The 86,854-nt window shown below is 34.5% G+C and carries 80 protein-coding genes, 10 pseudogenes and 1 riboswitch; of the genes and pseudogenes, 72 read left to right on the top strand and 18 right to left on the bottom strand.

The window, feature by feature from the left end; genetic code table 11:
- The 9 genes from AZF08_RS10870 to AZF08_RS10830 all read left to right on the top strand — a co-directional run.
- The coding region (locus AZF08_RS10870) for an RNA-guided endonuclease TnpB family protein (RefSeq protein ID WP_153019515.1) at window positions 1-674 on the top strand (674 nt) is incomplete at its 5' end.
- 307 nt (window positions 675-981) lie between these two features.
- Window positions 982-1,842, top strand: a complete 861-nt coding sequence (locus AZF08_RS10865) for a DegV family protein (RefSeq protein WP_033676094.1) — start codon at window positions 982-984, stop codon at window positions 1,840-1,842.
- 342 nt (window positions 1,843-2,184) lie between these two features.
- The gene (locus AZF08_RS10860; RefSeq protein ID WP_033676096.1) at window positions 2,185-4,221 is read left to right on the top strand and encodes a DUF11 domain-containing protein; all 2,037 of its coding nucleotides are present in this window, start codon (window positions 2,185-2,187) and stop codon (window positions 4,219-4,221) included.
- Between the two features lie 72 nt (window positions 4,222-4,293).
- The gene (locus AZF08_RS10855; RefSeq protein ID WP_033676097.1) at window positions 4,294-5,958 is read left to right on the top strand and encodes a DUF7507 domain-containing protein; all 1,665 of its coding nucleotides are present in this window, start codon (window positions 4,294-4,296) and stop codon (window positions 5,956-5,958) included.
- A gap of 44 nt (window positions 5,959-6,002) precedes the next feature.
- The gene (locus AZF08_RS10850) at window positions 6,003-6,728 is read left to right on the top strand and encodes a DUF11 domain-containing protein (RefSeq protein WP_033676099.1); all 726 of its coding nucleotides are present in this window, start codon (window positions 6,003-6,005) and stop codon (window positions 6,726-6,728) included.
- A 110-nt stretch (window positions 6,729-6,838) separates the two neighbouring features.
- Window positions 6,839-7,492, top strand: coding sequence for a DUF11 domain-containing protein (locus tag AZF08_RS10845; RefSeq protein ID WP_033676101.1), 654 nt, complete (start codon window positions 6,839-6,841; stop codon window positions 7,490-7,492).
- 36 nt (window positions 7,493-7,528) lie between these two features.
- Complete coding sequence (locus tag AZF08_RS10840; RefSeq protein WP_033676103.1) at window positions 7,529-10,006, top strand: RICIN domain-containing protein; 2,478 nt, start codon at window positions 7,529-7,531, stop codon at window positions 10,004-10,006.
- 411 nt (window positions 10,007-10,417) lie between these two features.
- Window positions 10,418-10,563: riboswitch (cyclic di-AMP (ydaO/yuaA leader) on the top strand.
- An 87-nt stretch (window positions 10,564-10,650) separates the two neighbouring features.
- Window positions 10,651-12,168, top strand: a complete 1,518-nt coding sequence (locus AZF08_RS10835) for an amino acid permease (protein WP_033676105.1) — start codon at window positions 10,651-10,653, stop codon at window positions 12,166-12,168.
- A gap of 4 nt (window positions 12,169-12,172) precedes the next feature.
- Complete coding sequence (locus AZF08_RS10830; protein WP_033676107.1) at window positions 12,173-12,664, top strand: MgtC/SapB family protein; 492 nt, start codon at window positions 12,173-12,175, stop codon at window positions 12,662-12,664.
- 182 nt (window positions 12,665-12,846) lie between these two features.
- On the opposite strand, the gene AZF08_RS31760 is transcribed toward AZF08_RS10830, so the two are convergent.
- The 3 genes and pseudogenes from AZF08_RS31760 to AZF08_RS31225 form a co-directional block, all read right to left on the bottom strand.
- Window positions 12,847-12,981 (bottom strand): hypothetical protein, encoded by a 135-nt coding sequence (locus tag AZF08_RS31760; RefSeq protein ID WP_265182918.1) that lies wholly within the window; start codon window positions 12,979-12,981, stop codon window positions 12,847-12,849.
- A pseudogene (locus AZF08_RS31230) lies at window positions 12,978-13,100 on the bottom strand (tetratricopeptide repeat protein); the annotation flags it as partial. The pseudogene AZF08_RS31230 and the gene AZF08_RS31760, both read right to left, overlap by 4 nt.
- Window positions 13,101-13,158: 58 nt before the next feature.
- The gene (locus tag AZF08_RS31225) at window positions 13,159-13,455 is read right to left on the bottom strand and encodes a hypothetical protein (RefSeq protein ID WP_033676108.1); all 297 of its coding nucleotides are present in this window, start codon (window positions 13,453-13,455) and stop codon (window positions 13,159-13,161) included.
- 692 nt (window positions 13,456-14,147) lie between these two features.
- Here AZF08_RS31225 and AZF08_RS10820 point away from each other — a divergent pair.
- Window positions 14,148-15,569, top strand: coding sequence for a zinc dependent phospholipase C family protein (locus tag AZF08_RS10820; RefSeq protein WP_033676217.1), 1,422 nt, complete (start codon window positions 14,148-14,150; stop codon window positions 15,567-15,569).
- A 125-nt stretch (window positions 15,570-15,694) separates the two neighbouring features.
- Window positions 15,695-16,543, top strand: coding sequence for an endonuclease I family protein (locus AZF08_RS10815; protein WP_033676110.1), 849 nt, complete (start codon window positions 15,695-15,697; stop codon window positions 16,541-16,543).
- Window positions 16,544-16,616: 73 nt separating this feature from the next.
- Here AZF08_RS10815 and AZF08_RS10810 read toward each other — a convergent pair whose 3' ends face one another.
- Window positions 16,617-17,051 carry an Lrp/AsnC family transcriptional regulator gene (locus tag AZF08_RS10810; protein ID WP_033676111.1) on the bottom strand — a complete coding sequence of 145 codons (435 nt, stop codon included), beginning with the start codon at window positions 17,049-17,051 and terminating at the stop codon, window positions 16,617-16,619.
- 142 nt (window positions 17,052-17,193) lie between these two features.
- Here AZF08_RS10810 and AZF08_RS10805 point away from each other — a divergent pair.
- From AZF08_RS10805 to AZF08_RS10790, 4 genes and pseudogenes are all read left to right on the top strand, one after another.
- A pseudogene (locus tag AZF08_RS10805) lies at window positions 17,194-18,468 on the top strand (APC family permease).
- A 147-nt stretch (window positions 18,469-18,615) separates the two neighbouring features.
- The gene (locus tag AZF08_RS10800) at window positions 18,616-20,256 is read left to right on the top strand and encodes a M3 family metallopeptidase (protein WP_033676113.1); all 1,641 of its coding nucleotides are present in this window, start codon (window positions 18,616-18,618) and stop codon (window positions 20,254-20,256) included.
- A gap of 44 nt (window positions 20,257-20,300) precedes the next feature.
- The gene (locus AZF08_RS10795; RefSeq protein ID WP_033676115.1) at window positions 20,301-21,053 is read left to right on the top strand and encodes a WecB/TagA/CpsF family glycosyltransferase; all 753 of its coding nucleotides are present in this window, start codon (window positions 20,301-20,303) and stop codon (window positions 21,051-21,053) included.
- Window positions 21,054-21,097: 44 nt separating this feature from the next.
- Window positions 21,098-21,799, top strand: a complete 702-nt coding sequence (locus AZF08_RS10790) for a 5'-methylthioadenosine/adenosylhomocysteine nucleosidase (protein ID WP_033676116.1) — start codon at window positions 21,098-21,100, stop codon at window positions 21,797-21,799.
- A 170-nt stretch (window positions 21,800-21,969) separates the two neighbouring features.
- Here the strand turns inward: AZF08_RS10790 and AZF08_RS10785 are convergent, their stop codons facing one another.
- Window positions 21,970-22,386 carry a hypothetical protein gene (locus AZF08_RS10785; protein ID WP_033676118.1) on the bottom strand — a complete coding sequence of 139 codons (417 nt, stop codon included), beginning with the start codon at window positions 22,384-22,386 and terminating at the stop codon, window positions 21,970-21,972.
- 170 nt (window positions 22,387-22,556) lie between these two features.
- Here AZF08_RS10785 and AZF08_RS10780 point away from each other — a divergent pair, with 170 nt between their 5' ends.
- The 7 genes and pseudogenes from AZF08_RS10780 to AZF08_RS10755 all read left to right on the top strand — a co-directional run bounded on the left by AZF08_RS10780 (window position 22,557) and on the right by AZF08_RS10755 (window position 29,214).
- Entirely contained in the window at window positions 22,557-23,204 is a 648-nt protein-coding gene (locus tag AZF08_RS10780; protein WP_033676119.1) for a response regulator transcription factor, read from the top strand.
- Window positions 23,197-24,573 carry a sensor histidine kinase gene (locus AZF08_RS10775; RefSeq protein ID WP_033676121.1) on the top strand — a complete coding sequence of 459 codons (1,377 nt, stop codon included), beginning with the start codon at window positions 23,197-23,199 and terminating at the stop codon, window positions 24,571-24,573. Before AZF08_RS10780 ends, AZF08_RS10775 begins: the two co-directional genes overlap by 8 nt.
- A 2-nt stretch (window positions 24,574-24,575) precedes the next feature.
- Window positions 24,576-24,782, top strand: a pseudogene (locus AZF08_RS29820) (sensor histidine kinase); the annotation flags it as partial.
- Between the two features lie 533 nt (window positions 24,783-25,315).
- Window positions 25,316-25,810 (top strand): transglycosylase SLT domain-containing protein, encoded by a 495-nt coding sequence (locus tag AZF08_RS10770; protein WP_033676123.1) that lies wholly within the window; start codon window positions 25,316-25,318, stop codon window positions 25,808-25,810.
- A 100-nt stretch (window positions 25,811-25,910) separates the two neighbouring features.
- A complete protein-coding gene (locus AZF08_RS10765; protein WP_033676124.1) occupies window positions 25,911-27,713 on the top strand; it encodes a Xaa-Pro dipeptidyl-peptidase in 1,803 nt (600 codons plus the stop codon).
- Between the two features lie 187 nt (window positions 27,714-27,900).
- Window positions 27,901-28,131 carry a hypothetical protein gene (locus AZF08_RS10760; protein ID WP_033676126.1) on the top strand — a complete coding sequence of 77 codons (231 nt, stop codon included), beginning with the start codon at window positions 27,901-27,903 and terminating at the stop codon, window positions 28,129-28,131.
- Between the two features lie 486 nt (window positions 28,132-28,617).
- Window positions 28,618-29,214 (top strand): DJ-1/PfpI family protein, encoded by a 597-nt coding sequence (locus AZF08_RS10755; RefSeq protein ID WP_033676129.1) that lies wholly within the window; start codon window positions 28,618-28,620, stop codon window positions 29,212-29,214.
- Window positions 29,215-29,283: 69 nt separating this feature from the next.
- On the opposite strand, the gene AZF08_RS10750 is transcribed toward AZF08_RS10755, so the two are convergent.
- Window positions 29,284-30,210 carry an aldo/keto reductase gene (locus AZF08_RS10750; RefSeq protein ID WP_033676131.1) on the bottom strand — a complete coding sequence of 309 codons (927 nt, stop codon included), beginning with the start codon at window positions 30,208-30,210 and terminating at the stop codon, window positions 29,284-29,286.
- A gap of 329 nt (window positions 30,211-30,539) precedes the next feature.
- Here AZF08_RS10750 and AZF08_RS10745 point away from each other — a divergent pair, with 329 nt between their 5' ends.
- The 9 genes from AZF08_RS10745 (at window position 30,540) to AZF08_RS10705 (ending at window position 39,061) form a co-directional block, all read left to right on the top strand.
- Window positions 30,540-30,896: an FtsB family cell division protein gene (locus tag AZF08_RS10745; RefSeq protein WP_033676133.1), complete on the top strand. Its 357-nt coding sequence runs from the start codon at window positions 30,540-30,542 to the stop codon at window positions 30,894-30,896.
- Window positions 30,897-31,024: 128 nt separating this feature from the next.
- Window positions 31,025-31,768 carry a serine hydrolase gene (locus AZF08_RS10740; RefSeq protein WP_033676136.1) on the top strand — a complete coding sequence of 248 codons (744 nt, stop codon included), beginning with the start codon at window positions 31,025-31,027 and terminating at the stop codon, window positions 31,766-31,768.
- A 129-nt stretch (window positions 31,769-31,897) separates the two neighbouring features.
- Entirely contained in the window at window positions 31,898-32,224 is a 327-nt protein-coding gene (locus AZF08_RS10735; protein WP_033676138.1) for a DUF3870 domain-containing protein, read from the top strand.
- Window positions 32,225-32,291: 67 nt separating this feature from the next.
- A complete protein-coding gene (locus tag AZF08_RS10730; protein ID WP_033676140.1) occupies window positions 32,292-33,344 on the top strand; it encodes a dipeptide epimerase in 1,053 nt (350 codons plus the stop codon).
- Window positions 33,345-33,405: 61 nt separating this feature from the next.
- Window positions 33,406-34,407, top strand: a complete 1,002-nt coding sequence (locus AZF08_RS10725; RefSeq protein WP_033676141.1) for a C40 family peptidase — start codon at window positions 33,406-33,408, stop codon at window positions 34,405-34,407.
- A gap of 24 nt (window positions 34,408-34,431) precedes the next feature.
- On the top strand, window positions 34,432-36,054 hold the full coding sequence (locus tag AZF08_RS10720) for a peptide ABC transporter substrate-binding protein (RefSeq protein WP_033676143.1): 1,623 nt from the start codon (window positions 34,432-34,434) through the stop codon (window positions 36,052-36,054).
- A 127-nt stretch (window positions 36,055-36,181) separates the two neighbouring features.
- Window positions 36,182-36,712, top strand: coding sequence for a GNAT family N-acetyltransferase (locus AZF08_RS10715; RefSeq protein ID WP_033676145.1), 531 nt, complete (start codon window positions 36,182-36,184; stop codon window positions 36,710-36,712).
- A gap of 396 nt (window positions 36,713-37,108) precedes the next feature.
- A complete protein-coding gene (gene dltD, locus AZF08_RS10710; protein WP_033676147.1) occupies window positions 37,109-38,290 on the top strand; it encodes a D-alanyl-lipoteichoic acid biosynthesis protein DltD in 1,182 nt (393 codons plus the stop codon).
- Between the two features lie 30 nt (window positions 38,291-38,320).
- Window positions 38,321-39,061 carry a hypothetical protein gene (locus AZF08_RS10705; RefSeq protein ID WP_153019514.1) on the top strand — a complete coding sequence of 247 codons (741 nt, stop codon included), beginning with the start codon at window positions 38,321-38,323 and terminating at the stop codon, window positions 39,059-39,061.
- 168 nt (window positions 39,062-39,229) lie between these two features.
- Here AZF08_RS10705 and AZF08_RS30750 read toward each other — a convergent pair whose 3' ends face one another.
- Together AZF08_RS30750 and AZF08_RS10700 are read right to left on the bottom strand one after the other, a co-directional pair.
- On the bottom strand, window positions 39,230-39,406 hold the full coding sequence (locus AZF08_RS30750) for a hypothetical protein (protein WP_167332924.1): 177 nt from the start codon (window positions 39,404-39,406) through the stop codon (window positions 39,230-39,232).
- Window positions 39,407-39,719: 313 nt separating this feature from the next.
- Window positions 39,720-40,481 carry a DUF1836 domain-containing protein gene (locus AZF08_RS10700; protein WP_033676150.1) on the bottom strand — a complete coding sequence of 254 codons (762 nt, stop codon included), beginning with the start codon at window positions 40,479-40,481 and terminating at the stop codon, window positions 39,720-39,722.
- A gap of 263 nt (window positions 40,482-40,744) precedes the next feature.
- Between AZF08_RS10700 and AZF08_RS10695 the strand changes: the two genes are divergently transcribed.
- The 7 genes from AZF08_RS10695 (at window position 40,745) to AZF08_RS10665 (ending at window position 46,668) form a co-directional block, all read left to right on the top strand.
- Window positions 40,745-41,194 (top strand): hypothetical protein, encoded by a 450-nt coding sequence (locus tag AZF08_RS10695; RefSeq protein WP_033676152.1) that lies wholly within the window; start codon window positions 40,745-40,747, stop codon window positions 41,192-41,194.
- On the top strand, window positions 41,182-41,490 hold the full coding sequence (locus AZF08_RS10690) for a YxcD family protein (RefSeq protein WP_033676153.1): 309 nt from the start codon (window positions 41,182-41,184) through the stop codon (window positions 41,488-41,490). Before AZF08_RS10695 ends, AZF08_RS10690 begins: the two co-directional genes overlap by 13 nt.
- 267 nt (window positions 41,491-41,757) lie before the next feature.
- A complete protein-coding gene (locus tag AZF08_RS10685) occupies window positions 41,758-43,248 on the top strand; it encodes an alanine/glycine:cation symporter family protein (protein WP_033676155.1) in 1,491 nt (496 codons plus the stop codon).
- Window positions 43,249-43,682: 434 nt separating this feature from the next.
- Window positions 43,683-44,297: a lytic polysaccharide monooxygenase gene (locus AZF08_RS10680; protein ID WP_235190080.1), complete on the top strand. Its 615-nt coding sequence runs from the start codon at window positions 43,683-43,685 to the stop codon at window positions 44,295-44,297.
- Between the two features lie 183 nt (window positions 44,298-44,480).
- Complete coding sequence (gene ppaC, locus AZF08_RS10675) at window positions 44,481-45,413, top strand: manganese-dependent inorganic pyrophosphatase (protein WP_033676159.1); 933 nt, start codon at window positions 44,481-44,483, stop codon at window positions 45,411-45,413.
- Between the two features lie 302 nt (window positions 45,414-45,715).
- Entirely contained in the window at window positions 45,716-46,168 is a 453-nt protein-coding gene (locus AZF08_RS10670; RefSeq protein WP_033676160.1) for a DUF6884 domain-containing protein, read from the top strand.
- A 119-nt stretch (window positions 46,169-46,287) separates the two neighbouring features.
- Complete coding sequence (locus tag AZF08_RS10665; RefSeq protein ID WP_033676162.1) at window positions 46,288-46,668, top strand: hypothetical protein; 381 nt, start codon at window positions 46,288-46,290, stop codon at window positions 46,666-46,668.
- A gap of 80 nt (window positions 46,669-46,748) precedes the next feature.
- Here the strand turns inward: AZF08_RS10665 and AZF08_RS10660 are convergent, their stop codons facing one another.
- Window positions 46,749-47,108 carry a hypothetical protein gene (locus tag AZF08_RS10660; RefSeq protein ID WP_033676164.1) on the bottom strand — a complete coding sequence of 120 codons (360 nt, stop codon included), beginning with the start codon at window positions 47,106-47,108 and terminating at the stop codon, window positions 46,749-46,751.
- Between the two features lie 74 nt (window positions 47,109-47,182).
- Between AZF08_RS10660 and AZF08_RS30450 the strand changes: the two genes are divergently transcribed.
- Together AZF08_RS30450 and AZF08_RS10655 are read left to right on the top strand one after the other, a co-directional pair.
- The gene (locus tag AZF08_RS30450; RefSeq protein WP_156029135.1) at window positions 47,183-47,323 is read left to right on the top strand and encodes a hypothetical protein; all 141 of its coding nucleotides are present in this window, start codon (window positions 47,183-47,185) and stop codon (window positions 47,321-47,323) included.
- Between the two features lie 102 nt (window positions 47,324-47,425).
- Window positions 47,426-48,280, top strand: a complete 855-nt coding sequence (locus tag AZF08_RS10655) for a DUF2268 domain-containing putative Zn-dependent protease (protein WP_033676166.1) — start codon at window positions 47,426-47,428, stop codon at window positions 48,278-48,280.
- Between the two features lie 365 nt (window positions 48,281-48,645).
- Here the strand turns inward: AZF08_RS10655 and AZF08_RS10650 are convergent, their stop codons facing one another.
- Together AZF08_RS10650 and AZF08_RS10640 are read right to left on the bottom strand one after the other, a co-directional pair.
- Window positions 48,646-49,455: a class I SAM-dependent methyltransferase gene (locus AZF08_RS10650; RefSeq protein WP_033676168.1), complete on the bottom strand. Its 810-nt coding sequence runs from the start codon at window positions 49,453-49,455 to the stop codon at window positions 48,646-48,648.
- 1,027 nt (window positions 49,456-50,482) lie between these two features.
- Complete coding sequence (locus AZF08_RS10640) at window positions 50,483-51,745, bottom strand: APC family permease (protein ID WP_033676170.1); 1,263 nt, start codon at window positions 51,743-51,745, stop codon at window positions 50,483-50,485.
- Between the two features lie 133 nt (window positions 51,746-51,878).
- On the opposite strand from AZF08_RS10640, the gene AZF08_RS10635 reads away from it, so the two are divergent.
- From AZF08_RS10635 to AZF08_RS10625, 3 genes are all read left to right on the top strand, one after another.
- Entirely contained in the window at window positions 51,879-52,793 is a 915-nt protein-coding gene (locus AZF08_RS10635) for a LysR family transcriptional regulator (protein ID WP_033676171.1), read from the top strand.
- A gap of 99 nt (window positions 52,794-52,892) precedes the next feature.
- Complete coding sequence (gene recQ, locus AZF08_RS10630; protein WP_033676173.1) at window positions 52,893-55,010, top strand: DNA helicase RecQ; 2,118 nt, start codon at window positions 52,893-52,895, stop codon at window positions 55,008-55,010.
- A gap of 24 nt (window positions 55,011-55,034) precedes the next feature.
- Window positions 55,035-55,433 (top strand): gamma-glutamylcyclotransferase family protein, encoded by a 399-nt coding sequence (locus AZF08_RS10625; RefSeq protein ID WP_033676175.1) that lies wholly within the window; start codon window positions 55,035-55,037, stop codon window positions 55,431-55,433.
- Between the two features lie 47 nt (window positions 55,434-55,480).
- Here AZF08_RS10625 and AZF08_RS10620 read toward each other — a convergent pair whose 3' ends face one another.
- The gene (locus AZF08_RS10620; protein WP_051725844.1) at window positions 55,481-56,683 is read right to left on the bottom strand and encodes an MFS transporter; all 1,203 of its coding nucleotides are present in this window, start codon (window positions 56,681-56,683) and stop codon (window positions 55,481-55,483) included.
- 288 nt (window positions 56,684-56,971) lie between these two features.
- On the opposite strand from AZF08_RS10620, the gene AZF08_RS10615 reads away from it, so the two are divergent.
- From AZF08_RS10615 to AZF08_RS31995, 7 genes and pseudogenes are all read left to right on the top strand, one after another.
- Window positions 56,972-58,219, top strand: a complete 1,248-nt coding sequence (locus tag AZF08_RS10615) for a tetratricopeptide repeat protein (RefSeq protein ID WP_033676179.1) — start codon at window positions 56,972-56,974, stop codon at window positions 58,217-58,219.
- A gap of 194 nt (window positions 58,220-58,413) precedes the next feature.
- Window positions 58,414-60,510 (top strand): HelD family protein, encoded by a 2,097-nt coding sequence (locus AZF08_RS10610; protein ID WP_033676180.1) that lies wholly within the window; start codon window positions 58,414-58,416, stop codon window positions 60,508-60,510.
- Between the two features lie 241 nt (window positions 60,511-60,751).
- Window positions 60,752-61,084 carry a DUF952 domain-containing protein gene (locus AZF08_RS10605; protein WP_033676219.1) on the top strand — a complete coding sequence of 111 codons (333 nt, stop codon included), beginning with the start codon at window positions 60,752-60,754 and terminating at the stop codon, window positions 61,082-61,084.
- A 77-nt stretch (window positions 61,085-61,161) separates the two neighbouring features.
- The gene (locus tag AZF08_RS10600; protein ID WP_033676181.1) at window positions 61,162-61,572 is read left to right on the top strand and encodes a GNAT family N-acetyltransferase; all 411 of its coding nucleotides are present in this window, start codon (window positions 61,162-61,164) and stop codon (window positions 61,570-61,572) included.
- Between the two features lie 55 nt (window positions 61,573-61,627).
- Window positions 61,628-61,981, top strand: a complete 354-nt coding sequence (locus AZF08_RS10595; RefSeq protein WP_033676183.1) for an MmcQ/YjbR family DNA-binding protein — start codon at window positions 61,628-61,630, stop codon at window positions 61,979-61,981.
- Window positions 61,982-62,009: 28 nt separating this feature from the next.
- A pseudogene (locus AZF08_RS32000) lies at window positions 62,010-62,478 on the top strand (YdcF family protein); the annotation flags it as partial.
- A 140-nt stretch (window positions 62,479-62,618) separates the two neighbouring features.
- Window positions 62,619-62,717: pseudogene (locus tag AZF08_RS31995) on the top strand (DUF4241 domain-containing protein); the annotation flags it as partial.
- 138 nt (window positions 62,718-62,855) lie between these two features.
- On the opposite strand, the gene AZF08_RS10580 reads toward AZF08_RS31995, so the two are convergent.
- The gene (locus tag AZF08_RS10580; protein WP_033676185.1) at window positions 62,856-64,124 is read right to left on the bottom strand and encodes an MDR family MFS transporter; all 1,269 of its coding nucleotides are present in this window, start codon (window positions 64,122-64,124) and stop codon (window positions 62,856-62,858) included.
- A gap of 273 nt (window positions 64,125-64,397) precedes the next feature.
- Between AZF08_RS10580 and AZF08_RS31210 the strand changes: the two genes are divergently transcribed.
- Genes AZF08_RS31210 through AZF08_RS10565 form a run of 3 tightly spaced genes read left to right on the top strand, consistent with a single transcriptional unit; the run spans window position 64,398 to window position 65,996 of the window.
- Window positions 64,398-64,640, top strand: a complete 243-nt coding sequence (locus tag AZF08_RS31210; RefSeq protein ID WP_321141619.1) for a GNAT family N-acetyltransferase — start codon at window positions 64,398-64,400, stop codon at window positions 64,638-64,640.
- Window positions 64,641-64,657: 17 nt separating this feature from the next.
- Window positions 64,658-65,044: a ribosomal maturation YjgA family protein gene (locus AZF08_RS10570; protein ID WP_033676186.1), complete on the top strand. Its 387-nt coding sequence runs from the start codon at window positions 64,658-64,660 to the stop codon at window positions 65,042-65,044.
- 34 nt (window positions 65,045-65,078) lie between these two features.
- A complete protein-coding gene (locus AZF08_RS10565; RefSeq protein WP_033676188.1) occupies window positions 65,079-65,996 on the top strand; it encodes a phosphotransferase enzyme family protein in 918 nt (305 codons plus the stop codon).
- A 53-nt stretch (window positions 65,997-66,049) separates the two neighbouring features.
- Here AZF08_RS10565 and AZF08_RS10560 read toward each other — a convergent pair whose 3' ends face one another.
- Complete coding sequence (locus tag AZF08_RS10560; protein ID WP_033676189.1) at window positions 66,050-66,502, bottom strand: GNAT family N-acetyltransferase; 453 nt, start codon at window positions 66,500-66,502, stop codon at window positions 66,050-66,052.
- Window positions 66,503-66,613: 111 nt separating this feature from the next.
- On the opposite strand from AZF08_RS10560, the gene AZF08_RS10555 reads away from it, so the two are divergent.
- Window positions 66,614-67,066: a MarR family winged helix-turn-helix transcriptional regulator gene (locus AZF08_RS10555; RefSeq protein WP_033676191.1), complete on the top strand. Its 453-nt coding sequence runs from the start codon at window positions 66,614-66,616 to the stop codon at window positions 67,064-67,066.
- A 64-nt stretch (window positions 67,067-67,130) separates the two neighbouring features.
- Here AZF08_RS10555 and rpiA read toward each other — a convergent pair whose 3' ends face one another.
- Together rpiA and AZF08_RS10545 are read right to left on the bottom strand one after the other, a co-directional pair.
- Window positions 67,131-67,805: a ribose 5-phosphate isomerase A gene (gene rpiA / locus AZF08_RS10550; RefSeq protein WP_033676220.1), complete on the bottom strand. Its 675-nt coding sequence runs from the start codon at window positions 67,803-67,805 to the stop codon at window positions 67,131-67,133.
- Between the two features lie 18 nt (window positions 67,806-67,823).
- A complete protein-coding gene (locus AZF08_RS10545) occupies window positions 67,824-68,144 on the bottom strand; it encodes a 2Fe-2S iron-sulfur cluster-binding protein (protein ID WP_033676192.1) in 321 nt (106 codons plus the stop codon).
- Between the two features lie 146 nt (window positions 68,145-68,290).
- Here AZF08_RS10545 and AZF08_RS10540 point away from each other — a divergent pair, with 146 nt between their 5' ends.
- Both AZF08_RS10540 and clpP read left to right on the top strand, forming a co-directional pair.
- Window positions 68,291-68,986: an RNA polymerase subunit sigma-70 gene (locus AZF08_RS10540; RefSeq protein WP_033676194.1), complete on the top strand. Its 696-nt coding sequence runs from the start codon at window positions 68,291-68,293 to the stop codon at window positions 68,984-68,986.
- A 27-nt stretch (window positions 68,987-69,013) separates the two neighbouring features.
- On the top strand, window positions 69,014-69,595 hold the full coding sequence (gene clpP, locus AZF08_RS10535) for an ATP-dependent Clp endopeptidase proteolytic subunit ClpP (protein ID WP_033676196.1): 582 nt from the start codon (window positions 69,014-69,016) through the stop codon (window positions 69,593-69,595).
- Between the two features lie 59 nt (window positions 69,596-69,654).
- On the opposite strand, the gene AZF08_RS10530 is transcribed toward clpP, so the two are convergent.
- A complete protein-coding gene (locus tag AZF08_RS10530; protein ID WP_033676198.1) occupies window positions 69,655-70,512 on the bottom strand; it encodes a glycine betaine ABC transporter substrate-binding protein in 858 nt (285 codons plus the stop codon).
- Window positions 70,513-70,732: 220 nt separating this feature from the next.
- Between AZF08_RS10530 and AZF08_RS10525 the strand changes: the two genes are divergently transcribed.
- From AZF08_RS10525 to AZF08_RS10500, 6 genes and pseudogenes are all read left to right on the top strand, one after another.
- Window positions 70,733-71,938: a quaternary amine ABC transporter ATP-binding protein gene (locus AZF08_RS10525; RefSeq protein WP_033676200.1), complete on the top strand. Its 1,206-nt coding sequence runs from the start codon at window positions 70,733-70,735 to the stop codon at window positions 71,936-71,938.
- Window positions 71,931-72,770, top strand: coding sequence for an ABC transporter permease (locus AZF08_RS10520; RefSeq protein ID WP_033676202.1), 840 nt, complete (start codon window positions 71,931-71,933; stop codon window positions 72,768-72,770). The genes AZF08_RS10525 and AZF08_RS10520 overlap by 8 nt, the downstream gene beginning before the upstream one ends.
- A gap of 339 nt (window positions 72,771-73,109) precedes the next feature.
- Window positions 73,110-73,588: pseudogene (locus tag AZF08_RS10515) on the top strand (HIT family protein).
- Window positions 73,566-74,417 (top strand): PP2C family serine/threonine-protein phosphatase, encoded by an 852-nt coding sequence (locus AZF08_RS10510; protein ID WP_033676203.1) that lies wholly within the window; start codon window positions 73,566-73,568, stop codon window positions 74,415-74,417. The pseudogene AZF08_RS10515 and the gene AZF08_RS10510 overlap by 23 nt, the downstream one beginning before the upstream one ends.
- A gap of 11 nt (window positions 74,418-74,428) precedes the next feature.
- Window positions 74,429-74,608: pseudogene (locus AZF08_RS10505) on the top strand (NUDIX domain-containing protein); the annotation flags it as partial.
- A gap of 126 nt (window positions 74,609-74,734) precedes the next feature.
- Window positions 74,735-75,070, top strand: coding sequence for a DUF4181 domain-containing protein (locus tag AZF08_RS10500; protein WP_321141618.1), 336 nt, complete (start codon window positions 74,735-74,737; stop codon window positions 75,068-75,070).
- Between the two features lie 72 nt (window positions 75,071-75,142).
- On the opposite strand, the gene AZF08_RS10495 is transcribed toward AZF08_RS10500, so the two are convergent.
- On the bottom strand, window positions 75,143-75,988 hold the full coding sequence (locus tag AZF08_RS10495) for an oxidoreductase (protein WP_033676207.1): 846 nt from the start codon (window positions 75,986-75,988) through the stop codon (window positions 75,143-75,145).
- A gap of 275 nt (window positions 75,989-76,263) precedes the next feature.
- Here AZF08_RS10495 and AZF08_RS10490 point away from each other — a divergent pair, with 275 nt between their 5' ends.
- From AZF08_RS10490 to AZF08_RS32350, 10 genes and pseudogenes are all read left to right on the top strand, one after another.
- Window positions 76,264-76,749: a DinB family protein gene (locus AZF08_RS10490; RefSeq protein WP_033676224.1), complete on the top strand. Its 486-nt coding sequence runs from the start codon at window positions 76,264-76,266 to the stop codon at window positions 76,747-76,749.
- Window positions 76,750-76,935: 186 nt separating this feature from the next.
- Complete coding sequence (locus tag AZF08_RS10485) at window positions 76,936-77,316, top strand: MerR family transcriptional regulator (protein ID WP_321141617.1); 381 nt, start codon at window positions 76,936-76,938, stop codon at window positions 77,314-77,316.
- Between the two features lie 5 nt (window positions 77,317-77,321).
- Window positions 77,322-78,215, top strand: coding sequence for a DUF2268 domain-containing protein (locus tag AZF08_RS10480; protein ID WP_033676209.1), 894 nt, complete (start codon window positions 77,322-77,324; stop codon window positions 78,213-78,215).
- Window positions 78,216-78,405: 190 nt separating this feature from the next.
- A complete protein-coding gene (acoA, locus tag AZF08_RS10475; RefSeq protein WP_033676211.1) occupies window positions 78,406-79,404 on the top strand; it encodes an acetoin:2,6-dichlorophenolindophenol oxidoreductase subunit alpha in 999 nt (332 codons plus the stop codon).
- Window positions 79,405-79,421: 17 nt separating this feature from the next.
- A complete protein-coding gene (gene acoB, locus AZF08_RS10470; protein WP_033676212.1) occupies window positions 79,422-80,456 on the top strand; it encodes an acetoin:2,6-dichlorophenolindophenol oxidoreductase subunit beta in 1,035 nt (344 codons plus the stop codon).
- 27 nt (window positions 80,457-80,483) lie between these two features.
- Window positions 80,484-81,689: a dihydrolipoamide acetyltransferase family protein gene (locus AZF08_RS10465; protein ID WP_033676214.1), complete on the top strand. Its 1,206-nt coding sequence runs from the start codon at window positions 80,484-80,486 to the stop codon at window positions 81,687-81,689.
- 15 nt (window positions 81,690-81,704) lie between these two features.
- A complete protein-coding gene (gene lpdA, locus AZF08_RS10460) occupies window positions 81,705-83,084 on the top strand; it encodes a dihydrolipoyl dehydrogenase (RefSeq protein WP_033676216.1) in 1,380 nt (459 codons plus the stop codon).
- 158 nt (window positions 83,085-83,242) lie between these two features.
- Window positions 83,243-83,485, top strand: a pseudogene (locus AZF08_RS10455) (IS6 family transposase); the annotation flags it as partial.
- 672 nt (window positions 83,486-84,157) lie between these two features.
- Window positions 84,158-85,444, top strand: a pseudogene (locus tag AZF08_RS32355) (condensation domain-containing protein); the annotation flags it as partial.
- A 138-nt stretch (window positions 85,445-85,582) separates the two neighbouring features.
- A pseudogene (locus tag AZF08_RS32350) lies at window positions 85,583-86,854 on the top strand (amino acid adenylation domain-containing protein); the annotation flags it as partial.

The raw sequence follows: 86,854 nt of genomic DNA, 5'->3' as shown, positions 1-86,854 counted from the left end.
GTATCTTGAACGCTACTGTAAGACGAAATCCTTCTGGCAAGTATTCCGTATCGATTCTTGTAGAAACAGAAGCACAACCTTTAGAAAAAACAGGTACTTCCGTTGGTGTCGACGTTGGCTTGAAAGACTTTGCTATTTTGAGTACAGGAGAAAGATTCTCTAATCCCAAATGGTTTCGCAAGCTCGAAGAAAAATTAGCAAAAGCACAACGTATTCTTTCTAAACGCACAAAAGGTGGTTCAAATTGGAATAAGCAACGTATCAAGGTTGCACGTATTCACGAAAGAATCACCAATGCACGAACAGATTACTTACAGAAAATCTCTACTCACATCATCAAAAACCACGATTTTGTAGGAGTGGAAGATTTGCAAGTGTCTAACATGGTCAAGAAGCGCAAGCTTGCGAAAGCCATTAATGAGGTATCATGGTCTAAATTTCATGACATGCTTACGTACAAAGCGAAATGGTACAACAAACAAATGGTGGTTGTATCCAAGACATTTGCTTCTTCTCAACTCTGTTCTTGTTGCGGATACCAAAACAAAGACGTTAAGGATCTTAAGTTGCGTGAATGGGACTGCCCTTCCTGTGGTGTTCATCACGACAGAGATATTAATGCAGGACAAAACTTAAAAAATGAAGCCATAAGACTTCNNGGACTACGGGGTTAGCCTAATGAATTAGAAACCGATAGGTTTCCGTACTTAGGAATCCCCTTCTTCAATCAGACCGTATGGCTGATAAGGAGGGGTAGTCCAAAGGAAACAAAATGATTTGTAATGAAATAACGGTAATGTATTAAATCAGAGCGCATTTGAAAAATTGATTTGATACTAAAGTTAATTTATTGGCATTTCGTGCATAGAATATAGAATAGTTTAATAATACTTTTTCTTTCTTCATAAGTGTTTTACGTATATAATTTAAAAGTAACTGTTCTTATTTTAGTATACTTATAACAGAATAGAGGTTTAAAAAATGAGCGTTAAAATCATTACGGATAGTGCGGCTGATTTACCAAAAGAATTGCTGCAAGCTTATAATATAGATTTGATTCCACTTCGTGTATATGATGAAGCGGAAACAGAATATTTAGATGGGGTCACGTTAGAATCAGTTCAATTATTGCAGAAAATGAGAGAAGGCGAAGTATACAAAACATCGCTACCATCATTAGAAACATTCCAAGAAACGTTTGTTACATATGCAAAGCAAGGTACACCTTGTATATATTTAGCTTTCTCATCTGAACTTTCAGGTACATATCAATCTTCAGTTGTTATTAAAGAAGAAGTAAAAGAAACATATACAGACTTTGATTTAGAAATTATTGATACAAAATGTGCCTCACTTGGTCAAGGACTGGTCGTATTAGAAGCTGCAAAAATGGCTAAAGAAGGTGCATCAAAAGAAGAAATCTTAAACCGCATTGCTTTTCTAACAAAACATATGGAGCATATCTTTACAGTTGCTGATTTACAGTATCTTGTTAGAGGTGGCCGTTTAAGTAAAGTAGCTGGTTTTATTGGTGGTTTATTAAATATTAAACCGATTTTAAATGTTGACGAAGGAAAGCTTGTACCGCTTGAAAAGGTAAGAGGAAGAAAGAAAGTTCTTAGCCGAATTGTTGATATAATGGAAGAGCGAGGAAAAGAACTGAAAGGCCAAACAATTGGTATTACACATGGTGATGATTTAGAAACTGCGAATGCGTTAAAAGCATTAATTACTGAAAAATTTGGTTGTGAAGTATTTATTGTAAATACAATTGGAGCAGCAATTGGTGCACATACAGGGCCAGGTGCTTTAACATTGTTCTTCTTAAATGAAGTTGAGTAAAGGATTGATCGTTATGATCAATCCTTTTTTGTTTTTCTAAGTTCGTTTTAGGGTAATCGTGTAATTTTCTATTTGAAAAAAAGTTTTGTTATATCGACATAATGAATGTTTTCTTTCTCATGAAATAGAGTTGATTTAAAATAGGGTTTTTCATTTTAAAAATATTCTGATAGAAGTTGAGAAACCTAATTATAGAGATATTTTTTCAGTAATTAAAACATAACTTGTTTTATCAAATATTTACATAGGAGGCAATTATGTGGACTTAGAAATCAACTGTACATTTTATTAAAATATAAAATAATAGTTATTATTCTATTTGTTATAGAAAGGACGAAGAGAATGCCAATAGTTCAGCGTTATACAACGACTACAAATGGTGCGATGACGTTTACAGGTAATACACTTGGATTTGGTTCAAATAATCCTAGTTATAACGATATTGGAGCTTTCATTACGTTGGATGTTACCCAACAAGTTCCTGGTTATCCAGTAGGTAGTACATTGAACTGGAAATTGAATGCTTCTCAAGCTTTTCTAAAATTACCTACAGCTAGTGAAGTGTTGTATGCAGAGTTGATTTGGGGAGGCACATCAAAATTTAATTCAGTGGATGTAACTGGGGAGATTAACTCTTCTATTACTTTAATCGATCCACAAGGTTTAATACAAAAAATTTCTCCTGATGCTACTACCAACCAAGTGGTGGTACATGAAAAGCACACTTTTTATATTCGTACAGCCGATGTTACCAACCTGGTAAAGGCAAGTGGAGCAGGCTCTTATACTGTAAGTGGGGTGCCTGCCACAATTCAAAGACCGAGTAAAAGTAATGCAGCAGGATGGACCCTTGCTGTTGTATATAAAAATTCATCGTTACCATCACGTAATATGAACTTATATGTTGGAATGGCCTCTGTTGAACGAGGGAGCGTAGTAGATCAAACAATTACAGGGTTTGGCACACCTGAGTCCAAGCCTTTTCAGGCGAGAGCTTTATTGACTGCGATTGAAGGCGATAGTTTTATTTCTAAGGATCAGTTTCTCTTTGGTCCTTCTCTGGGTCAATTACAAGCCATTTCTGGACCTAATAACTTAGTTGATAATTTTTTTGCGTCACAGATTAATGATGATGTTGGAAATCTAGATACCAGCGGGACCGCAGGAAATAGCAATGTATCCCCAGGACAAAAACAGTCTACACAGCGTTATGGCTGGGATATTACGAATGTAGATATTTCAAACGCCATGGAAATCTCACAAATTGAAGCAACTGCTCGTTTCAAAACAGATATGGACGGGTTCATCCTCTTTGGCTTAGGAATTCAAATTGATGTGAATAGTCCAGAAATCAAGATGGACAAACAAGTGGATAAAGATATAGCTCTAGTCGGAGACGAGTTAACTTACACGATTTTCGTAGAAAATAGTGGACTAGTAGAAGCACAGAATGCCATTTTCAAAGACATCCTTCCAGATGAGTTAGAATTTGTGCCGAATAGCTTAACGATCGATGGGCAAGTAAAACCAGGAGAAGATCTAGCGAAAGGAATCAATATCGGTTCTGTAAGCATCGAGGGGCCAGTTGAGATCATATTTAAAGTGAAAGTTATCGCAGTTCCACCAGATGGAAAGGTGGTTAATACGGGTACGCTGGATTATGAGTTCCAAAGTGCGGCGGGGCTTCCTCTCACATCAGGCTCTAGTAGTTCAAATGAAGCAAATACTATCATTAAGCATGTACAAGTGGATCTGGTGAAAAGTGAAGATCGTTCGGTTTACGATAAAAAGGAAGATATCATTACCTATACGCTCGATATTACCAATAATGGAGATACGACAGTAAGTGCACTTTCTATTAAAGATGTTGTCCCTACAGGAACTGTACTCGTTCCAGGTAGTTTAAAAGTAAATGGTGTACCAGTGTTTGGTGATTTATCAACAGGAGTGCCTCTTGGTATATTAGATCCTAACCAAACGGCTGTGATCACATTTCAAGTAGCGTTGCAAAGTCCGTTGCCAGTGAAAGTAGATAACCAAGCGGAAGCGACTTATCAATTCCAATTTAAGCCAGGTAGCGATGTTCGTGAGGAAACAGTAACTAGTAACCTAATTACAGCATGGCTAGAGACTGATTGTCAAAAAGCACAAAATCAGATTTTTGAATCGGTGGCACAACAAGAGTTAGGTCTGATGAAAATCCTTCAAGCAGAAAGTGTAAAGGTACAAGAAGCGGTAAAGGCATTCGAGGAAGAGAGAATCTCCGCTCAAGAACTCGCTAGGATTAATCAAAGTGTTGAAAAAGTAGTCGGAAAAGTAGCGCGCTTGGAGCAAGTATTGAAAGAGAAAGTAGAGATCGCTAAGCAAATTTGTTGTTAGTAGATTAGATTAGTGAGTGAGAAAGAAGCAAAATAATTCTTAGCTTTATTTAGAGTGAAAAGGGGGAAGAATATGCCATTTATTCATCGTTTCACCCAAACAACCAATGGTGCGATTACATTTACAGGAAATACATTAGGTTATGCAGATGGTAGCACAGATATTGGGGCTTTTTTGACAACAGATACCTCTAAACAAGTGTCAGGTTATCCAGCTGGAAGTACTTTAAACTGGCAAGAAAATTCTTCTTTGGCTGTCTTGCGTATCCCTGTAGACAGTGAAGTACTATATGCTGAGTTGATCTGGGGTGGATCGACTAAAGATCAATATACTGATGTTCGTTCAGCTATCAATACTTCGATTTCATTTACCACTCCAGCTGCTACTTTATCCATCGCACCAGATGCCTTTACTGCACGAGAGGAGTCTGTCTTTGGTGGTCAAGTTTTTTACGTTCGCTCTGCGAATGTAACTGAATTTGTGCAAAAAGGTGGAGCTGGAACTTATATAGTAGGTGGTGTTCCCGGAACAGTAAGAGACTGTACTTTTTTTCTAGCTTCTACCAATACAGTGGGATGGACGTTGGCTGTCGCTTATAAACATCCATTACTTAAAATTCGAAATATGAATATTTATGTTGGATCTCAAGTGATTTCTATGTCTAACCCTCCAGTGGATGAGTTGATTTATAATTTTAAAACCCCAGAAGGTGGGGATATCCAGGGACGCGTCATGCTTACCGCGCTGGAAGGAAACTCTAATCTTCCAGGCGACCGTTTTGAATTCGGTCCCGATCGTTCGTCGTTGTCGGTGATTTCTGGGCCTAATAATCCTGGTACTAATTTCTTTGCGTCACAGATTAACGATGATCAAGGAAATTTGGATACCAGTGGAACTGCCGGAACACTCAATAAGCCCATTGGATCAGATGGATTTGGTGTACGATCTGGTTGGGATATCACGAATGTAGATATTTCTCACACGTTGCATCATGGTCAAACTGAAGCGATTGCTCGGATTGCAACAGCGCAAGATACCTATTTAGTGAGTGGATATGGAGTACAGATCGATGCCAATAGCCCGATCGTAAAAATGAATAAATCAGCGGATAAAAAACAGGCCGTAGTGGGTGAAGTCGTAACTTACACTTTGGAAGTTAAAAATGATGGCTATGTAGATGCGACTAATGTGATGTTTCAAGATCACTTAGATCCCGAACTTGAATATTTACCAGATAGTTTACGAATTCGAGGTGTGGCATGGCCAGGACAAGATATTGCTAAAGGTGTGAACATTGGTACTTTGGCTGTAGGAGAAACAGTCATCATAACGTATCAAGCAAAAATCATCAAAGAACCTGAAGATAAAGTGGTACATAACCAAGCATCGATGACCTTTGATTTTCAGAGTAGACCAGACTTACCTATTTCAACAGCGACGAGTGTTAGTAACAAACCTGGGATCGAAGTAATTGAACCACCCAACTGTGAAGAAGGAAAAAATCAGATTATCCAAACGATTGCTGATGCGGAACAAAACATTGCTCGGATTATGCGGACAGAAGCAGAAAAAATTGAAGTAGCTGCTCGTGCGTTTGGAGATAAGAAAATAGAAGTCCAAGATCTCATCGCTGTCAATGAAAGTGTGGCGGATATGTTAGACAGCCTAATCGCACTAGAATCAGTGCTTAAAGATAAACTTGCTGTTACCCAAGAAATTTGTGATTTTTGCTCATAACATCCATATATAATTTGATTCAATGATGGAAAGGGTGATGAAATATGTCTCAAATTCGAGGGTATGTAAATATGAAAAATGAGGCGAATACATTTAAGGGGGATAGTCTGAAGATGGAAATCAATAAAACAGTGAACAAAAATGAGGCGAAAGTGAAAGAAATTTTGACTTATACCGTCCTTGTCACAAATATGGATCCAGTTGACGCACAAAACGCCATCTTGAAAGATATACTTCCTAAAGAGTTGAAGTTTGTGCCAGGTAGTGTCGTTGTGGATGGTGCGGCTCAACCTAGTGCGAATGTAAATAGTGGAGTCAAGCTAGGAACCATAGGGACAGGAGAGTTGATCGAAGTGACATTCCAAGCGAAAGTAGTCAATATTTCTCCAGATGAGCTAGTGAAAAATAAAGCGACGTTAAATTACGAATTTGAAAGTGCATCTGGATTGCCTAACGAAAAAGGCGCAGTAGCCAGTAATATAACAGAGACAAAGGTGATCGTGCGTCCTCCTACTAACTGTGAGAACAGCCAAAGTATCATTGAGTTTTCGATTAAACAGGAAGAGAGGGCCATTCAGGAGTTGCTGGATGCAGAAGCAGAAAAAACACAAGCGGCTAATCAGGCTTTAAAGAGTGGCAGAATTACAAAGGGTGAACAGAATTTGATTGTTCAGAGTGAAAATGGTGTTTCTCAAACATTATCTGCACTGAAACAAGAATTACAGAACAAGAGAAATACAATTCAGGATTTATGTAGTGGTTGTAAGTAGAGAGAAGGTGTAAGGGGATACCTTACTTTTCCTTGAATGCTCTTGCGAAAATAGGGAATCTGATCCGTCACTAATAAGGTGTGGGTTACAGAAAAGAAAGGGAGAGGTACATGTCCGATTTTCCGAAAGTGAGTATAAAAAAGGAAGTAGACAAAACTGATGCGGTGGTAGGAGATATCTTAACATATACGTTTACCATTTCCAATGATAGTCTAATTGATGTTACTAATTGTCATTTTAAAGACTTTCTATCAGAAGAGGTGCAGTTTGTTCCGAATAGTGTGGAAATTGACGGCGAATCAAAGCCTGGAGAAAACCCAACGAAAACGATTGTACTTGATAAGCTATCCATTGAAGGGCCTATCATCATTACATTTAAAGTTGAAGTGATTAAACCCCATCCTAGCGGCGTGATTAGGAACAAAGCTTACATGGGCTCTCAGTATTCAGGTGGTTATGTAGATGCGGTCAGTAACGAAGTACAAGTCAATGTGCCAGCAGGACGAACAGCCTGTGAATGGTCACGTGACTTGATTATTCATTCCATCGCGCAAGAGGAAAAAAGTCTAGCTATAGTTCTCTACATGGAAGGCGAAAAAATTCAAGCAGCAATTCATTCATTCCGAGGTGGTCGGATTAAAGTGAACGATTTGCTAGCGATTAACCAGAGTGCAAAGACAGCTGTTCAACAGATTGCTGATTTGGAAAAAGAGTTGAAGAAAAAGTTAGATCAGGTTAAAGACCTATGTTGTGGTTGTAAGTAGGGAGAGCAATAGATAAATAGAGAAAGGGTGAGAAGCATGGCGTTTATTCAGCGATATTCAACCACGACCAACGGGGCGATTACCTTTACTGGAAACACACTCGGTCTAAGTAATACCAACACCAGTTATACAGATATTGGTGCATTTATCACGTTAGATCTATCCAAGCAGGTACCAGGATATCCTGCAGGTACCACGCTGGATTGGAAAGAAAATGCTTCTGCGGCACAGCTTCGCTTACCAACGGGAAGCCAAGTATTATATGCAGAGCTAATCTGGGGTGGGTCGACAAAAACGAGTATAGAGGATGTAACGAATGAAATAGATCGGACGATAACGTTAACCTCGCCGAAAGGAACCACCCTCATTACGCCAGATCCAACTACGAGTCAGCAAGTAGCTCAGGCGAACCAAATATTTTATGTTCGTTCTGCCAATGTTACTAGCTTCATTGATGCAGGTGGGGCTGGTAAGTATACTGTCAGTGGTGTACCAGCGACAGCACAAAGATATAAAGGAAATAACGTAGGGGGATGGACTTTATCTGTGGTTTATAAAGATCCTACACTGCCTCTTCGAAATATGAATATTCATGTCGGAACTGCATCGATTGAGAAGACTGGATCAAGAAGCCAGAAAATTTCTGGCTTCTCTACGCCTGAGCTCGGGGATGTCAAAGCGAGATTGTTACTAACCGCAATGGAAGGAGACTCAAAGATTCCAGGAGATCAGTTGCTTTTTGGAAAAGATGTCTCTTCATTAAAGCCCATCTCAGGTCCCAATAATCCGATTGATAACTTCTTTGCTTCACAAATTAATGATGATGCAGGGAATTTAGATACGAGTGGTACCTATGGGAATGTAAATGTCACACCAGGAAGTGCTGGAGCAGCAGTTCGTTATAACTGGGATATTACCAATGTGGACGCCTCTTCAGCCATGGAGAATTCACAAACGGAAGCCTTAGTTCAGTTGACTTCGAAATCAGATGGTTATATCGTGACAGGTCTGGGTGTCCAAATTGATGTGAATAGTCCAGAAATCAAAGTAAATAAAGAAGTAGATAAAGAAGCAGCTATCGTAGGTGAAATCCTTACCTATACCTTATTGATTGAAAACAATGGGATGACTGAAGCACAAAAAACTATTTTAAAAGACACGCTTCCACCAGAGCTAAAGTTTGTTGAAGGTAGTTTACAGGTTGATGGTGTGCCTATACCTGGTGGAGATCCGACAAAAGGGATTGACATCGGTTCTATATCTATCGAAGGCCCGACGGAAGTCACCTTTCAAGCCTTAGTATTAAAAGTTCCAACTGATAATAGAGCGGTGAATAAAGCTACTGTCGTGTATGATTTCCAGAGCGCCCCAGGCTTACCGGTCTCGGCAGGTACGGCAGATAGTAATGAAGCTATTACGGTCATTCGAAAAGTAGAGGTAGAAGTAGCTAAACGGCAAGACATGCCCGTTTATTTCAAGGCAGGTAATGTTATTACCTATACCATTGAAGTTGTTAATACAGGTGATACACCACTGACCGATGTCGTAATTGAGGATCAAATTCCAAATGGAACGAAGTTGGTTTCAGGTAGTTTACAGATAGATGGGCGACCACTCTCAGGAAACATAGAAAGTGGCGTGAATATTGGTACGGTAGAGCCTGGGACGACGGCAAGAGTCACCTTCCAAGTGTTGATTGGTAACCCAGTGCCTACGAAAGTGACAAACAAAGCAAAGGTGGATTATAAATATAAGCTTATTCCTGATGGACAAATGTATCGTAAAGAAGAAATGACGAATGAAGTGACAGCTATTCATGAAAGTAATTGTAAAGAAGCGCAGAAGAAAATCGTGACAGGTATTGGAGAAGCTGAGTTAGCGGCTGCAGGAGTAATCGTAGCAGAAAAATTAAAAATACAAGATGCGATTCGGGCTTTCAATGAAGGAAAGCTGAGTGCAGAAGAATTACTCAATGTGAATGAACAGTTGACCCAAAAACTAAGAAAAATAACATCAGATGAAAAGCAGCAACAAGATACATTGCAAAAAGCAAAAAAGCTTTGTTGCGAGGGTGTTGATGACATTGACTACAGTGGTGTCTATATCATCAGAAATAAAGGAAGCCAAAAAGTATTGGATGTATTTAGCGCTTCAAAGGATAATGGCGTAAATGTGCAACAATGGGAGTATAACGGTGGAGATCATCAAAAATGGAAACTAGAGAAGCAGGCGGATGGGTATTACACAATCAAAGCAGTTCATAGTGGAAAATTGCTTACTGTGTCCGGAGCTTCAAACAGTGATGGTGCAAATGTAGAACAATGGGAAGACATTGGTGGAGACAACCAAAAATGGAAAATCGTAAAAAATTCGGATGGAACGTTTAAATGGATAGCTAAGCATAGTGGCCAATTACTTGATCTGAAGAGTAGTATGCAAAACAATGGAGCTAACATTCAACAATGGCCAGATAATGGTACAGATGCTCAACGTTGGGAATTGACAAAAGTATAATCATTCTTTATACAAAATAAAGTCTGTGTTCCGATACAGTAGATCAAGGTAGAAGTGGTTGTATGTAATAAAAAACGATAGAATTAACTTTAAAAGAAAAGACATGAGTCATCGAGAATAATAGACTCATGTCTTTTTTGTTATGGTGCAAAAATCATTTAATAGAGACATAGAGCTTACACAATCTGTCGAATTGTTAATTTGAAATAAAGCTGAGCTGTTTATAAAAAAGTTATACCGTTTTTTTTATTATTTCCCGTATATTAAGGATAATCGGGTTTTTTACTAGTGATTTCTCCAAGCACACATTATAAATATAGTGTGCTTGGAGAAAAATTTAACCTGCAAAAATGTTAATTTTCTTGTTTACAAATAATATGGCATAGGAGTAAGATATTGTACATAAATTCATATCACTATTCGCTGAATCCATATGGAGCGGGGGAACCAACTTTTGTGCGATTGCACTTGGGGTGAATCCTTCTTAACTGAAGGTAGGGCTACTCTTAAGGCCCGAATCCGACAGCTAACCTCGTAAGCGTTTCGAGAGGGGATACTATGGTGATTTTTAAAAACACTGGGTAAACTTCGGTGTCTTTTTTTATAATCTTTTTCTGGAAAATAATTCAAAAAGGATGAGGCACTTGAAAGAGACACCCACAAAACCTACAAATTCGATTTTTTCTTTTTCTTCTAACTCCCAGCCTTCTGAACTAAGAAGAGAATTAGGGATGAGACATTTAACAATGATTTCTATAGGTGGAAGTATCGGTACTGGGTTATTTATAGCGAGCGGAAATACGATTCATACAGCAGGGCCTGGTGGAGCAATCTTAGCTTATTTGTTGATGGGCTGTATTGTTTATCTGTTGATGACTAGCTTGGGAGAAATGGCAGCGTATATGCCTACATCAGGTTCTTTTAGTACGTATGCTTCTAAATTTGTAGATCCTGCATTTGGGTTTGCGATTGGTTGGAATTACTGGTTTAGCTGGACTATTACCCTTGCAGTAGAAATTTCAGCAGGAGCTATCCTTATGAAGTATTGGTTTCCATACAATTCATCTATTCTTTGGAGTGCGTTATTCATATTGTTTATGTTTGGAGTTAATATTCTTTCGGTGAAACATTATGGAGAAATGGAGTTTTGGCTTTCACTTGTAAAAGTTATTACTATAATTGTGTTTATTACGTTAGGAATAGCCACGATATTTGGGATTTTCAAAGGTGATGCTATTGGGTTTCAGAACCTAACAATTGGAGGCGCACCTTTTCATGGAGGATTTCTTTCTATCCTTAGTGTGTTTATGATTGCGGGGTTTTCCTTTCAAGGTACAGAAATGGTCGGAATCGTAGCTGGAGAAAGTAAAGACCCAAAAAAGCACATACCTAAAGCCGTGCGACAAATATTTTGGAGAATTCTCTTGTTTTACATACTTACAATATGCGTAATTGGAGTCATAGTTCCCTACACAGATCCAAATCTAGTTAACGATGACATTAGCAATATTACAATGAGCCCCTTCACTTTAGTATTTGAGAAAGTTGGATTCGCGTTTGCAGCTTCTATTATGAATGCAGTTATCTTGGCATCCGTTCTATCAGCAGGCAATTCTGGAATGTATGTCGCAACTCGAATGTTATGGGTAATGGCAAAAGAAGGGAAAGCTCCAAAGTGCTTAAAAAAGGTGAATAAACAGGGTATTCCTATTCATGCATTATTTATGACAACAGCTGCAGCAATCATAGCGTTTGCAGTTTCTTTATTTGGAGAAGGTCAAGCATTTATATGGCTTTTGAATGCTTCAGGACTTTGTGGCTTTATTGCATGGTTAGGGATTGCTGTAAGCCACTATCGTTTTCGCCAGGCTTTTCTACATCAAGGAAAGGATCTTAACAAGCTCCCATATCAAGCAAAATGGTATCCTATCGGTCCTATTTTGGCTTTTGTAACATGTACCATTATTATTCTAGGGCAGAATTATTCAGCCTTTACAGGATCACATGTGGATTGGTATGGAGTACTTGCTACTTATATTGGATTACCACTATTTCTTGCATTGTGGCTAAGCTATAAAATTATAAAAAAAACAAAGGTGATTCCATTACAACAAGTCAATTTAGAACATCCTGATAATGAAGAATGGAAATTAGGGAGATAAAAATATGGAACTAGACATTGTACTCAGGTTACTAGTGGCAATACTTGTTGGAGCGATAATAGGAGTAGAGCGACAATGGCATAACTGTATAGCTGGATTACGTACAAATATACTTGTTTCCGTAGGTGCTGCACTTTTTGTATTATTAAGTGTGCTTACTCCGTACGATAATACACCTACAAGAATTGCTTCTCAAATTGTAAGTGGGATTGGATTTTTAGGTGCTGGAGTAATAATGAAAGATGGATTAACAGTTCGAGGTCTGGATACTGCAGCAACCTTATGGTGCTCTGCTGCTGTAGGAACGTTAGCGGGCAGTGGCTATTTAATCATAGCTATAACAGGAACTATTCTTATTGTCAGTATAAATAGTTTGCTAAGGCCCGTTTCAAAATGGATTTCTCAAAAGGCTGAAAAAGGTTTTGATTATTCTCAGCAAGTTAATCATCTTTCTTATAGGGTACAGCATAAAGTATCAGAGAAAAAGGACTGTTAGAGAAGAAACTATATTTATGTTGATATGGTTCTTCTTCCATTCATCGGATGGATAAAAAAGAAGTGATTATAAGAAACTGAAGTAACAGATTCGTATCTTCAATAAACACAAAGAAAGTCATACACATTCGTATGACTTTTTCTTTTTAATCAACTTGAAATTATCTTTTTTGCGTATGCAAATCAACCGCCACCGTCACCTACGGAAAGCCCTTGAGTCATACCGCTAGCTTGTTGAGACTTTGTTACATCTGTTGCATTAACTGTTAATGTTAAAATTGTAACGATTCCCATTAAGCCTAAAAGTACTTTTTTCATTTTAATGCCCCCTTATCAATAGATTTCTTTTTCGCGTGTAAACCTAAATAGAAATATTTACTTGCTTCAGAATGCTGATCTTCTTCATAAAATTTAGTCGCTAACGATTCACAATGTTCCTAAACATTCTCATAACTCTCGTTATTAATGTTTTATAAATACTATCTTATAACGTGTTTAGCTGAAATACTGTGAGTAAAAAAATAAAATTAGAAAAATTAACGTTTTACCTAATAATCTATTGAATAAATCTAAAGGAATAAAGAGTTCTCCTAGTGTAATATCTTTGAGATTATTTATATTTCGCTGTATTAGTAATTCTTTTAATAACTGAAAGTTTATCTTATTTACAAAAGAATAATTTGGTGTAGCTTTTTTATCTGAATTTATTTTGAAAATAACATGAATACTATGAGACTTTAAACTACTTACATTTAATAAAAGTATGAACCCTAAAATAATTAACCAAGTCATTTTCAGCACCTCGCTTTGATATTTAATATTAAGATATTAAAAGCGTTGAGAAAGTGTGCTGTTGTCCATGAAAAATGTTGAGAAATTGTTGTAATAATGTTGAGAAATTGTTGTAATAATGTTGAGAATAATGAAACGATATTGATGGCATTGAGGGTGGGGGATTAATATATCTACACAACAAGCTTAAGCGTATAAGTGTAAAATAAAACTGCCTTTAGGAGCGGTCTTTTTTTATCATGAATATGTTTTGTTTGTGATAGCTCAGTTTGCAAAATTGAAGGGTGCGTTTTTTTATGGTATTAAAATAGAGATGAATATCTTATGTTCAAAAGCAAATACATGCTTAGGTCCTATTGAGGAAACCGTACCATAAGTAAATGAGGTTTTGTAAATAAAGTGTTCCCTTTAATTGTAGAAAGAGTGTTAGTATATAAATTCAAGAGAATTGAAGAAAATATTTACTATTATTCTCAAATAAATTCTGCTTTATAGAGCATATCAAAAAGGAGTATTTTACTAAAAGATAGTTTTCTCTCTTTCACTATCAATTAAATATGTATAATTGCATAAATAAATTGAAATATATAAGTTATCATTAAACTACATTTTTAATGTAGAAGAATATTTTTGCTTAAAAGTAAAATCGTTTAAGTTATCGATCAAAATGAATTTAGGAGAACAGTATGAATATGAAAAAGAAATTATGTACACTGGCTCTTGTAACAACAATATCTTCTGTCGCTGTTACAATCCCAACAGAAGCACAAGCTTGTGGAATAGGAGAAGTAATGAAACAGGAGAGCCAAGAGCACAAACGCGTAAAAAGGTGGTCCGCTGAGCATCCACACCATCCTAATGAAAGTACGCACTTATGGATTGCACGAAATGCAATTCAAATTATGGCTCGTAATCAAGATAAGACGGTTCAAACAAATGAATTACAGTTCTTGAATGTACCAGAATATAAAGAGTTATTTGAAAGAGGTCTTTATGATGCCGATTATCTTGATGAATTCAACGATGGAGGTACAGGTACGATAGGAATTGACGGACTCATTAGAGGAGGGTGGAAATCCCACTTCTACGATCCTGATACGAAAAAGAACTATAAAGGAGAAGAACAACCAACTGCTCTCTCGCAAGGAGATAAATATTTTAAATTAGCAGGTGATTATTTTAAGAAGGATGATCGGAAACAGGCTTTTTATTATTTAGGTGTTGCAACGCACTACTTTACAGATGCGACTCAACCAATGCATGCCGCTAATTTTACAGCTGTCGATATGAGTGCTTTAAAATTTCATAGCGCTTTTGAAAATTATGTGACGACAATTCAAACGCAGTTTGAGGTATCGGATGAAGCAGGAATGTATAATTTAGTAGCTTCTAATGATCCAAAACAATGGATACATGAAACAGCGAGACTCGCAAAAGCAGAAATCATGAATATTACCAATGACAAGATTAAATCTCATTATAATAAAGGAAACAATGCTCTTTGGCAACAAGAAGTTATGCCAGCTGTCCAGAGAAGTTTAGACAAAGCCCAAAGAAATACAGCGGGATTTATTCATTTATGGTTTAAAACATATGTTGGCAAAACTGCTGCTGAAGATATTGGAAATACTGTAGTGAAAGATTCTAAAGGAGCAGCAATACAAGAAAGTAAAAAGTACTTCGTAGTGCCAAGTGAATTTCTAAATAGAGGTTTAACATTTGAAGTATATGCTTCTAATGACTACGCATTATTGTCTAACCAAGTGGATGATAATAAAGTTCATGGTACACCGGTTCAGTTTGTATTTGATAAAGATAATAATGGGATCCTTCATCGTGGAGAGAGTGCGTTGTTGAAAATGACACAATCGAACTATGATAATTACGTATTTCTAAATTACTCTAACATGACAAACTGGGTACATCTTGCAAAAAGAAAAACAGATACCGCACAGTTTAAAGTGTATCCAAATCCAAATAATCTAACTGAATATTTCTTATATACAGATGGCTATCCAGTTAATTATCAAGAAAATGGTCAAGGGAAAAGCTGGGTCATTTTAGGAAAAAAAACGGATCAACCAAAAGCATGGAAATTTATACAGGCTGAATAAACGTCTCTATTATTAGAGAGTGTATATAGAATTGTAAGGTATATCAATTCATGGATAAACCGCTAATGAGAGATGTTTATTATTATCTGTTGATAAAAATATAATTTTAGAGAGGATTTGTGTGTATGCCATTTCGAAAGACAAAACTTGCTATTGTTACTATTTCTTCATTTTTTATTTTAGGGTGCTCGTCTCTAGCATTTACAGATACTATCTACGGAGAAGGCGTTTCTTCGTCTCCGAAAATAGACACGGCTTCCGCCCAAAAAGTTACTGTAACAAACTATGATGATACATATTATAATAACGCGAAGGGAAAAACTGGTGTAGAGTTAAAAAAGGAACTTCATAATATTATTGATAATCATACAAAGATATCATACAGTGCAGTTTGGGAAGCGCTAAGAGATACGGATGAGGATCCAAATAATAAAAATAATGTTCTTCTTTTATATACAGGACGTTCGCAAGGGAAATCTACGAATGGTTCAGGGGTTGATAATTGGAACCGAGAGCATGTTTGGGCAAAATCCCACGGTAATTTCGGAACGGCTGCAGGACCTGGAACGGACCTTCATCATTTAAGAGCTACGGATGTATCTGTAAATAGTTCGCGTGGAAATTTAGATTTTGATAATGGCGGTGTGAATCATTCAGAAGCGACAGAATGTAAATACGATAGTGATTCTTGGGAACCTCGTGATAGTGTAAAAGGCGATATTGCTAGAATGTTATTTTATATGGCTGTTCGGTATGAGGGAGATAATGGTGAGATAGATTTAGAGCTTAATGAGAAAGTGAATAACAATAAAGATCCATATATGGGGAAACTATCTGTTTTATTAAAGTGGAATGAACAGGACCCTGTTGATGATTTTGAGCGAAAGCGTAATGAAGTTATTTTTACAAAATATCAACATAATCGTAATCCTTTTATTGATCATCCTGAATGGGTGAATGACATTTGGAAATAAACAAGTAAAGTCATAGTTTGATAAAAATTTAAAGTAGAAAGGAGTGGTCATAAGGACCACTCCTTTCTTATGTTTATTCTACAATAATTGGTCTATAAGGGATTGGTGAGGAGAGTATCATAGATGTTTTTACTGTACCAAATGGAATCACAATATCGATTAGTTCTTCTAACTCTTTCATTGAGTGAACGGCTATTTTTAAGTAATAGCTACTTTCACCAGTTACCCGGTGACATTCAAGTATTCTGTGTTCGTGATACATTTTCTCTTCAAATCTTTTACAGGGGATTTTTAAATTTTCTATTCTTAAGAACGCTTGAATTCCTTTGCCAACTGCGTCAGGAGAAATACGTGCTGTATATTTTTCGATTATCCCCGCATCGTGTAACCGTTTGAGTCTTTCGCTAACACTTGGACGACTAAGATGTAAATGTTCAGTCATTTCTTTAATTGTCATTCTGGCATCTTCTTGTAAGAGTAAAATTATCTTTTTATCAATCTCATCCATAACGTAGGCTCCTTTACGAAATTGAAAATAAATTGCTGAAATACCTGCATAATATAAAATTCGAAAATAAATTATGTTCATTTTTGAATATAAAATAGATTAATAACTTTCTATAATTTAAATATAAATGGAGGTGCATGGAATGTCTAATGATTTCAAAGAAACGATTTCTATTCGAAAGGGGACAGCTCTATATGTTGGAGCAGTTTTAGGGTCGGGAATTCTCATTTTACCAGGTATAACGGCGAGTATAGCGGGGACGAACGCTATTATTTCTTGGTTTATAATGATTTTGCTTAGTATCCTGCTTGCGTTTACTTTTGCTTTTTTGTCTATTGAGTATCCAAGTGCAGGCGGAATTGCAACTTTCTCTGAAAAAGCTTTTGGAAAAAATATTGGGGCTATAATAGGATGGTGCTTTTTTATTGCTGGAAGCGTTGGCCAAATTATCGTGTCTTTAACAGGCGGGATGTATATTGTTAAAGTGCTGAATTTGCCTTTCTATTTTGCATATGTGATAGCTCTTATTATCTTAAGTATAGCGATTGGTTCAAATTTCTTTGGATTACAAATGAGTGGAGTGTTTCAAGTATGTATAAGTGTATTAACTTTTCTCATCTTACTCATAACAATTGTTTGCTCATTACCTTTTATTGAAATGAAAAATGTAGATGTGAACGTTTCAGTAAATGAAATACAATCTATTTTACATGCTTCATTATAAATATTTTGGTCTTTCTTTGGATGGGAAGCAATTTCGAGTTTAGCGCCTGAATTTAAATCTCCAAGAAAAAGAAATCTCATTTTTTCTACAGGAGCTGCTATTGTTATTATTGGTTTTTTATATATAGGAATTGCCTTTTCAGTAATTGGGACGAGATCATATTCTCTGGAGTCCGATAATAGTACTGCACTTGTATTCGTTATTCAAAACGCATTGGGAGATCAATTCTTATGGTTAATTGGATTAGTAGCTTTCATGATTTGTTTAGGTACAACGAATGCATTTGTAGCAAGTATGAGTCGACTTGGTTATTCTCTCGGAAAAGAAGGGTTTGCACCTAATTATCTCGGGTATTTGAACAACAAAAGTCATACACCGACGAATACTTTAATAATAGTGGGGTTCATTGTAATAATCGGGCTTTTAATCAGTTTTATTTTTCACATAAGCATAGATAAATTAGTACTAATCCCTAATTCATTAGGCATTGTGACATATATAGTGGGTACGGCAGCGGGAATCAAGCTGATAAAGAATAGGATAGGAAAGTTTTTTTCTGTAACAGCATTTACATGTTGTATTGTGGTATACCCTTTTATTGGAGGACTAATTGTCATTCCAGTAGTAGTTGGATTGACATGCTTAATCTATCTGTATATTAAAGATAAAAAGCGGCAAATTCATTCTATATAATGAGTAATAGAAAAAAACAAATGATTTTCAGTAGATTACCTCTGTGAAAGTTAGAATATTTAAAGGTTTGAAAAGTTAGATAATTTATATATAATTAGTTAGTAAATGTGTTTATTGTAACTATCTGTAAAAACAGGAGGATATAAAATGAATCAAATTATCCATCATCCAACGCGATGGGATTTGGAAAAACTATACCCTGAAGCAAAAGACCCCATGTTTTCTACAGAAATAGAGATAATTGAGCAATTAATAGAAACATATAAAGAAAATAGAGAACCAGCAACACTCTCAGACATTATACAAAGTATTGAAAAGGCAGAGTATTACTTTTACTGCCTTTCTACTGAACACACAGATGAATCTACAGCTGCTTTACCGCATACAAAAATAAATACTTTGAAAACCGAAGTTCGTTTATTACTACAAGGGGCGAATAATGAAAAAAGTAATTTCTCGGAAAACTCAAGTATCAACTTTATAGAAAATGAATTAAAAGCTTGGGAAGACATGTACATACAATTACGAAATAGATTAGAAATACATAATAATGAAGAGAAGATTTCGTTTGGAAAAGCAAACTACCTTGCGATGAATAGTGAAAACCATCATGAAAGACTATCGGTATTTCATTCTTTGACAGATGCATTGGAAAAGGAGAAAACCGTATTTGCTAGCGTACTTAATCAAATGGGGAGATTGCGTAATCTAAAAAGTAACCTGTTACAAGAAAAGGGAGTATTGTCACAATCCCTTCAAACAAATGGGATTTCTGAAAATGCATTGTTTGCAATGTGGAATACAATTGAACAGAATCTTGAAAAGTTAACGGGTGTGCTAAAATTTTATAAAGGCAGTAAAGAGATATTTACATGGCATGAACTTATGACGCCAAATCAAAATGAACAGATTGATATTCCTTTTCCAGTAGCGGTAGAGAATATATATGATGCCTTAAAGGATATTGATGAAGAATTAGCAAAATTTACATGGCAGGCCATTACGAATGGATGGGTTGATGCTGAACCAAGGGATACGAAGCCTCCTAGTGGATTTTGCGCTCCTTTTTTTAGTGAAGGAGAATCTAGAATTTCATTCCGATATGATGGAACAATTGATAGTGTAAGAATATTAGCTCATGAATTAGGACATGCATGGCACTTTTATGTAATGAATCACGAGCAATCTACTGCTTTTTTAGATGATTATCTTCCAATGTGTATGGCGGAATCAGCATCTATTTTCTTTGAAATGGTACTTGTAGATTATTTGATTACAGTAGCAGAACATGATGACTTAAAAAAATCATTACTTAGCTGGAAAATCAGAAATAGCTTTAATTATGTAATGGCAATTCGGGCATCATGCCAATTTGAACAAACATTCTATGAAGAAATTCAAAAAGGACCTTTAAGTGCGGATGAAATAGAGAGAATATCTATACGTTCACAAGAATCAGCTTATGGTAATAGTCTAACAGAATATCAACCTTTTGTTTGGATAAAGTACGGCCAGTTTTATACAGCGAATGTTCCTTTTTATAATTATCCATATACATTTGGTTATCTTCTAAGTTTAGGACTATTAGAAATTGCAAAGCAAGATCGTAGTGACTTTCATTCCAAATACAAGAATTTCTTGCGTGAAACTGGAAAGCGCCCAGTCGAAGGGTTAGTGAAACAATACTTTCAAATTGATCTGGCTGATAATGAGTTTTGGGAGAAAGCATTGTTTCAAATAAATAAGGACGTTGATGAGTATTTACAGCTTGTAAAAGAGGAAGTTTAAGTCATTTATTACAAAAGAACACAAAGGGGAAGTGTATTCAAGACATGGAACAGCAGTATATAAAGGGCATACCATTTTGCAGTTTAGAATATAACGAGGTAATCGGATTATTAAAAGATTGGTTGTCTGAAAAGAGAAATAAGCCAAGGTTTATCGTTATGGCGAATCCTGAAATTGTGATGTCTGCTAAACAGACATCTGCTGAATTTGTACGTTTTAAAAATATTTTGCTATCCGCTGACTTAATAACAGCGGATGGAATAGGTGTTATAATCGGTTCTAAAATTTTAAAAGGAAAATTGAAAGAACGTGTTACAGGTGCAGATTTAACTCATGATTTAATAACATATTGTAATGAAAAGGGATACCGAGTATTTCTTTTTGGAGCTGCATCAGAAAGTAATGAGAAAGCGTTAGAAAATTTAAAAATACGTTTTCCACATGCGACTTTCCAAGGGAAACATGGTTTTGTAAATGATGAGCAATTAGAATCAGTTAAAGATCAAATACAACAATTCGAGCCACATTTACTTTTAGTAGGCTTAGGATCTCCTAAGCAGGAGCTATTTATCTATGAAAATCTTCAAAAATTAAATGTACCTTTATCCATTGGTATTGGAGGAATGATTGATATTTTATCCGGCACGGTAAAAAGGGCTCCAAAACTAATGAGGGATACTGGTATAGAATGGTTATATAGATTGGTAACACAACCAAAAAGAATAAAAAGACAGTTGATACTTCCAAAATTTTTAGTATCAGTTATGACGGAGAGGGTTCGAAAAATAACTCATTAATTCTTTTGAAAAACTTGTATATAAAGAGAAGAGGCAAAAGACAAATGAAAAAAATCGGTATTATTGGAGCTATGCAAATTGAAATAGACTTACTTTTAGAAAAACTAGAGATTCATGAAGAATTTATGATTGCCAAAATGCCTTTTTATCGAGGCGTTTTCATGGATAAAGAGATTATTTTTACTCGATGTGGGGTTGGAAAGGTCAATGCAGCCGCATGTACACAAATTTTAATAAATAAATTCGAAGTAGATTGTATTATTAATACAGGTGTCGCAGGTGGTTTACATCCGAATGTTAAAGTTGGTGATTTGGTCATTTCTACGAACGTTACACATCATGATGTAGATAAAGGAAAAATGAAGAACTTATTTCCATTTCAAGCAACCTTCAGTGCAAACAAAGAATTAAGAGAGCTTGCATTAAAATCATGTAATACGAGTGGGCTAGAAGCAAACATTTATGAAGGAAGAATTGTCAGTGGGGAATGCTTTGTTGAAGATGCGAAGCTCAAAGAGAAATTAATTGCTGAATATACGCCGCACTGCGTTGAAATGGAAGGCGCGGCAATTGGTCATGTTGCGTATATAAATGATGTACCATTTCTTGTTATTCGATGTATTTCTGACACTGCGGATGATGAAGCAACTATGTCTTATGAAAGCTTTGCAAAAATTGCAGCGAATCAATCTTCAAAGATTATTATTGAAATGATTAAGAATATGATAGGTGAAACAATAGTTTAATGTCCTTTAAAAGAAAGGCTTTCTTTATATAGGGAAGTCTTTTTTTACGATTTCGAAAGGAACATTCGTTTTTTAAATGAAAATAAAAATTAAAGCATCTTGATTTAAAGTTATAACGAAAAAGATTCCATAGACGATATTTTATGGGATCTTTTTCGTTATATAAGTAATTATGATTTAACTTTTAAATGCTCCAATAAATGTTCCGGATGACCTTTGACATAATAAAAGTGTGGATTGTTTTCATCATCGTAAATCATGATATATGGTTTTTCGTTAAGAGGAAGCAGTACGAGCACTTCATCTATCGTTGAGTGTATCCATTGATTTGTGATGGTAACCGGTTTAGATAAAGGGATTTTTACCATATGACCAGTTTTAGGGACCACATTTAGATTTTTAAATGCTCCAGTAATTGATTTTGCGTATTGTATCGCTTCTTTTTGAATTTCTGCGTTTAGAGATTGTTTTTGTACGACCATTTCCTTCTGACAATCAAACACTTCAATTTGTTTATTTGTTTCTGCGAAAATATTGGTTGTTAATAAAAATGAAAATAGAAAAATAAAGCCTATTTTTTTTAACATACGACAACACCTCATACTTACTATACCCTCAAACCCCGTAAATATTTTTCTGTCACATTCATGTAACAAAAAAGTTGTATCATATCAAAGGAAAATGAATTTCTCGTTTTACTTTGATATGATAAGGATAACAATTTATATAGATAGTTAATGAAGGAAGGAACGAATGAATGAAAGTTTTAATCGCAGATGATGAGCAGGATATGCTTAAAATTTTAAAAGCCTATTTTGAAAAAGAAGGATTCCAAGTCTTTTTAGCAAAGGATGGAGAGGAAGCACTTCAATTGTTTTATGAAGAAAAAATAGATTTAGCTATTTTAGACTGGATGATGCCAAAAAGTAATGGACTGAGTGTATGTCAGGAAATAAAAAAGAACTCAAGTGTGAAAGTATTGATGCTTACTGCTAAAAGTGAAAATGAAGACGAGCTTGCAGCTTTGCAAAGTGGGGCAGATGAATATGTGAAAAAGCCATTTCATCCAGGTATTTTAATTACACGAGCTAAAAAGCTACTGGGTCAAGATGACGTGATACAGGTTCAAGATCTTAAAATAGATTTGATAAAGAGTAAAGTATATAAAAGTGATAAAGAATTAGAAATTACGAAAACAGAGTTAGAATTAATTAAATGCTTTTTAAATCATAAAGGTACAATTTTAACACGTAAAAAGTTATTAGATATTGTATGGGGCTTTGATTATTTCGGAGATGAGCGGACAGTTGACACACATGTTAGAAGGTTGCGGAAAAAAATTGGTGAGAATGTTATTAAAACGCATCGTGGTTTAGGTTACAGTCTGGAGGATAAACGTGAATAAGCTTGGTAAAAAACTTTTTGTTAGTATATCGTTAACGATCGTTCTTATATTCACTATTTCATTATTGTTGATGAATTATTTTTTACCAAAATACAACATATATAAAACGCGAGAAAATTTAAATGAAATTACAAGTGAAATACAATCTGCGTCTAATGAAGAATTAATGGATGTTATGAATCGAATTGAGAATAAAAATAACGTAACTATTGTTTATACCTCACTCAATAATTCAGAAGGTGAAATTAATGAGTTGTTGCGTTCGCAACTTATAAAAAAGAAAGTAACATTAAATAAGTTTTGGATTACAAAAGAAAAAATAATGAAAGTGAAGAGCTCTGGACAGGCGAACGAATTATATGATCAAGAGAAGTTAAAAGCGAGCTTTTTTTCAAAATTTATTGCAAAAAATGATATGTTAATTTTAGTAGGGGTATCTATTGCTCACTCGAATGAACTTATTGAGACACTTAATACATTTAATATATATATTTTTGGTTTTTCAATATTTCTTGTCATTGTACTTGTTTGGATATTATCAAAAACGATTACGACACCGTTAAAAGAATTAAGCGATGTTGCAGAAGATATTTCCCATCTTGATTTTAAGAGAACAAATGTAAAAACAAATGATGAAATTGGTGAATTAGCTAACAGCATTAATATTATGAGTGATAAATTATATGAAGCTCATCAAGATTTAACGAATAGAAATGAACATTTAAAGCGATTTATGGGGGATATTACTCATGAGTTAAAAACACCTATCGCTTTAGTAAAGGCATACTCTATGGGAATCAAAGATGGTCTTGATGACGGGACATATTTAGATACAATTATTAAACAAACAGATCAAATCACAAATTTAATAGAAGAGTTGTTACGTTTTTCAAAATTAGAAAGAGATCTGTTACAAAAAGAAGAAATGCAGATAGAACCCCTTATCCAAAGTGTAATTGATAAACATGAAATTGAATTCCACGCAAAAGGTATACATTTGCAAATGGATTGCCGCGCGAGAGATGCTAGTATTTATGTAGATTTGGATAAAATGAAAATGGTATTTAATAATTTAATTTCAAATGCAATCAAATATACAGCAAATCAAAATATCAAGATTGTGTTGGAAGAAAGAAATGATCGTGTGTATTTTAGTATCCAAAATGGAATTGATTCTGAAGCAAGTAAAGATATTGGAAAAATTTGGGAAGCATTTTATGTATTAGAAGCTTCACGTAATAAAGAAATATCAGGAACTGGATTAGGATTAGCGATTGTGAAAAGCATCTTAGAAAGACATGGATTTGAATATGGTGTCTCCATTATAAAAGATGAAATACAATTTTATGTGTATATGGAAAAGAGCTGACGAAAGTTAAACATACTATAATTTGGGAACCATTTTATGTATTAGAAGCTTCACGTAATAAAGAAATATCAGGAACTGGATTAGGGTTAGCGATTGTGAAGAGCATCTTAGAAAGACATGGATTTGAATATGGTGTCTCCATTATAAAAGATGAAATACAATTTTATATGTATATAGAAAAGAACTTACGAAAGTTAAACATACTATAATTTGAAGAGGATACTATGTCCAATATAGGGGCGTAAATCCTCTTTTTTCTGTTATGTGGATCTCGATTTTCTGCTACTGATATTAAGTGACAATGGTGTACCGCCAACATTTCAGAAATTTTGTACGCTAAGGGACCGACTTTTTAAGATTGGATTGTTCAATTAAAGCCCTCGTTAGCACAAAAGAGTCATTAACGTTGTATATGTCGATAAAGTGAAACTTTAATCAGTGGGGCCCACTGATTATTAGCCTTCACCAATCGGGCTTTTACGGGCAGTTTATCTCCCATCTAACTTCTTTGCTTCCGCCGAATTTTGAGGTGGGAGTATTACTGCCCGCGAATAGCGGGGTAAACGATGCATCTTTGTTTCAAAACGACAATAAAAAGAGTAAAAGCTCTCACAAATTAGTTATTTCTAATATGTGAGAGCTTTTTATTTTTAAAAATCCCATTCTGTCAAATAGATGTCACACAAACATTTTATAGTATAGGCATGTAAGAGGAAATATAAAAGATATAGGAGACGAACTTATGAAACAACTATTAAAATATATAACAATCATTTGTACTTTGACATTTTTGTGTTATGCAGCGTATGTAAAGTATGAAAAACAAAAGGAAATTGAAAATAATAAATTGGTAATTCGTGAAGTCTCGAAGCAATATGGCATTCCAGAATGGATACCACTTACAATTGCCGATCATGAAACAAAATTTAATGGAAAAGCAGTAGGTGACAAAGGTACATCTTTTGGATTATTTCAATTACACCGCGGTGGATTAGCACCTGCACAACTATCCGAAGAAAATTTAAAAGATGCAAAAATGAATGCAACTATAGCGATTTCAAATATGGTAAATTCATATAAAAAAGGTGTGAAAAAAGGGTTAACAAATTGGGATTTGCTTAAATATGTCGCAAATACATCGGGATGGCCTGGGAATTTAGGGGGAGATTGGACAGATAATAATACGAAATATAATGAAGGATTAGAGCGGTCTTATAAATCATATAAGAAGGGGTAATATTCTACAAATTTCTCAAATTCTTATCGCTTTATCAAAACTGAATTTTCTGTTATTTTATTATATAGTGGGAGAAATAATAGAAAAAGGGGGAAGGGATTTGAAGAAAAAGAAACTAGCAGTTGCACTTTCAGCGGTGTTTTCTTTAACACTTACAGCAGGAATCTCTAGTAATACAGTACATGCAGAAAAAAATGAAGAAAGTTCAATGGAATTTTCTAACACTTTACCGCTAAATGGCAAAGTGTTAGAAACGTTAGCTCAATCGACAAAGATTAAGTTAGAAAATGGAATGACAACACCAATTTATTCGCTTGATGAAGCAATTGTGGAGAATTTATTCGTAGAAACAGAGGTTGATAGTGATCGAGATGGTAAGAAAGATCGTGTATCGATAAAGGTCATGCGTCCAAAAACAGAACCTGGTGTAAAAATTCCAGTTATTTATGAAATGAGTCCATACCGAGCTGGTCTGAAAGATGTACCGGTCTATAATGTAGACGAAGAATTACATGCTATTGGTGGCAAACCTTATGCAGAACCAGTTAATCTTGGTTCATACGGGAATTATTATGTTCCTCGGGGGTATGCGGTTATTCTAGGTGAAAGCATTGGTACCGGAAAATCAGATGGATGCCCAACCACTGGAGATGAGCAAGAAATTCTTGGTACCAAATCCGTCATTGATTGGGTGAATGGGCGAGCGAAAGCATATACAGAAAAGGGGCAAGAGGTACAAGCTGAGTGGTCTACTGGAAATGTAGGGATGACAGGTGTTTCATATAATGGAACTTTGCCAAATGCCGTCGCAACGACAGGGATTGACGGATTAAAAACAATTATCCCAATTGCGGCAATCAGTAGTTGGTATGATTACTACCGGGCAAACGGAGCTATTATTGCACCAGGTGGTTATCAAGGGGAAGATACAGACAACATGGCTGAAGCAGTATTAACAAGAGAAAATCCTGAAGTTTGTAAGAAAATCATTAAGGAACTTACCGATGGTCAAGATCGAAAAACAGGAGATTATAATGATTTCTGGGATAAGCGTAACTACGTAAAGGATGCTGGAAATGTGAAGGCAAGTGTATTTGTTGTACATGGTTTAAACGATTGGAATGTAAAGACAAAACAATTTTCACAATGGTGGGAAGCTCTTGGGGAAAATAATATCCCAAGAAAAATGTGGTTACATCAAGGAGGACATGGTGGAACATCTAGTAACAATTGGCAGCAAACACAAAACAAATGGTTTGATTATTGGTTATATGGTATTGAAAACGGAATTATGAATGAACCAATGGTAGATGTACAACGAGAAAATAAAACGTGGCAAAAATTAAAAAATTGGCCAGACCCTGAAGCAGCTCCATCTAAAATACGTATGCTTCTCAGTAGTAAAGCAGTAGATTTACCACTGAGAATGGGGGCAGTGCAACAAGTGACGTCACTACTAGATGATGCGAAAATTAAATCAAATCAATTGATAGAAAATCCTAATTTAGAAGTGCCAAACCGCTTAGTATATATGATGCCTACATTAGAAAAAGAAATGCGAATAAGTGGTACGCCAAAAATTTCATTCAAAGGGAATATTGATCGACCGGTATCCAATTTAACGGCGTTACTTGTTGATTATGGCGGAGTAAAACCAGAAATTGTAACGAGAGGATGGATGGACCCGCAAAACTTGAACGGAAACGAACAATCAACAACAATCACACCAGGAAAAGATTATACGTTTACATGGGACATGCAGCCAGATGATTATGTATTCCAAGCGGGGCACAAAATAGGAGTAGTATTAATTGCGAGTGATTACGATTATACGATTCGTCCAAAATCGGGAACGAAACTTACAGTAAAATTAAGTGAAGTCATATTACCAATTGTAAAATAGAAATTCGCGAGTAGTTAATTATTTAGAAGAAGAGCACTTCCAATTAAGGAAGTGCTTGTTTGTATTGTTCAGTTATATATAAAATTAGGCATGTTATTTTGATATAATGACATATTTATTATATAATATTTTCGTATTAATAATGGATAATTAGTAATATAAATTTTTATATAAGGAATGGATATATATGAAAGATGTAGATTTCATACTAGAAAGTGATGAAACACTAAAGCCATCTGAACGATTGGTATTATTATTATTAGAAAAACATAGAATTTTGTATACAAATGATTTGCTAGCATTATCAAATTTATCATATAAAACATTAACGGATTCGTTAACGGAACTTGTAGTAAAATCATATGTACTAAAAGAGACCGGGAAGGGAAGAAAACAAAATTGTTATCGGTTAATGTGAAAATCAGTTTTAATATATAAGCAAAAACTGATTATTTTTCAAATGAAATATAAAAATGATTTTTGTATCTCATTTGAAAAAAAGAGAAAATTAAAATACAAGAACAAATCATTTTTGTATTAATGGTTGTTTTTGTGTTTATAAAAAAGATATTTAAAATAAAAAATTAGTAACGAATTTGCTAGGTCACACAAGATTCTTGAATTTCCTTATAAAAATATTTGCAAAAATGAAAATAAAAAATATAACCCTAAAAACATCCCATTGTAAAAATGAGATGTTTTTTTTATTAGGAAAAATTAGTTTTTAAATAAAATAATAAGAATGAGATAAAAATGAAAGTGATAATAATGTTATGTAAACTTCGTTAGATTGAAAAGGGATTTTTCATATTTAATAGAATTACTTTATAGTTAGATAATAAGATGAAATCACTTTAAGTAAAAGGGAATTAGAAAATACATATCTATAAAGGGAAGTGATCATATGGTAAACCACTGGAACGTGGGAATTTTATTGTTCAATGAAGTAGAAGTATTGGATTTCGCGGGGCCGTTTGAAGTTTTTTCAGTTACAACTATAAATGAAAACCATCCGTTTACTGTCCATACTGTCAGCCAAGATGAAAATATGATTACAGCGAGAAATGGATTAAAAGTACAACCAGATTTTAGTATTAAAGAACTACCACCGGTTGATATTTTAATCATTCCAGGTGGATTAGGCGCTAGGGAATATGAAATGAAAAATGAGGTGATTATAAACTGGATTCGTAAGCAAATGAAAGAAGTAAAATTAATGGCTTCTGTATGTACAGGGGCATTACTCCTTGCGAAAGCTGGTTTACTTGATCAGCGAAAAGCAACGACACATTGGGCAAGTATTGAAAGTTTTAGAGCTGAGTTTCCGAATGTAGAAGTATTAGAGAATGTAAAGTTTGTTGATGAAGGTCATATTATTACCTCTGGAGGAATTTCAGCGGGTATTAATATGTCGTTCCATATTGTGAAAAATTTATTAGGTATCGACATTGCGGAAGCAACTGCTAAAAGAATGGAGTATGATATTAATCTACGTTATTAATTTATACTCAAAATTAGATTATATAAAAAATAAAACCAGCAGTGGATTTTGGCAACTGCTGGTTTTGTTTTAGAGTTCTGTTATATATGCTAATTCTTCATTTGATAGGAGAGGGCGTATAGACGCCGCTGCATTTTCTTGCGCTTGTATTTTTGTTTTTGCGCCGGGAATCGCGACAGACACTGCTGGGTGAGAGAGTACATACTGAAGTGCAAGTTGGCCTAGACTTCGGTTTTCGTTAGAAAGTAATCTTAGCTTTTCGACTTTTTGCAGATCCTCTTGAAACCATGATTCCTTTGGCCATTCTTGGCGTATATCACCATCTGGAAATGTTGTTTGATTTGTAAATTTCCCAGTTAATATCCCCATTTTTAACGGTCCACGTATAACGGCTCCTAAATTTTTTTCGTGTAAATAAGGTAGTATATCCTGTTCTGGCTCGCGATTTAGTATGTTATAGTCGAGCTGTACAACATCGATTTCATCGTTTCTATTAAAATTTTTTATATACTGTAAGTCATGTGTAGAAACACCCACTGCTCTTACTTTTCCATCCCGTTTTAAAACTTCAAATGCGCGAAGAAATGCTTCAGTTTCTTCTTTTTTATCCCACCAAATATGGCAAAAGTAAACATCAATATAATCTGTTTGTAGGCGGAGTAAGCTAGTTTCAAATACTGCAATTACTTTTTCGGCTGTATTATAGACAGGTTCCCCATTGGGGTCATAATGATGACCAATTAAACCGCCTTTTGTGGAAAGAACGATATCATTTCGATGCTTTTTTATTACTTGTGCTACTAATTTCTCACTATGTCCTAACCCGTAAACATCAGCCGTATCAAAGAAATTCACTCCATGTTCTAACGCTTTTTTCATAGCTGCAATTGAGTTTTCGTCATTTACAGGGCCCCATTCGTCACCGCCAATTGCCCAGGCGCCAAATCCGATTTCAGAAACAGTCAAATCTGTTCTCCCTAATGTGCGATATTTCATGTATGTCCCTCCTCATTAAAGCAATCTTTAATAAATTATTCAGCAAGAAGAGTAATATGTTTCCTAGATAGCTGCGTTTATTTATATTCAATTTGAAATTTATGATATCTGAAACGACATTGCTATTAAAAGCATAAAATACGATTTTATAGCACAAAAAATAAATATTTAATCTGAAATATAGGGATGCCGTCGAAAGCTATCTCTAATTGATTGATTTACAAGATTTCTTTATGGAGGAGCTTATTTTGTGTGAAGAGAATTAAGATTACTAAGAGATTATGCCTGTGGAAGTGAAATAAATACAATGGGTTAGGGGGATTTGAAAAATGAGGAGACTCAAGAAAGTAAATGTTCCTAATGAACCAAAGTTTCAATCACAGCCTAATAAATATCGAACAATAAATAAAAGAAAAATTCGACGCTTTGTCTTAGCTTTTATTTTTCTATTTTCAGCTACTGTGTATATCCAGTGTATTCTTAATAAGCAACAAGAAATGATTCAGGAAAAACAAAGTACAATTAAAAGTCAGCAAAAACAATTAACTTCTTTAGAGAAAGCAGAGTATTATTTAAAGAATGAAGTTGGAAATTTAACAGATAATGAGGAAGAAATTTTAAAATTTGCAAGGAAAGAGTATCAATTTTCTAAGCCGAATGAAACGATATTTATACTGCCTAAATAGATGGTGTGTTAGTTTGAAGTAGAAGGTAATATAATTTTTAAAAACAGTTAGCAAGTGCTGACTGTTTTTTTATTTGGGGAAGCGATGTAATGATTAGGTATTATAATGTATAGAAAGGAGTAGGTCGCATGCAGAAAGAGGACTTTATTTATGAATTAGAGAATCGAATTGAAAGTGTAAATGGAGATATAAGTGTCATGATACAAGGGGCAATTACATATCGTTACAATGAACAATTTGTGCATCCATCAGCTAGTCTTATTAAACTAGCAATTCTTTCATGTGCCATAGAAAAAATAAAGCGGGTAATGTTAAATCCGTATGAGCTAATACCCGTTTCGTCTATTCCAAGAACGGGAGGGAGCGGGATTGTATCTTCTTTGCATACGCCAAATGTAACGATACAGGATTTACTTACACTTATGATTACAGTTTCTGATAACGCTGCAACGAATTGGCTTATTAATCGTTTAACGATGAAAGATATTCAACAACATATTGATTCATTAGGGATGAGTGGAACACAAATACAACGATATATGATGCAGGAACCTCAAGGAGAAAATAAAGATAATCTTACGACGGCTGAGGATATTGTATCTTTACTATACCATCACGATAAAGAAGGGAAGTTTTACAAGCCACTTCAAAATCAGCAGTTCACGTATAAATTATGTGGGAAGTTAGAAGGAATAGAAATAGCAAGTAAAACAGGAGAACGAAAGAATGTTACACATGATGCAGTAAGATTAAAAGTAAATGATCAAACCTTGTATATAGCGGCGCTAAGTTCAAATGTAGAATGTGTAAGTTATACGAATTATATATTTTCAGAGATTGGTTATTTAGTTAATGAATATATATTAAAATAAATATTGTTAAAATTCTGTCAAATATATATAATATATAGTAAGCGGATACATTTTTTAATCAACGATGGGTTTTCCGCTCATTCGTCTGTTAAGAAAACCGTTATCCTCGTATAAGAAAGGAAGATATATGTGTATGCTTCTAATACGATATATATCGTAGGGGATGCGAAAGCACCTCAAAATAATCCGATTACAGAAAAGTTTAAAAGTTATTTTGTAGCATTTGTGATTGAAAAGGATACAGGAAAAATTGTGGATTCGGATTGCTCAGCAACCATTTCGCTAACTAGCCAATTTGTAAAGTATTTATTTCTACATAAAAACATTAATGATTCGCAATTAGTAGAAGAAATTAAAAGTCGTTATTTTGGATCGTCTCAAAAAGCATTGCTTGTAGCGTTAAAAGATGCGCAAAAAAAATATAATCAAATTGCTGCTTTGTCTACACATTCATAGACAAAATCCAGCTATAAGAATGTATCTTATAGCTGGATTTTTTTATTGGACAGAAAGGATGAATAAAATGAAAATTATGGATCTAATAGTCAAGCGTCGCTATATTAAGCTTCATACACCATTTAAAACGGCCTTGCGAACTGTAACTGAGATTGAAAGTATTGATGTCTTTGTTCATACAGATGAAGGTATTATAGGGAAAGGAGCTGCGACAGCCACTCCGGTTATTACAGGGGACTTTGCTAATGGGATTGAAGAGGCAATTTTAGGATCCATTCGATCTGTATTAATTGGAAAAGACATGGTGCATTTCCAGACATTATTGTTACACATTCAAATGTGTTGTGTAGGAAATCTAAGCGCAAAGGCAGCGGTAGATATGGCTTTATATGATGCGTATTGTCAATTTTATAATATTCCCTTGTATGCATTATTAGGCGGAAAGAAAGAGGTTCAAACAGACATTACAGTAAGTGTTGATGATCCCTTATTAATGGCAAAAGAAGCAAAAAATCATGTAGAAAAAGGATTTCGTACATTGAAAATTAAAGTGGGTAAATCCGCAGTTTTAGATTTGGAGCGTATTGAAGCAATCAGAAATATTGTTCCAAAAGAAACCACTCTTCGGTTAGATGCAAATCAAGGATGGCAGCCAAAAGAAGCTGTTGCAATTATTCGAGAAATGGAAAATAGAAATTTAAATATAGAATTTGTTGAGCAACCGGTTCATGCGAAAGATTGGGAGGGATTGAAGTATGTAAAAGATCATGTACAAACACCAATCATGGCGGATGAAAGTGTTTTCTCAGCGCAAGATGCTTTAAAACTTGTTCAAGGACAGTATGCTGATTTACTAAATATTAAATTAATGAAATGTGGTGGCATACGTGAGGCTTGGAAAATTGCTGATATTGCTGAAGCTGCTGGTGTGAAATGCATGGTTGGTAGCATGATGGAGCCATCGCTTTCAGTAGCAGCAGTTGCTCATCTAGCTGCTGCTCATCCGAATATTCATTATTTTGATCTGGATGCACCGCTATGGTTAATGGAAGAACCAACTGGAATTACTTATAGCGGACCAAAGGTAAACTTGCATCATGCAATGAATATAAAATCTTAGAAGAATTGTTATTTTTAAAGAACGTATTCATCTAGCAAACTATCACTTAAGGAGGATGCTTATGAAAAAAATGGGGACTGCATTATTAACGACTCTATTCATTTTTTCATCTTTATCGGTCGCAAGTGCTGAAGAACAAAAGGGGAATAAAGCATTTGTAGATGTTGCAGCTGCAACACTCTGGACTGGACCAAATTTACTTCGCCCAATTGATGGACCAAGTGCAACGAATCCTGTTGATCTATGGAAATGGACCAAATCAATGACGATTGATGAAAAACTTTGGTTAACAAATACAAATAAACTAGAAACACAAGCTTTACTAGGTCAGGAAGTAACGATTGTTGAGGAGCAAGGTGAATGGGTAAAAGTAGTTGTACATGGGCAACCAACACCGAGAAATGCTGAAGGTTATCCAGGGTGGATGCCTGCAAAACAATTAACGTACAATCAAGAGTTTGCAGATAAAAATAGTCAACCATTCGTTTTAATTACAAAACCAACGGCTATTTTATATATAAATCCTTCTGATAAATATAAGTCTTTAGAGGTGAGTTATAATACACGCCTACCACTTTTGAGCGAGGATACTATTTCTTATCGTGTGCTGTTACCGAATGGACAAAAAGCATGGTTACGGAAACAAGATGGCGCTGTTTATACTTCTCAAAATGAAATACCTGTTCCAACAGGTGATGATTTAGTGAACACTGGAAAGTTATTTTTAGGATTACCATATATATGGGCTGGAACAAGTGGTTTTGGGTTTGATTGTTCTGGCTTTACACATACAATTTATAAATCGCATGGTATCACGATTCCACGTGATTCAGGTCCACAGTCAAAAGCGGGTATCGCTGTTGAGAAAGAAAATTTACAAAAAGGCGATTTAATCTTCTTTGCCTATAATCAAGGCAAAGGAAGTGTACATCACGTTGGTATGTATATTGGGGATGGAAAGATGATTCACTCTCCAAAAGCAGAAAGAACTGTTGAAATTATTCCAATAGACACACCGGGATATATAGAAGAATACGCTGGTGCTCGTCGCTATTTACCTTAATAGAAAAGATAGGGGGGTTTTTAAATGAATAAGGTCGTCCGCTTTTCATTGGTTAGTACGCTACTTGTTTCTTCATTTTTAGTTGGTTGTGGAAAAGAAAAAACGACTACAAAACCTAAAGAAGAGAAGAAAATATTGCAGTTAACAGAGACGGGAGAAATCCCATCATTAAACTCCTTAAAGGTCACAGATGCCGTTTCATTTAACGTTTTAAATAACGTAATGGAAGGATTGTTTAGATTATCGAAGGATGATGAAGTAATTCCTGGTATTGCCCAAAAATATGAAATTAGTAAAGACGGAAAAACATATACATTCCATTTGCGTGATGCAAAATGGTCTAACGGTGATCCAGTGACGGCTCATGATTTTGTATATGCTTGGAAGCAACTTGTTAATCCAGACACAGCTTCTGAATATGCATATATCATGTATGATGTGAAAAATGCAGAAAAGATAAATAAAAAGCAAATGGGACTGGAAGAATTAGGCGTAAAGGCCCAAGATGATAAAATTTTTGTTGTGGAATTAGATCACCCTGTACCTTATTTTACAAAAATACTTTGTTTACCATCCTTTTATCCAATTAATGAAAAGTATGCGAAAGAACAGGGAAATAAATATGGGTTAGAAGCAAATAAAACAGTATATAATGGACCTTTTACATTATCAGAATGGAAGCATGAAGCGAGTTTTACAATGAAGAAAAACAATCAATATTGGGATAAAAAAGAAGTGAAATTAGATGAAGTAAATTATCAAATTGTAAAAGATATTTCGACTGTTGTAAATTTATATCAAACAGATAAAATTGACCGCGCTGTGATTTCAACAGAATTTGTTGATAAATATAAAAATGATAAAGAATTAAAACAATATACAGATCCTGTTATGTATTTCTTCCGATTTAATGAAAATGTGCCGATTTTGAAAAATAAAAATGCTCGTCTTGCGCTTAGTATGGCTTTTGACAAAAAGAGCTTAGCAACATCATTTTTAAATGACGGATCAGTACCTGCTAATTACTATGTTCCAAAGGGATTTTTAAAAGGACCAAATAAAAAAGATTTTAGAGAGACTGGGGCAGAGTTTAATAAAACGAATGTGAATCAGGCGAAGGAATATTGGGAAAAGGCGAAGCAAGAAACAGGAACAAATGAAGTTACATTGGAAATGTTAAACTATGATTTAGAAAACTTTAAAAAAGTAGGAGAGTATATTAAAGAACAATTAGAAAAGAACCTTCCAGGACTGACAGTGAAAATAAAATTACAGCCACACTCTCAAAAACTAGCATTAGAGAAAAAGAAAGAGTATGAAATGTCGTTATCACGTTGGTTACCAGATTACCCTGATCCAATGACATACTTAGAAGTCTTTATTTCAGAAAATGGGGTTAATAATACGGGGTATGCGAACCCTGAATATGATGCATTAATTAAAAAGACAAAAATGGAGTTAGGAAATGATGAAAAAGCACGCTGGAAGGCGATGCAAGATGCAGAAAAAATGCTGCTTGATGATGCTGTTATTGCACCGGTGTTCCAACGTGGATTATCTTATTTGCAAAAACCATATGTGAAAGATTTATACGTGCATCAATTTGGACCAGCGACAAGTTTGAAATGGGCGGATATGAAAAAATAAAATGAATATAAATATAAAAACAGACTTCGTTTAAGCGATAGTCTGTTTTTATTTAGGGAGAGATCAGCAGATTTCATGATATAATCTTTTGGTATAAAATGTATTTTTTTATAAAGGAGAGGTTTCTATGTTAATTGATACGAATGAAAAATTAATTCGTACAGAAAGACTTTTTATGAGAAAACCTAGTATAGAAGATATTGATGAATTCTATGAAATAGTGAAAAACAATGAAGTCGATAAGTGGCTTGCCGTATCTAGAGGTATGTCCCGGGAAGAAGCTGAACAATACGTTGGAAAGCTCATAGAGCATTGGAATCAAAACGGTTTTGGTGTGTGGTTAGTATTTAATACTACTACTGGAGAAATGATGGGGCATTGTGGTTTAAGATATATTGATGGAACAAAGGATGTTGAAATTATGTACCTTCTTGATCTGAAGTTTTGGGGAAATGGATATGCTACAGAAGCAGCACAGGCAGCAATTCAATATGCTTTTCATACGATGAAGATAAATAGATTAATTGCACGAATCAGAAGTGCAAATGATAAATCAAAAAATGTATTAGAAAAATCCGGATTTAAATATACGCAAGATGTTAATCATGAAGGACATCAATTATCATACTATGAATGCAAAGAGTTCATTATAAGGTGAATGTAATTGTAAATATCGAGATTTTTGATTTGTTATATAAAATGTTTTTTTGGTATATTATGTTCATGTGATTAGTAAGGAAAAAAGACTTTTATTTTTACTTCATTTCTTTTAAAAATATGATTATTTTTTTATACATTTAGAATGCAAAATCAGCAGAAGATCTTGTATAATTAAATTGTTTCTCCGGAAACATTTTCTACAATAGATGGGGAAATGAGCTGTTAAAAGAGGGGGAGAATATAGAAGGTAAATAATAGAATGGATTATCATTACGTACTAAAGGAGAACAGAAAGAATGATGACGTGTCATAAACAAGGGTTAGAAGCTCAATATCAAATGAGTAAGGGATTGTATACGTGTAATTTTATTTGTGTAAGAAAGTGGGCTAATATATGAAAATCAAACACACTTTTGGTCCAATTATAGTAGCTTGTTTGATCTTTATAATTGTTTTACTTATTCCATCTAGAACGCTAGTATCATTAATTAGTAATGAAAAGGTTGAAGATGCGGCAACTTCATTACAAAAAGAAAAGCTACAAGGTGTTTTTTTGCAACAGAAAATGTTAGAGAATTCTAAGTATTTACCTATGTATGGTTCGTCTGAATTTTCTCGTATGGATGCGTATCATCCGTCTAACTATTTTAAAGTAAATCCTGAAGGGTTTACACCATTTCTAATAGGGACTGGTGGAACGCAGAGCCTTGCTCATATTTTAAATATGACTTCAACAATGGATCAATTAGAAGGGAAGAAAGTAGTGTTTATTCTTTCACCACAGTGGTTTAAGAAACAGGGAGTAACTGAAGGGGATTTTAGTAGTAACTTCTCTAAACAACAGACATATCATTTTATTTTTAATGATGCAATAAAACCTGAAATGAAAAAGAAAATTGCTAAGAGGTTACTAGATTTTGATATCGTCCGCAAAGATCTTATATTAAAGAATTCATTAGAAGGTATTGTATACAATGATACAACTTATAAGATTAAAGCGAGAGTATCTAAACCTATCGCTTATATAAATCGAAATATCTCTGATCATAAAGATTTAGTGAAATCTTTATTTAACATTAAACCGACGACAGAACAAAAAAATGTGGGATTGCGTTCACTTTCTTGGGAAGAAGCACGAAAACATGCTGAACAATCTGGGAAAGTGGAATCTACATCCAATACATTTGGAATTGAAAATCCATACTACGTTAAACATAAACTTCAAAAAAAATTACAGGGGCTAAAAGGATTTAAGGAAAAAGAATCCTATAATGAATCGCCAGAATATGAAGATTTACAAATTGTTTTAGATATTTTTAAGCAAAAGAACGTTAAACCACTTTTCATTTCTGTACCTGTACATGGTCCATGGTATGATTACGCAGGATTCCCAAAAGAACGTCGTGATGTATATTATAAAAAAATTCGGGAACAAGTCGAGAAAGCTGGATTTCCAGTTGCAGACTTTACGAGTCATGAATATGATAAGTACTTCTTAAAAGATACCATCCATTTAGGATGGAAAGGCTGGGTATATGTGGATGAAGCGTTGCAGAAATTTTATGCTGGACAATAATATAGAAAATGTAACTTGTTAGAAGATGTTGTGAAGGTACTAAAAGGAGAAGGGGAATTTCAAGTTATTGAAGAAATTATGTATTCATGGCTTGGCATTGATCAATTAGATTATTGGAACAGGGATTTATATTATTCATCATTGCAGCTGGAACCAATCTCAATTGATAACATTATATTGACGATGCGCTATAGGGGTGATCGATTAGTTATAGAAGAAAAAGGGATTCCCTATATTGAGCATTTAGTGAAAGTAAAGAAAAATCTATATGATACAGGATTTGGCCATCCTTTTGTTGTTGGGAAAGATTTGTTATTACAAGAGATTTTCCGCATGATGCAAGAAGAAAAGATTCCATTTGTTACTTCTGAATTAAAAGTGTTCTTTAGTAAGAATGAAGGAGAAAGGCTTATAACAAATTTCTTAGTTTTAAATGACGAGACCATATGCAATGAGATAAAAATACTCTCAAGGAATAAAGGGACAGAAATAGCGGATTTAGCTCATATATATCTTTCCCCATCGAGTAGTTTACAATGGATTGAAAGTAAGGCCATTAACTATAAAATGAATAGAGAAGATGTTTCAATTTTAGACGTTATCATTGAAAAGAAAAATTATAGTTCTTATACAGGTGGTATCTTTGTAAAAAAAGAAGATAGTCTATACGATATTAGAGAACGCTCAAGTTATATTAGAGAAATAGCTAGCCTACCATTTAAAGAACATACTTATTTCTTGGAAAAGGCTGGGATATCCGTGGAAAAATAGGAGCATAATTTGCTCCTATTTTTTATGGTCTCACAGAGAAATGAGAAAGCTATCCCAAAAGTAGATACAATCTGTAACTGGTAATGAAAATTATAGAATATAATTTCAAATACAGTTTTCTAACTTATATCAGACTAATGTCAGAAATAGTTGTACTGCGATAATCAATTATTGATTGTTATTTGTATTATTTTCATTTTGTCTTTCATCTTGCTGTTTTTGTTCAGAAGGCTCTTCTGTTGGATCTGGTTCTTGTTCATCCTTTACACCATTATTGCAACCAAATAACAGTCCAGTCGATAAAACTGTAGCCATTAGAGCAAATAAATATTTTTTCTTTTTCATGGAATGTTTCCTCCTTTTTATCAGACTGCCATTAATATTTACTTGGAAAGAGGATAATATGTAGCATTTATCTTTACTTTTTTTTCCATTATACCTAGAGGTATCTTATTTGTTTTGGTAAAATTTAAAGAATGGGATAAAATATGAACTGAAAAAACAGGGATTACTGAGTATAAATATGTATTTATTGCAGAGTGGTTAGAAGGAGACTGATTATTCGTTCGAACTTTTGATTGTACAATATAGTTGTAATGGTAGGTTTGGATTGCTACGTATACTTTTGTGTAATGAAAAATAGGAGCATTTTATGCTCCTATTTTATGTCGAGATGCTGTAAGAATAAAGTGGCTGAAACATAACGTTTCGCTAACATTTGTACATATGCTGTATGTACAGAGAGTGTCGCGATAATAATTGCATTGCGAATAGCTTCTCGTTGGTTATTATTTATTTGATCAAGCTTACTTGCAATTTTATCTGCTTTTTCTTTTACAATATTTTCAATTGTATGAATGGTATCCGTTGCGTTTAATTGTAAACAACCTTCTTGATTTAATTCTTCAAATAAAGAAGAATAGGCGACGTATAGATGAACAGGGTTAATTAAATCATCACTACGATCAGCGGGGTCATTTACAATCAGTCTTAACAACTTACGTATAGATTCAAAATCCAGTGCGGTTTTTAAATCTTCTACGATAAATAGTAATGCTGCTTGTTCGATGGAATATTTTTTTCCTTTTTGCGGTGAACCAATCATTTCTTTTATATCCCGTTTAACCCAATTTTGCATAGCTGTTACAGAAAAACTAGTATTTTCAATTTGATTACCAAGTGCAACGATTTCGTTTAAAGAAAAACCGATATCTGTATCTTCAATTTTAATCAGTTTTTCAAAAATAGGTGAAAGCGCGGTTGTAATAAAAGCTGTAACACTTTGTCCGCATTCAATATCTTTTTTATGTGACTTTGCCCAAGCTTCTTGTAAAATACCGAGAGGCTTTTTTGTATTCCATCCTCTAAGTGAAAGGAGGAGCGCTGCCATTTCGTTTCGTGTGAGATGAAATGTTTCCATCTTTTCACCTCCAAAATTATAAAAGTTCTTGTGAACTTATAATATGTTTTATTACGTATAAAGTCAATTCTGTTTTTCTTTATTTTTCCTGTATTTTCAAATGGTTAATATCATTAAATAAATAATACTTGCTTATTATAATAAAAGTTCATATAATAAGTTCATAAGAACTTTTTGTTTAGCTTTAAAATAAATCTATCACTCTTATTTTAAAGAAAGATAGATTTCACATATATCTATAGTAAAAGGAGAATGGATATAATATGTTGAAAAAACTCGTTACAGTAATGACTGCATTTATGGTTATATTTGGGGCTAGCAGTTTTGTTTTCGTAGATCATGCAGCAGCGAAAAGTTACAAATCTGGTAAAAAATCATTTACTCCAAGTTCAGGTCAAAAGTCAAAAGTTGATTTGAACAAAAAAGATTCTAATGTGAATGCACAGAAAACAAACCCTGATACAAAAACAAAAGCATCAAATACAGCGCCAAAAAGTAATAAAGGAAGCTTTATGAAAGGCTTATTACTAGGTGGTCTTGGTGGTTTACTAATGGGAAGCTTATTCGCAAACATGGGAGCGCTTGGTTCTGTATTAGCGTTCATGGTAAATATGTTAGTAATGGTTGGGATTGTAATGTTAGCAGTCCGTGCATTTAAATATTTCAAAGACCAACGTAAGAAACAGGCGGAAGAAGCAGCATGGAAACGATAAAAATTTCCGAGCAAGAGCTTATAAACGCACTATGTGTGTATATCGCAGAAAAGAGACAAGTTGGTCCAGAAGAAGTTTCAGTTGAGCTGATGTATGATGATGACTATGGTTTTTCTGCTGAAGTAGAAGTCAATGGTCGCGGGCAAATTTTAATTCAAGCAAATCTAATTGAAGCACTTCGTTTATGGCTTGATAGGGAATATAATGTCAATCCATTTGCTGCAAGGTTACAGCTTGAATTAGATGATGAAGAAGGTATTATCGCGTTAGTGAATTTTAATAGCTCAGATGAGTAGTGAAAAAGAGCTGTTGAGAGAAATCTCAACAGCTCTTTTTAGTATGTACAACCTTGAATGGGATAGGGAAAAGTTTATATTTTATGATTGCATAGAACCTATATGTAAAAAAAGTAACAACAATTCAAAAAATATTTACACAAGTGTGTAAAAACATTCTATCTAATGGATATACATTCATTGTCCTCAAGTAAATATTCAAAGATTCACTATAGGTTGGTATGTGAATTGCATGATGAATGGGTGAATTTATTTAGGGGGGATTGAATGGAGAAATTAGTAGAGTGGTTAGTTGGACAAGTTTGGAGTATTGGGTTAGTTGTTTTTGCATTAGGGGCAGGGATATTTTTCTCGATCGCTACTCGTTTTTTACAAATTAGATATTTTAAAGAAATGATAAAATTATTGTTTGAAGGAAAAACTTCAGAGACAGGAATATCTTCTTTTCAAGCTTTTTGTTTAGCACTGTCAGGACGTGTTGGGATTGGAAATATCGCTGGTGTAGCCACAGCAATTGCCTTTGGAGGACCGGGAGCCGTTTTCTGGATGTGGGTCATGGCATTACTAGGGGGAGCAAGTGCGTTTGTTGAATCTACTCTTGCACAATTATATAAGAGCAAAGTGGGGAATGAATACCGAGGAGGGACCCCATATTTTATTGAAAAAGGATTAAAGTTAAAATGGTTTGCTGTACTTGTTGCTATTGTAGTTACTCTTTCATACGGTGTTTTATTGCCGGGTATTCAATCGAGTAGTATAGCAGTTGGATTTGAAAATTCATCTGCTATTAGCAAGAATGTTACCGGTATTCTTTTAGTTGTATTACTTGCGGCGATTATTTTTGGTGGGGTAAAGAGAATTGCTGTTGTTTCACAAGCGTTGGTTCCATTTATGGCGATTGGGTATGTTGTAGTAACATGTATAGTGTTAATCGCAAATGTTACTGAATTTCCAAGTATGTTTGTCCTTATTTTTTCTAGTGCACTTGGTACGAACCAAGCTTTCGGGGGCATTGTTGGAGCGGCGATTGCTTGGGGTGTAAAAAGAGCTGTGTTTTCAAATGTTGCTGGAGTTGGAGAAGCAACGTATAGTTCTGCAGCAGCTGAAGTATCACACCCTGCTAAACAAGGATTGGTACAAGCATTTTCTGTTTATATTGATACAATTGTTGTGTGTACATCAACGGCACTTATGATTCTTATAACAGGGATGTATAATGTAGCTCCGGAAGGAAAAGAACCGATTGTACAAACAATGGGAAATATCGAACCAGGTCCAATATATACGCAACAAGCTGTTGAAACTGTATTTTCAGGATTTGGACCGTTGTTTATATCTATTGCCATCTTTTTCTTTGCATTTACCACATTGTTAGCCTATTACTATATTGCTGAGACTACACTGGTTTATCTTGACCATAAATTAAAGCTAAATTGGTTAAAAACGGTTTTGAAGATTGGATTTCTAATTATGGTTTACATTGGAAGTGTAGAATCTGCTTCTTTTTTATGGAATCTAGGAGATTTAGGAATAGGAAGTATGGCTTGGCTTAACCTGATTGCAATATTATTCTTAACAAAGCCAGCTTTAAAGGTGTTGAAGGATTATGAAAGTCAGAAAAAAGCAGGGAAGGATCCGGTTTTTAATCCGAGAGAAGCGGGGTTTGATGATATTGAATTTTGGGAAGAAAAGTGTGAAGAACTAAAAAAGAAAGCTACAAATGAAAGAGTCGAGATTGATCAAAGTGTAAAATTTTGATTCTGAAAATTCTAACTTTTATTTATAGACAAGGTAAAAGAAACAAAGATGTAATCTTCTTTGTTTCTTTTTATGTTGAGCTATCATAGAACAAGAGATGAAAGTTTTTTTGTACTATGATAGCTCAATATGGCTTCATCTAATAATGCTGCATACAATCTTGCTGTCAAAAATAGGTTTATTCATTAACGAAGAAAAACAAAAGAATGAAAAGTGTATGTAACTTATTACTAGAAATCGTATTGAAAAAGTTATTTTATAATTTGAGAAAACTGAAAACGCATACATATAATGTCCTATTTCTTCTATAATGTTGAGAAGATGACTAGGCAACTTATAGGTGTCATCTCTTTATATTAGAAATGGGGGAATGGAAAGTGAAAAGAAGCAGAAGAAAACTGAAAAATTCTATTCGATATTCTTTGTTATGCGGGATGTGTATGGTGAGTTTAGTTTCATTCGGATTCGCACAAAAAGCTTCAGCACATGGATATGTAGAGTCACCAGCGAGCCGTTCTTATTTGTGTAAACAAGGAGTAAATCTAAACTGTGGGCCAATTCAATATGAACCGCAAAGTGTAGAAGGGCCTGGATTATTTCCACAATTAGGACCATCTGATGGTAAAATTGCAGGGGCTGGACATTTTCCAGATTTAGATGTGCAAACGGTGGATAGGTGGAAGAAGGTAACATTAAGTGGCGGGAAAAATAAATTTCAATGGAAATTAACAGCACCACATAGCACAAAAGAATGGAAATATTATATTACGAAAAAAGATTGGAATCCAAATAAGCCGTTGACTCGTTTTGATTTGGATTTAGTACCTTTTTATGTAAAGAATGACGGTGGGGTAAGACCAGGGACAACGGTTATTCATGAAGCGAATGTACCGACTGATCGCAGTGGCTATCATCTTATTTTAGCTGTTTGGGAAATTGCTGATACAGGAAATGCTTTTTATCAAGTAATTGATGTGAATCTTGTGAATAATGGTTTAGAGGGAAAAATGGAATTTAATAGTAATATTCATTTTCCACTTCGATTTTAGTAATATGTTGTATATGAGAAGCAAAATTGTGGATCATCTAAATAAACTTAGATGATCTTTTTTTCTGAGAGGATATATGAACGGGAAATTTAGAAGAAAGTACAATTATTTATAAAAAAATGTGTTTAAAATATTGTCATATTTGCTTCTTTAAGATATCCTTTTCATGAAGAGGTGGAAATCATGGAAAAAGTACTAGTTTTCGGGCATAAAAACCCAGATACAGATGCAATTTGTTCTGCGATTGCTTACGCAGAGCTGAAAAAAGAATTAGGAATGAATGTTGAGCCTGTACGTTTAGGTGAAATCAGCGGTGAAACTCAATTTGCGTTAGATCATTTTAAAGTAGAAGGACCGCGTTTTGTTGATACAGTAGCAAACGAGGTGGACAACGTTATTTTAGTTGACCATAACGAACGTCAACAAAGTGCTAACGATATCGAATCTGTTCGTGTGTTAGAAGTGATTGATCATCACCGTATTGCTAACTTTGAGACAAGCGATCCTTTATACTATCGTTGTGAGCCAGTTGGTTGTACAGCTACAATTTTAAACAAAATGTACAAAGAAAACGGCGTTGCAATTCGTAAAGAAGTTGCAGGTTTAATGTTATCTGCAATTATTTCAGATTCTTTACTGTTTAAATCTCCAACTTGTACAGAACAAGACGTAGTTGCAGCTCGTGAATTAGCGGAAATCGCTGGTGTTGATGCAGATAGCTATGGTTTAGAAATGTTAAAAGCTGGCGCTGATCTAAGCGGTAAAACAATGGAGCAATTAATCTCTCTTGACGCAAAAGAATTCCAAATGGGCAATGCAAAAGTTGAAATCGCACAAGTAAACGCTGTTGATACAAACGACGTTCTTGTACATCAAGCGGAATTAGAAAAAGTAATCTCTGCAGTAGTTGAAGAAAAAGGTTTAGACCTATTCTTATTCGTTGTAACTGATATCTTAACTAATGATTCTGTTGCTCTTGCAATCGGTAAAACAGCAGTAGCTGTTGAGAAAGCATACAACGTATCATTAGAGAATAATACAGCTACTTTAAAAGGTGTTGTATCTCGTAAAAAACAAATCGTTCCTGTATTAACAGAAACGTTCCAAACTCTATAAGAGTAGAGTTGGATGAAATGAAAAGGGCAAGCAGATAAACAGTCTGCTTGTCCTTTTTGTTTTTAGCAAGAATCACATTTCAGATATTATGGTCTGTTATTTGAGTATTTTATAGAGAAGAAATAGAAAGTACGCAGGAAGAAAAGAGAAACTTGTTATTTTTAGATATGAATTAAAAATGTTATGATTTTATCTAGAAATACTAGGTCATACTTTGCAAGTAATTATAAGAGTGTAAATTTAAGCAACCGTGAAGTAGATTATATATAGGATTGAAAGAGAAAAGAGGTAAGAACATAACAATGAAAAGATTATGCATTATTCCATGTGGGAAAAAGAAAATTTGGGATAAGTACCCCGATAAGGGGCCAACGGAAGCGAAGGATGTATACATTAGTCCATTCGGAAAATCGTGCCAAGCGTATGCTGCACAATTTTTTACATACTGGGTTATTTTATCCGCAAAGCATGGTTTTTTACTTCCAACTGATAGAGTGAAAGAAAACTATAATCTGGCCTTTAATTCGAAAAGTAATGAGATTATTCGTATAGAACAATTAAAAGAACAGATGATTGATAAAGGATTAATAGACTTTGATGAAATTGTTTTACTTGCAGGAAAGAAACATAAAAAAGTAGTGACAAAGTTATATCCGGAAGAAACCATTTCGTATCCATTAGAGGGATGTAAGGGAATTGGGTATATGTTGCAGAAGTTGAAGTGTGCGGTTGAAAATCATAAAGAGATTCAGTAAAAGTTAAAAGAACTCAATTTATATTGTAAATGAGGGGGTTATGTATTGTTAGCAATATAGGCTTATAATGCAAAAAAATCTGAAGCTCAATAAAAAAAGCTAGATGAGGAGATATTAAAATGTCCTACAAGAATGAAATTGATAAATTGCTATGTATGCTCGAGCGGTTAAAAAATCATGAGGTGGAAATTTTAGATATTACAGAAGAAATGATGCCTGTTTATATATTTTCTAGGGATGAGTTTGAAGAAGGCCAATTAGGTTATAGTATAGGGAAAGATAATGAATCTCTTATTGGAAATGAAAAAGGGGATTGGCAAGATAGCTGGTTTGTTATTGGATATGAGGAGGTAATGGGAGATCCATTTTTTGTTGATGTAAAGGATGTTAAATTCCCAGTGTATACAGCTGAACATGGCATGGGTGAGTGGGAGCCCCTTTTACATAGTGATTCACTAGAAGAATTTTTAGCTGAATTAACATATCGAGATGAAGATTAATAATGAGTTATTGAAAAATAGGGGCTGTAGAAAGCCCCCTATTATTGTAAAGATAAGTTTCATTTAAGATTTAGGACATGTTATTTATAATTTATTACTTGCTCCATAAGGTTTCTTATTTCTTTAACTGGTGGTTTTTTATCATACACGTCAATATATGAAAAAGAATAATTTAAATTTCTAACAAGACCTTTTCCAATTTTTGCACTTAGGAAAGGAAATACTTGTCCAGTGTAGTCTTCAAGAGATTTACAATAGTATTTTTCATCCAAATAAATACTATATTTACATGTTAATTCTACTAATGGGTTACCTTCAGAATCATATACATCTTTAAATTCAATAATGTCTATTAGTGCAAATCTATCATTAAGATAAACTTTTTTCTTCTTTTCAGGCTTATTAGAAAGAATAAAAGCGAGACCTATTGCGTTAATCAATCTATTTCCTCCTACAAATATAAACAAAGATATTAATAAAATATATCGAGATATGCTAAATGTAAAGAGGTGAGGTGGATTTAGAGAAGAATCTGTTAATTATTGTTGGAGAAGATATGCACGTTCTACCGTCTTATCCGTTAAAAGGGTGTAAGGGAACTGAATATATGTTGCAGAAATTGAAGGATGCCGTAGAGAGTCGAAGGGAAATTTAGAAACTATTTTCAATAAAGGCAAACGAGGAAAAGAATAAAGGTGTTTCCTGCCCCCTTGAAGAAGTATATGTGCATATATTAATGTAAAAGGGGTGTTGATGAGTGATTAAATGGAACTGGTTATATCGAGATTTTTTGAATGCGTTTAAAAACAGTGAGTTAGAGAGTGATTGGATAAAAGATTATAAAGAATTATATTTAAAACCACATCAAAACGAACTGGAAGACCTTCATTTTGATCCGAAAGGTTTTCTGAATGAAGCGAATTCTCTATCTAGGATAAGCGAGCTCGGAAAAGATTATTTCCAAGAGATGGTGTTAGAAATTGAAAATACAATAGACTATGAAGCTAAAATTGTTTCAATTACTGAAGATATTTTAAAGAAGCTCCATAATACAACGGTAGAACAAGAAGTTTTTGTTATTGTAGGTTTAGAGTGTATGAATATATATTCAGTTGAGTATAAAGATAAAATAGTTACGGTAATTTGTCTAGAATTTGTACAAGGAAGCTTGGAAGGGTTAAAGTTGCTTCTCTCACATGAATGTCATCATTGGATCAGACAGTTATTCTTTACATACAATCTTTTTGAAGATTCTATCGGCGAACGAATTATAACGGAGGGATTGGCTTCGTGCTTTACTGAGGAGTTGGTTCCGGGTCATAGCATATGTGATTATTGTTTTGTTCCTGAGAGTACAGTAGAGTGGACTTTGGAAAATATATCTCAGCTTGATCATCTAATCTTGCAAAATGTAAAAGAAGATACTCTTACATCGAGTTTGTTTTCAAGAACTCCTGAAAAACAATTAATAGCAAATATGCCACCGAGGGTTGGCTATGTTTACGGATATTTAAAAGTAAAAGATTATAAGGAAAAACTAAATAAAGATTGTATTGATTTAAAGGGGATGAATTGGGAAGGAATAATTTTCCCGAAAGTATCGCCGCTATGATTATCAATTCATACTCTGTAATTTTTCTATTGATAGGTTTGTATACAATTAACAGTATGGAAAACGAATTAAGCATTAATAATAAGTGAAGCCCTGCAGGGAAGTAGCAGGGCTTCGTAAGGGTATGTCGAGAATGTCGGGCTCGACAAAGTAATCGTAACATGAATTTCTTGGAAAGAAACCTGGTAAATACGTCCAAATGAATGAAGAGTTAACGAGGATATTTTTAAACAGAGAAAAAAGGGCTTGCTTCCCGAGAGCAGGCCCCTTTTTCTAGATAATGTTGATGAGTAATAACTCATCTGGAGTACTTTTATAGTAACAAATAGAATGGATCTTGTGTATTGAGAAAAAAATAATAGAACTTAATCTTCTAAATAGTCAGGTTCGATATATCTTTCTGTTTCAGGCGAGCTCTTAATTTCTATAGGGCACTTCTTAAAAGCTACAACAGTAACTCTATCACCTTGAACTAGACTTCTAGATTCATTTATGGAAGAAAAACCTGTTCGCGTTAAAAAGTTGTATAGAGAAGGTTTTGTCATCCAAAAGCTACTAATGTTATCTAATGAAGCCCACTTTGATTGTAAACGTTCTTCTAATGAGGAATTTGAAGGATGCTCTATTGTTGTTTGCCCTTTATATTCATAATTTTTATATAGCACTGATATATTAGCATTACGTGCAATATGAGTATCTATGATTACAAACCTTTTACACACTTCATACACTTTTTCTAAAAAAGGGAATACATCTGAACTTTCTAAATGATACAAAATACCAGAACATAAAACTATATCAAATTGACCATACTTTTCAATACTTAAATTTCTCACATCATCTTGATAAAAGTTTAATTTTTTTAAATTTAATATCTTTTTAGCGAATATAGCTTTTTGTATATTTGATTCTCTTCCTTCTATACCTACAACTTCTGCGCCTTGCATAGCAAATTCAATGGCATAATGTCCTTCTAAACAAGCTAAATCTAAAATTCGAAGGTTTTTAAAATCACATTGTGTAATATCTTGAATCATGGTCACAATTTTTTTTAATGCTGGATTGGGCTGTCGCACATCTTTTGTATATACATCATCTGTTAATTTAATATCATAAGCTGTCCATTCACCATACTTACGAATTAAATCTGCTTTCTCCATATCAATATTTTTCATTGTTTTATCCTCACCTTTATATAAATATTTAATTTATCTCGCTATTTGTGGGCAGTAAGATCCCCGCCTCAAAATTCAACAAAAGCAAAGAAGTTAGATGGGGGATCAACTGCCCGTAAAAGCTCGATTGGTGAAGGCTAATAATCATTGGGGGATGAAGAAAACCCCCAATGATTAAAGTTTCACTTTATTAGTGGCGTTGTGAAAAATATATGTACATAGGTTAACGTATGTATATATAGGTTGTATTAGACTTATATAGAAATTTTTCTTTTCGTCTTTTTTATTTAAAGAAAAGAGTGTAGTATCCGAAAGAAGTGAAGTGGAAAGTAATTGAAATGAAGAAAGAAGGTTATTCCAACCGAGCGATTATGGAGACGTTAGGCATTAAAAATGTTAGTCAAACCAAAACAAGGATGAAATGGTATCATACATATCAAATTTCTATGCTTTCGCTGAATTTTCGTACTTGATATTACTTGTATGTAAAAAAAGACCTGTACGTTGGTACAGGTCACATCGCATTGCACATATCGGCTATGCGTATATATTAACAGATATAGTTGATTGAATCTATATGATGTATATTGAGAAAATAAAAAAAGACCTGCAAGTACAAAACAGGTCGTAAGAAGGGGTTCTAATCCAACAGATTACCTAAATAGTAACAATCGCTACGAACGAAGTCTATAGGTTATATATTGAGAAAATTTATGTTAGAGCAGCAATGTAGTTAGACGATATTTTTTAAGAATGAAAGAGATTAATGTTTTGTTTCTTTCAAAAAGATTTGGAAAAGGGATTTAAAAATCTTCTTATACGAAAATAAAGGCCGATACTTATAAAGAGATTCATATTTCCAAGCATCACGATTAGAAACTTTGAGTTGTTCATTTAAATCGCGAAAACCCATTAGATTGTTGTTATGTTTCATAAATAAACCTTCCTTAATTTGATGCTTATATCTTATGGGAATGAATGTATAATTTGTGTCATCAATAGTTTTAATGAATCTATTTTCTTTTCATTATCTTATTGAAATTTCTTTCTCATAAGTATTTTGTTTATTTTTAACGTGCTGTAGTCCATAGAAAGCAACTAATCCCCCAATACTGATTAAAATCCAAATAGAAGAGAAGGAAAGAATGATAAGGAAGCAAATTATTAAACTGAAAGAAAGAACTTTATTAAGCAGACCTGGTAATAATTTATATGCAGCAAAAATTCCACAAATGGCATTACAAATAAAAAAAGCATTTGCAATGGCTACGATTTGTTCCACAGTAATGAAATTATGATATAAGCAAATGAATACAGCGGTATGTATACTGATTAATAAAAGTAAAGAAAAGCTTGGTACATTCGATTTTGTACGATAGGAAAGTTTAGATAATTTCTTTATATATTTTGCTTCAGAAGCGATGAGACGTGAGACCCCGCCAACAACTAATAAATATGTACTCATGCAAAGAATAGTAGTAATAAAGGCTATGAGAGGAACTGAAAAGTCCCCAAATAAAGTAGCTAAAACGACTGTTATTCGTAAATTTTCTTGATTTGAATTAGGGATTTCAATCCACTGTGTAGCGCTTGCTACGACAAGACAAACAATCGTTACCGTAATCGCACTTATAGCGATAGCTTGCGGAATTGTTTTCTTTCGATTTGTAACATCCATACTATAATTCCCGATAATCTCCCAACCTACTAAAGCCCAAAAGAGCAATAAGATACTATATCCAAAGTCATCAAAAGAAAAAGCTGTTTGAAATAACGCTTCTGATCGAAAATGAGGAATAGAACTGATTCCTCCGCTTAATAAAAGAACAGTGGCAGCTGTTGAAAAAACAAATGATACTTTCCCAATAGATGATATGTCTAACAATAAAATCAATACGCAAAGACTCATTAAAAGAAAACCTATTCCTTCTAATGGTATTTTAGAGTTTGGAAATACAGCAGTTATATATTGACTAGCTGTCATGAGAACAGCAGTAGGCCCTAAACATCCGGCTATGATAAAGAAAATAGAAGTTAATTGTTTCATAGAAGGTCCAAAAGCTTGATCTACTGCATATGAAACGCCAGATTCACTTGGAAAGTGAATGCTTAACTTACCAAACAGTGAAGCAAAAAGAAATCCAACTCCCATAATAAGTAGCCAAGCAATAATGGCATAATCTCCAGCTGTTTTGTAAATAAGCGGGGGGAGTAAAATGATTCCTGATCCTAAAATGGGGCCAATAATTAAACCACTAAGAAGTACGGGACCTAATTTCTTCTCTCTCATACTCACATACATCTCCTTTTGAAAAGTTTTAAAATTTTGTTTCTTTTATTGTAAATCGAGTTTATTTATCAGTAAAATAGATATATATGAAGTTAATAATCGGAAAACACGATGTTAGAAGGGAGAGGTTGAAGTGGAGATTCGGCATTTAAAAACTTTCAAAACAATTGTTGAGTTAGGAGGGTACACACGGGCAGCCGATTATTTAGGCTATGCTCAGTCTACTGTGACAGGGCATATTCAAGCAATTGAACAAGAAATGGGACAGCCTTTATTCAATCGGTTAGGGAAAAGAATGGTTTTAACGGATGTAGGAAAGCATTTATTGCCTTATGCGAATGAGATGATCAATTTGTCCGAAAAAGCAAAACAACTCCCGAGCGTAGATAATGAGATTTCTGGAAAAATTGTCATTGGCGCTCCAGAATCATTAACAATTTATCGATTGCCCGCGATTCTGCATGAATATAAAAAGAAGTATCCAAAAGTGAAGATTACATTAAAAGCTTCAACTTGTTGGGAATTACGCAATGATTTGAAGAGCGGAAATATAGATATTGCTTTTCTGTTAGATACTGAGCGCCATGAACAGGATTTACATATCGAGCAACTTGTAATGGAGCAAATGGCATTTGTTTTTCCGAAAGATTACATTGTCACACAAACAGATTCGCGGGATGTCCAATTTTCTCAAGAGGAAACCTTTTTGTACACAGAACGTGGGTGCAGTTACCGATCTTTTTTTGAACATTACTTGCAAAAGCAAGGGATTCAGCATGAAAGTACATTTGAATTCTGGAGCATTGAGGCAATCAAACAATGTGTAATGTGCGGATTAGGAATTTCTTTATTACCAATCATTACAATTGAGCAAGAGCAGGAAGACAAGAAATTACACGCTGTGATTTCAAATGAAACAAGGTTTGCAACACAACTTGCCTATCATAAAAATAAATGGATTTCTCCGGCTTTATACGAGCTTTTAATGATTATTCGTAAGCATGCGAAAGAATGGAGAGAGGGATACAATGAATTTATAAAAAATTGAAAGTGGATACCCTATCTATCGGAATCATCTCTTTAATGATGTTCAAGTAATGATATAATACTAGTAGATGAAAGAATAAGAAAAGCAGGTGAATCTTTTTTGTTTACAAAAGCACAAGAACTTTTAGCGTCCTATTTTGGTTACTCGTCATTCCGCAGAGGACAAGATGAAACAATAAAAAATGTACTGGATGGAAAAGATACCGTTTGTATTATGCCAACAGGCGGTGGTAAATCGATTTGTTATCAAATTCCAGCATTAGTATTTGAGGGGACGACATTAGTTATCTCGCCTCTAATTTCACTTATGAAGGATCAAGTAGATACATTAGTACAAAACGGGATTTCAGCTACATATATTAATAGTTCTATTTCAATTACAGAAGCAAATCAACGAATTCAATTAGCGAAACAAGGTCATTATAAGCTGCTATATGTAGCGCCAGAGCGTCTTGATTCAATGGAATTTGTGGATCAATTAATTGATATGAAGATACCGATGATAGCAATTGATGAAGCACACTGTATTTCGCAGTGGGGACATGACTTCCGTCCAAGTTATTTACATATACATCGAATTTTAGATTATCTTCCAGAAAAACCACTTGTGCTTGCATTAACAGCAACAGCAACACCGCAAGTGTGTGAAGATATTTGTCGTACGCTAGAAATCGATCAAAAGAATACCATTATGACGACCTTTGAACGGGAAAATTTATCATTTTCAGTGATCAAAGGACAGGATCGAAATGCATATTTAGCGGATTATATTCGTCAAAATAAAAAAGAATCTGGAATTATTTATGCAGCAACAAGAAAAGTTGTCGATCAGTTATATGAAGATTTATATAAAGCAGGTGTTTCAGTTGCACGCTATCATGCCGGCATGAGTGATCATGATCGCAATGAACAGCAAGAACGATTTTTACGTGATGAAGTGAGTGTAATGGTAGCGACATCTGCATTTGGTATGGGTATTGACAAATCAAATATTCGTTATGTGATTCATTTTCAACTTCCGAAAAATATGGAAAGCTATTATCAAGAAGCAGGACGTGCTGGTCGTGACGGATTAGATAGTGAGTGTATTTTGTTATATTCTTCGCAGGATGTGCAAGTACAGCGCTTTTTAATTGATCAATCTACTGGAGAATCTAGATTCTCAAATGAACTTGAAAAACTACAACATATGACAGATTACTGCCATACAGAACAATGTTTACAATCGTTTATTCTAGAGTACTTTGGGGAAGAACCGCAAGAAGATTGTGGTCGTTGTGGGAATTGTACAGATGAACGTGAAAGCATCGATGTTACGAGAGAATCGCAAATGGTATTATCTTGTATGATTCGAACAAACCAACGATTTGGAAAGCAAATGATCGCACAAGTGTTGACGGGATCAAAAAATAAAAAAGTAATCGAATTCAACTTCCATACATTACCAACTTACGGTCTTTTATCAAATCGTAGCGTAAAAGAAGTAAGTGAATTTATTGAGTTTTTAATTTCAGAAGAATGTATTGCGGTGGAACATGGAACGTATCCAACTTTAAAAGTAACAACAAAAGGGAAAGCAGTATTAGTTGGAAATGAAAATGTACTACGTAAAGAAAGAGTAGAAACAAGACAAATTGTTCAAGATCATCCACTGTTTGAGGTGCTGCGTGACGTACGGAAAGAAATTGCACAAGGGGAAGGGGTACCGCCATTTGTTATCTTCTCTGATCAAACATTAAAAGATATGTGTGCGAAAATGCCACGAAGTGAAACCGAGTTACTACAAGTAAAAGGGATTGGAGAACATAAGCTTGCGAAGTATGGTTCTCAATTTTTACAAGCAGTGATTGATTTTGTTGAACAAAATCCAGATTACGCTGATACGATTAAAACAGAAGTTGTTACTGAGCGTAAGAAATCAGGAAAAGCATCGGCAAATTCTCACTTAGAAACGTATGAAATGTATAAACAAGGTATTGAGTTAAGTACGATTGCAAAAGAACGAGGATTATCACGTCAAACTGTTGAAAATCACTTGATTCGTTGTTATGAAGAAGGAATGGAAGTGGATTGGCCAAGCTTTGTTCCGGCTGAATATGAATCTCTTATTGAATCAGCAGTACAAAATGCAGAAGGTGGATTAAAGTCTATTAAAGAACAACTTCCAGATGAAGTGAGTTACTTTATGATTCGTGCTTATTTACAAATTAGAAAATAGAGAAGTACTAAGGGGATAGTGAACATGCACTATGTTTTTGTTTATGGCACATTAAGAAAACAACAAGTAAATGCTCATTACTTATATGGGGGAATATGTATTGCGCTAGAAGCATGGACTTATGGGCAGTTATTTGATACAAACGAAGGCTATCCAGCAATGATTCTTTCGAGTGATAATAAGGTATATGGAGAAGTGTACGAAGTAAGTGATGCGATTCTAGAAAAATTAGACGAATTAGAGGAATATACCGGGAACGCGGAAGAAGATTTGTATAACAGGATAATTCGACCAGTTTACTTAGGAGATAAAACGATTACAGCGTATGTATATATTGCCCATAGTAATGTTATGTTACAGAAGTCTATACTTTCGGGTGATTGGGTGGATTATCTAAAAGTATCTAATCAACATAAAATATAATATTTTTCTCAACAAAAAAACGTTCAAAAGAAATGAACGTTTTTTTGTTATAAAGATGTTTTTGTTACTTCACTATTAGAATTGCTTAGCTTTTTCGATTGCTTTATTTGATATAGATAATAAAAGAGTAAGCTTAAGCCAACAAAAAATGCTGAAGATAAAAAAGCTCCGTTGTATCCTATATATTTTGCAATAAAGCCTAGGATAAATGCTCCGAGTGCAATCCCAATATCAACAGACATAAAATATGTGGCAGTTGCTGCGCCTCTTCTTTCTGGAGAAACTGATTGAATGACCATAGCATTTAAAGTAGGTTGAAGAGAACCTAACCCTATCCCAATCATTAATGCAGATATTAAAAATGATATGGTTGAGTATGCTTGACTTAGTAAAATGATTCCAATAATACAAATAATCATGCCTGGATAAATAACATAATTGGGACCAAATCGATCAGATATTTTACCTGTTATTGGTCTGGAAATTAAAAGTGCGATTGAATAAACAGAGAAAAAATAACCTGCTGCCGATACTACACCTAATTCCATAGCGTATAAAGAAATAAAGGAAACTATACCTCCATAAACAGCTACTAGTAATATAGATACGATAGAAATCGGGATTGCTTTAGGCTCAATATATTTTTCAACAAATGTTTTGTTATCAAGTGTTTTGTTAGACTTTGGTGGATCTTTAAAGTCTACAAGATAACCTAATAGTACACTAATCCCAGCTAGTATGAAACAAGATGTAAATAGTATGTTATAGTCGTAGTTATTCATTATTAATAATCCGATAGAAGGTCCTATAACTAAAGCTAAACTAGTAAATCCGCTGTAATATCCGATTCCTTCCGCACGTCTTTCTTCTGGTATGATATCTGCGATAATTGTCCCTGCTGCAGTAGATGCAACCCCAAAACTAAAGCCATGTATAAAGCGAAGAAGAAGAAATAATATGAACCCCATAATTTTTAAATAAAAAAACATCAAGAAAAAAAATAAAAGTCTTCCAATTAAAAAAACTTTTTTTCTCCCAAATTCATCTAGCCATTTACCAGATAGAGGACGAGAAAATATTTGTGCTGATGTGAAAAAGCCAATAATGAGTCCAATTTGCTCTTCTTTTCCCTTTAAAACTTCTAATAAAAATACAGGTAATGTAGGAAGTAGCATATAAAAACTTACAAAAGTAAAAAAATTACTAAGAGAAAGAAAGATAAAACTTTTTGTCCATAATTTTTTTCTCAATATATCTCCCCCTAAAATTTTCTGAAAATATTGAATTTTATATATTTTCTATAGTATAACATAACTATAAGTTTTGAGGAGGTGAGAAATATGGTGAAATTCTCAAGCAAAAAAATCAACATGTTATCTGGACTATTTAACTAATAACACTTTGAAAATAGTGAATCGTATTTTAAGGGTTCACTATTTTCCCCCTAAATAATTTTACTAAAATTATAATATATACATATTCCTAATAATATACAGCGGAAAAATTTATTGTTTTATTTGAAGGAGGTAGCAATGTTTATGGGTGAGAACGCATTTTTATCAGCAATTATACATTTAAAGGAAACTGATGAAAATTCTAATATTTGGTCAAAGACTGTTTGTCGTTCTTTCAAGTTTCATGCACTTGATGATCCATCATACACGTTAGGGCAAATACTAGAACCATCCATTTTATTTGAAGTATCTGAGGTTACAAAGATTCCTATAGAAAAATTAGTGAAATTAGATTATGTTTCAGAAGGCCCTATTCAACGGATACAAAATCGTTTATCAGTCATTAATGAATTATCTCCATTAGAAAAATTGAACCTTGCCCATAACCTTTTATCAATATCACGTTATGAATATACTTCACATATTCTCCAACTAATTAATCCAGAGCAATTTTCAGTTCAAGAAAAACTTCGTTATTATTATCTAAGATTTCTTTTGAAAAATCGCTTAGATGAAATGTCTTATGAACTAGAATTTAATAAAATGAAAGAGTTGTTAGAGGGAAACAACTTTCCAGAAACCATAAGGTTAAAAATAGCTACTCAAGCAATAGTATGGGAATTAAAACAAAAAAGGATAGGAAATGAGCTCTTTCAATGGTATATAGACCAAGGGATAAGCTCACGTAGAAAAATTAAAGAAGGAAATAACTTTAGTGAACATATTGCAGTTTCTTCTTTTCATCGAGCATTTGCAATGATACCAGCTGAAAAGAAAGAGGAAAATGAAACAAGAGAAGAGATGCAAAAAGCACTATATTATGCTAATTTGGCTCAAGCCACTAATGATTTAGAGGAATGCCGAAAATTAGATGCTATTAAAACATGCTATGAATCAGAACTGAAGGAACATCTTTATTTATCGAAAAACCATAATCAAGCAGAACGTGCTGGATATGACTTAATAGCCACGGATCCTAATTGGAGTATATCTTATCATGAAATGGCTGAATTTTATTTGAAAATGAATAAGCCAGAAAAAGCACTTTCAATGTTTGAAAAAGCTAAAGAAATTGGCTTACCAAGAGTGACTTTCACACACTTCATGTTAGGGTATTGCCTCAACCTGGTGGGAAGGAAAGAAGAGTCGCTTAATGAATTTCTTCAAACACTAAAACTAGATTCTACTAATATATCAGCAGGGATAAATGGGTTTAACATAGCAAAGGAAATAAATCATGATCTACAACAAGTGTTTAAAAAATATCTCGAAACATGGGAAAAAGAAAATCTATTAGATGAAGAGCATAAGAGCTATTTAATAACCACATAGAATAGAATCTTTCTATGGTTAAACGAGTATTTATGTACTTAAGCGAATGAGAAATATAGAAAAAGGCAGGGAGAATTCCTTGTCTTTTTTATATTTTAGAAAGTTTTTACTCAAACTATTGACTTTATAAATGTATTTTTTATACAATTGTGTCTCGACTGAAAATTTCGAACGGACAGGAGGGAATCATCATTATGAGCACTATATTTGAAGAAGAATTACAAAGGATGAAAAATACTTTATCTACAATGGATGACCAACTAGATAAACTGGAAAAAATCCCTGTTTATTATGGGGATGATTTTAAAGAGCAAATCCTTGAAAGTATGAGGGAGTCGAGTCGACAAAACCTACGTATTGGTGTGCAAGAACCATACTTTGGACGATTAGATTTTCAGGAGGATGGACAGTCAGAACTAAATCCAATTTATATTGGTAAGGTCGGTATTTCAGATGAAGAAGCAATGAAGCCAATTGTTATTGACTGGCGTGCACCTGTTGCTAGTATGTTTTATTCATTTACTGGTGGTGAAGAGCCGGCTTTTTATCATTCGCCAGATGGGTTAGTAGAAGGGGATGTTTATTTAAAAAGAAACATTGCCATTCGCAAAAGGGAACTAGAACGTGTTGTTGATACATATGTAAGAGGAAGTGAGGATGTATCACTTGCAGATGATTTTCTTCTATATCGATTAGGTGAAAATAAGGATAACAAATTAAAAGATATTGTCTCAACGATACAATCTGAGCAAAATGATATTATTCGTGCAGAGAAAAATATGCCACTATTGATTCAAGGGGTTGCAGGAAGCGGAAAAACAACAATCGCTTTACATCGCCTTGCTTTTTTAATTTATGAATATCGCCAGCAGCTAGAGGCAGAGAGAATGATTGTATTTGCTCCAAACAGTTTGTTTTTAGATTATATTTCGAGTGTACTTCCTGAGCTTGGTGTAGGTAATATTAAGCAAACAACATTTCAAGAGTGGGCGCTGCGCACATTAGATGATGCGATGAAATTAAAGCATACAGAAGAAAAGTTGAAAGAAGCTTTTTCAATCGATCGTGATGATAACAAAGTGATGCTCGGTAAATTAAAAGGAACGATGAAATTTAAATCTTTCATTGAAGAAAGTATGATTCAATTTGAGAAGAATTTAGTACCAACAAAAGATTTTGAGGCATGGGATAAAGCTGTTATCACAGTAGAAGAAATCAAAAAATGGATGCAAGTAGAATATAAGCATTATCCATTAAAGAAGCGTAGAGAACGATTGGTTGGCCGGATAAAGCGCTGGATTGAGATTGAACTTAAAAAGTTTGAAGGAACAAATGAGAAAAAAGAATTAAAAAAAGAAGCGACAAAGAGATTAAATGCCTATATGAAGTTTTGGCCGAAAATGAGTCCGTTATCACTGTACGGTTCGATGATGAAGCAAACGGAAATATTGGACGTATTGCCTGAAGAACTTGTTCAAGAAACAGAAAAGAATTGCCGTAAAAAAGAAGTGTATATAGAAGACTTACCACCTCTTATTTATATTCATCATCAAATAACAGGAATCGAAATTGGACAAAAATTTCATCATGTTGTTATTGATGAAGCGCAAGACTTTTCACCATTCCAAATCTATATATTAAAAGAAATTACAATGGGTAACTCTTTTACGATTTTAGGTGATTTATCTCAGGCTATATACGATTATCAAGGAATTGAAGACTGGAATGATTTTAAAGAAGTGTTCCAAGAAACTGGTTATTATGAACTCACGAGAAGTTATCGTTCAACAAAGGAAATCATTGAATTTGCAAATGAAGTCATTAAAAATGCTGAAATTCCAGTAGGCCTTGCAACGCCTGTTTTCCGTAGTGGTGAGAAAGTAAAGGTCATTTCTACAGACGATCAGTTTGCCACAATTGTAAAGACATTACAAAATATGCAAAATGAAAATGTGAAGACGATTGCTATAATAGGAAGAACAGATGATGAGTGCCGCAGTATTTATGAGAAGTTAACAGCTACAGGAATCACTGTTAATGTTATTGAAGCGAATCAAAGTAAATATGAAGGCGGTATTTCAGTTGTACCTGTCTATTTAGCAAAAGGTTTAGAATTCGATGCAGTATTGCTTATAGATGTTGATGAAGTACATTATAAGGATACAAAGCATGATGCGAAACTATTATACGTTGGCTGCACGAGATCTCTCCATGATTTACGGATTTTTTATTCTGGAGAAGCATCACCTTTAATTAAAGGCATACCAAAGGAGTTTTATGGGAGTAAATAATGGATGTTTAAAGAGGGTTTTCAAGTGATAAGCGAGAAAATCCTCTTGTTTTTCTATAAAGTGAAACTTTAATCAGTGGGGGGTTTCTTCATCCCTCACTGATTATTAGCCCTCACGAATCGGGCTTTTACGGGTAGTTGATCCCTCACCTAACTTCTTTACTTTCGCTGAATTTTGAGGTGGGGGTCTTACTGCCCAAAAATAGCGGGATAAAAAAGAAAAGGGGAGAAGAAAATTGAAGATTATTACAAAGGTTATACGAAAAAGAGAATGGGAAGTAGGAAAAACAAAAGGGGAAATAATTGAAGCCTCACTCATGCAAGAAGGATTTATTCATTGTTCTTTTTTAGAACAATCTCTTCAAGTCGCAAATAAACATTTTAGTAATGAAATGGATTTAGTCTTACTAATTATGGATACAGCTCTTGTTAAGGAAGAGATCAAGTATGAAATTGCGTCAAATGGCCAGAAATATCCGCATATATACGGTGCTTTAAATGTAGGTGCTATTGTGAAAGTTGTTCCATTTTATAAAGAAGCAGGATTATTTGCTTTACCAAAAGGAGAAGTGTAAAACAAATAAAAGGAATTTATGAGATTATTATCGAATTTTGGAAAGTGGTAAAAAGAAATTGAAAAGAGGAATGTCTGTTGAAACTCATACAACAAAATAACGCAAGTGAGTACATAAAAAATAAAGTAATTCAATACAACATGTCCATTTTAACAGATGAAGTAAAGCAACCTATGGAACATATAAGCTTTGTATTGAAAGATGATGTAGGAAAAATATTTGGAGGTATAACTGGAACGATGTATTTTTATCATCTTCATATTGATTTCTTATGGGTGGATGAAACGGTACGTCATGATGGTTATGGTAGTCAATTGTTAAATAAAATTGAGGAATTTGCAAAAGAAAAAGGGTGCAGGCTTATCATACTTGATTCATTTAGTTTCCAAGCACCAGAATTTTATAAGAAGCATGGTTACAAGGAATTTGGCGTAGTTGAGGACCATCCTAAAGGATATAGCCAGCACTTTTTAGAGAAGCATTTATAAGTATAAAATAATTATATTATGTAACTTTAAAAGAATGTAAGAGGTGAATGGAATAATGGACGCAATACGCGCATACTGCCTTTCAAAAAGAAAAGCAACAGAAGATTCTCCAGACGGGTGGAATGCAACTTGTATGAGAATTCACAATAAGATTTTTGCGATTTTAAATCATGAAAAAGGGGATAAAGCCGCTATTACATTGAAATGTGATCCAAATATAGCATTGCGGGTTAGAGAAGAATATCCTGATGCAATTATCCCTGGCTATCATATGAATAAAAAGCATTGGAATACGGTGTATATACATAAAGAGTTAAGGCAAGAAGAAATGTATAAAATGATAGATTGGTCGTATGATTTAGTCCTGCAATCTTTTTCAAAAAAGAAGCAGGAAGAGATTTTGGGTTAGAGATTATTTATATTAGGAGAAATCAGTAATGTCATACCCATTCGATTGCATTACAAATTTTATTTTCGTCGAAACTGAAATTGCCCCAGCAGATGTAATTTTAGTTCCTGGTGCTAATCATCCTCCGCTCATGGAAAGCGCTGTTTCCTTGTATAAACAGGGACTAGCACCTTACATACTTCCATCTGGCGGATATAAACCACACGTAGGAACGACTGAATGGGATTTCTTAAGAAATATTGGTATTGCAAACGGAGTCTGAAGAAGCCATTTTAAAAGAAGATAAAGCACAACATACTTTAGAAAATGCACGCTTATCGTTGGAAGTTCTACAAAAAACAGGCATACACCCTAAAAAAGTTATAATTGTCTGTAAAGCAGGACACTCGCGCCGGGCATTATTATGTTATCAAGCAGAATTTCCAAAAGAAACTGAGTTCTTCGTCTCGCCTGTAATCGACAGGTATGGAATAACTAAGGAAAACTGGTTTTCGTCTAGCTCACTTTACTAACAGATGCGTTAGTAGGACAAGGACAAGGACAAGGAAACCTTTTTAATTGGTTTTCCCTTTATTTCACTATCAATAGTATACTTAATATAGCCTACTAATAAGAGACTGAGGGGGACAAGGACATTATGTCAAAACTATTACGTGAATTATCTAAACCGAGTAATGAGGCTCTGCGTCCCGAAGTATTAGAGTATTTGAAAGTTACTTTAGGTAAAATTGTTTCACTTGTCACTGATTTTAAGTGGTATATGAGGAAGATTAAGGACGGAATTAATAATGGTATAAAAGATATTTTTTTCTTTTACACATTGAGAGAGAAAAATAGCCTCCAAAATGAACAGGTTTTGGAGGCTATTTCTATACTAAATACTCTTTACCATATTTTCAGTATTTGCATCTTTTTGTTTATATAATTGTACGCCCTTCATAAATAACAACATGCCTACCACACCAATTACAAAATAGACAATACTCATACCAAAAGAAGGAATAATAGAACCAAGTAATACCCCTAAAGCACCCATGATTCCTGCACCATGAAAGATTAAGCCACCTATTGCCATATATGAACTTCTAGCATTTTCTGGTACATGTGCTGCTAAAATAGATTGTCTTACCGGTGCATACATCATTTCTCCTATTGTGTATAAGAAAACGGCAAGTAATAAAATCCATACATTGTTACTAGAGCCAACAATCGCAAATCCAAGTGTAAATATAAAAACACCTACAAATAATACATTTTCTTCTTTAAACCCTTTTACTATTTTTACTGCTAAAACAGAGAACAAGACGATTAATAATGTGTTTTCAGCTGAAATCCAGCTCAGCATACGGATACCAGTTAAATCAAATGTAGTACCGTTCCACAAAGTAAATTGAAGGGTTTGAAATTCTTGTTCCAACCGAATCCCAATATAGTTTGTAACTTGAAATTCTAACCCAAGCGTACATAAAAATGCGAGACAAAAACAGATATATGCTCGATCTTTTATAACGACTTTATAGCTTGAAGCAATGTTCTTTAAAATGTTTTTTTGTTGTACCTTTTTTTCTGCTACATAAACTTCTTCAATGCATAAAGCAAGCATGATAAATGTCAGAGCTGAAACAATACTTAACGTGATGAACAATTGTGTACGATATTGTTCATATAACAAGCCACCTAAAAGTGCCCCAATCGCCATAGATAAATTGATACACCAATAGTTGATTGCATACATCATTTTTCGATTTTCTGGTGTACTAACATCAATTAACATTGCTTCTATTGCTGGGCTCATTAAACCGGTACCAAGGCTATGTACGAGCATAAAGCAAAATGTTAGCCAAGGAGAATTTACGTATGGAGAGATACAAATCCCCATGGAAACGACACCAGTGAACTGCATCGCTTGTCCAACAAGCATAATTTTCTTTCTTCCTAGTTGATCAGCGATATAGCCACCGTACAAGCCTACGATGATAGAGGCACATACATTAATTAATAACAATGTACCGGCTAAGCTACTCCCCAGAGTTGTCGAGAAATAAATAGCCATAAACGGAAAAATCATCGTATACACAGTTCTTGTGAAAAATGATGTGATAATTCTAATTTTTATATTTTGATGCATGGACCAAAAGCTCATATATATTCCTCCTTATATACATATATTTTACTTTAAATTGAAATTAATATAAATAATATTCAGATAAATTAAATGTTTCTCAACAAATGTTACTGCAGTTTGCTTGAAATAATGACTACGCGCCAGAGCCAGGTTGATTGTCTAATTGATTGAAAAATAAGTCTCTGGTTGCTATGATTACTAGGAACTTCCATTTTCTCACATCCAGAGTATCGTACATTAGTAGCAGAATACAATGAGCGTGTTATTGGTATGATTGGTTTATGAACAGGCATTCTTTATACTGAAGGCGGAATATACGTTCGTATTATTGCGTTGCTTGTAGATGAAGATTTTCGGAATCAAGGAATTGGAAAAAGATTAATAGAAGCAGCGGAAAAATGGGCGATTGAGCAAGGGGTAGATTCAATTGGATTAAATAGTGGGAACTGTGCTGAAAGAGAACATGCGTGTCAATTTTTTAAATACATGGGATATGTTGAAAAAAGTACAGGGTTTGTGAAAAGTTTAGTGTAATAAGAAGGGGATTTATAATGAATTATAAACGAAATAGAATACTATATGCAATTTTTACTATAATCGTAATTGTTTTAGGATTGGGATCAAGAAAGTTTGCACATGCTTTACCGGATTTATTGAATGCCTACTTAGGCGATGCATTATGGGCGCTGATGATTTTTATTGGTTTTGGCTTCCTTTGCAATAAAATGGAGACTAAAAAAGTGGCATTCATAAGTTTACTATTTTGCTATGCTATCGAAATCAGCCAATTATATCATGCGGAATGGATTGATAGTATTCGAGCAACGACTTTAGGAGGGCTTGTATTAGGGTATGGATTTTTGTGGAGTGATTTATTGGCTTATGCGATTGGAATTGGAATTGGTGGGTTATGTGAATTAGTGTTTCGGAAAATATAAAAGACTTTTAATTGAACAAAGGGATATTTATACAATGGAGCACATATTAGAAATTACAAATTTTTGGTTTCAAGACGAACAAGTAACAGCAGAAGCCATTCAACCGAAAGTAACGAAGATTATAAGGAATAAGCAATATATATTAAAAGAAAAAGGTTCGATAAAGCAGTTGTTGGCTGAGATAAATGTATTAAACCAACTTGCACAAAAAGGAATTAAAGTACAAAGGCTTTTGAAGACGAGAGGTAATGAAAGCTATATTTTAAAAGATGATAAATATTACTGTATGTATGAGTATGTAGAGGGAAATGTTGTAGAAGTAAAACGTGTTGAAAATCTTAAAGTGCTAAGTAATACTATTGGAAATGAAGTTGCTAAGTTACATCAGGTACTTTGTTCATCAAATCATGCAGGTAAATTTGTGGAACGTAATTTTTACAATGTAATTTACGAGTGGGCCACACCTATTTTGAAAAGTAGTGAGCAAGTTCATCCTGAGCTGATTCAAACTATGGACCAGCTGCAAAAAGATTTTAAAGACTACGTTACGTTGTTACCAAGGCAACTCATTCATCGAGATATGCATTTATCTAACTTAATTTTTAAGGAAAATGAGTTTCAAGGATTTATAGATTTTGAACTTGCAGAAATAAATGTGAGAGTGTTTGATTTATGCTATTGTTTCACTAGTATTCTAAGCGAATTATTTTCTGATGAGCAATTAAGAAGTAACTGGTTACATATTGTTGGAAATATTTTCGAGGGATACCATAAACAGAATCCTTTAACAGAAGCAGAAATTCAAGCGATTTGGTATGTAATGCTAGGCATTCAAGTTATCTTCATTACTTACTTTGTTCAATCAACAGAAATGTTAAAGTTAAATGAAGAGATGTTCTTTTGGATACTAACAACAAGGGAAGTCATTGAAAAAAGTGTAAGAGAAGTATAAAGACATAATTTCAAAATCCCCTTTACATGATAGGAAAAGGGGATTTTGTTATATTACTTTATAACTTTTTTAATAGATAAATCTCTTGTCATAAGAATATGTGGAATATCGTCTTCCATAAATACATCTGAAGAAGTGTGATAACCTAGTTTCGTGTAAAAGCCTTCTGCATGTGTTTGACCATGTAATTTGACTTTATATATCCCATGTTCTCTAGCGATTTCTTCTAATGTTTGAATAATTACTTTGCCTAAACCATATTTGCGATAAGGCTTTAATATACAGATTCTTTCTAGTTTACCTATTCCATCAACATATCGTATACGCCCAGTTCCAACTGGCATTTCGTTAAAATAGACTAAAATATGATGACATAAATCGCTTAGTTTATCGAAGGTATCAAATTCATCTTCTAAAGGAACACCTTGTTCTTTAACAAATACATCTTTTCGAATTTGAAAGGCGATTTCTAAATCATTTATTGCTTTTATTTGTTTTGACTCCAATTTATTCAATCCCTTCTGGTATGATGTGAATATAAAGATAATGTTTTTACATAGTATATAACATAGAATTTTTGCTGTAAATACAACAAAATGTTTTGGGGTGTGATAATAATGAAAGAAATACTTCGAGAAATCGGAATGATTGCTAGGTGCTTAGATTCTATAAGTAATATTGAGTTTAAAGAAATGAATCTTTCGAAAGGACAATATTTATATCTTGTTCGTATTTGTGAGAATCCGGGGATTATTCAAGAGAAATTAGCTGAATTAATTAAAGTTGATCGAACCACAGCTGCGCGGGCTATTCAAAAATTAGAAACACAAGGTTTGATTGAAAAACGAAATGATAAGGAAAACAAAAAGAATAAAAATTTATTCCCAACATCAAAAGGAGAACAGGTATATCCACTTTTAAAGAGAGAAGAGCAATATTCACACTACGCTGCATTAGAAGGGTTTTCTGAAGAGGAAATTGACACATTGTTTCAGTTATTGCAGCGGACTAGAAAAAATGTAGAAGTAGATTGGGAGTATGTAAAGAAAGGGAATAAAAGGAGCTATTAAGTGAAAAAGGCTGATCTAAAGTATGTTAAATGAATTAGAGTCAGCCTTCTCATAGAGATTGTTATTATTGAAATGGTAGTAATTCTTTTATGCCATTCGTGGTTGTAATAATCGCTTTATCTACCATATGAATAAACAAACCAGTTTCAATAACACCAGTTAGCATCTTCAAATGCTGATGTGCTTCAATTGGCTTGGTTATTCGGTTAGGAAAAACACAGTCTAAGATCATATTGCCGTTGTCTGTTATGAATGGTTTATGGTTTTGGATGCGTAAAACGGTCTGGCAATCAAATGATTGAATTCTTTTTGCAGTTTGTTCCCAAGCGAATGGTACAATTTCAATTGGTAGCGGGAAGGAACCTAAACGTTTAACGAGTTTTGACTCATCAGCGATTATGATAAGTTTTTTAGATGAAGTAGCAACTATCTTTTCACGAAGAAGAGCGCCGCCCCCGCCCTTGATTAACTGTAAGTCGGTGTCAATCTCATCTGCGCCATCAATCGTGAGGTCGAGATCGTCCACGTCATCTAAAGAAATTAAGGGGATAGACAGTCTTTTGGCCAACTGTGCAGTTTCTATTGATGTTGGAACCGCTTGAATAGATAAGCCTTCATTTACTAGCGCTCCTAACTTTTGTATTGTCCAATATGCAGTGGAACCAGTGCCAAGTCCGATTTTCATTCCATCTTTCACAAAGTCAGCAGCATATTCACCAGCTAAACGTTTTAAATCCATCATCATGATTCTCCTAATTTATTCTGCGGGTCTAGGCCCAGCGTCTAATCCTGAATTTTCAACTGTTAAGATGGGTCTTACGGTTAAATCTTTATGTACACGCATTTGGCATGATAATCGTAAATGATCTTCAATTCCTTTTTCCGTAATTGCATTTTTTTCATCACGGCTAGGTTCACAAAAATCACCAGCTACTATTTCAACTCGGCAAGTCGTACAGCGAGCTTTCCCACCGCAGCGATGAAGAATTTGAATGCCGTTATCTTCAAGTGCTAACACTAATTTTGTTCCTTCTTTTACATCAAACGTACCATTTCCTATAACGGTTAATTTTGGCATATTATTGCCTCCTCATGTAAAATTCTACATAACATATTTATGACCTCACATTTATAAACATAAACATAAAAATTTTTTTATTCGACCCGTAACTTTTTTATTGGTTCGATCGTTAATTAAGTAAGCGCTGAAAAGGAGTGGTTATTTTGTGCACAAAAGTAACTCAATTATTTAAGAAGCATATCGATATGAGTCATTCAAATATAGACTTTTTAATTGAAAATTATACTGAGTTAAAAAGGTACTGTACATTTTTAACAAAAAACAAATGGGACGGTGAAGATCTAGCCCAAGAGACTGTTTGCAAAGCACTTCAAAAATATGTAGGTGCAGAACATAAAGAAATTTGTATTACACTTCTATATAAAATCGCTCGGAATCAATGGCTGGATCAGATGAAAGTAAAATCAGTTCAGGAAAAATTAGAGCAGCAAATGACAGTTGAAGAACCACATGAAAAAATTGCTGATTTGCACGCGATGGTAGAAAAAATGTTATCTTCGTTAAATGCACAGCAATCCGTTATTTTCTTATTAAAGGATGTTTTTCAATATAGCTTATCCGATATTGCAAAAATATGTGGAATATCAGAAGGGGCAGTAAAAGCGTCACTTTTTCGTAGTAGAAACCGCTTGAAAACAATAAGTGAAGAAGGTGTTGAATTAGCTGGACAGGAAGATGATGTCGAGGTAGTGGTCACAGCGATAAGTGAGCAAAAACCAGAATTGCTAACAAAACTACTCCCAACCATCCAATTTACACATCTATCATCCAAGCAGCCAATGCTATTATTCAATACGAAAAAATCTTCTTCTTACGGTTACATGTTATGCGTAGCTTAAACCTAAAAAATAGATGGAGGGATTTTCATGAATACAATTCCTTATGTTGTAGAACAAACAAAGCTAGGAGAACGCTCCTATGATATATATTCAAGATTGTTAAAAGATCGCATCGTCATGATTGGATCAGAAATTAATGATCAAGTTGCAAGTAGTGTAGTAGCACAGTTATTATTTTTAGAAGCAGAAGATGCGGAGAAGGATATCTTTCTTTATATTAATAGCCCAGGCGGTTCGACCACAGCAGGGTTTGCGATATTGGACACAATGAACCTTATTAAACCAGATGTTCAAACGCTTTGTATGGGATTCGCAGCGTCATTTGGAGCACTCTTGTTGCTTGGAGGAGCCAAAGGGAAAAGGTTTGCGCTTCCAAATAGTGAAATCATGATTCATCAGCCGCTTGGTGGGGTGAAAGGGCAAGCAACAGAAATTGAAATTACCGCAAAACGAATATTAAAGCTAAAACAAGATATTAACAAAATCATATCTGATCGAACAGGTCAGCCAATTGAAAAGGTAGCGCATGATACAGAAAGAGATTACTTTATGACAGCGGAAGAAGCGAGAACATATGGTATTATTGATGCTGTTATTAACAAGAAGTGATTTAGAGTAGGCTAGTGAACAGAAATGTTCACTAGCCTATTTTTCATTTGAGTCGTAAGTTAATCTTTTATCCATCCATCCACTAATTTTTGATTTTGTTTAATCCATTTCCGTGCAGCCTCTTCAGGATCTTTTATTTTATTTAACATAACCATAAGCGTACCAAGTTGTTCATCCTTCATTTTCCATCTATTGAAGTATTTCACAATTTCTGGATAATCTTTTTCAAAACCTTTTCGTACAGAGTAATAAATGTCGTCTTTTTCACCATATACTTTCTTAGGGTCTTTTAAATATTTTAAATCAAATTCTGAAAAACCCCAGTGTGGATTCCAAAGCGTTACAGCAATTGGTTTTTTTTGTGTATATGCCTTTTTTAACTCGCTCATCATTGCTGCTTCTGAAGATTGGACAAGTTTTAACTTTATATCATATTCCTTCATTGCTTTATCGGTTAAATTCATAAGGCTGCTACCAGGTTCGATACCAACAATTTTACTATCGAATTCATCTTTATGAGCGTTCAAATCTTCGATGCTGTTTATATCCTTCATATAAGAAGGGACAACTAAACCAAGTCCAGTTCCTTCGTACCATTTTGACTTCAGGGCCATGTCATTTTTATACCGATCATTTAAGGGCTTATCGGTAACTGGAAGCCATACTTCTAGGTTCGCATCAACGTCGCCGCGAGCTACACCGGTCCAAATTGCTGCTTTTTCTAAATACATGAGTTCAACTTTATAGCCTTTTTGTTCTAATAAAACTTTCCACATATTTGCGGTCGCAATATTTTCTTTCCAGCTTGTTACACCAAGTTTAATTTTTCCTTTTGTATTTGCATTTGTTGCATTACAAGAGGTGATGATCATACTGATGAATAGCAAAATGCTTATAAGCCATATTTTTTGTTTCATTACAATCCTCCCGTTTCATAGATAGAAAACTGTTCTGTATGTGATTTTGTTTATTTCGTTTTGTATAGTATTGCTGCTATAAGTAAGTCTATAAGTGAACCTTCTTATTATGAACGGAAACAAGAATTTTAAAAAAAGCTTCTTTATGTAATTTCTATGTAATATTTCTGTTTAAAATCGTTACACTATGTGAATAGATGGGCAGAAAAGGAGTAGTTGTATGGAAAATACAAAAGTACGTGTTGAAAACGTAACAAAAGTATTTGGAAAAAACCCTCATAAAGCAGTTGCTTTATTGAAAGAAGGAAAAAGTAAATCAGAAATATTAAAAGAAACCGGAATGAACGTTGGGGTAAAAAAAGCGACGTTTGAAGTATATACAGGAGAAATATTTGTGATTATGGGATTGTCCGGAAGTGGTAAGTCGACTCTAGTTCGAATGTTAAACCAACTAATAAAACCAACGGCAGGCCATATATATATAGACGGGGAAGACATCGCAACGATGGGGAAAGAAGCATTGCGGAAGGTCCGAAGAACGAAAATGAGTATGGTTTTTCAAAAGTTTGCGCTATTTCCTCATCGTACGGTCTTGCAAAATGTAGCTTACGGTTTGGAAATTCAAGGAGTTCCGGTAGAAGAAAGAGAAGCGAAGGCTCTAGAGTCGCTTAAGCTAGTAGGATTGGATCATCATAAAGATAGTTTTCCAGGACAATTAAGTGGTGGGATGCAGCAGCGCGTTGGGATTGCAAGAGCTCTTACAAACGATCCAGATGTTCTTCTTATGGACGAGTCATTTAGCGCATTAGATCCGCTTATCCGAAAAGAAATGCAAGATGAATTGTTAGAACTGCAAGATAAAATGGAAAAAACAATTATTTTTATTACGCATGATTTAGATGAGGCGCTTCGAATTGGCGATCGCATCGCATTAATGAAAGATGGAGAAATCGTGCAAATTGGAACACCAGAAGAAATTATGATGAGCCCTGCGAATGAATTCGTAGAAAAGTTCGTCGCAGATGTAAATTTAGGAAAAGTCATTACCGCAGAATCTATTCTAAAAAGACCAGAAACATTATTAATTGATCGTGGGCCACGTGTGGCACTGCAAATTATGAGAAATGCGGGTGTTTCTACCGTATATGTTGTAAATAAAAAACATGAGTTTTTAGGTATATTAACGGCTGACGATGCAAGTAAAGCAGTTCAAAGACAGTGGCCAATTGCTGATTTATTACTGAAGGATATTCCGCATGTTTATTTAGATACATTACTGGAAGAAACGTATGCGAAAATGGCGGAAATGAAGCTTCCATTACCCGTTATTGATGAGAAAAAAAGGTTAAGAGGCATAATAAAACGAGAAAGTGTCATTCAAGCCCTTGCAGGAAATATTGAAGAAGAGGTGAATGACAATGAATAGTATTCCACGTATTCCTTTAGGTGAATGGGTAGATGCATTTGTTGCTAGTTTATATGCAAATTTTGAAGGACTATTTAGAGGATTTTCATATATAATTGGTGGTTTTGTTGATTTACTTACCAATTTCTTAACAGTAATTCCAGCATTTTTAATGATCATAATCGTATGTTTTCTCGTTTGGTATACAACGCGGAAAATATCTTTAGTTATTTTTACGTTAATTGGTTTATTATTCATTCTAAACATTAACTACTGGGGACAAACGATGCAAACATTAGCACTTGTTCTCACATCCGTTATTATTTCTATTATTGTCGGAATTCCAATTGGTATTTTAGCATCACAAAACGAAAGATTTTCAAAAATATTAAAACCAACATTAGACTTTATGCAGACAATGCCGGCTTTCGTGTACTTAATTCCAGCCATTACATTCTTTGGAGTAGGTGTTGTGCCAGGTATTATCGCATCTGTTATTTTTGCAATGCCACCGACAATTCGATTTACGGATTTAGGGATTAGACAAGTACCAGAGGATTTAATTGAAGCTGCAAATGCATTTGGTTCTACCGCATCGCAAAAGCTATTTAAAGTACAATTGCCGCTCGCAACAGGAACCATTATGGCCGGCGTAAATCAAAGCATCATGCTATCTTTATCAATGGTTGTCACAGCTTCGCTTGTAGGTGCACCAGGACTTGGGGTAGATGTATATCGTTCTGTAACGCAAGTTAACATTGGAATGGGGTTTGAAGCTGGACTAGCTATCGTAGTGATTGCGATTGTATTAGATCGAATTACGCAAGGGTTTCATAGAAAAAGAAGAGGATGAAAAGAAAAAACACGCTTCGTATGTAAGGATTTTATTACGATGCGTGTTTTTTGTTCTGATAAAAGTGCAAAAAGACAAATGTATCACATACGAACAATTACAGAACCATCAGCCGGTATACAAACTTGATTCTGTTGTTGTTCCATTGATTTTATCAATTGATTGTTTTTTGTGATTATTTTTCAACTAAGTATTTGATATTTTAATGAGAAGTTATTTCTGAACAATAATGACCTGGCTATAATTCTCGAATCAGAAATCTGTCATTTCTGAAAAATCGCACTAATTATTCATTTTATGGTATTATAAATTGTAAATTTAAGGAATGAGGTGATATGTATGTCGACACAAAGTCAATCTGAAGAACACTGTTTTATTTGTCAAAAACTTAAAGGGGACATTAAAGTACCAGGTGGTGCAATCTATGAAGATGATCTTGTATATGTCGGACATGTTCATTGGGAAGAAGAGGAAACATATCTTGGATATGTAATGATTGATGTGAAAAGACATACGCCTGGACTGGCAGAATTAACAGAAGAAGAGGCGAAAACTTTCGGCTTAATTACGAGTAGAGTAAGCCGAGCACTGAAAGAGTGCGAAGGGGCAGAACATATATATATTTTTGTTTCTGGAAATGGAGTTTCTCATATGCACATGCATATTATTCCGCGCTATCCAAATACGCCGAAGGAATTTTGGTCGCCAACTAAGATAGCAGATTGGGAAGACGCGCCTTATGGACAAGCAGAACAAATACAAAACTATGTGAAAGAATACAAACGTATATGGTGAATGAGTATGCATACAACAAATAATACACAATATTCATGGAGTGGTAGCGATGAAATGTGTTTAGGGGAAATTTCAGTTAAGCAGTATGGTGAAATAACACTTGGCAGATATGGTGGAAATACGAGTGCAGGCGCAAAGAAGAATGAAGACGGTGCTTTCGTTTGGTCAAATGAAAATTGGGAATTTGCGATGATATTAGATGGTCACCATAGTGCAGAAAGTGTCACTTTGGTCGTACATACACTACAAAATGAATATGAAAATATAAAAGTGTTATTAGAGGAACCAATTGAAACAGTATTTCGTTCTGTTGAAAATCATATACTTACAATTTTTCAATCCAATTCATTCAAGCAGGCTTGTAAGCAAGTAAAAGGTGAAACAGCTTGCTTAATTTGTGTAAGAAAAGAAAATTATATTTGGTGGTTTTCTATAGGGGATTGTCTCGTTTATTTATTTCATGAAGACTTACATAAACTAGGGCAACATATGTTGAATCAACGTCATTTTTATGAATGGATTGGGCATGTGAATACATTTTCTTTACCAGTTCCTTGTTACTCCTCAGGAATTCGGGAATTACGTACAGGTAAAAACAGAATCGTAATGGTAACAGATGGTGTCCTAGAGTGCGGAGAACGATGTTATGAAAATCCACTTCATTTGTATAAAGATATGTATGAAAATAAAGCGGAGCTAACAGAATGTGTTCAAAATGTACTAGAGCATGTTCATCATCAACTTGGGCGAGATAGTGCGACAGTGATTAGTTGGGACTATGAGAATTGTGGGTATGCTACTTATCCGAGTGACCAACCGGAGAAAATACAATCTTCACATTCAGTAAAATAAGTAGGACTGAGATGAGAAGACCTTTGTTACGTGTGGAAGCTATTATTATGAATGAAGATTATTCCAAAGCTCTTGTTCAGTGTGACGACCAAGAAACATTCTATCGTTTTCCAGGTGGATCCATTGAATTTGGTGAAACGGCACGTGAAGCGATTATTCGGGAGTTACTTGAGGAATATGTAATTTCTATCTTGTGTATTTTGTTTTATCTGATGTGCATTCTTGTTCTATATTTTTTACCTTAATATATCTGCACAGTGCTGAACGTAATCAAGAGATGAGGTGATTTTGTATTGTGGAAATTTTCAGTAATAGTTGTGATCATTGCCATACTGTTTCTTTTAGAGAATTTGTTAAGAAAAAAATTACATATACCTAGGAAAAATAGCTTTATATATAAACCTGTAAATGATCTTCATAAATGGGGAGAAATTAGTATCTTTACTATTTACCTAATAACTAGCTTCATTTTGATAGTGAAGTTTGATTATATAAATATAGGCTACTTAATTTTTGCATTTTTAGTTGTATTAAATGTTTTTCGAACAGTTATGGAATGGAAATATGATAAAGAATCAAAGGAATACGTAATTTCTTTTTTGGGGGCTATATGTTTAACGATTTCATTCAGTGTTGCAATTTATTTGTTTTAAAGTATAAATAAAAACAAGAGTAGTCTCCTTATATTTGAATATATGTAACTACTCTTGTTATTTTATTTGACATTACATTTTCTTAAAGCTTCTAAGAACAAGGAACTCCCACAATCTCCACGGAAGAATTTTTTTCGCAACTATCATCAATTTTACGCCTTTTCCAATTGGGTATCGAAGGGTTGTGTTTGTTGTTTCAGCAATCGCTACGATCTTTTGAGCAACATCTATAGGGTTACCAAATGAATCACTACCACTATTAATATGATTTTGTATTTTATCCATATATTCTTTATAGGGAGAGGCGGTTTCTGAATAATTTTCTGCAAGTGTTTTCCCGACTTCCCATATGTTTGTATTATAGGAACCTGGTTCAACTAATGAAACATCTATCCCGAATGGTTTTACTTCTAGGCGAAGTGATTCGCTCCATCCTTCTAGTGCGTATTTTGAAGAAACATAAGGGGACAGACCTGGGAATCCAACTTGGCCACTAATACTGCTTACGTTAATAATTTTTCCACTTTTTTGCGTTCTCATATAAGGTAATACAGTTTGAGTTATCGATATAGCTCCAAATACATTTGTTTCAAATTGTTTGCGATATTCTTCACTGGGAATTTCCTCTACAAACCCACCGTTTGCATATCCTGCGTTATTAACGAGAAGGTCAATTCGTTTTAATTCTTTTAAAAATAATTGGAATGCCTGTATAGATTCTTGATTTGTTACATCTAGTTGATGAATCCTAATATTTTGTTGTAAGTGTAGTGCAGTGGCTTGAGACGATAATTCAGCTTGTTTATCAAGATTCCGCATTGTAGCGATAACGAAATAATCTTTTTTCGCAAGCTCAAGGGTAGTTAAAAGTCCGAATCCACTGGATGCACCTGTAATAATTGCGATTTTTCTATTCATCGTGAACTCACTTTCTTTTTTCTTACATAATAACGAGTTCTATGTAGAAAATCTATCATTCTCCTATATTAAGCAGTTTGACATAGATATTGTTTCTTTACTGACCGAAAAAAGAGGGTTGTATCAGTTCGGTAACGAAATAGGAGAATGCAACAAAAATTGTATGTGCCGCATTTGATAGAGATAAAGATGTAGGATGTTTGAAACTGGTGTTAGATTTTTCTTTTATTTTCATCGCAATACATCTAAAGCTTTTTATGGAGGAGTGTGGAGAGTTGTTTCATGCCAAAGATGTTTTATCTGATCAGTTGTTAGCAAATGCGAATGACCCTAGTTGGTATCTTCCATTCTCAGACGCAGTTAAGAATTTGTCTGAAGAAGAAGCGTTTTGGAAGCCTAATGAAGATTGTAATAGCATTGCTGAAATTGTGCAGCATCTACTTTATTGGAATATAACATGGCAAACTAGATATAACGAATCGCATGTTAATGCCGTACCTTTAATCGGAGATAATAGTAAAAGCTTTATCGTTCCGGATAATCAAACATTTGATAATTTGAGAGATCGGCTATTAGAGGTACTGTTACAATGGCAAAATCTATTAACTGAAGAAAAAGTTGAAAGTGATGTAAATGGGCTTCCTATGTCTGCGAAGTGGTGGGAGGTACTAGCAAACGTAACAACTCATAACGCACATCACATTGGTCAAATCATTTATATTCGGAAGCTGCAGAAGAGCTGGTATCGAAGAAATAAATGAGAATTTTGCAAGTTTATATGGGAATAAAGCCCTTTGATTGGCAATAATAAATTTAATAAAGTTATTTGAAGTTTATTAGATAAAGGATGAAACAGCTCCCTTCAGTACTGAAGGGAGCTGTTTTTATATCAAAAATCAGCTTGACTCTAACGCAACGTGATAGATTAATTTGATCGAAGGAGGTGAATTCAACTGGTAACGACGGGGTATGTCGAAAAAACTACAGGTTTGACCGAAAGAGCAATAAGATATTATTGTGATTTAAATTTGATTACTCCAAAGAAAAACGAAATAGGGCAAATAAATTTATCAAATGAGGATTTGCTAGACTTAATTAAAGTTCTAACTCTAAAAATATTAGGCAAAAGGTTAAAATCTATAGCGTCTTTTCAATTACATGAACTTGGTATTAGAGAAATAAGAATTCAGCTTGATGAAATGTATACTTATATAGAGTACTTACTTTTATCTTTAAACCAATTAGAGTGTGTTAAAAATGAAGCTGTCGTATTAAATACTCTTAAACTGTTTTATGAATTTAATGAAAAATATATAAACAAGAGGTAACTAAAATGAAAATCTATATGGAAGATACTTTAAATCAATATGAAACTTTACTTTCATTACCTCTCGAAAAGAGAGAAAATTTCTTTAGATACACGATGATGAAGTCTTTTGAGGGTATGTGGAATACAATCAATGTACCACTTAAAGCTAAACAAAAAAATGGTTATGATGTTATGATGGCAACTCAAATGTTAGGATATCTGGATATAAAAGAAAGTGATATAGCAAGAAAAGCATTGAATGATTTAAAAATAATAGAGGCTTCAGACATTGCTCAAAAAGCACTAAAAAAATGCATAGAGTTTTCGAAAGCTGCTAACTTAGAAGTAGCTGCAGAAGAATTAAAGTTTGGAATGTATATTGCTGATCCTGAAAAACTTAAAAATCAAAAGGGCTACTGTGGTTTTGGAGGAATACCTGGGTATGTCACCATAACCATTCACCCAAATGAGTATAACGTTCCAAGAATACCTGCGCTTATTGCTCATGAATATCATCACAACCTCCGTTTTTCTTATTTTAATTGGAATCATGGAGACGTGACATTGGGTGAGTATTTAGTCATTGAAGGGCTTGCGGATTCATTTGCTACTGAGTTGTACCGTGAGGAACATTTAGGTCCTTGGGTTATCTCAATTGATGAGGAAGAGCTCGAATATTCGCTTCATGTTGTTCGGGAAGGTTTTCATTTAAGAGGATTTGATGAAGTTAATAGTTACATGTTTGGGGATGAAATTGCTAAAAAGGAAGGCTATTCACCAGTAGGTTTATCATCTGGCGCAGGTTACGCCGTAGGTTATCATGCTGTACAATCTTTTATGAAAAAGAATAACGTTACAATTCAGGAAGCTACATTGTTAAGTGCAGAAGAAATTATTACAGGATGTGGAGTTTTCTAAGGAAAGAGTATTTTAAATAACGTTATTGTTTTCTAACACCATGAACAAAAGTGGACATAATGAGACATCTGTCTCGTTATGTCCACTTTTTTCTCTTTTAAGAAGAAAAAAAGCCTATCATTCTAAGGGTTTAAAACTGGCATGGTATTTGCAATATAAAGGTCGAACAAGAAAATAGGAGGGCTGAAACATGTTGAAAACAACTGAAAGTAAAGGGAATGAAATGACAAAAGAGCAAGCGCGTTGGATGTACGAAAAAATGTTAGAGATTCGTAAATTTGAAGATAAAGTACATGAATTATTTGCACAAGGTGTTTTACCAGGTTTCGTTCATTTATATGCTGGAGAAGAGGCAGTAGCAGTTGGTGTATGTGCCCACTTAACAGATAACGATAGTATTACAAGTACACATAGAGGTCACGGTCATTGTATCGCAAAAGGTTGTGATTTAGATGGTATGATGGCTGAACTTTTTGGAAAAGCCACTGGATTATGTAAAGGAAAAGGCGGATCAATGCATATTGCCGATTTAGATAAAGGGATGCTTGGAGCAAATGGTATTGTAGGAGGAGGATTTCCACTTGCTTGCGGTTCAGCATTAACAGCAAAGTATAAAGGGACAAAAGATGTAAGCGTTTGTTTCTTTGGGGATGGTGCAAACAATGAAGGAACATTCCATGAAGGTGTGAATTTAGCAGCAATTTGGAAGCTACCAGTTATTTTTATTGCTGAAAATAACGGATATGGTGAAGCAACTACATTTGAATACGCTTCAAGTTGTAATTCTATTGCGGATCGTGCAAAAGCTTATAATATCCCAGGTGTTCAAGTAGATGGAAAAGACCTTTTAGCAGTATATAAAGCAGCGGAAGAAGCGGTTGAACGTGCACGTAATGGAGAAGGGCCAACTTTAATTGAATGTATGACATATCGTAATTATGGTCATTTCGAAGGTGAGGCACAAACATATAAAACAGCGGAAGAAAAAGAAGAACATTTAAATGAAAAAGATGCGATTGTGAATTTCCGCAAACATTTAATCAATGAAGGATTCCTTACAGAAACTGAGCTTGTCGATATGGAAAAAGCAGTGGATGAAGCAGTACAAAAAGCAATTGAATTTAGTGAAAATAGTCAGTATCCAGCTGATGAAGAACTATTAACAGACGTGTATGTTTCTTACAAATAAGAGGAGGGTGAAAAATAATGACTAGAACAGTAAGTATGTCAAGTGCAATTAATGAAGCGATGAAATTAGCGATGCGATGTGATGAAAATGTCATTTTAATAGGGGAAGATGTTGCGGGTGGTGCGCAAGTTGATCACTTGCAAGATGATGAAGCCTGGGGCGGTGTTCTTGGGGTTACAAAGGGGCTCGTGCAAGAATTTGGTCGTAATCGTATTTTAGATACACCGATTTCTGAAGCCGGCTATATGGGAGCCGCGATGGCAGCAGCTGCAACAGGATTACGTCCTATTGCCGAATTAATGTTTAATGACTTTATTGGTAGCTGTCTAGATCAAGTGTTAAACCAAGGTGCGAAATTCCGTTATATGTTTGGCGGAAAAGCGAAAGTACCTGTTACGATTCGCACGATGCACGGCGCTGGATTTAGTGCAGCAGCGCAGCATTCTCAAAGTTTATATGCATTATTTACAAGTATTCCTGGTATTAAAGTGGTCGTTCCATCAACTCCATATGATGCAAAAGGGCTATTACTAGCGTCAATTGAAGATGATGATCCTGTTATCTTCTTTGAAGATAAAACACTTTACAATATGAAAGGCGAAGTGCCTGAAGATTACTACACAATTCCATTAGGAAAAGCTGATGTAAAACGAGAAGGATCTGACGTGACGATTGTGGCAATCGGGAAACAAGTTCATACAGCACTGGCAGCTGCTGAGCAGTTAACGAAAAAAGGATTTGAAGTAGAAGTGATTGATCCACGCTCTTTATCACCACTTGATGAAGATACAATTTTGGCATCTGTTGAAAAAACAAATCGCCTCATTGTTATCGATGAAGCGAATCCAAGATGTAGCATCGCAACAGATATTGCGGCAATTGTTGCGGATAAAGGATTCGATTTATTAGACGCACCAATTAAGCGAATTACAGCGCCGCATACACCAGTTCCATTCTCACCACCACTTGAAAAATTATATTTACCAACGCCTGAAAAAGTAATTGAAACAGTATCGGAAATGATTGGGGACCGTTCATTATTAAATGTGTAACGAAACGATGCGAAGGGAGAGATAAGAATGGCTGTAGAGGTTGTAATGCCGAAACTAGGAATGGCAATGAAAGAAGGAATTGTAACAGCTTGGAATATAAAAACAGGCGATAATGTTACGAAAGGTGAATCAATCGCAAGTATTAACTCCGAAAAAATTGAAATGGAAATTGAAGCCCCGGCAGATGGAACTGTTTTAGATATAGCTGTAGGAGAAGATCAAGGGGTTCCTCCAGGTACTGTTATTTGTTATATTGGTAAACCAAATGAATCGGTACCGCAGCATGAAGAGAATTCTGCTTCAGAATATCCAGCGCTTAAAATAGAACTGCCTATTGAAAATGTACAACATCCAGAACCATATGCGAAAGAAGGAACAAAACAAAGAATTAAAATTTCGCCAGTAGCTCGGAAAATTGCCAAAGCTGAAAATCTTGATATTACTAAACTAGTAGGAACAGGACCTGGGGGAAGAATTACGAAGGTTGATGTTCTAAAAGTGGTAGAAGAAAAAGCTGCAATTTCAAAAGTAGCTGAGCAAGAACAAAGTAAACAAATTCCTGTTACTGGTATGCGTAAAGCGATTGCGAGTCGTATGCACGCAAGCTTACAAAATAGTGCGCAATTAACCTTAACAATGAAAGTGGATGTGACAGATTTAATCGTCCTACATAAGCAAATGACAGAAGTTGTTCAAAAACGATATGAAAATAAATTAACGATTACAGATTTTATTTCTCGAGCTGTTGTTTTAGCACTGCAGGAGCACAAAGGGATGAATAGTGCTTATATTGATGATACAATCCATCAATTTGAACATGTGCACTTAGGTATGGCAGTTGCGTTAGAAAATGGCCTAGTTGTACCAGCAATCCGCTTTGCGAATAATTTATCGCTTGTGCAATTGTCTAAAGAAATTAAAAACGTTGCAGCAAAAGCAAGAGAAGGTATTCTAGGTAGTGATGATATGCAAGGAATGACATTTACAATTAGTAATTTAGGTGCATACGGAATCGAATATTTCACACCTGTATTAAATACACCGGAAACAGGTATTCTTGGTGTAGGAGCGATTGAACATATTCCTGTATATAGAGGGGAAGAATTACAAAAAGGTAGCATCCTACCTTTAAGCTTAACATTTGATCATCGCGTATTAGACGGTGCACCAGCTGCTGCGTTTTTACGTACGATTAAACAATATTTAGAAGAGCCAGTGACAATTCTTTTATAAAAAGAAGGTGAGAGAATGAGTAAATTAGTTGTAATCGGCGGGGGACCAGCTGGATATGTCGCAGCAATTACGGCTGCTCAAAATGGGAAAGATGTTATTCTTGTTGATGAAGGAGAACTTGGGGGCACATGTTTAAATGTTGGATGTATGCCAACGAAATCGTTACTAGAAAGTACGGAAGTACACGATATAGTGAAACATGCAAAGGAATTTGGGATAAGACTTCCTCAAGATGATGTTCTAATTGATTGGCAGCAAATGCAGAACCGGAAAAAGAACATTGTCACTCAGCTAGTACAAGGCATTCAATATTTGATGAAGAAAAATAAAATTAAGGTGATAAAAGGAAAAGCTCGTTTTCAAACGGATCATCGCTTACAAATTATACAAAAGGGTAAGGAAGAAACTTTAGATACGAATCAATTTATTATCGCAGCTGGATCAGAACCAACTGAACTACCGTTTGCGCCGTTTGATGGGGAATGGATTTTAAGTAGTAGTCATACAATGTCGCTTAAAAATATACCGGCATCATTACTCATTGTTGGTGGGGGAGTAATAGGATGTGAATTTGCAAGTATTTATAGTCGTCTTGGGACAAAAGTAACGATTGTGGAAATGGCGCCTCAGCTTCTTCCTGGTGAAGATGAAGATATCGCAAGTATTTTAAGAGGGAAACTAGAGAGTGATGGTGTTCAAATTTTTACTGAAACAAGCTTAAAAGGTTTGAATAATCATAAGAAACAAGCATTGTTTGAAAATAAGGATGGTTCTCATGAGTTAAACCCAGAGTATGTTCTAGTTTCAGTTGGCAGAAAACCACGTGTGAATGAATTGGGGCTTGAAACAGCAGGAGTAGATTTTTTAAGTAAAGGCATTCCAGTAAATGAGCACATGCAAACGAATGTTTCACATATTTACGCTGCAGGTGATATTATTGGTGGAATACAACTCGCTCATGTAGCCTTTCATGAAGGGGCTACAGCTGCGCTACATGCGTGTGGTGAAGAAGCGAAAGTGAATTATCACGCAGTACCGAGATGCATATATACAGCACCAGAAATTGCAAGTGTGGGTTTAACAGAAAAGACAGCGCGTGAGCAATATGGAGATATTCTCGTTGGAGAATTTCCATTTACCGCGAATGGAAAAGCACTTATTTTAGGAGAACAAATTGGGAAAGTGAAAGTAATTGTTGAGCCAAAGTATCAAGAGATTGTTGGAATTTCCATTGTGGGACCTCGTGCAACAGAACTGATTGGACAAGGAACGGTAATGTTATATACAGAGGTAACGGCTGATATAATGAGAGATTTTATCGCAGCGCATCCGACATTATCAGAAGCGATTCATGAAGCAGTGTTACAGGCGATAGGACATGCTGTGCATGCGTGAATAATATGGTTGGAAAAGAACAAGTTTGATATCAAACTTGTTCTTTTTTATTGTATGATCAAATTGGGTTCTGGTGCAAAAATTCCAAGAATCTTGCAAGTAATCTCCTAAACTTCTCCATACTGATAGTATGACTCTAAAAAAGGTGCGTGATCAGTATGGAGAAGGAAAATTTGTTGAAATGGAAGCATTATCAGCCTGAACTAATCTTATTAACAGTAAGGTGGTACCTACGGTACAATTTGAGCTTTCGTAACCTGGTAGAAATGATGGAGGAAAGAGGATTATCAATTGCTCACACAACGATTATGCGATGGGTTCATCAATAGGGATCTCAATTAGAAGAGAAAGTACGACATCATCTTAAATCAACAAATGACTCGTGGAGAGTCAATGAAACTTGAAAAACACTTTTACTGAATATTCTACATTTGTTTAGTTGTAATTTTATAGAAAAAAATGTAATATAAGGTTGTTTAGTTTTTAAAATACAGAAAACGCAAAAATACTGAATTGAGAGAAAATTATTTGTTACAGGTTTGACAAAAGGTAAGGTGATTTATGGATGTTTAACTGTTGTCAAAGTACATATGTCCATCATGTAGGGTGGTTATTTCTTTAATGCTCTTTTTTGAGTGATTCTCTTTCGAAGGAGTTATTTGCTACTGTGTATCAAATTTTAGAATCTTGTAGTGGGAGGGATATATTTAAAGAATATACCTAGAGTTAGTTTGGTTTTTTGGTTAGATTGTTTTAAATAGCATATTCCTTCGGCTTGTATCGAGAGTTCATGATTTTGAATTAAGTTGGTACTATGTTTATACCCATGCTCGATATATTTTGTAGTTTATTAACATCCATTGTACTGCGTATATAATTTAAATCATATATTGAAGGTGGAGCAGAAATGAAGAATGTTTTAAATAGCATATTCCTTCGGCTTGTATCGAGAGTTCATGATTTTGAATTAAGTTGGTACTATGTTTATACCCATGCTCGATATATTTTGTAGTTTATTAACATCCATTGTACTGCGTATATAATTTAAATCATATATTGAAGGTGGAGCAGAAATGAAGACAAAAACGATTGAATTATTGCCTTTAACCCAAGCGCAAAAAAGAATATGGTATACAGAATTACTTTATCCGAACACAACTGCCTGTATTCTCTCAGGGACAATAAAAATGCAAAACCAGATAGATATAGATGTTTTACAACAATCTTTTCAATCTGTTATTAAAGAAAATGATTCTTTTCGAATAAAATTAACTTTTGAGAATGGTGAAGCGAAGCAGTATGTTGAACCATATACATATAAAGAAATAAAATATATTGATTTTTCTGAGACATCAATGCGAGATGATGTAGAAAATTGGCTAGATTCTCATAATAGAACCTCTATGGAGTTGTATAATTCTGAATTATATGAAATTATGATATTTAAAATTAATGATGAGGAATATGGCTATAATATTAAAATTCATCACATTATATGCGATGGMATTTYTTTGGCTCAAATTATTGAGGATGTGAATCAAAATTATGCTGATATGATAAAAGGAGCTTTTTTTGATACGTATAAAAAACATTCGTATCTAGATTATATTCAAGCGGAAGAGGAGTATGAGAATTCAGCACGTTTTCAAAAAGATAGAGCGTTTTGGTTAGAAAAGTTTCAATCTCTTCCAGATTTCACCGAATTGAAACCTTACAATCCCTTATTAACAAGTACAGCTGCGGAAAGAACATACTTAGAAGTAAGTGTGGATTTTTATCACAAAGTAAGAGCGTTTTGCAAGGAAAATAAAATTAGTATGTTCACGTTCTTTTTAGGAGCTTTATATATATATATAAATAAAGTTACAAATGAAAAAAATCTTATTATTGGAACAAATTATGCCAACCGAACAACAAGACAAGAAAAAGAAACAATGGGAATGTTCACTAGTACAGTGGCTGTTAAAGTTTCTTTAGATCCTGAAGATGATATAATTTCATTTTTGCAACAAGTATCGAAGGAACAGACAAAAATTCTTCGACATCAGAAATATCCGTATAATCAGTTGATTAAAGATGTTAGACAAATACATTCTATGCCAGATCTTGGTCGACTTTTTGGTATTACTATGGAATATCGTCCATTTAGGAATATGGTAGATATGGATGGTACTAAAATAGACATAAAAAGTAGTTTCTGTGGAAATGAAGTGAATGACCTTCTTGTTCATGTAGTTGAAAAAATAGATGAGGGATATTTAGAGATATATGCTGATTATCGCACTTGCCTATTTGATGAAAAGCATATTGATGTACTATTCAGACATGTATTCGCAATTGCTGAACATATCATGAATCATCCTTTTGAAAAAATAGCTGAAGTATCTCTAATTAGTGAATATGAAACGAAACAGTTACTGAATGAATTTAACAATACTTCTTCTGAATATCCGCATGAAAAGACAGTATATCAACTGTTCGAAGAACAGGTAGAACGTACACCGGATCATCTTGCGGTTGTATTCGAGGATCAGCAGTTAACGTACTGTGAGCTGAATGAACGAGCGAATCAGCTGGCACGAACGCTAAGAAAAGAAGGCGTACAGGCGGATCGATTAGTCGGAATTATTGCTAAACATAGTCTGGAGATGGTCGTAGGAATTCTAGCTGTTAGTAAGGCAGGAGGGGCTTATGTACCAATTGATCCACAATATCCRGAAGAACGTATCCAATATATGTTGGAGGATTCGRAAGCGCGTATTGTATTAGTGAACGGTGATGTACATCCACCACTTTCTTATGACGGAGTTATTATTTCGCTGAGCGAGTCACAATCCTACGATAAACAAAAAAGCGCGTATTGTATTAGTGAACGGTGATGTACATCCACCACTTTCTTATGACGGAGTTATTATTTCGCTGAGCGAGTCACAATCCTACGATAAACAAACAACAAATCTAGAACCAATAAGTCATGGTAAAGATTTGGCATATGTAATCTATACATCGGGCTCGACAGGTAATCCGAAAGGTGTGTTAATTGAGCATCAAGGTTTAACCAATTATATTTGGTGGGCACGTGAGGTGTATGTACAAGGGGAGAAAACGAATTTCCCGTTATATTCATCGATTTCTTTCGATTTAACTGTAACGTCTGTCTTTACACCGTTGATAACAGGAAATACGATTCTAGTTTATGACGGTGAGGATAAGGCAGCTTTAATTCCAACTATCATGCAGGATTCACGAGTGGATATTATTAAATTGACTCCAGCTCATTTGCATATCTTAAAAGAAATGAATCTAGCAGAATAYACTACTGTGCAAAAGATGATTGTTGGAGGAGAAAACCTGAGCGCCAAATTAGCGCGGGACGTTAGTGAGCAATCAGATGGTCGCATTTCCATTTATAACTATAACGAATATGGTCCAACTGAGACGGTTGTAGGGTGTATGATTTATCGCTATGATCCAGCGGAAGATAGAAGAGAATATGTACCGATTGGAAAGCCTGCCGCAAATACGAGCATTTATTTGTTGGATCCAAAATTGAATTTGGCACCGACAGGTGTGCAAGGAGAGTTGTATATCGCTGGTGATGGTGTGGCTAGGGGATATCTAAATCAACCGGGGTTAACGGCGGAAAAATTCGTAGAAAATCCTTTTATCCCAGGAGAGCGCATGTATAAAACAGGTGACTTGGCCAAATGGTTACCGGATGGAAATATTGAGTATATTGGCAGAATCGACGATCAAGTGAAAATTCGAGG

The sequence above is a fragment of the Bacillus gaemokensis genome, from assembly GCF_001590835.1.
GTDB lineage: Bacteria > Bacillota > Bacilli > Bacillales > Bacillaceae_G > Bacillus_A > Bacillus_A gaemokensis.
This window is presented reverse-complemented; position numbering and strand designations above follow the sequence as displayed.

Coding starts and splice junctions, on each gene's coding strand:
- AZF08_RS10865 (WP_033676094.1), top strand. CDS start 982: ATGAGCGTTAAAATCATTACGGATAGTGCGGCTGATTTACCAAAAGAA.
- AZF08_RS10860 (WP_033676096.1), top strand. CDS start 2,185: ATGCCAATAGTTCAGCGTTATACAACGACTACAAATGGTGCGATGACG.
- AZF08_RS10855 (WP_033676097.1), top strand. CDS start 4,294: ATGCCATTTATTCATCGTTTCACCCAAACAACCAATGGTGCGATTACA.
- AZF08_RS10850 (WP_033676099.1), top strand. CDS start 6,003: ATGTCTCAAATTCGAGGGTATGTAAATATGAAAAATGAGGCGAATACA.
- AZF08_RS10845 (WP_033676101.1), top strand. CDS start 6,839: ATGTCCGATTTTCCGAAAGTGAGTATAAAAAAGGAAGTAGACAAAACT.
- AZF08_RS10840 (WP_033676103.1), top strand. CDS start 7,529: ATGGCGTTTATTCAGCGATATTCAACCACGACCAACGGGGCGATTACC.
- AZF08_RS10830 (WP_033676107.1), top strand. CDS start 12,173: ATGGAACTAGACATTGTACTCAGGTTACTAGTGGCAATACTTGTTGGA.
- AZF08_RS31760 (WP_265182918.1), bottom strand. CDS start 12,981: ATGAAAAAAGTACTTTTAGGCTTAATGGGAATCGTTACAATTTTAACA.
- AZF08_RS31225 (WP_033676108.1), bottom strand. CDS start 13,455: ATGACTTGGTTAATTATTTTAGGGTTCATACTTTTATTAAATGTAAGT.
- AZF08_RS10820 (WP_033676217.1), top strand. CDS start 14,148: ATGAAAAAGAAATTATGTACACTGGCTCTTGTAACAACAATATCTTCT.
- AZF08_RS10815 (WP_033676110.1), top strand. CDS start 15,695: ATGCCATTTCGAAAGACAAAACTTGCTATTGTTACTATTTCTTCATTT.
- AZF08_RS10810 (WP_033676111.1), bottom strand. CDS start 17,051: ATGGATGAGATTGATAAAAAGATAATTTTACTCTTACAAGAAGATGCC.
- AZF08_RS10800 (WP_033676113.1), top strand. CDS start 18,616: ATGAATCAAATTATCCATCATCCAACGCGATGGGATTTGGAAAAACTA.
- AZF08_RS10795 (WP_033676115.1), top strand. CDS start 20,301: ATGGAACAGCAGTATATAAAGGGCATACCATTTTGCAGTTTAGAATAT.
- AZF08_RS10790 (WP_033676116.1), top strand. CDS start 21,098: ATGAAAAAAATCGGTATTATTGGAGCTATGCAAATTGAAATAGACTTA.
- AZF08_RS10785 (WP_033676118.1), bottom strand. CDS start 22,386: ATGTTAAAAAAAATAGGCTTTATTTTTCTATTTTCATTTTTATTAACA.
- AZF08_RS10780 (WP_033676119.1), top strand. CDS start 22,557: ATGAAAGTTTTAATCGCAGATGATGAGCAGGATATGCTTAAAATTTTA.
- AZF08_RS10770 (WP_033676123.1), top strand. CDS start 25,316: ATGAAACAACTATTAAAATATATAACAATCATTTGTACTTTGACATTT.
- AZF08_RS10760 (WP_033676126.1), top strand. CDS start 27,901: ATGAAAGATGTAGATTTCATACTAGAAAGTGATGAAACACTAAAGCCA.
- AZF08_RS10755 (WP_033676129.1), top strand. CDS start 28,618: ATGGTAAACCACTGGAACGTGGGAATTTTATTGTTCAATGAAGTAGAA.
- AZF08_RS10750 (WP_033676131.1), bottom strand. CDS start 30,210: ATGAAATATCGCACATTAGGGAGAACAGATTTGACTGTTTCTGAAATC.
- AZF08_RS10745 (WP_033676133.1), top strand. CDS start 30,540: ATGAGGAGACTCAAGAAAGTAAATGTTCCTAATGAACCAAAGTTTCAA.
- AZF08_RS10740 (WP_033676136.1), top strand. CDS start 31,025: ATGCAGAAAGAGGACTTTATTTATGAATTAGAGAATCGAATTGAAAGT.
- AZF08_RS10730 (WP_033676140.1), top strand. CDS start 32,292: ATGAAAATTATGGATCTAATAGTCAAGCGTCGCTATATTAAGCTTCAT.
- AZF08_RS10725 (WP_033676141.1), top strand. CDS start 33,406: ATGAAAAAAATGGGGACTGCATTATTAACGACTCTATTCATTTTTTCA.
- AZF08_RS10720 (WP_033676143.1), top strand. CDS start 34,432: ATGAATAAGGTCGTCCGCTTTTCATTGGTTAGTACGCTACTTGTTTCT.
- AZF08_RS10715 (WP_033676145.1), top strand. CDS start 36,182: ATGTTAATTGATACGAATGAAAAATTAATTCGTACAGAAAGACTTTTT.
- dltD (WP_033676147.1), top strand. CDS start 37,109: ATGAAAATCAAACACACTTTTGGTCCAATTATAGTAGCTTGTTTGATC.
- AZF08_RS30750 (WP_167332924.1), bottom strand. CDS start 39,406: ATGAAAAAGAAAAAATATTTATTTGCTCTAATGGCTACAGTTTTATCG.
- AZF08_RS10700 (WP_033676150.1), bottom strand. CDS start 40,481: ATGGAAACATTTCATCTCACACGAAACGAAATGGCAGCGCTCCTCCTT.
- AZF08_RS10695 (WP_033676152.1), top strand. CDS start 40,745: ATGTTGAAAAAACTCGTTACAGTAATGACTGCATTTATGGTTATATTT.
- AZF08_RS10690 (WP_033676153.1), top strand. CDS start 41,182: ATGGAAACGATAAAAATTTCCGAGCAAGAGCTTATAAACGCACTATGT.
- AZF08_RS10685 (WP_033676155.1), top strand. CDS start 41,758: ATGGAGAAATTAGTAGAGTGGTTAGTTGGACAAGTTTGGAGTATTGGG.
- AZF08_RS10680 (WP_235190080.1), top strand. CDS start 43,683: ATGTGTATGGTGAGTTTAGTTTCATTCGGATTCGCACAAAAAGCTTCA.
- ppaC (WP_033676159.1), top strand. CDS start 44,481: ATGGAAAAAGTACTAGTTTTCGGGCATAAAAACCCAGATACAGATGCA.
- AZF08_RS10670 (WP_033676160.1), top strand. CDS start 45,716: ATGAAAAGATTATGCATTATTCCATGTGGGAAAAAGAAAATTTGGGAT.
- AZF08_RS10665 (WP_033676162.1), top strand. CDS start 46,288: ATGTCCTACAAGAATGAAATTGATAAATTGCTATGTATGCTCGAGCGG.
- AZF08_RS10650 (WP_033676168.1), bottom strand. CDS start 49,455: ATGAAAAATATTGATATGGAGAAAGCAGATTTAATTCGTAAGTATGGT.
- AZF08_RS10640 (WP_033676170.1), bottom strand. CDS start 51,745: ATGAGAGAGAAGAAATTAGGTCCCGTACTTCTTAGTGGTTTAATTATT.
- AZF08_RS10625 (WP_033676175.1), top strand. CDS start 55,035: ATGCACTATGTTTTTGTTTATGGCACATTAAGAAAACAACAAGTAAAT.
- AZF08_RS10615 (WP_033676179.1), top strand. CDS start 56,972: ATGGGTGAGAACGCATTTTTATCAGCAATTATACATTTAAAGGAAACT.
- AZF08_RS10610 (WP_033676180.1), top strand. CDS start 58,414: ATGAGCACTATATTTGAAGAAGAATTACAAAGGATGAAAAATACTTTA.
- AZF08_RS10595 (WP_033676183.1), top strand. CDS start 61,628: ATGGACGCAATACGCGCATACTGCCTTTCAAAAAGAAAAGCAACAGAA.
- AZF08_RS10580 (WP_033676185.1), bottom strand. CDS start 64,124: ATGAGCTTTTGGTCCATGCATCAAAATATAAAAATTAGAATTATCACA.
- AZF08_RS10570 (WP_033676186.1), top strand. CDS start 64,658: ATGAATTATAAACGAAATAGAATACTATATGCAATTTTTACTATAATC.
- AZF08_RS10565 (WP_033676188.1), top strand. CDS start 65,079: ATGGAGCACATATTAGAAATTACAAATTTTTGGTTTCAAGACGAACAA.
- AZF08_RS10555 (WP_033676191.1), top strand. CDS start 66,614: ATGAAAGAAATACTTCGAGAAATCGGAATGATTGCTAGGTGCTTAGAT.
- rpiA (WP_033676220.1), bottom strand. CDS start 67,805: ATGGATTTAAAACGTTTAGCTGGTGAATATGCTGCTGACTTTGTGAAA.
- AZF08_RS10545 (WP_033676192.1), bottom strand. CDS start 68,144: ATGCCAAAATTAACCGTTATAGGAAATGGTACGTTTGATGTAAAAGAA.
- clpP (WP_033676196.1), top strand. CDS start 69,014: ATGAATACAATTCCTTATGTTGTAGAACAAACAAAGCTAGGAGAACGC.
- AZF08_RS10530 (WP_033676198.1), bottom strand. CDS start 70,512: ATGAAACAAAAAATATGGCTTATAAGCATTTTGCTATTCATCAGTATG.
- AZF08_RS10525 (WP_033676200.1), top strand. CDS start 70,733: ATGGAAAATACAAAAGTACGTGTTGAAAACGTAACAAAAGTATTTGGA.
- AZF08_RS10520 (WP_033676202.1), top strand. CDS start 71,931: ATGAATAGTATTCCACGTATTCCTTTAGGTGAATGGGTAGATGCATTT.
- AZF08_RS10510 (WP_033676203.1), top strand. CDS start 73,566: ATGAGTATGCATACAACAAATAATACACAATATTCATGGAGTGGTAGC.
- AZF08_RS10495 (WP_033676207.1), bottom strand. CDS start 75,988: ATGAATAGAAAAATCGCAATTATTACAGGTGCATCCAGTGGATTCGGA.
- AZF08_RS10480 (WP_033676209.1), top strand. CDS start 77,322: ATGAAAATCTATATGGAAGATACTTTAAATCAATATGAAACTTTACTT.
- acoA (WP_033676211.1), top strand. CDS start 78,406: ATGTTGAAAACAACTGAAAGTAAAGGGAATGAAATGACAAAAGAGCAA.
- acoB (WP_033676212.1), top strand. CDS start 79,422: ATGACTAGAACAGTAAGTATGTCAAGTGCAATTAATGAAGCGATGAAA.
- AZF08_RS10465 (WP_033676214.1), top strand. CDS start 80,484: ATGGCTGTAGAGGTTGTAATGCCGAAACTAGGAATGGCAATGAAAGAA.
- lpdA (WP_033676216.1), top strand. CDS start 81,705: ATGAGTAAATTAGTTGTAATCGGCGGGGGACCAGCTGGATATGTCGCA.